The sequence below is a fragment of the Achromobacter marplatensis genome (assembly GCF_049060505.1).
Lineage (GTDB): Bacteria > Pseudomonadota > Gammaproteobacteria > Burkholderiales > Burkholderiaceae_B > Achromobacter > Achromobacter marplatensis_A.
The window spans coordinates 504,431-599,675 of the sequence record NZ_JBMGRB010000003.1; the positions used below are offsets into that span (position 1 = coordinate 504,431).

Here is a 95,245-nt window from a genome sequence, read left to right on the forward strand (position 1 = left end):
ATCATTTTCCTGCCCGCGGCTGGCATGGTGTCGATGATCATCCCCGCCATGACGGGCACGCCCCTGGTCGGATATCGCCTGGTGGTGCTGGCAGTGGTTTCGACTGGCTTTCTCAGTTTTGGCCTGTGGGTGCATCACATGTTCGCCACGGGCATCCCACGGCTGTCGCTTAGTTTCGCGTCGGCCGCCAGCATGGCGGTATCGGTGCCCACGGCTATCCAGATATTCGCGTGGATCGCCACGATCGCCGCGGCCGACCGGCTGCGGCCGCTGAAAACCCCCATGCTGTTCATCCTGGGATTTTTCTTCGTGTTCGTCATCGGTGGACTCACCGGCGTCATGGTCGCCGTGATTCCTTTCGACCTCCAGGCGCACGACACCTATTTCATCGTGGCCCACCTGCACTACGTGCTGTTCGGGGGCATGGTGTTTCCGCTGTTCGCGGCGTTCTACTACTGGATGCCATTCGTCAGCGCGCGCGCCTTGTCGGAACGACTGGGGCGTTGGGCATTTTGGCTGATGTTCATCGGTTTCAACGTGGCCTTCTTCCCGATGCACTTTACCGGCCTGGCTGGCATGCCACGCCGGGTCTACACCTACGCGGAAAGCCAGGGGCTGGGGCCACTGAACATGGTGTCTACCGTGGGCGCCTACCTGATTGCCGCCGGGGTCCTGGTGTTTCTCGTCGACGTGGCGCGCAACTTCAGGCCCGACGTCAATCAGAACGCCGGCAACATCTGGCGGGCCGGCACGCTGGAATGGCTGCCCAGTGGAACCCACGGCCTGCGCAGCGTACCCGCCGTGACCAGCCGCGAGCCCTTGTGGGCGCAGCCCGGCCTGGCGCAAGAAGTAGAAGCCGGCGGCCATTTCCTGCCCCACGCGCCCGGCGGGCTGCGTTCGACACTGGTGACCACCGCGCTCGACGCTCGTCCCGACTACGTGCTGGTGCTTCCCGGACCAGCATGGTCGCCGTTGCTGGCCGCGCTGGGCACGGCCGGCTTCTTCCTGCTACTGACGTTCAAACTGTTTGCGTTTGCCGCCGCGTTCGGCGTGCTGGCGATCGCCGCGCTATGGCGCTGGCTGTGGGACGCGGACACGGGGCCGGACCACCCGCCGGTGTACATCGGGAGCGGCCTGCGCGTCCCCATGATGTGCTCGGGCAATGCGTCCCATGCGTCGTGGGCCATGGTCTTGCTGATCATCGTCTGCGCCAGCATTTTCGGATCCATGATGTTCGGCTACCTGTTCCTGTGGACCGTCCACCCGGATGCGTGGCCGCAATCGGGCGGACTGCCATCGGCCGCCTGGCCGGTGTTGTCCGCCGGCTTGCTGCTGGGCTCGGTTGTGTTGGTGGAAGGCGCCGGACGCCGCCTGGCGCAAACCAGGCAAACCTTCCTGCGCGCAGGCCTGCCGGCGGCCATCGTGTTGGTGGGGGCAGCGGCGGCGGTCGAGATCCACGCGCACTGGCAATCCGGGCTGCGGCCCCAGGTTTCAGCCTATGCGGCGGCGGTCTACGCGGTGGCCGGCCTGCAGGCCGCCTTTGCGGCGCTGGCCGGCGTGATGGGGGTGTTTACCGTCGCCCGCTCATTGGCCGGCCGGCTCAGCGCCACCCGGCGCGCGGCTTTCGACGCCACGATGATGATGTGGCGCTACACCGCGGCGCAGGGCTTGGTCGCGCTGGCGCTGGTCCACGTCTTTCCGCGCTTGACGGGTTAGAGCATGAAAACGCATTTCGGGATCGAACTGCTGTTCCTGATCGCCGGCCCCGCGATCTGGCTGGTGCATTACCTGTTCATCTACACCGTGAATGCGGTGGCCTGCGCGCGGGCGGCCTGGGCAGGCCAATGGCTGGGGCTTCCCGCCTCATCATGGGTCATCGTGGCCGGCAGCGCGCTGGCATTGGCCGGCATGGCGACAGCCACCTGGCGTCAGCGCCAACGGCAACGCATGCCAGCAAACCGTGCATCGGCCTTCCACGTCTGGCTCACGGCGGCGTTGTGTCTGCTATCGGCACTGGCAGTCGTTTGGGAAACGGTGCCCGTCTTCCTGATGCCGGCTTGCAGGTAGAGGGCGGCCCGCTCAAGGCCGCATGACCGAGAGGCGAAAGCCTATCTTCCGAACTCCCCGGACTTATGCCCGCCCGAGCCCGCCCTGCCCCCCGGGATGGTGCCGTCCGGCGCCGGATTGGCGCTGGACCCCTCCACCGTGCCCTGGCCCGGCGTGGGTTGAGCAGGCGCCTTTTCCGGCGCGGATCGAGGCACGGTAGGCGGGGGCGCGGTCGGATCTCTCTTGGATGGCCCCGGCGACGCGCCGGAAGGCGGCGACGGCGGCGGCTTGCCCCCCCGGTCGTCCGCGCCCTGGCCCGCTCCGCCCTGGGCCGGCGGTTGCGCCGCCCCGGCCACGGCGGACGCCATCGCGATGATCACCGCCCCCAGTAATCGTCCCGGGTTGCGCGGCAGAAAGTGGCGTTGAGTCGTCATGATCGTCCCCTTGGTAGGTCGGTGAAAAGACCAGCAAACCCCATTCCCGCGTGGACGAAGCGCGGGAACGCGGTTTGCTGGATGTCCGGAACGCATGGCCAAAACGCATGGCCAAAACGCATTACCCCTGACGCACTACCTCCAACCTGTTACCTCAACGGCGCTCGGCGCCCTTCCCAGGAGATCTTCATGAAACCTCGCTACCTCACCGCCGCCCTCCTTGCCGTGGCAGCGCTTGGAGCCGGACAAATCGCCATGGCCCAGACCACCACCCCCGCCGCGCCAATGGCGGCAGAGTCGAAGCTGGACGGCAACGACCGTGACTTTCTGGAAAATGCCGCGCAGGCCGGGCACCTGGAAGTGGAAGGAAGCAAGCTTGCGCTCGAGAAATCGCGCAATGCCGAGGTCAAGGCTTTCGCGCAGAAGATGGTCGATGACCACGGCAAGGCAGGCCAGCAACTGGCCGCCCTGGCCAAGAAAAAGGGCTATGACGCCCCGACTGAACCTTCCCTGATGCAACAAGCAAAATTGAAGACGCTTGGCATGCGCGACGATGGGTTTGACAAGGCCTACGCCGAGAGCATCGGCGTGTCGGCCCACGAGGACGCGGTAAAGCTGTTCCAGCAGGCCGCGAACGAAGCCAAGGACCCCGAGGTCAAGCAATTCGCCACGGAAACGCTGCCGACGCTTGAACAGCACCTTCAAATGGCCAAGACGCTGGACCAGGGCGTAAAGAAGGCGCCCTGACGGCGGACAGCCTTCTCACACGGTGATGGCCATGCATTCCCCCCAACCTGTCTTGACGTCGGCCCCGGTCGGCAATGTCAGGATTGTCTACTTGGCACCGCAAAGCGCGGTCGGTCCGATGGCCGAACCGCGCGTCGCGGCCAATGACGACATCCTTCCGCCGCCGCAACCGCTGGCGTCTCCGGCAGGCGAAGCGGGACCGATCCCTCTGATGCAAGTCCCTCTTGCAATCGCGTTGGCGGTCATGCTGTGGGCGATGGGGGCCTTGGTCTTGCTGACGCTGGCCCTGGCCTATCGGCTGCTGGCTTGAAACGGCCAAGCGCTACGCGCCCCGGCCGCGGGCCAATGAGGGCGGATCGGCGTGGCCACCGGCGTCTCGTCGGGCGACGTCAGGGGCTCACGGCCCACTTGAAGCAACTTGCGATCACCCAGCCTCAGTGCGGTCAGCACGCCGCCCGTCACGCAACCGGTGTCCACGCAGGCAACATCCGACCGCACCAGCAGCCCCAATGTCGCCCAATGCCCGAACACGATGGGCGTGCCGCCGGCCAGCCTGCCCGGCACGTCGAACCAGGGCACCGTGCCGCGCGGCCAGCTGCCTGGCGTGGATTTTGCGGTGGGCGCCAGCTCACCCGTTCGCGTACACAGGCGCATGCGGGTAAACGCACTGACGATGAACCTGGCGCGGCGCTCTCCTTGCAGCCGATCCCGCCAGGCCAGCACCGCCGGGCCGTTGAACATGCGTAGGTGGCGTCGCCACTGCTCGTCCCGAAGCAGCGCTTCGACTTCGCCCGCCAACGCCATCGCCGTCGCGGTATCCCAATGGGGGTAGATTCCCGCGTGAGCCAGGATGTGCCCGGCCTCGGCATGCATCAAGGGGCGGTGACGCAACCAGTCCACCAGGACATCCGCGTCAGGCGCGTTCATCAGGTCGTCCAGCGTGTCGTTCTTGCCGGGCCGCATGCAGGCGGCCGCGATCGCCAGGGCCCGCATGTCGTGGTTGCCCAGCACCACCGTGGCACGATCGCCCAGCGCCATGACCCGGCGCAGCGTCGCGGCGGACTCCGGCCCCCGGTTTACCAGGTCGCCCACGAACCATAGCCGGCACGTCGGGTCGTCGGCGATCTCCGGACGGCACAGCAGCGCGTCCAGCGATGCGCGGCAGCCGTGCACGTCGCCGACGGCCCAGATCGAAGTTTCGCCGCAGGCGTCAGCCATCCCCGTCTCCCTGCCCTGCGCCGTGACGCCGGGATCAGGACTTGGTCCGTGCGCCGGCTCCCCGATTCCGTTGGCTCTGCTGGTCCTGGCCGGTTCCGATCTGTGCGACATGGCCTTCCTTCTTCGTGCGGTTCTGGGTGTCGCCGTGGCTCGCCTGGGTTTCCCGCGCAGTATCGTCGGATGCGGGATTGGGCTTTGCTGATTTCGGTTTCATGGCGTGGCTCCTCTTTGGATAGCGCGATAGGCACGGCCACCAACCCAGCAAACCTCATGCCCGGCATCGCGGCCCGGCGGACCGGCGCCACAACACGTCTGGCGCATGGCGAGCCATGCCGGCCGACGGGCGGAACCTCCCACGCGCGGGTACTTTTTGCCAAAGGCCGGCTAGCCTTTACCGATTAATCCGCGCGCGCGCTTCAGCGCATCCACGATGGTCTGAAAAGCGGCTTCGCGGCTTTCGCGATTCGGGCTTCTTAACGCAAACGACGGGTGATAGGCCGCCAGAACGCGGCTGTCACCCCGTTCCAGCGTCTTGCCCAGCGAAGCCTTCAGCGTGTGCTTGCGATCCCGCATCAGCGCACTTAACGCCGTGGCGCCCAGGGCGATGATGACATGCGGCTGGATCTCATCCAGTTCCCGGTCCAGCCAATACTCGCACGCGTGGATCTCGGCCTGCGCGGGGGACTTGTGCATCCGACGTTTGCCGCGCAATTCCCACTTGAAGTGCTTCACGGCATTGGTGATGTAAACCGCGTCGCGGCTGACGCCCGCTTGCGCCAACGCTTTGTCCAATAGCGCGCCGGCGGGCCCCACGAATGGGTGGCCCGCCAGGTCTTCCTTGTCGCCCGGTTGTTCTCCCACCAGCATGATGGCGGCGTGGCGCTTGCCCTCGCCCCCTACTGCTTGCGTGGCGTTGCGCCAAAGGCCGCACCGCCGACATGCGCCGAGCGTCCTGGGACGCTGGTCGGGATCGACATCCCCCTCCTCGGGCGCGGGAGAACTCGGCGTAGTGTTCATGCCGACGCGCCGTCACGCCGCTCAGGAGCGGTTGTCCACGGGCGGCGCACCGGGCGTGGCCCGGCCCGGGTCCCACACGTCTTTGGGGTCCATGCCGGGAGGGAATTGGCGTCCGGCGCCGGTACGGTTGGGGTCCGCCGGGTGGTCGGACAGCGTGCGCTCTCGTTCGGGGACGGGTTTGTGCGGGGCTTCCGCAGGGGTGTCTTGATGCGAATGGGGCTGGGTGCTCATGGCGGCGTCCTCCGCTTGTCTACAGCGGCGCGACCGGCGCCGCGGCGGTAGCCGGTGTCCAGCAAGCCGTGTGCCGCCCGGCTTGTTCGCGGTCGGCGCAGAAATAGGCCACCGTGCGGGCGATGCCCTCTTCCGGACCAATTCGGGGCCACCATCCCAGGCTGCGGCGCGCCAGTGAAATATCGGGGCACCGATGGGTCGGGTCGTCGACCGGCAGGTCGCGGTGAACCAGCGGCACGTGGGCGCCGGTCAACTCCCGCACCATGTCGGCCATTTCCAGCATCGTCAGTTCGGCCGGATTGCCCAGGTTCACGGGACACGCAACCGCCTCCGGGCTTTCCATCAATCGCACAAGCCCGTCGATAAGGTCATCCACATAGCAGAAAGACCGGGTCTGCGTGCCATTGCCATAGATCGTCAACGGTTGGCCCGACAACGCCTGCACGATGAAGTTGGACACCACGCGGCCATCGTCTGGCGACATGTGCGGCCCGTAGGTGTTGAAGATGCGCGCAATCTTCACGACCACGCCCTCGTTCCGCGCATACTCCATGAAAATCGTCTCGGCGCACCGTTTCCCCTCGTCATAGCAAGACCGCGGACCGACGGGGTTGACGTGGCCCCAGTAGCCCTCGCGCTGGGGATGTTCCAGCGGATCGCCGTAGACTTCGCTGGTGGACGCCTGCAGCACACGCGCGCCGCACCGCCGCGCCAATTCCAGCAGCTGCATCGCGCCCAGCAGGCACGTCCGCAAAGTCTTTAGGGGATCGGCCTGGTAATGAACCGGGGACGCCGGGCAGGCAAGGTTGTATATGCGGTCGACCTGAAAGCCGGGCAAGGGGTCCGCGACGTCATGGCGCACGACCGTGAACCGGGGGTGCCCCGCCAGCGCGGCAACGTTACATGCCCTTCCCGTCTGGAAATTGTCGACGCAGGTCACCCGCCAGCCGTCTTGCAGTAACCGCGAACACAAGTTCGCGCCCAAAAAGCCCGCCCCGCCCGCCACAAGCGCGTGGCCATTCCGTAATGTCTGATCGGTCATGCTGCCTCCAACATTGTGTCGAACACGTTTATCCAATCGTCGACGAAGCGCTCAATCCCGAATCGCGCCAAGGCGGTCTCGCGCCCTGCCGCGCCCCAGGCGCGTGCCAGCTTCGGCTCGTCCAGCAATTGGCGCGCCACGTCCACCAGCCGGTCCAGCCGCGTGTCGACGTAGCCGTTTTTGCCATTGACGATGACCGCGGGCAGTTCCGTGGCGGCGAATCCCACCACCGGCACGCCGCACAGCATCGCCTCTACGAGCGACAGTCCCAGGCTGGCATATCGGATCGGGCTGAAGAAATAGCGGTAGCGCACCATGCAATCCGCGACTTCCATATTGGGCACTTCGCCCAACCCGCCCAGTTGCTCGGACCCCATGCCGATCAGATCCAGCGGCGTCTGATCGCGCACCTGTTCAAACACGTCGCGACCGATGCGCCGTCCGCGCCGATGAAGATGGTTCACGACCGTGATTCCCCGCGCCAGCGTGCCCTCGTAGCGGGCAGTCGGTAACGGCACGCCGTGCTCCACGATGCGGGTCGGCATGCCGTCCGAATCCCACATCACCGCATTGAACGGCGTCACATGCACCAGCAGGCCGCGATCATGCTGAAACGGATGGACGGTGTCGGTGGGGTGCGGCTCGGGCGGGTTATGTTCCAGATAGGCGCTTGGCAAGTCGCGTTGGGCCGGGCTGAGCAGCAACCTGGCGTCTTCAAGATTCTGGCGCGACTGGTAAAGCACGCAGTCAAACCGCATCGAACGCAATTGCTCGGCCGGCACCTGCGTCACATTGACGCCCCAGGGGATACGCGTGCCCAGCGCGCCATATCCCGGACGGTCTCCCGGCAGACTGGGCACCACGAAATCATGCGGCACGTGGCCCAGCGCATACAGGTAATTGCCATGAACGTGCCACGTCAGGATGCGCAGGCGTCGGCGCGGCGCCAAGCCAATCGGTGTCATCGTGCCTCCCTTGCCAAATGGCTGTCAGCCAGCGTCAAGACTTGCGGGACCGTGATCGCCAATGCGCAGGGATGCCCGATGGGACAGGTCTCGAACGCGCAGGGGCGGCAAGGCATGTCGGCCGCCAGCACGGTGTGCCGGGCACGGTCCTTGGGCGCCCAGCGCACGGGATCGCTTCCGCTGGCAATGACGACGCTGGCCGCACCGACCGCCGCCGCCACATGCGATATGCCGGTGTCGTTGCACACCAGCAGCCGGCTCATCCGCAACAACGCCGCCAGGCTGCCCAGCGTGGTCGCGCCGCATAGGTCGGGCAAGGCCAGGCCCGACAAGCAGCTCAGCTCAGCGGCCATGGGCTTTTCGGACGTTGTTCCGGTCAGCGCCACCTGCCAACCCAGCCGGGACAGCGCCTGGGCCACATCGGCATAGCGCTCAAGCGGCCAGCGCCGGGACGGGAGCCGCGCGCCGGCGTGCAGCAGGACCAGGCGCGCGGGGTCCAACCCATGTTCGCGCAGCAGCCGGTCCGCGTCGCGCTGGTCCCGTTCAGTGCAAGGAAATTCCAGCGTGTCGTCTTCCGCCGGCACGCCCAGGTAGCTAAGCAGCGCCAGATAACGCTGTGGCTCGGGCAGCCCGTCCGGCCACGTCATTCTTTGCCCCGGCACCGGCGCGGCCGCCCCGTCCACGAACCCGCCCCATCTGCGGGCGCCCAACTGACCGACGATGGCATTGGATTGCGCGCCGCTGCCATGCATCTGCAAGGCAACGTCGGCACGGAGGGTCCGCACGCGGCGGTAGAAGGCCGGCATGGCCTGCGGCCGGGGCGCCTGTTCGGGAAATGCCGGGATCCCCGGAAATTCGATCAGATCATCGATATACGGGTGGAAGCGATCGGCGAATTCCCGGGCATTGGGCAATCCGACCAACGTGATGCGTGCGTCGGGAAAAGCTTGCCGCAATGCGCGCAGCGCCGGAACGGCGCACAACATGTCGCCCAATTGCAGCGCCCGGAACACAACGATGCTAGCGGGGGGCGCGGAATGATCGAATAGCGGCTTCACACTGTCCACGAGCCCGCCCTCCCGAACCGCGCCAACCCCACCGCCCGCCAGTAGATCGACAGCAGGGGAATGAACGCCGAGGTGATCGCAAGATCGATCACGTTTCGCGCGGACTTGCGTGTGCCGCGCACGCGCCTGACAAAGAACATCCCCGTCAACGCCAACCACGCGCCGGCCGCCGCCGCCGCCGCGTGCGCATGCCCCATGGCGGCCAGCGCCACGGCCAGCACGAAGGCCGCGGTCACGCTCAGATAGAAGCGCGGGGCATGCGCCCGGATACGGCTGCGGTAGAACAGGGGGTACTTCTTCTTCAACAACATGTCGAACATCACCTTCTTCTGCATGCCCAGACCGGCGGCGAAGCGATTGGGGCGATAGGGATGCAAGACGCGCGCCCGGGGGCAACGTTCAACGGCTAAGCCCCGGTCCAGCAGCGCAAAATGCAGGTCGGAATCCTCGCGCCAAGCCATGGTGTAGCGAACGTCGAAGCCGCCGACGGCCTGCAAGGCGGACCGGCGCACGAAGCAATTGGCCGTGATGAACTCGGCGCGGGTCAATCCCGCGGCATCGCGCTCGTAGTCGCTGGGCGGATCCGGCAACGGCATGTCCGTCACGCCCACCACCGCGGCGACCGAAGGGGGCATGGCGGCCACGCCCTGCTGCAGCCAGTCCTCGCTGGGAACCGTGTCGTCGTCGGTAAAGGCGATGATTTCTCCCTTGGCGCTGCGCCAGCCCTGATTGCGCGCACCCGCGGGCCCCCGGGTGTCGGTCACCGGCAAATAGCGGACGGCGGGCCGCCCGCCGCATGTGTCGCAAAGCGCCTCGACCTGCCGCCGCGTCACCGCGCTTGCCGCGTCGTCGCATACCAGGACCTCGTAGGCGTGGCGGGGATAACACTGCCGCACCAGCGCATCCAGGCAGCGGGCAAGCAACGTCGGGCGCTTGTACGTCGGCACCACCACGGACACCAGAATGGAATTGTCGGCGACTGTCATCGCGGCTTCTCGACCAGGTAGGAACCGATCACCAGCGCATCCAGCGGCGAAGTCCAGAAGCACTCCACCGCATCCCGGGGCGTGCAGACCACGGGTTCGCCCCGCGTATTGAACGACGTATTGACCAGCACGGGAACGCCCGTCAGCCGCTCGAACGCTTCCAGCAGGTCGTAGTAGCGTGAATTCTGGTCGCGGCGGATGGTCTGCACCCGGGCGGTGCCGTCAATATGCCGAACCGCCGGAATCTGCTGCGCCCGGTGTGGCAGCACGTCATAGACGAACAGCATGAATGGCGCGCAGATCGACGGTTCGCCTCGCCCGTCAAACCACTGGGTTGCGCGCTCTTCCATCACGACCGGGGCCACCGGCCGGAAATCCTCGCGATCCTTCAGCCCGTTCAATCGGGCCTGCATTGCGCTATCCAGCGGCGATGCCAGGATGGAGCGCGCGCCCAGGGCACGCGGACCAAACTCCATCCGCCCCTGGAACCAGCCCAGGATCTTGTCCTGCGCCAGCAGCGCGGCGGCCTCGCCCGCCACATCGTCAAGCCGCCGGAAGTCCAACCGCGACTTGTACAGGAAGCGCTCGATCTCATCATCCGAATACGAGGGGCCGAGATAGGCGTGCTCCATCGACCACGCGCGCTTGCCGCCACGGCGGTGATAGTCGACGTAGAGGGCCGCGCCCAATGACGTGCCCGCGTCGCCAGCGGCAGGCTGCACCCATACGCTGTCGAACGGGCCGTCGCGGACAATGCGCGCATTCATTACGCAGTTCAGGGCCACGCCGCCCGCCATGCAAAGGTTACGGGCGCCGGTTTTTTCGTGCAGCCATTGCGCCATGTGCAGCACCGTTTCTTCCAACACGTATTGCAAGGAACTGGCGATGTTCTTGTGGCGGTCTTCGAAGGGAGCGCCTCGCTGGCGCGCCGGCCCGAACCGTTCTTCCAGCCGGGCCGGCTGCAGTGAATAGCCGCCCTCTTCTTCCAGGCGCAGGATTTCACGGAATTCGTTCCGATACTCGGGCGTTCCGAACGACGCCAGCGCCATCACCTTGTATTCGTCGGATGAATGAAGAAAGCCCAGATAGCTTGTGACGGTCTCGTACAGCAAACCCAGCGAATGCGGCAGGTCAATCTGCTTGATGCGCGCATACTCGCCCTTAGAGAAATGGCCGTAGCTGGTAGTGGTCCGTTCGCCCCGTCCGTCCATGGTCAACACGGCGCATTCTTCGCAGGGCGCCGCCAGGAACGCACTGCTTTCATGCGACAGGTGATGGTCCAGGTAGATCCACCGGTCCATGATGTGGGCCAGCGTCAGGTCATCAAAACGCGGCGACTTCAAGTGATGCGGGGCGCCATCCAGCAATTGGCGCGGGGCATTCACCAGGTACGAAAGGAAGAGCGGGTCCCACGGGGATTCGCCACCCGCGCCGGCGCCCGCGCGGGACGGTTCAAGCGGCAGCTGGATATCCGACGGATGCGGACGCCCTTCAGCCAACAACGCCGGGTCATAGGAATAGACGATGTGGTCAACGTCCCGCAGGCGGATGTCCGCCACCGACAGGCAATAGTCGATCGCGTAGTACGGCAATTGCCACGTCGTGAACGGAACGGGTCGCTTGCCGTGTTTGACACGGGTAAAGCGCTCTTCCTCGGCGGCTGCCACGACGACGCCATCATGCACGAGCGTGGCGGCACAGTCGTGATAGGCCGCATTGATGCCTAGTGTGTACATGGAACGCTCTCCTTGGCGGCCCGCGGGCCGGATTGCTGCTGGCGGGTCAGGCTCATCAATTCGCGCGCCGCCCTCGCAACGCGCGTCGGCTCGACACCGGCCAGGCAGGATTGATGGCCCTCGGGGCAGACGCTTCGATAGCAGTACTTGCAGGGCACATCGTGGTTCAGCACCCGCGATGGCGTGTGCCATGGGGTGTGCTGGGGGTTTGTCAGGGCGTACAGGTCCACGACCGGAACGCGCAGCGCCGCCGCGATATGCGCGGGTCCGCTGTTGTTGCAGATCACCACGGCGGCGTGCTCCAACGCGGCCGCCAGTTCGCCCAGCGTCAACCGGCCGGACAAGTCGATCAGGCCGGGCAGCAGGCAGCGGGCCTCGCTCAAGGCGGACGCCAGCGATTCGGTTTCGTGGCCGCCCAACAGCAGGATGCGGCGGCCATCGCCCCGCAGCTCCACCAGCGCTTGCACCAGCTGACGAGCGGGATAGCGCCGAGAAGGCGCGGTCGCGCCCGCATGCACGCAGATCCATCCCTCGGCCTCGCAGACCCCTTCGCGGTGTAGCTTGTCGCGCAGCGACAGTCGGTCAACGTCCTTGACCTGGAACGACATGCCCACCTCGTCGCTATGCGCGCCGATGGTCGCCACCAGATCCAGCTGGCGTTGGACTTCGTGGCGCACGCCCTGCGCGGGTTCGGTTTCCCGGACCCAATCCGAAATCAGCCGGTAGGGATTTTCACGGCAATGCGCAAGCACGCGCGGAATGCCAGCCAGGTGGCACAACAACGCGGCCGGCAGCGGGCTTTGACTGTACGTCGTGAAAATCACGGCGGCGTCCGGCCGCAAGGCGCGCAACCTGCCGATGGCGGCGATATCCTCGTCACGTCCGGCCGAGCCGTTCTTGACCCACGCAGCATCGTAGGACAAGGTACTGTCGACTTCGGGGATAAACGGCGCCACCGCGGCGCCCGCCGGCGAGGTCAGCAAAGACAAACGGCGCGCGCCAGACTGACGCAGCGCCCGAAAGGCCGGCGTGCACATCAGCACGTCGCCCATGTTGTCCAGACGGACACATAAGACATGAGCGCAATCCTGCCAATCCGGCGCCATGGTCATGCTCCTTGCGCCGAATGCGCGGCCTGATGTCCGATGATGATGCGGGCGGCAGCATCCAGATCGGGCGCGCGGCAGAACGGCTCTCGGCCGGGGCCGGTGCGCCATTCCGTTTCATTGCCGACGTCCAGCAGGATGCTGCGGCACCCCGCCCGGTTGCCCGCCTCGACGTCGTCCAGGATGTCGCCGACGAACCAGGAATCTTTCAGGTCAAGGTCCAATTCCTGCGCGGCGCGCAACAGCAGGCCCGGCTTGGGCTTGCGGCAGTCGCAGTCAACGGCATAGTCTTCGACCACGCCGTCAGGGTGGTGCGGGCACCAGTAGAATCCGTCCAGCCTGGCCCCCGCCGCCCGGAACATGGCGGCCAGCTTCACCTGGACGTCATGCAGCGCATCCGCCGCGAACAAGCCCCTTGCCACGCCGGACTGGTTGCTGATCACCACCAGGCACGCGCCGGTCGCGCCCAAACGCGACAGGGCCGCGAACGCCATCGGCGCATACGCCATCCGGCCTGGATCGACGTTGTACGGATCATCGACAAGGACGGTGCCGTCCTTGTCCAGGAATACGGCTGCCCTCAGGGCCATGATGTCTCCTTCATCGGCAGAACCATCACTTCGGGCACTACGGTTCCTGCCGGCTGCGTCAGGACGAATCGCACCGCCCGCGCAACGTTGGCCGGATCCTGCAGGGTGTCGGTATCAATGTCCGGAAAACGGTCCAACAGGAACGGCGTGCGCATTCCGCCGGCAATGACGGCACTGACCTTCAGGCCCGCGCCCCGCAATTCGGCATGCAACGCATGCGACAGGCCCATCAGCCCCCACTTGCTGGCGTGATAGGCGCTGGCGTTCGGCCAAGCTCGCCGGGCTGCCGTGGAGGCCACGTTGACGATGTGCCCGCCGGGGCTCAGCCGGCTCTTGCCCAGTTTCGCCATCAGGAACGGGCCGGTCAGGTTGGTGCGCAGCACGCGCTCCCAGACGTCGGCGTCCAGTTGATCGATGGGCGCGGTGACATCGATGCCGGCGCTGTTCACGATGGCGTCCAGCGCGCCGAAGTGTCGGACGACTGCGTCCAGGCCCTCCGCCACATCCGCCACCACGCCCACATCCATCACGCACACCATGACGTCGGCGCCAGACTCCTTGAGCTTGCTGGCGACCCCCTGTGCGCGTTGTTCATCGATATCGGTGACCGCTACCCGCGCGCCTTCGGCCGCCAGCATTTCGCACAGGGCGGCGCCTAACCCACTGCCGCCGCCGGTAACCAGCACCACCTTGCCTTGCAAGCTTTCGCATTCATCCATGAACTGCTCCTTAGGCCGCGATCCGCGTTGCCGCGCGATCGCTCAACGGCACGCCGGCCGCCATGCGTCCGTAAACGGACAAAAGGTCCTGCCCCACCCGCTTCCAGGTGTACAGGCGCCGGGCCCGCAATCTGCCAGCCTCGCCCATGCGCTCGCGCAGCGACGAGTCGCCCGCCAGTTGCGCCAGCCGATCCGCCAGGCTGTCGGGATCCTTGGGCGGCACGAGAAAGCCCGTCTTGCCATGCACGACCGTGCTGCGTATGCCGCCCGTGTCCGAGCCCACCACCGGTCGCCCGCAGGCCATGGCCTCGACAGGGGTGATGCCAAACGGCTCGTACCACGGCGTGGTGACGAAGACATCGCTGGCGCTGTAGTACATGGCCAATTCTTCCCGGCGGCGGCGGCCCGCGAAATCGACCCACTCGGCCACGCCCTCTTCTTCAGCGATACGCCGCAAGCGGCCGATTTCCGGCGTGGCAGCAGGGTCGGCGTCGTCGGTGTTGCCGCCGACGACGCACAGCCGCGCGTCGATTCCATGCCATTGGCGCAACCGCGCCAACGCGCGGATGACGTTGTCGACGCCCTTGCGCGGCACCATCCTGCCTAGCTGCAACAGCGTGAAGGCGCTGTCGTCCCAACCCAACGCCCTGCGCGCCGCCGCGGCGGGCACAGGCACCATTTCCGCCGAGTCATAGCCGCAAGGCACGATCTCGATGCGGCGCGGGTCGGCGCCGTACAACTCGATAAGGTCTTTGCGGTCTTGCGGACATTCCGCGATGATGCGGTCCGCCTGCCGTGTGATGTCGTCTTCGATGTCGAAGCGGCTATCCGGAAACCGATCCGCTTCCTGCTGATACTGCCGGCGCACCTTTCCCAACGCATGAAAGGTCACGGCCAAAGGAATGCCGTACCGCTGCGCGGGGGGCAGCGCCGCCATCGCCGACATGAAGAAATTGGCGTGGATGACGTCGTAATCCACCGCTTGCCGGCCGATAAACCGCGACAGGAAGGCGGAGAATTCATCCATGTACGGCAACATGTCTTCCTTGGGCAAAAACCGCTGCGGCCCCGCGGGAACATGAATGACGCGCACGCCGTTCATCCAGCGGTGTTCCGTCTCCAGCTCGGGATCGTCCTTGCGGGTGAAGACGTCGACCTGCACGCCGGCCCGCGCCAACTCCCGGGCCACATGGGCGACATATACGTTCTGCCCGCCGCTATCCACGCTGCCCGCCAGGGCCAGGGGCGAGGCATGTTCACTGATGATGGCTATCTTTTTCATGGTGCCACTCCGTTGTGCCGATCGGCGCTTGATTCGAGTGGGCCGGCGTCATTCGCGACCGCCTCCGATTGCGGTGTCGCCGAACGACGTGCCCCCTTTTTCCCCGGCTCCCGCAATGCGGATCCGGTTGTCGACGTCTTGCACGCCCGCGCAGGCGTCGGCGCAGTCTTCAATGCGATGCTTGGTGCGGCGATCGCGGACGGTGCCCTCAAGCGTCACGCGGCCATCCGCCACGGAGACCGACACGTCGCTGACGTCCAGGCCGCTATGTGCCAGATACTCGCAAACGTTTTCGCGCACGCGTTCGTCGGAACGCGTGTAGCCCTTGGGGTCGGTGCGCCGGGAGCCTCGTTCCCGCCAAGGCGTGGGACCGCGGTTGTAGCCGCCGCGCTCCGCGGTTTCGAAAGAGGCCTCGGGCTCGTCCGCCCATTGCGGCCGATCGCCGTAGTAGCCGCCTTCTTCGTCGCCATAGGACGTCGGGCCGCCATAGGTTGGGTTGCGCGAGCCATACACTTGTTCGCGCTGATACGACGGGTCCTGGTTTCTGAATCCGCCGTAGCTGCTTTGTCCGGGATCCGCGCTGCGGCTGCGCACGCCGCCCCGCGTTTCACGCGTGCCTGGCGCTCGGCGCGTTCCTTCCCCTTGATATCCGAAGGATGGCGCGGGATCCCGCCACGGCTCCTGGTCGCCGAAGTGTCTTTGTGTCCGGTCTTCCCGGCCCGCATTCCAAGGCGCGTCACGCCCCGAACCCCGGCCGCGTTGTTGGGCCTGCGGATAGAGATCATCGCGCGAGGCCGGCCCCCCGGGATCGCGGTTGAAATCGTCATCGTCGTCTCTGCCAAAATAGCGTGGATCGCGGATCATGGTGCTTCTCCTTGGATGCGGTTTGCAGCGTCTGCGGTGCGGATTTCCAGTGCTTGCGAACTCGGCTAATCCAGAAGCAAGTGGTGTGCCGACGACGGCTCAAAACGTATGACGCGCCGATCGTTTCGTGTCCCCCGCTTATCCTCCGGCACTTCTTACAAGCGCGGGTAAGAAGTGCCGGAACGGGGCCAGGGACACATCGCGCCTTATTGAGGGGCCGCAGGCAACAGCGCGCCGATGGTCGCGACAAGTTCGTTGGGATCGGCGGGCTTGGCCAGATGGACCTGGAACCCCGCCAGCAGACTGCGCAGCCGATACTCCGGGCTGGCGTGCCCCGACAGCGCAATGGCCGGCAGCCTGTGGGCCAGGCCGGCGCCCCGTTCCGCTTCCAATGCGCGGATCCGCGCGACCACCTCGTACCCGTCGATGTCGCCCAGGGAAAGATCACAGATCAGAACCTGGGGCCATTGCGCCGCGGGTGTGGCGGCAAGCGCCGCCAGCGCCTGGTTCCCCTCGGCGTACTGCATCACGCGCGCGTCGTTCTCTTTAAGTATTTCGGCAATCATGTCTCGCGCTTCGGCCTGGTCATCGATCAACATGATCGATGCGCCGCGCAGGTCGGGCAGCTTCACATCCGGACGCAGCGGCGCGGGCTCCACGGCTCTGACGGGAAAATCGACGGAATAGCAGCGTCCTCCCGATGGCGCGGCGGCGCTGTGGAATACGCCGCCCTGCCGCTGTGCCTGCGCGGCGAGTTGGGCGGGGTCGACCGCCGCCGCGGCGCGCAACACGTCGGGGACATTCAGCGAATCGTCAGCCTCTGGAATGGCCGGCCCCACGGTGCTGGCGACTCGGCCGTCCGTCACGGCAAGGCGCGTCAAGGGCCCTTCCCGCTGCAGCCGGATTTCGACCCGCCCGCCTGGCGGCGAGACCGCGATCGCGTGCAGGCAAAGATCCCAGACGAGTTGCTGCAAGGCGCTGGGATCGCCGGTGATGCGGGCCGCTTCGTTGCCGATCAGGGTATACAGGTTCACGCCCTTGTCCTGGGCCAATTCGCGCGATGCGTCCAATGCCCCGGCCACCACCGCCACCAGATTGACCGGCTGGCGCGTGTCGCGGCCCCGGGCCTCTTCCAGCGCGGATTGCTGCCTTTGCAAGGCCCACATCTGCGCGTACATGCCGTTTTTCGCCAAGAGGTCCTCGTGCGCGCCCTGCTCGACCACGCGCCCCCGATCCAACACCAGTATGTTGTGCGCATGCACGATGGTGGACAGCCGATGCGCGATGATCAGCGTCGTGCGCCCGCGTGACAGTCGTTCAAGTTCGGCCTGAATCGCGCGTTCCGTGCGCGTGTCCAACGCCGAGGTGGCCTCGTCGAACACCAGAATGGATGGGTCTTTCAGAATCGCCCGCGCAATGGCGATGCGTTGGCGCTCGCCTCCCGACAGCTTGACGCCGCGTTCGCCCACGCGGGTGTCGTAGCCCCCGGGCAGGCTCTCGATGAACTCATGGACCCGCGCGCCGCGCGCGGCCTGCACGATCTGGTCCCGGGTTGCCTCCGGCTTGCTATAGGCGATGTTGTAGGCAATGGTCTCGTTGAACAGCAGCGTGTCCTGCGGCACGATACCCACGGCACGCCGGACACTGCGCACATTGACCGCGCGCAGATTCTGGCCGTTGACCAGGATGCGCCCCGAATCGGGGTCATAGAAGCGCAACAGCAGGCGCGCCAGCGTCGACTTGCCGGAGCCGCTGCCGCCCACCACCGCCAACGTGGTGCCGGCCGGCACGGTCAAATCGACGTCCCACAGCACTTGGCGGCCGGGCTCGTAGCCGAATCCCACCGATTCAAAACGAATCTCGCCAGCGCCCGGCTCCAATGCCGGCAAGCTGGGATCGTCGCCGGTTTCCGGGGGATGGCGCAGCAGGCCGCACACCCGCTCGGCATTGATGAACGCCTCTTTCGCTTGCCGGAAAATCAGGCCCAGCGTATTCAAGGGCAGGCAGATCTGAATGATGTATGCGTTGACCAGGACCAGGTCGCCCACCGTCATGGTTCTAGCGACCACCTGCTGGCCAGCCAGCAGCATCACCGCCGCCACCCCGCACGCGATGATTCCGCTTTGCCCCACATGCAGGCGCGACAACGACCGCTGGTTCTTGATGCCCACATGGGTCCAGTCGTCCAGTACCCGCGACAACCGGTCCGCTTCCAGCGTTTCGTTGGTATTGAGCTTGATGGCGTCGATATTAAGCAGGCTGTCGACCATCTGCCCGCTGGCCCTGGAATCCAGTTCGTTCAACCGGCGCTGATACGTCGCGCGCTTGCGCACCAGGATGGTCGTATAGGCGAAGTACGCCACGAACGTGACCGTAACGATCAGCGCGAACCAGGCGCTGTATCCCAGCACCAGGATCAGCACCACCGACACAATCTCCACCAGCGTCGGCAGCAGCGTAAAAAGGCCGGTGCCCAGAAGAAACCCGACGCCGGCCGTGCCGCGCTCCACATCACGGGCCAGGCCCCCGGTCTGCCTCGATCCATGAAAGCGCGCCCCCAGCCGCTGCAGCCGGTCGAATACGCTGACCGTGAATTCCGCGACGGTGCGCTGCGCCACCTGCACGAACACCACATCACGTAATTCCGTGAATACGCTGCCGCCAAAGCGGATGACCGCATAGCCCAGCAGCAAGAAGACCGGCAGGGTCAACACGCCGGGCGCGCTGAGCGTATCGACGATGTTCTTCAGGACGGCAGGCACCAGGACCATCAGCAACTTGGCCGCCACCAGCAGCGCCACGGCCGCGGCAGTACGGCCGCGATACTTCCACAGGGCCCGCAAGATGGTTCGATTGACCTCGCGACGGGAAAATTCCGCCGTGGCGTTGTCTGAGTCGCTCATGATCCCGGCCTCCCCGAAAGGGCTTCGCGCCGCGCCTGGACGGCGGCCTTGAACAAGGACGCCACCGCCGCCGCGAAAGCTTCGTCGTACCAGGGGTTGGCGCCGCTGACGGCGACCACGATCCCGTCGATACAGACGCTGCCCCACACCGGCAAATCCTTGGCATGTAACAGATGGGGCTTAAGCGCCAAGACCTCATGGCTTGACAGGCCCGTCCGCCAGCTCAGGCGAGCCTTGCCGCGCGCAAAAGCGCCGTAATCCGCGTCCCAGTCAGCGGGATCGCCGATGCTCTCTTCATAGAGAATGGCGTTGGCGAAATCGCAGTCCCCCGGTTTCGCCAACGGGTTCATGATCACGACGTGAAGAAAACCGCTTTCACCGACACGCGTGTTGGACAATGCGGCGTCCAGCATCGGCCGCGCAAGCGCAATGGCTTCGATCGCGGCGTCGCGCTCCCAGTACGCGGCAAAGGGCGTAGGTTGCATGACAAGTCCCTCCAGAATGGCGGCAAGGCCAAAATCGCGAAAGGAGCAAGGACTATTCCTGGGGCCGCCGTCCGTCCCCGGCCCGCCACACGGCGGCAAGCTTGCGGCAAAGCGCAGCATCAAGGACGCGTCTATGCCCTGCGACAAACCGCCAGCCCTGCACCGCGTCGCGGCACGCGCCTGCCCGGGCTTTCCATCCTGGCAAGGCCGACAAGACGTGAAGGCTGCGGGCCATCGCCATCCGTGGCGGCAGGCGCAGCCATGCCGTCCATAGCGCGTTGCGCGCCAACAGGCGCCGGCGCAGCGGCGCGTCCCGGGATGCGGAGGGCCAATGCCGGGTTTGCACGGCGGGCGCATAGACGATGCGGCCGCCCTGCGCCAGGATGTCCAGCGCCAGCAGCTCTTCTTCCCCGCCGATAAAAAAGGGGGGCAGATATCCGCCTGCCCGTCGGAACGCGCTTGTCCTCATCACGCAGGCTCCCGCCATGAAGCCCGTCAGCTCCGGCCCTACCCCGGGCACGCGGGGCAGCGGACTGGCCTCCATCGCCAGGCAGGCCGGATCTGGCCGGGCGTCATCCCCCACCCAGATCCGGGCATTCAGCACCGCGATGTCTTCGTGCGCGTCCAGGATTCGGGCCGCCTGTTCCAGCGCCCCCGGCATCCAGCACGTATCGTCGTCACAGAACGCGACATAGGGCGTCGCGACCTCGGCGACGCCCCGGTTCCGTCCGGCGGCGCCCAGGTTGGCGGCGGTCTCTATCAGCCTTGCCCGGGGAAAATCCTGTGTGATGCGCAGCGCCGTGCCGTCGCTGCTGCCGTTGTCCACCACGATCACGACGGGGTTCTCCGGCAACGCGTCGATACGGGCCAGCGTGCGGCAGACCTCTTCGCACCGGTTGTAGGTCAACACAACAATAGACACCTGTCCCGCAGGGGACGGCTGCCCGGCTAAGGACTGCTGCGCATTGGCCATGCCTTGCCTACCGCGGCGCCGACAAGCGCCAATAGCATTCCTGGCCGGCAAGCTCGTGCGCGGATCTTGCCAGCCCCCTCAGCTGCGACGCATACGCCGAGATCAGCCGGGCCTTCGCATCGGCGTCCACGGCATACGGATGCGGAGTGACCGCGATGCCGCGTGCGTGCAGTTGAACCAGCCGTTCCTGCATCAAGCCGGGATACGATCGGTAAGGAATATCTTCATAGGCGAACCACGCGACACCCGGCGTCGCTTCGCGGATCATCAACCCCGCGTCGCCCACGCGCACGTGGTCGCCATGGAAGAGCCCCAGCGGAATCACCACGACATCCGGAGCCAGGCTCGCCACCGCGTGAAACAGCCTTTCCGTCATCAGCGACCGGTCTTCGTCGGGCGCATCCCGGTATTGGCTGTCTTGCAAATCCAGGTCCAGCCCCCGGCATTCGATCATGCTTAACGCCCGCTGGTTTTCTTGCTGGCGGCTAGCCATTGCTTGCGCCGCGCTGGAGAAGCCGCAGCGCCGGTCCCAGTCCGTCAGCCGGTCAGGCGCATCCGCCGGCCCCGTGCATACCGTAACGACGATGCTGCCCGGACACACGGACAGCCAGCCGCCGCAACTAAGGATGGCGTCGTCATAGTGCGGCGAAACCACTAGCAGACGGCTTGCCGGCATGGGGCCGCCTTGCGGGGCCCCAGCCAGCTCGTGAGAAGAATCTTGCATGTCGGCGCCCGGGAAGACGGAGAACAATCGGCTCACGCCAGACCGTGATACTTCCTGCCGATTTCCATCGTGGCCTGGTAAAACCCTTCCTTGCTGCCGCAGTCATAGCGCTTGCCGTCGTATTCGTACCCGAATACCGCTTTGGATCGCATCAGGCTGGCGATGGCGTCCGTCAATTGGATTTCGCCGCCCACGCCGGGCTGCGTTTCAGACAGCACGGTGAATATTGCCGGGTCCAGCACATAGCGGCCAACCACCGCCATGTCGGAAGGCGCATCGGCCGGATCCGGCTTTTCGACAATGCCGGATACCCGCATAACATGGGCCGACGCGTTGCTGCCCGACACAATGCCATATTGGCGGGTGGCGGCCTTCGGCACGCGCTGTACCGCCAGGACGCTACCTTGGAACTCTTTTGCCACCTTCATCATTTCGCCGATAACGGGCGTGTCCGCATCGATCAGGTCGTCCGCCAACAGCACGGCAAACGGTTCATCGCCCACGATAGGCGCGGCGCAAAGCACGGCATGCCCCAGCCCCAAGGCGGCGGGTTGGCGCGTGTAGACGCATTTGACATGGTCCGGGATGACGCTGCGCACGGTATCCAGCAATACCACCTTGTTTTTCGACTCCAACTCCAGTTCCAGTTCAGGAACCCGGTCGAAATGGTCCTCTATCGCCCGCTTGTTCCGGCCCGTCACAAAGATCAGTTCCGTGACACCGGCCGCCACGGCTTCTTCGACGGCGTATTGGATGAGCGGTTTGTCGACGATGGGCAACATCTCTTTGGGCATGGCTTTCGTGGCCGGCAGGAACCGCGTGCCCAGGCCAGCAACGGGGAATACCGCTTTGCGTATCGGGAGCATAAAAGCCTCTGTATCGTTATGGTCCGCGCCCTGATCTGCCGGACGCAACCCGCACTGAGCAAACGCCGTTCCCGGCCGGCGTCACGCGGCTATTCCGTCGCGACCGAACACACAAAGGCAAGCTTGTTGCCCTCGGGATCCCGACAATAGGCCGCAAAGAAATCCGGCGCATAGCGGGGGCGAAGGCCGGGACGGCCCTCGTCGACGCCGCCAAGTTCCACGGCGCGGTTCCAGCATTCCCGCACCGCCGCGCAGGTCTCCGCTTGAAAACTGACCTGGCAGCCATTGCCCCATGTCGCGGGCAATCCGTTGAACGGCGGCGCCACGACGAACGACGGCCAGCGCCGATCCCCGCAACGCCATATGACACCGGCGGGGCCGGCGTCTTCGATGCCGTTGCAACGCGTCAGGCCAAGCGGCCGCAGGACCACGTCATAGAACGCCACAAGCCGCGGCCAGTCGCGGGCGCCCAGCTGAATATGTGTATACATGCCAAGGTCCTCCTGGATCGAAAGCCCCCCGAAGAAAGCCCCGAACAAGAAAGCCCGCAAACCGCATGCCGGAAAAAACCTGCGGAAACGGCCACGCCGCGCCGCGCGACGGGCACGGAACATGCTGTCGCGCATGACCACTCATCACCCGTAAGGAGTCGTCATGAAGGCTGCATCGAAAGAACTGGATCGTTGTGTCGACAGTTGCATCGCCTGCTATCGGCGCTGCATGCAAACTGCGATGGGGCACTGCCTGGAAGCTGGCGGAAGGCATGTGGAACCCACCCACTTCCGCCTGATGATGGCGTGCGCCGAGTTATGCCGAACGGCCGCCCACGTGATGCTGACCGGGGTGGAAAACCATAAGGCGGTCTGCGGCGCTTGCGCGGTCCTGTGCCAGGATTGCGCCCGCAGTTGCGAAGGCCTGGACGGGATGGAAGATTGTGCGCGCACGTGTAAGGAATGCGCCGACCTGTGCGAAAAGATGGCGGCATAAAGCGCGCCATGCCGGGGCGGCGCGGACGGGCGGCGTCGGCCGCCCGCCACGCTCGTCACGATGCCCTGCGCAAATGCCGGACGATATCCAGCAAGTTTTCAAGGGCGACAGGCTTGCTGATATGCGCGGAAAAGCCGGCTTCTATCGCTTTGTTGACGTCTTCCTTTGACCCGAACCCAGTCAGCGCAATGGCCGGGATATCGCTGTTGGGGTATTTCTCGCGTATGGCGCGGATCAACTGATACCCATCAATCCCCGGCATGCCGATATCGGAAAGCAGAAGGTCGAACGTTGATTTTTCGAAGGCCTCAAGTGCCTGCTGCCCGCTGGACACCGCGGTCACTTTGGCCTCCTCCATTTCAAGCAGCGTGCCCATGATCATGAGGATGTCTTCCGCATCGTCCACCATCAGCACTCTCAACCCCTTCAAAGGGCTGTCCGCCGCCGAAGGCACTTGATCGGGCGGCAGCTCCGAGCCCGCCAGCGCCAGCCTTACCGTAAATCGCGCGCCCTTGCCCAAGCCTTCCGAGTAGGCCTGGATCGTGCCGCCATGCGCCTTGACAAGTTCGCTGGCGACGGCCAGGCCGATACCCAATCCTGAGTTCGCAAAGGCGCGCTGACGCATGTCCGCCTGGCTGAACATGTCAAACACGCGGCCCAGAAACGCCGCTTCGATGCCGCGCCCCGTATCGGTGACATCCAGCCGCAAGTGCTCGTCTTCCACCGCCAGCGCTAACGTGACCGAGCCCCCTGGCGGCGTGAACTTGATACTGTTGTTGAGCAGGTTCCAGATGACTTGCTCAACGCGCAACGGATCGGCGTTCAAATGGATGGCGCGGTCAGGGTCGAAATCGCTGCGCAACACCAGGCCGGCCGCGGTCGCCACCGGATGCAGCACCTCCAGGATATTCCTTGCGACGGCGGTGATATCGACGATGGACCGGTTCAACGCCAATTTGCCGGTGCGTACCCGCGACAGGTCCAGCAAATCGTCGATGATTCGCGCCTGGCCTTTCACGGCCCGCTGGATCAGGTCGGCGGCGCGGGCGGCGGCCGGCGAATCCCGCACCGACGTCGTCCGCGCCAACAGTTCAGCGTTCAATTGGATCAAGTTAAGCGGATGCTTGAGTTCGTGCGACATCATCGCGAAGAACTCGTCTTTAAGCACGCTGTCGGCCCGCGCGCGATCCAGCCGGGATTCCTGCTCGACATCGCGCAGTTTCAAGTCGGTGACGTCGCGCACGATCTTGGCGTATCCCTGGTAGGCCGGGTCGTCCATCCGGTTGACGCCGCCCGTGCAATACACCAGGCTGCCGTCCCGGCGCCGGTGCCAACGATCATCCGCGGCATAGCCGATTTTCTTGGCGCGTTCCAGTTCCTTGCCCGGCTCTCCCGCGCCGATATCCGCTTCGGTAAAAATCAACGAAAAGGACTTCCCGATGGCTTCGGCGGCGGTATATCCAAAGAGGGTTTCCGCGCCGATATTCCAGTTGGTGATGATCCCTTCGCTGTCCAGCGTCAAGATCCCGAAGTCGCGGGCGCTTTCGGTCATCAGCCTGAGGTGCGCCTCGCCGAGCAGGACGCGATCTTCCGCTTTGCGCCGGCCCGTGATATCGATGAACGTCAAGACAGCACCCTCGATGCGGTGCTCGGCGCTGCGATACGGAAGCAGGCGGGCCAAAAACCAGCGGTCGGTGCTGCTGTGCACCTCGCGCTCGATGGGCCGCAGCGACTCGAACACGCCGGCGGCATCCTTGGCCAGATCGGGGTAATCCAGACGATGCGTGATATCCAGCAGCGAGCGCCCGGCGTCGCTGGTGATGACATTGAAAATATCAGAGGCGCGGGGCGTGAACCACTGTATGCGCATCTTCCGATCCACGAACAGCGTGGCGATATCCGTCGACGCGATCAGGTTCTGCAGGTCGTCATTGATCTTCGCCGTCTCATCGACTTTCGTCTTGAGTTCGGCATTCACGGTAATCAGCTCTTCATTGACCGATTGCAGCTCTTCCTTGCCTGTTTCCAACTCTTCCGTTGCCGAACGCAGCTCTTCGTTGATCGCCTGAAGTTCCTCGTTGGACGCTTTCAATTCTTCCGTGGAGGTCTCGGACTGCTCGATGGTCACCTGCAACTGATCCTTCGTGCGTTGCAGCTCGGCCTCCAGCTGGGCCAATACCGCCGAAGAGCCCTTTTCTTCCTGACCGTCATCGACGCTCATGATGTCTTCGACTTCATCGAACAGCACCAGCATGTAGTGGCTGCTGGTCTCTTCGTGGCGGAACGGCCGCACAACCATGTTGACATAGGTCTGGCGGTCGCCGGCCTTCATCTGCACGCGGCGGGCCTCGACGCTTTTGTTCGAGTGCAACGCCTGGTACATGGCCGTGCGCAACTCCATGCGCAGTTCCGGATACACCAGCATCGGCAGGCTACGCGAGGGCTCCCCCCCCGCATGCCGAAGGAAGCGGCCCGCCCGCTCCGACATGTGCACGACGTTGCTTTCCGCATCGACGATGACACTGGGCGGGGCATATAGCTCCAGCGCGCGCTGGTGCACCTCGGCATAAGAGGTCTTTTTCGCACGGTGGGCCGGGGCCGTCATCGCAACGGGCCGCACGCGTTCGAAGCCGCCTGCGGACAATTCCGGCACGCTGCGGATCTGCACCGGCGTCTCCTTGGCGACGTAGATGCGATTACGCTTGTCCACCACCTGAAACAGCTGCGGACATGCGTCGGCTGATTCGGAACTTCCCAGGAAAAGAAACCCGCCCGGCTTCAACGCAAAATGGAACATCCTGAGGACGTCGCGTTGCACATCGCGGTCAAGGTAGATCAACAGGTTGCGGCAGCTGACCAGGTCCAGCCTTGAGAAAGGCGGGTCGCGCAGGATGTTGTGGACCGCGAACAGCACACGTTCGCGGATATCCTTCTTGATCCGGTATTCGTTGCCCTGCCGCGTAAAGTAGGCCTGCAACAGCTCATCCGCGACGTCGGCTTCTATCGCCAGGGGATAGGCGGCGGTCCGGCCGACTGCCAGGGCCGATTCGTCAATATCGGTGGCGAACAGCTGGAACTTCGCCTGCTGCTTCGCCGCTTCGGCATGTTCGCTGATCAACATGGCCAGGGAATAGGCCTCTTCACCGGTAGAGCAGCCAGCCACCCACGCCCGCAAGCCGCCGTCGGAAGCGGCATCCAGCCTTTCGAACAGCTTGGGCAGTACGGTTTTATCAAGCGTGGCGAAGGACTCCTTGTCACGGAAAAACTGCGTGACGCCAATCAGCATGTCGGACAGCAGATTGGGCGTTTCGTCCGCCCGCTCTTGCAGCAGTTTCCAATACTCGGTCAGGGTCGGCACCCCGGTGACCTGCATGCGGCGTTCGATGCGGCGCAAGACCGTGGCCCTTTTATAGTGCCGAAAATCGTGATCCGTCCTGGCGCGTAGCAGCGCGAGGATGTCCCGGAGGGCATTGTGGTCAGCCTGGCCGTCTTTGGCGGACGGCGGCGAATCCCCTACCGGCTCGACCTCGGTCCCATCCAAGTCCGGCAACTGGATGCTGAACATATTGTCGGCAATGTTCTCAAGCCGGCCGGGCATCTCGGATACGGGCAGGATGATGTCGACCATGCCCGTGGCGATCGCGCTGCGCGGCATGGCATCGTGCTCGGCATCGTCAGGCTGCTGCGCGAACGTAACGCCTCCCTGCTCTTTTATCCGCGCCAAACCCACTGATCCGTCCGCGCCGCCGCCGGTCAACACGATACCGACCGCGCGGGTCGTATGCACGTCGGCCAGGGTGCGGAAAAACTCGTCGATGGCGACATGCTTGCCGCGCGGTCGGGTGCCGGCGGTCAGGCGCAAGTACCCGTCGTTCATCGACAGGACGGCGGCCGGCGGGATCACGTAAATATGGTTGCGCTCGATCCGCACCGGCACCTTGACCTGGGTGACCGGCAGCGGGGTAGCGGCCTGAAGGATACGGTCCAGGATACTTTCGTGATTGGGCGACAAATGCACAATGACGACGAACGCCATGCCGGGGTCCGGGGACACATTCGCAAAGAACCCTTTCAACGCGTCTATCCCGCCCGCGGAAGCCCCCAGCCCGACCACCGGAAACTGCAGGTCGCTTGGTGCGTGGCCCGGCAACTGATCAGGCCTTAAGGGGGAGTTTGACATGGGATACCTGAGTCGGCAGGAGGCTTCGTTGACCTGAATGATACTGCCCGCGGACGCTGCCGCATCGCCCGCGAAAAAAGTGCAGCAAATACCATTCCCACCCCTTGCCGGCTAGCCCCGGGGCGATAGGACCGGCCCGCTTCGCCGACCCGATATTCTGCAACATCGTGACCCAATTTTGCGGGGCATAATAGAATGCTTCAGCGGCCCGGCGCAACGCCCCAAAACCGCCTGATCGCCCAGTGACTCCGCACGACCGATGCCGCCAAGGGAAATTCATGCGCACACCGACATCCGCAGACACGGGCCTTGAACTGGCTGGGGAAAGCCGCTACCGGCTTCTGGTCGATGCCGTGATGGATTACGCGATCTACCTGCTTGATCCCAGCGGGCGCGTCAGCAGCTGGAATCCCGGCGCGGAACGCTTCAAAGGCTATGCCCCGCACGAGATAATCGGCCAGCACTTTTCTATTTTCTACACGGAAGAAGACCGGCTCGCGGGCGTGCCCGAGCGCGCGCTTGAGACCGCGCGCCACGAGGGCCGATTTGAGGCCGAGGGGTGGCGTGTCCACAAAAGCGGACGGCGATTCTGGTGCAGCGTCGTGATTGATGCCGTCCGCGACGACAAAGGCCATGTGCTGGGCTTTGCCAAGATCACCCGCGACATCACGGACAAAAAGAAGGCGCAGGATGAGATCCAGGCGACGCGCGACGCCCTGCATCATGCGCAAAAACTCGAGGCCCTGGGGCGGCTGACCAGCGGCGTCGCGCATGACTTCAACAACTTCCTGGCCACGATCCGCTTTGCCGCCGAGATGCTGCGCAAGCCCTCCCTAAGCGAGGATAAGCGGTTACAGCTGGCCGGCGTCGTCACCGCCACGGTGGAACGCGCCGGACACCTTACCGCGCAACTGCTGGCGTACTCTCGCAAGCAGCCGCTCACGCCCGCGCGGTTTGACGTCCGGGCGTGTATTGAAGGCATGCGCGACATCTTCGCGGCGACGGTCGGCTCGGGCATCAAGATCGAATATGTCTTCCAGGACGGCCCCCTCCACATTTGCGCCGACTCGACCCAATTGGAAACCGCGTTGCTGAACATGGTCATCAACGCACGCGACGCCATGCCGGCCGGCGGCCAACTCCGGATCACGGTGCGGCGGGAGGCGGGCGAAAACGGGGCCGTTCCGGACCGGCCGGAAAGGGTGCCGCAGCGGTACGTCGCCATCGAACTTCGCGATTCCGGGTGCGGCATGGAACCGGACGTGCTGGCCCAGATCTTCGAACCTTTTTTCACGACGAAGCCCGTCGGCAAGGGTACCGGCCTGGGCCTGAGCCAGGTGTTCGGATTTTCAAAGCAGTCGGGCGGGGACGTCAGGGTGGCCAGCGAAGTGGGCCTGGGCTCGACCTTCACCCTCAGCATCCCCGAAGACGTGTCAACCGCGGACGGTTCGGCCTCGTCGGCCGCCGCCGATCCCCTGCCCCGCGAGCAAAAACGAATCATGCTTGTCGACGACGACACGCAGGTGGGCGCGGTGCTTCGCGCGTTGCTGGAAGACATGGGCCACGAGGTTTCGCTTTGCACCGGCGCATCGGCAGCCCTGCAGCGTCTGCAGGACGCGCAAGGCGCGGTCGACCTGGTGATCGCGGACGTGGAGCTGGCGGGCCTGGACGGCATGGAGCTGGCAAAAAAGGTACGCATGAAATGGCCGCATATCAGGGTCGTCCTGACAACCGGGGCCGCGGGCCGGGCAGTTGGCAGCGACGCGCGACTTTTCCCGCTTTTGCCCAAACCCTGGTCCATGGAACTGCTTCTGGACATGCTCGGGCAGGATTGAGCCGCCGTTCGTCTACGCCGCCTTCAGGCCGCCGCCCGCCGGTGCGCCCCCCGACCCGCCTTCCATCACGTGGACCGTTCGCGCGGGCAGCGCCAGGTCAATCCCCGCCCGTTCCAGCTCGCGCATGATGCCCAGGTTGATGGCCTGCTGCGTGTCCATGTACCGGTTGTAGTCGGCGGTCATGACGTAATACACCGCTTCATACTCCAAGGCGCTGTCGCCGAACCGAGCCAGATGCGCGCGATCGAATTTGGTGCCTTCCTGGGCGTTGATCTGGCCTTGCAGCATCGCAGGCACCTTTTCCGCTTGGTCGGCCCCCGTCTGATAGGTGATTCGCACCGAGAACACGATCCGCCGTTGTTGCATGCGTTTGTAATTTTGGATGGTCTGCTTGAGCAGTTCGGTGTTGGAACACACGATTTGCTCGCCGCCCAGGCTGCGGATCCGGGTGGTCTTCAACCCGATATGCTCGATGCTGCCCGCCACCGGCCCGAAAACGATGAAATCGCCGACCTCGAAGGGCTTGTCCAGCCCGATCGAGATCGAGGCAAACAGGTCGCTCAGGATCGTCTGCACGGCAAGGGCCACCGCCACCCCGCCGATCCCCAGGCTGGCGACCAGCGCGGTAATGTTCACGCCCAGGTTGTCCAGCATGGACAGCAGCGCGATCACCCACACCAGCCCCCGCAACAACAACCCCAGCAGCGTCACCGTCACGACGCTTGCCAGTCCCCTGGCGGCCGCCGTGTGGCGCAGCGCCAGGTCCACCGCGCGGTCCAGCCATAGCGCTCCCTGCAGCGCCAACAGCACGAACCACAAGTGCTGAATGGTGTTGCCGCTCCACGGCAAAGGCGCGCCGCTGATCTCCACGCCCACCATGAAGCACAACATGGCGACCACGATCCAGTTCGTCCGCTGGAGGACAAGGGAAATCGAGGCCCCAAAACCGTGCCCCCGCCGCGCCAGGGCATCCAGCCGGGCGCGCACGACTTTCAGCGTCGTGAGGATGATGAGGAACACGACGACGCTGATGGCCACTGCGATACCCCATAGGGCCAGCGGATGGTCGGCCAGCCAATCCGATTGGTTGATCCATGCGTTCACGGCAAATTCTCCTGTGCGGGCGAACGCGCTGCGCAGCAACTCCCATGCCATCCGCCCCCGATATCACTGAAAAGACCGGGCACGCTAATTGCTCTGCCGGGCCACCCGATACTCGAGACCCTGCTGCCATGCATATCCGCCATCTGAGTGCTTCCCGATATCCCGGAACCTGCCCGCCCGGCCACGCGGCGCCCACGGGCAAGCGCCGCCTTGATCCGGCGTGTACCAAGCGGTTGAACCCCTATTCCTGCTGCCTGCCCGCCTGGCTGCGGGACAGCCTGGCGGCACGCTTGTCCATTGCCCGGCAACAGCAGTGGGGTCGGCGCTTGTGGGCGGGCGACGCGTCGTTGTGGACGGCCTCGGATGAAGCCCAGTGGATGGGGTGGCTAAGACCGGCCGCCAAGCCGCGGCAAACCGCCCGGCTGGCGCGCGCCTGCATGCGCTTGATTGAAAAAGGCATGACCGATGCGGTGATCCTGGGCATGGGCGGCGCCAGCCTGGGCTCGGAAGTGCTGGGGGCCACGCAGACTGCCCGTCCGTCAGGAATGCGGCTGCACGTCCTGGACACGACGGACCCCGACCAGATCCGCCGCCTGGAATCGCAGTTGGACCTGGAGCGCTGCCTGTTCGTGGTGGCTAGCAAATCCGGCTCTACCCTGGAATCCAGCATGCTGGCCACGTACTTTTTTTCGCGCCTGTCGGAGCGGCTCGGACGCGAAGCGGCGGGGGAACGTTTCATCGCCATCACGGACCCCCAGTCGGCCCTGCATCAAACCGCATTGCGGGACGGCTATGCCGGCATTTTCCGCGGCGACCCGACCATCGGCGGCCGGTACTCCGTGCTGTCCTGCTTCGGGCTCGTGTCGTTGGCGTTGCAAGGCCACGCGCCAGTCTCGTTCCTCCGCGAGACCGCGCCGATGGTGCGCGCCTGCTCGGCCCGCGCCGACGTCGCCGCAAACCCCGGTCTGGTGCTGGGGGCTATCCTGGGCGAAGCCGCGCGCGCCGGTCGAGATAAGGTCACGCTACTGACCTGCCCGCGCCTGAAGTCGTTCGGCGGCTGGCTTGAGCAATTGCTGGCGGAATCCACCGGCAAGAACGGCCGCGGCATTGTGCCGGTCAATGACGAACCCCTTGGAAGGCCGGAATCCTACGGCGCAGACCGGCTCTTCGTCTCCATCCGGCAAACCGGCGTACCGTGTCCGGACCTGGACGCGCACGAAGCATCCCTGGCCGCGCTTGGCCACCCCGTCGTGCGCATTGACGTAAAAAGCGCGAAAACACTGGGCCAGGAGTTTTTCCGGTGGGAGGTCGCGACCGCGGTAGCCAGCGCCATCCTGCACGTCAATCCGTTCGACCAACCGGATGTGGAGGCAAGCAAATGCCGCGCGCGCGCCCTGGTCGAACAGCGCTCCCGCGCCGCGGGCTATTGCCCCCCGCAACCCGCCGCGCAAGCCGGGGCCCTGACGTTCTACGGACGCCAGGACGCGGATGTCTCGACGCCCAGCGAACGGCTCGCGGCCCATTTCGCACGGCTTCGGCCCGACAGCTATGCCGCCATCCTGGCGTACCTGCCCAACGCCCCGCAGTACGCCGCCCACCTGGCCCGATGGCGGCGCCAAGTGCGCGACGCCTGCCGCGTAGCGACAGTGGGGGGCTTCGGTCCCCGCTATCTGCATTCCTGCGGGCAGCTTCATAAAGGCGGGCCGGACGGCGGCGTGTTCCTGTTCATCACCGCCGATCATGACGACCTTCCGGTACCCAGGTTCCCCCTGGGCTTCGGCGCGGTTCAGGAAGCGCAGGCCGTGGCCGACATGGAGGAACTGATGGCGCGCGGCAAGGCCTGCCTGCGCATACACCTGGACCGGGACCATGAATCGGCACTCAAGCAGTTGGACCGCTTGATCGAGCAGGCCCTGCGCGCGGCAGGCCAAGATGCCCGTCCCGCATACCGGCCGCCTGCGTGTCGGGACAGCCGCCCGCGAACCGTCGAAGCCGTCCTCCGCGCCAATCCGGTCAGCCAGGAACGAGTAGCTGACAGCCGTTAGCCGCCGCGGACACGGCACGACAATCGGGAGGGACTTCCACAACCTACTAAAAGTAGGCTACGATAAGTACATAGCAATCCTCGTATGGACGTCTCAAGACATGCATGCCCTTATCGTTGTCGCCCATCCCGACCCGGCTTCCCTCACCCACGCCATCGCGGCTCAAATCGCGCAAGGGATCGCCGGCTCCCAGCCTTGCCACTCCTTCGAAATCGCCGATCTGGCCGCGGAAGCGTTCGATCCCAGATTCACCCAGGCCGACGTGGCGCTGCACCTGAGGAACGCGGCGCCGTCCCCGGATGTCGCCGCCGAACACGCCCGGATTGATCGCGCGGACGCGCTGGTACTGGTCTATCCCGTGCATTGGTGGTCGTTCCCCGGCCTGCTGAAAGGATGGATCGATCGCGTGTTCACCAATGGCTGGGCCTATGATGCCGGCCCCGACGGCAAGCTGCTTAAAAAGCTGCAGCGCCTTCAGGTGCACCTGATTGCCAGCGGCGGCGCCGATATGCGAACCTACGCGCGGCACGGCTACTTTGGCGCGATGAAAACGCAGATCGACCACGGGATCTTCGGCTACTGTGGCGCTCGCGTCGCGACCTCGGAATTGCTGGTCGCCTCGGACGCCGGCTTCCCCACGTCTCATCTGGATGCGGCGCACGCCATCGGCAAGCGGATTTTCCCCTTGCCGCAGTGATACGCCCCTTCAGGATAAAAAACGATGTCTGCTCCGTCCGCCCCCTCACCGCGCCGCCGCCTGTCGAAAGAAGCGCGGCTACGCCAGTTGCTGGACGTGTCCTGGAAGCTGATCCGCGATGAAGGCACCGACGCGTTGACGCTGGGCCGGCTGGCTGAAGAAGCCGGCATCTCCAAGCCTGTCGTGTACGACCACTTCGGCACGCGCAACGGGCTGCTCGCAGCGCTCTACCAAGACTTCGACGTGCGCCAGACGGCGATCATCGACGCCGCCGTCGCGGCCAGCAAACCCACATTGAAAGACAAAGCCGCGGTCGTCGCCTCACGGTATATCGATTGCGTCATCACGCAAGGCCGGGAAATTCCCGGCGTGCTGGCGGCGTTGGACGGGTCGCCTGAAATCGCCGCCGTGAAAAGGCAGTATCAGCGGGTCTTCATCGACAAATGCCAAAAGATCTTTGCGCCTTTCGCCAGCCCGGGATCCGTGCCGCTGGCCAGCTTGTGGGCGATGCTCGGCGCCGCCGATGCGCTGTCGAACGCGGCGGTGGCCGGCGAAATCAGCGAAGCGCAGGCGCGGGAAGAGCTCTTTCAGACGCTCCTGCACATGGTCAAACGCAGCAAGGACAGCCCGGCGGCGGGCAGGGTTCATTCCTGAGGCGCGTCGCGCGATGAACGCTGGCGCGCCGTGCCGCCGGCCGCGCTCAAGTTGTAGGCCGTATTGACCAGGCCAATATGCGAGAAGCCCTGCGGGAAGTTGCCCACCAGCCGCTTGCGCGCCACGTCGTACTCTTCGGACATCAGGCCCAGGTCGTTGCGCAGCGACAGAAGATGATCGAACACGCGGGACGCATCGTCCAGCCGGCCTTGCATGATGTAGGCATCGGCCAGCCAGAAGCTGCACGCCAGGAAGACGCCTTCGTCGCCCGGCAGGCCATCATCGCTGCGCAGGGTCGAATAACGCAGCAACAGGCCATCGCGCAGCAGTTCGCGCTCGATGGCCTGCACGGTGCCCGCCACGCGCGGATCGTCCGCCGGCAGAAAGCCGACCTGCGGAATCAGCAGCAGGCTGGCATCCAGCGCCGTGCCGCCGTAGTACTGCACGAAGGTATTGCGCCCGGCATCATAGCCATGCGTGCAGATGTCCTGGCGTATCTCGTCGGCCAGCGCCCGCCACCGATCCACCGGCCCTTCCAGCCCGAAACGTTCGCAGGATTTCACGGTACGGTCCAGCGCCACCCAGCACATCAGCCGTGAATGCGTGAACGCGCGGCGCGGCCCCCGCATTTCCCAGATCCCGTGGTCCGGCAGGCGCCACAGTTCCTCAAGCGGCTTCAGCAGCACTTTTTGCATGCGCCACGCTTCGGCCAGCGGCGCAAGGTCCGCCACGCGCGCGGCGTGCAGCGTTTCGATCAGCTCGCCATAGACATCCAGCTGCATCTGGCCGGCAGCGGCGTTGCCCAGCCGCACGGGTGCACTCCCCTCGTAGCCCGGCAGCCAGGGAATGTCGTGTTCGGGCAGCCAGCGCTGGCCCGCGATGCCGTACATGATCTGCAATTGGTTCGGGTGCCCCGCCGCCGCGCGCAACAGCCATTGGCGCCAGGCCTCGGCTTCCTCGCGGTAGCCGGCATTCAAAAGCGCATACAGCGTCAGCGCGGAATCGCGCAGCCAGCAATGCCGGTAATCCCAGTTGCGGCTGCCGCCCAACTGTTCGGGCAGCGACGTCGTCGGCGCGGCGACGATGCCCCCGGTGGGCTGAAACGTCAGCAGTTTCAGCGTGATGAGCGAGCGCACGACGGCATCTCGCCGTTCACCCGGTCCGTTTTCCCAATGGCAGCGCTTGGCCCATTCATGCCACCACGCGATCGTGCGGTCCATGCTTTCCATTCGGTCCGGCACGAAATGCGGCGTCTTGTGCGAACGGTGATACGACAGGGTGAAGGGCACGGTTTCGCCTTGGCGCACCGTAAATTCGGCCACGCTTTTCATGTCGCGCCCGGTCAACGGCACCGCCGTATGCAGCTCCACGGCGTCGGGCCCGGCAATGGCGCTCAGCCCATAATCGCGCCGACGCACCCAGGGCACTGCCTGCCCATAATTGAAGCGCAACGTCAGCTCCATCCGCATGTCCACCTGGCCGGACTCGCCCTGCACGATACGCACCACGTCGACACGCTCCTCGTCATCGCTCAGGGGCATGAAGTCGTAGACGCGCACCACGCCGCCTGGCGTTTCATGGCGCGTTTCCAACACGGCCGTGTCAGGCAGGTAGCGGCGCGTGGAAATGGCGCCGGGGGCGCTTGGGGTCAGCAGCCAGCGGCCGTGGCTGTCATCGCCCAGCAATGCCGCGAAACACGCCGGCGAATCGAAATGCGGCAGGCACAGCCAGTCGATGGCGCCGTCGCGCGCCACCAGCGCGGCCGACAACATGTTGCCGATCAGGCCATAGTCTTCGAGGGGCTTCGACATCGGCTCACCCTGCACCGCGAAAGGCGGGATACAGCGTCATCCCGCCGTCGACGAACAAGGTCGACCCCGTTACGTAGTCGGAATCGTCGCTGGCCAGCCACGCCACGGCGCGCGCCACGTCCTCCGGTTCGCCGATGCGGCCATACGGGATCAGCTTCAGCAACGACGCCATGCTCTCCGGCGTGTTCCAGGCGGGCGCGTTGATGGGCGTCCGTATCGCCCCCGGCGCCACGGAGTTGACGCGGATCTTCAAGGGGGCCAGCTCTTGCGCCAAGGACTGCATCAGCAGCGACACGCCCCCTTTGGACGCGGCGTAGTTGGCCTGGAACGCCCACGGAATCACTTCGTGGACCGAACTGATGAAAATGATCTTGCCGATGGCCGCATTGGCGGACGCCGGGGACGCCCGGTTCAGGAACGCCCGCACCGCGGCGCGGGCGCACAGGAACTGGCCAGTCAGATTGGTGTCGATCACCGCCTGCCATTGCGCCAGCGTCATATCCTGAATGGCGGCAGGCCGCTCGATGCCGGCGTTGTTGACAAGAATGTCGACGTTCTGGAAGTGGTCCACCGCCACGCGGAACAGGCGTTCGACGTCTTCTTCGCGGCTGATGTCGGCGGCCGCGGTGACGGCCTGGCCGCCCGCGTGCAAGATGGCTTGCACCACGTCGGCGCCGCGCCGCTCGGCGTCTTCGTTGGGGCGGTGGTTCACGACCACGCGCGCGCCCGCCGCCGCCAATTCCAGGGCAATGCCGCGCCCGATCCCGGAATTGGCGCCGGTGACGATCGCCACGCGCCCGGACAGATCGACTGCATGCCGCATGCTGCTCTCCTTGCGGCGAGCGGGTCCGGTGCTGCAGCCATGCGGATCCCAGGCGCCGCTTACGATAGCCAGCCTTGAGCTTAGCCTCGGATGGGCGTCGGTTCAACCGGCGGCGGGCCGGGCGTGGGGGGCGGGCAGCGGCCGAACATCGGCGTGCCCGCCGGACAGGATGATTTCATCCAAAGCCGCTTGATAACGTACAAGCGACGGGGCGGTATGCGCGTTACGCTGTGAATCGGCCGGCTTCCCAGCCCGGCCTCTCCTGCGGTACCTCCCTTTCCTGCCTCTCCCGGAGTCACTGACCATGAGCACCATCACCACCCCCGACGGCGTGCAGATCTATTTCAAGGACTGGGGCCCTAAAACGGCCCAGCCCATCATGTTCCACCACGGCTGGCCCTTGTCGAGCGACGACTGGGACGCCCAGATGCTGTACTTCGTCGCCAAGGGCTTTCGCGTCATCGCGCATGACCGCCGCGGCCATGGCCGTTCCAGCCAGGTCAGCGACGGCCACGACATGGATCACTATGCCGCCGACGCGTCGGCGGTGGTCGAACACCTGGATCTGCGCAACACCGTCCATATCGGCCATTCGACAGGCGGCGGCGAGGTCGCTCGCTATGTCGCCAAATTCGGCCAACCGCAGGGCCGCGTCGCCCGCGCCGTGCTGGTCAGCGCCGTGCCACCCTTGATGGTGAAGACCGACGCCAACCCCGGCGGCACGCCGATCGAGGTATTCGACGGCTTCCGCGCGGCCCTGGCCGCCAACCGCGCCCAGTTCTTCACCGATGTCGCTTCCGGCCCCTTTTACGGTTTCAACCGCCCGGACGCCAAGGTATCGCAAGGCATCATCAATAACTGGTGGCGGCAAGGCATGATCGGCTCGGCCAAGGCGCACTACGACGGCATCAAGGCCTTTTCGGAAACCGACCAGACCGAAGACCTGAAGGCCATCACCGTGCCGACCCTGGTCATGCACGGCGACGACGATCAGATCGTGCCCATCGACGACTCCTCGAAGCTGGCGGTCAAGCTGCTGAAGCACGGCACGCTGAAGGTGTATGCGGGGTTCCCGCATGGCATGCTGACCACGCATGGCGAGGTCATCAATCCGGACCTGCTGGCCTTCATCAAGGGCTGATTCCCGCCAGGAACGCAGCCGGCGGGCGGACGCATCCGCCCGCTTTCGACGCCTTCCCGCCCTTACGTCGGCAATGGCCTATATACTGGACTGTTGCCGACAGCAGATTGCGCGCCAAACGCGCGAAAACCTGCGCCGCAAAGACGCTTGACCCAGCCCGCGTAGGCTCTCCCCAAGGAACAGGGCGTTTATCCGCCTCCGGCCGCCATGGCGGCGCCCCCTCGGGACCGGCTTTCGCAGTCGCCTCCTCCATCGCCTCGCCCGAGCAAACCTGAAAAGCGTCTGCCAAGGGGGGCCATTCGTCTTAGAAGAATCAATATGAACGCCTTGCCGCAAGACAAACTGATCACCGCCCTGGACCACGCCCGCCTGCTGGGCATGATTACCCGCCCCGCCAGTGCCGCCGCGCTGTCGCGCGATGCGATCGACGCCACGCAAGACATCCTGGATTCCGCACCGATCATCACGCTGGAAGACGTCACGCCAGACATCGTCACGATGCGCTCCCGCCTGCGCCTGCTGAACGCCAACGGCGACGAAATGATCGTCACGCTGTGCTACCCGGCAGACGCCAACCTTGCGCAGGGCCAGGTGTCGGTGCTGTCGCCACTGGGGCTGAGCCTGATCGGTTCGCGCCAGGGCCAGCGCATCACCTGGACCGCCCCCAACCAGACCGAGCACGCCGCCACGATCGAAGAAATTCTCTATCAGCCCGAAGCGGCGGGCGACACCACGGCGTAATGTCCTTCGGCAGGGTTACCGCCCTGGCGCACGCCATGACGCCCGATGGGTGCGCCCCACTAGGCGGTTTCCCGCGCAGCACGCCCCGCCTCCTGCAATTGGCGCCACAGGATCTTGCCCGTGCTTGACTTGGGCAGCGCATCCACAAACTCCACGATGCGCGGCGCCTTGTAGGCCGCCATGCGCGTACGCGCCCAGGCGATCACCTCGTCTTCGCAGGCGCTATCGCGCGCTTCGGGCCGCAACACCAGCAACGCCTTCACCGTTTCACCTCGACAGGCGTCGGGCACGCCGATCACGCAGGCTTCGTGCACGGCGGGATGTTCGTACAGGGCGTTCTCGACCTCGGCCGGCCACACCTTGTAACCCGACGCATTGATCATGCGCTTCAGACGGTCGGTCACGAAGAAATAGCCGTCTTCGTCCACGCGCCCCAGATCACCGGTGCGGAAGTACCGTTCCCCATCCAGCACGAAGAACGCGTCGGCATCGGCCGCCGGATTATTCCAATAGCCCTGCATGATCTGCGCGCCGCGCGTGACCAGTTCGCCGGTCTCGCCAGGCGGCAGTTCCACAAGGGTTGACGGGTCCACCACCCGCGTATCCACCCCGAACGTGGGCACGCCGATGCACTGGCGCTTATTGCGCTGCATGGGATTGCAATGCAGGAACGATGCGGTCTCGGTCAATCCGTAGGCTTCGTTGAAGATGATGCCGTAGCGCTCGGCCAGCATCGCGGCCACGGATTCGGGCATGGGCGCACCGCCGCCGCACAACAAGGCCAGGTGGGACAGGTCGAATGATTCAATGCCGGGCTGCGCGAAGAAATCCACGACCATCGCGGGCGGCGCGGCCCACACGCTGACCCGATGCCGCGCCATCAATTGCGCCGCTACCTGGCGGTCCCATCGTGGAAGCAGGACGACGGTCGCCCCCAGCAAGATCGGCAGGTTCATGCAGTTCTGCATGCCCAGCAGGTGAAACATCGGCGCCACGCCCATAATCACGGCTTCGGCGGTCAGGCCCCGCCACAACTGCGATCCCGTCACCGCCGCGCCCAGCGTGCCGTGCGTGTGCCGGCACCCCTTGGGGCGGCCGGTGGTGCCCGACGTGTAGGGCAACAGGCACAGGTCGGCGGCCGTCGCCTTGTGCGGCGCGGGCGGCGCGTTGAGCGCCAGCGCACCGTACCAGGGCACGCCGCCCGCGACGTCGGGCGTTCGCCGCGGCGCGGCGATCCAGTCCGGCGGCGCCAGGTCTTCCCCGCCCGGCCCCAGGTAGTCCGAATAGGTATGGACGATTACGCGGTCCAGCCGGCCGTCGTCCACGAAGCCCGCCAACCGCCCGGCCAGTTCCTGCGCCGCGAACGCCACGCGGGCGCCGCTGTCTTGCAGATAATGCGCCAGTTCGTCAGGCGTGCTCATCGCGTTCACCGGCACGACCACGGCCTCGGCACGCAAGATCGCGTAATAGGCAATGATGAACTGCGGGCAGTTCTGACTAAGCAGCAATACACGGTCGCCCGCCTGCACGCCGGCGCCATGCTGCAGATAGCCCGCCATCGCGTCGACCTCGCGCTTGAGCCGCGCATAGTCCAGTACCGTGTCGTAGAACACGATGGCCGGCTTGCCGGGATACCGCGTTGCCGAGGCCTCCAGATTGAAGACCAGGCTGGATTGCGGTTGACTGATGTGGTGCGGCAGGCCCTTGGGCCAATATTGATGATGCGCTTGCTGCATTCGTGTCTTCCCCTTCAGGCGGTCATGCCGCGGGCAATGATCTCTTTCATGATCTCGTTCGATCCGCCATAGATCTTGCCCACGCGCGCGTCGGCATACATGCGGGCGATAGGGTATTCCAGCATGTAGCCGTAGCCCCCATGCAGTTGCAGGCATTCGTCGATCACTTGGCAGTTCATCTGCGTCGTCCACCACTTCGCCATGGCGGCGGTGGACAGGTCCAGCACGCCCTCCAGCTGCCGCGCAATGCAATCGTCGACGAAACGCGCCGCGATGGTCGCCACGGTCTCGCATTCAGCCAGCTTGAAGCGCGTGTTCTGCATGTCGATCAACGGTTGGCCGAATACCTGCCGCGTCCGGGTGTAGGCCACCGTCTCGTCGATGGCGCGCCGCATTGTCGCCACCGCGCCCACGGCGATCAGCAGCCGCTCACGCGGCAATTGCTGCATCAGTTGCGTGAAACCGCGTCCTTCCGCTTCGCCCAGCAGGTGGGCGGCCGGCACCCGCACGCCGTCGAAGAAGAGCTCTGCCGTATCCAGGCTTTTCTGGCCCAGTTTCTCCAACAGGCGGCCACGTCGGAACCCTGGCAGGTCCCGGGTCTCGACCATGATCAGCGATACGCCGCGCGAACCGGCGTGCGGATCCGTCTTGGCCACCACGCAGATCAGGTCGGCATGCAGGCCGTTGGTGATAAAGGTCTTGGAACCGTTGACCACGTAGGCATCGCCGTCGCGAACCGCGGTGGTGCGCACGCTTTTCAGGTCAGAGCCCGCGCCGGGTTCGCTCATTGCGATAGCGCCTACCAGTTCCCCAGTCGCCATCTTGGGCAGCCAACGCTGCTTTTGCGCTTCGGTGCCGTAGTTCAGGATGTAATGCGCCAGGATCGCGCTATGCACGTTGTTGCTGAAGCCATAGACCATGGCGCGCGCCTGTTCCGCCGCCACGATGGCCTCGTGCGCGAAGGTGCCGCCGCCGCCGCCATAGGCCTCGGGCATACTGACGCACAGCAGGCCCATGCGGCCCGCCTTGTGCCAGACCTCGCGGTCGGCATGCTGCTGTTTGCGCCATTTTTCCTCGTCAGGCACGAACTCCTTTTCGAACAGGCGGCGCGTGGAATCCTGGAATAGCGTCAGGTCGGCGTCCATCCAGCCTTGCCGTGGCGTGTCCATCAGGTTCTCCTCCGGCATCAAGGGCGGCCGCCGCCCACGACCAGCACCTGGCCGCTGACGTAGTTGGATTCCGGCAGGCAGAACAGGTACACGGCCCCCGCCGCTTCCGCCGGCGTGCCGGCGCGGCCAATCGGGATCAGGCTTTCGGCGTTTTTCAGCACCTGTGGGTTTACGCCCACCTTGATCTGGCGGCCCTGGATATCCAGCGTGGCGTCGCCATCGGCGGCCGCCTCGGTCAGGCGGGTCTTGATCAGGCCGAACGCCACGCTGTTCACATTGACTTTGTAGCGCCCCCACTCCTTGGCCAAGGCCCGCGTCAACCCGTTGATGCCCGCCTTGGCGGCGGCATAATTGGCCTGGCCCGCATTGCCCATCACGCCCGACGTGGACGAAATATTCACCACCTTGCGGAAGACCTCGCGCCCTTGCGCGGCCTCGGCCTTGGCGGCTTCACGGATAAAGCCGGAAGCGGCGCGCAGGATCCGGAACGGCGCGGACAAATGCACCGCCAGAATCTCGTCCCACTGCTCGTCGGTCATTTTCTGGATGACGTTGTCCCAGGTATAGCCGGCGTTGTTCACGATGATGTCCAGCCCGCCGAACGCGTCCACCGCCGTGCCCACGAAGCGCTCGGCGAAGCCGGATTCCGTCACGCTGCCCACGCAGGCCTGCGCCTGTCCGCCTATTTGGCGGATCATGGCCACCGTGTCTTCGGCAGGGCCGGCGTCCAGGTCGTTCACGACAACCTTCGCGCCTTCGCGCGCCAGCTTCAGCGCGATTTCCTGGCCGATGCCGCGGCCCGACCCCGATACCAGCGCAACCTTTCCGTCAAGCGTTCCCATCGTCTCTCTCCTGTTCCGTATTCAAGGCGCGGCCAGAACCGCCACGCCGCTCAACCTGAGTTCGCCCGTCTGGCTGCGGGCATTAAGTTCAACCCGCAACCGGGTTTCGCCCTGCGCCTCGAAGCGCTCGACCACTTGGCCGGTACAGCGCACCTCGTCGCCCACATGCGTGATCGCCACGAAGCGCACGGCAAACTCGCGCAGCGCCGACTGCGGCGCCCAGTTCGTCAGTAATCGCGCCAGATAGGCCGCCGACAACATGCCGTGCGCAAATACGTCGTCCATGCCGGCCGACCGGGCAAAGTCCAGGTCCACGTGAATGGGGTTGTGATCGCCCGATGCGCCGCAGTACAGCGCCAGCGCATGTCGGCTGATGGGGCCTGCCGTGAAGCCGGGCAGCGCGTCGCCCGCCCGGGCATCTTGATATCCGTTGCCGCTCATCGTGCTCTCCTTAACCATTGCGCACCACGGTGACGGCGCGCAATTCAGCCACCAGCTTTCCCGCTGCGCCGGTCACTCGCGTTTCGCGCACCACGAATTCCAGCGCACCGCCTTTCTTGGCATAGATGTCGGTGATGCGCGGCTCAAAGCGCAGCACGTCGCCGGCATGCGCCATGGCGTGATACGTGAAGCCCTGTTCACCGTGCAGCACCCGGCCGATGTCGATCCCCAAGAGCTCGCGCATGGCGGCAGGACGCGGGCTATCCATTTCCAGGCAGAAAAAGAAGGTTGGAGGCACGGGCAAAGCAGGATGGCCGGCGGCGCGCGCAGCGGCCTCGTCGGCATAGACGGGGTCATCCTGCCCCGTCGCCTTGGCGAAGAACCGCAACCGCCCCGCTTCCACCGTCGTGGTAAATGCGGGCAGCTCGGCGCCGATATGTCGGGTGTCCAGCATGGTGGTCTCCTCAGGCGGCCTGGTACAGCGTGACGACGCAGGCGCCGCCCAGCCCCAGGTTGTGCTGAAGCGCCAGCCGCGCGCCATCCACCTGGCGCAGCTCGGCCTGCCCCCGCAATTGCCAGACCAGTTCCGCGCATTGCGCCAAGCCGGTCGCGCCCAGCGGATGGCCCTTGGACAGCAAGCCGCCCGACGGATTCGTTACCACCCGGCCGCCATACGTGTTGTCGCCATCGAGGATGAACCGTTCGGCGGTCCCTTCGGGCGTCAGCCGCAAGCCTTCATAGGTGATCAGTTCGTTTGCCGTGAAGCAGTCATGCAGTTCCACCACATCCACATCGCCCGGGTCGACGCCGGCGGCCTCATATACCTGGTCGGCCGCGGCACGCGTCATGTCGTAGCCCACGAGCTTGCGCATATCGCCTTCGCCGAACGTCGACGCCGTGTCGGTCGTCATGGCCTGCGCGGCGATGCTGACCGCCGGCGACAAACCATGGCGGCGCGCGAAATCCTCCGAACACAAGATGGCCGCCGCCGCCCCGCAGGTGGGCGGGCAACACTGCAAACGCGTCAAGGGATCAAAGATCATGGGCGCGGCCAGCACGTCGTCCAACGTGACCGTCTGGCGGAACACCGCGTAGGGATTGCGCGCCGCGTGCTGGCGCGCCTTGACCGAAATGCGCGCGAACGTATCCGACCGGATGCCGTGTTCCTTCATGTAGTCGCGGCCCGCCCCGCCGAAAAACTGGGCGGCGCGCGGCTTGGCCGCGTCGTACCCCTGCCGGTCCGTCATGGACGACACGAACGTCGATAAGGGCGACGGGCGGTCCTCGTACACGCCTTTCAGCGCGCCGGGCACCATCTGCTCGAAGCCCACGGCCAGCGCGCATTCCACCGCGCCACTTTCCACCGCTTGGCGCGCCAGGAACAATGCGGACGACCCGCTGGCGCAATTGTTGTTCACGTTGAAAACGGGAATGCCCGTCAGGCCCACGCCGTACACCACCGCCTGGCCGGACGTTGAATCGCCGTAGACGTAGCCCGCATAGGCTTGCTGCACGGCGTCATAGGGCGCGCCGGCATCCTTCAAGGCTTCGCGCACGGCGCGCATGCCCATCACGGAATACGGTTCGCTTGCACCGGGCTTGCTGAACGGGATCATGCCGACACCAGCCACCCATACTTTTCGATTCATGCCTGCTTCTCCTTGAGAGGCGTTACGGCTTGGGCCGCACGCGGGGATTCATGGCCCTGCCGTAGCACGGACTTCAACACCTTGCCTGCCGCCGACATGGGAAGGTCGTCGCGGAATTCATAACTTTTGGGGCATTTGTAGGTAGCCAGCCATTGACGGCAATGGGCCTGCAGCGCGTCGATGTCAGGCGCGTGACCGGCGCGCGCGACGATCACCGCATGCACCGCTTCGCCCCAGCGTTCATGGGGCACCGCGATCACCGCGCAGCGCGCCACCCCGGCATGCTGCGCCAGCACGGCCTCGACTTCCGCGGCGTAGACGTTTTCGCCGCCGCTGACGATCATGTCTTTCAAGCGGTCGACAACGGTCAGGTATCCCGCCTCGTCCAGCCGCGCGGCATCGCCCGTCAACAACCAGCCGTCGGCGAACGCGCGGGCGGTCTCGTCGGGCAGGTTCCAATAGCCCGCCATCACCATGGGGCCGCGCACCGCCAGTTCGCCAACCTGGCCCACCGCGGCCTCCCGCCCGTCGGGTGTCAGGATGCGCACCTCCACGCCCACGGCGGGACGTCCGGCAGACATCGCGCGCGGACCGCCATGCCGGACATCCGCATTGATCGCCACCATGGCCGACGTTTCCGTCATGCCATAGGCATGCACGAATTCCGCTTTCGGAAACGCGGCCAGCGCACGCGTCAGCAGCGCCGGCGAAATGGGCGACGCGCCCCAAATGACGCGCTGCACGCCATCCAGCCGGTAGTCTCCGAATCCCGGCTCATCCAACAGCATCTGGATCATGCTGGGCACCAGCAACACCTCCGTGACGCCGTCGTCCTGCAAGGACTGCAGCGCCGCCTTCGGATTGAAACCGCGCTGCATCACCACGGACGCGCCCGCCAGGAACTGGCCCATCAAGCGCCCCAGCCCCGCCACATGGAACAGCGGCGCCACCAGCAGCACGCAGCTGTCCGCGTCCGTCGGCACGGTAGCCAGCCGTGCCACGGCGGCGCTCCACAAGTTCGCGTGCGTCAGCATCGCGCCCTTGGGAAAACCCGTGGTGCCGCCCGTATACAGAATGGCGGCCAGCGTGGCGCCGCCCGCGCGCAGATCTTCGATAGGCGCGGCGGCGGCAGCCCGGGCTTCCAGCGCCGGCATCGCGTGCAAGCGCGTCGACGACGGCACCGCCACATCGGCCATGCGCGGCGCAAGCGCTTCATCCACCAACAACAGGCGCGGCGCGCCATCGGCCAGGCCCTGCGTCAGCTCGGCGCCGCTCCAGCGGGTATTCAGGGGTTGGATCGCCGCGCCCAGCCACCAGCACGCCAGCATCCACGACACATAGGCCGCGCTATTGGCGCCCAGCAAGGCGACGCGGTCGCCCGGCTGCACGCCCTCGTCACGCAACGCCGCGGCCTTGCGCGCCGTCCAGTCCAGCAGTTCGGGATACGTCCAGCATTGCGCGCCTTCGCGCAACGCAATCTTGGCGGGATACAGCTGGCTTGCGCGATGCAAGCCTTGCGTCAGATACATGGCTTTGTCTCCTGCGGCACGCGGTCTCTGTGGCCCGCTGTCCTGTCCAGCCAGACGCCCTGCGCCCGACCGTTGCCGAGCCCATAGCTTCCCGTCAGGCGCTGCGGGCGGCAATGGCCGCAGGCGTCAAACGGATTGGCGGAAAGTGTCAGCGGCCGACGGCATGCAGGCGGGACCGCACACCAGGCGGTTGCGGCGGTATTCGCCCGGCGATACGCCGGTCCATTTCTTGAATGCGCGATGGAAGGTGCTGGATTCGGAAAAGCCCAGCCGTTCCGCGATATCCATCAGGGACAGGTCGTGCCGGCCCAGGTACTCCACCGCGGCGTCCCGGCGCAGGTCGTCTTTCAGCACCTGGAATCCTTGCCCTTCTTCGCGCAGATGCCGCCTGAGGGTTTGCGGCGTCATCGACAACTGCGCGCTAATCTGCGCCAACGACGGCAGTTCGGCGGACAAGTCGCTGCGCAGCAGCCGGCGGATGCGGTCCGTCAGGGTCGCGCGGTCCTGGTACTTCACCAGCAAGTCGAACGGGGCGTTCGCCAGAAACGCCTTCAACGCCTGCGCGTCCTGAACCACCGGCAACGCCAGCCAGCGCGACTCCAGCCACAGGCCGGACACGGGCTGCCCATAGCGCACGGGCGCATGGAATACCCTGTGCGCGTCAGCGCTGCGCGCACCTTCGTGGTAGTCCACGCCCGACACCGGAATGCGCCGGGCGGCCAGCCAATTGGCCACTCCCAACGTGAAGAACAGGAAGGTGCGTTCGCCATACCATTGCGTGCCCCGACGTTCGCCGCGCGAATCCAGCACGATGTGCGCGGATTCGCCGCTGACGCACAGCCGCGCCGTGAAGTCGCGCAGCACGCCGTGGTAGTAGCGGAACGCCGCGCGCAACGCCTGCCCCACCGTGGGCTCCTGCAAGGCCAGCCGGCAGGCATGGGCGAATGCGCCCATGGGCACGGGATGCTGCCCCAGCGCCAGGAAATCATCACGCGTGGCGCGCCGCAGCATCCGCAATATCTGCGCGAATTGCGCCTGCGACACACGCGCCATCGGCGCCTGCAGCAGCGTGGGCGGCACGTCGGCGCGCACCAGGACGCGGTCCACGTCCACGCCCCGGCTGCGCGCGCCTTGCAAGATCTGGGCGATATGTTCGACGGCGATGGTGTGATGGGTCATGGCGTATTCCAACGGCTGGTAAACACCGGCAGCGTCGATGGTAGCCAAAGCCCCTGCCGCGTGGAATGCCCGGCATGAGCATTCCCGCCAAGCGGAATCAGCGATTTCGCCATTGGTTCGCCGCAAAGCCGCGCCTAGACTGGTTTTCCCGCCTGGCCGGGCGCCTCTTCGTATTTACCGGAGTCCCTCTTTGGATACGCCGAACACCGCCCCGCTTGCGGGCATCAGGGTCCTGGACCTGTCGCGCTTGCTGCCCGGCCCGCTGGGCGCGCAGTATCTGGCCGACCTGGGCGCCGACGTCGTCAAGATCGAAGACACCCGAACGGGCGACTATGCGCCGCCCCCGCTGCGCGCGGTGTGCAACCGCAACAAACGCGGCCTGCGCCTGGATTTGAAACACCCCGACGGCCAGGCGGCGCTGGCCGCGCTGGCCCGCGACGCAGACATTGTGATCGAGAGCTTCCGACCGGGCGTCGCCGCGCGGCTGAACGCCGACTATCCCACGCTGTCCCGGCACAATCCCCGATTGGTGTATTGCAGCATCACCGGTTACGGCCAGAATGGCCCGCAATGCGACGCCGCCGGCCACGACCTGAACTACTCGGCCTACGCCGGCGTGGCCGATCAGATGGGGTGCGCGCCCGACGCGCCGGCGCTATCCAATCTTCCCGTGGCCGACATTCTGGGCGGTTCCTTGACCGCCGTGATGGGCATTCTGGCGGCGCTGGTCGACGCGCAGCGCACCGGCCGTGGACGCTATGTGGACATCGCCATCGCCGACGGCCTGCTGGCCGGCGCCGTGGTGCCGCTGGCCACGCTCAATGCCCTGGGCGATACGCGGCCCGCAGGCGGCGACAGCCTGTCCGGCGCGCTGGCCTGCTACGGCCAGTACCGCACGCAAGACGGACGCTATCTGGCCGTGGCCGCGCTGGAACCGAAATTCTGGGACACCTTGTGCCGCCGCCTGGAACGCCCCGACCTGCTGTCCCTGCATCGCCAGGGCGGCGCTGCGCAGCAGGCTTACGTCAAGGACGAATTGCAGCGCCTGTTCGGCGCGCGGCCGATGGCGCATTGGCTGGCGTTGCTGGAGGGCGCCGACTGCTGCGTGTCGCCCGTGCTGAAACTGTCTGAAAGCCTGGCGCATCCGCAATTCGCCGCACGCGGCATGGTGCATCACGCCGAACACCCGACTTACGGGCCGGGCGCGCACATCGCCAGCCCCGTGAAGATGTCGGGGTTCCAGTTCGCCATTCACCGCCAGGCGCCGTTGCCTGGCGAACATACCGATCAGATCCTGCGCGAGGCCGGTTACGACGACGCCGGCATCGCCAGCCTGACCGGACGCGGCATCGCGCGGTAGGCACATACGGCCGATGCGTCAGGCGCGGCGGTGAATCCGCAGCGCCCATGAAAACCAGGACGGAGACAATCATGACCGATCATCCTCGCTACACCGCCTTGCCCACTCGGCGCAGCCTGCTCAAATTGGGGCTGGCCCTGCCCGCCGCGCTGGCGCTTGCCCGCCCCGCGCGCGCCGCCACCTTCCCCACGCGCCCGGTCACGCTGATCGTGCCCTTCCCCGCAGGCGGCGCGACGGACACGCAGATGCGCGCGCTGGCGGTGGCAGCCTCGCGCGAACTGGGTCAAACCGTCATCATCGCCAATCGTCCCGGCGCGGGCGGCACCCTGGGGCCGGCCGCGATGGCCCAGACCGCCGCGCCCGACGGGTACACGGTGTCAGTGGTGGTGGGCACGCTGTTCCGCTATCCGTTCCTGCAAACGGTGAACTACGACCCGCTGACGGATTTCACCTATGTCGCCTGCATGACGGCCTATTCCTATGGCATCGTCGTGCGCCAGGATGCACCATGGAAAACGTTGGATGAGCTGATCGCGCACGCGCGCGCGAACCCCGAGAAGATCAGCTATGGCGGCACCGGCACGGGGGGGTCCGGGCGCATCGCCATCGAACGTCTGTCGCGGCTGACCAACGTGAAGTTCAACTTCATTCCCTACAAGGGCGCCGCCGAAGAGACCACCGCGCTGCTGGGCGGTCACATCCAGATGGTGTCCGACGCGGGCTGGGGGCCGATGATCGATACCGGCAAGGCGCGCCTGCTGGCAGTCATGGGCGAGGCGCGCGCCAAGCGCGTGCCGGATGTTCCGACACTGACGGAACTGGGGTACCCCATCGTCGCGTCCAATCCGGTGGGCATCGCCGGCCCCAAGGGCATGGATCCCAAAGTGGTGGCCGTGCTACAGCAGGCGTTCCACCGCGCGGCGCGCGATCCCGACTACAACCGCGCGCTGGAAAACGCGGATCAGCCCCACATGCTGATGGACAGCAAAGCCTACACCGACTACGCCGTGCGGCAAGTGGCCGAAGAGAAACGCTTCGTGGCTGAACTGGGGCTGAAGATGCAGTAGCGCAAGGGCGGAACCGGGCGCGCCGCCCGCCGCCGTTCAGCCGGCCGCCAGCGCCAGCATGCTGTCACGCAGCCTCAGCGCCGATGCGCACGAGGTGTCGCGATGCGTCACCAGCGACAAGGACAGCGCGCCGCGCGCGTCGGTGTCGGTCAGGCGCACAAAGGCCACGTGCGGCGTGGAGTAGGCGCGTGTCACCCCCGGCACCAGCGCCAGCCCCATGCCGCTGGCCACCAGGCTAACCAAGGTCTGCACCTGGATGGCCTCCTGGCTGATGCGTGGCGAGAATCCCGCCTTGTGGCACAGCGCCAGCGTCACGCCATTCAAGCCGGGCACCTTGGCGGGCGAATACAGCACGAAGCTCTCGGACCGCACACGTTCCAGGGCAACCGGCCCGCCGCCGGCCAACGCATGCCGTGCAGGCACCGCCAGCATCAGATCGTCGCGCTCGACCACCCAGGAATCCAGCATCGCGTCTTCCGCCAACGGTCCCCGCACCAGGCCCGCATCGATTTCATTGGCGCGCAGCATCGCCACCAGCCCCACCGTGCTGTCCTCGCGCAGGTCCAGTTGCACGTCGGGGTACTGCGCGCGGAAGGCCGGCAGGCAGCGTGGCAGCAGCATGTACGTGGCTGAACCCACGAAACCCAGCCGCAACGTGCCCCATTCGCCCAGCGCGACCCGACGCGCGGCCTGTCGGGCCTGCTCGGCGTGAAACAGCGCGCGGCGGGCGTCGGCCATCAAGGCGTCTCCGGCGGGCGTCGTGGTGACGCCTTTGGCGCCGCGAATCAGCAGCGGCACGCCCACGGCATGCTCCAGCTTCTGGATCGACACCGACAGCGCCGGCTGCGCGATGTGCAGCGTGTCGGCGGCGCGCCGGTAACTGCCCAGTTCGGCAATGGTCACGAATTGCCGAAGGTGCCGTAGATCAATAGCCATAACAGATTCCGTATCGCTTGATACCGAAGCCATATTAGACGGATATCTGACACGCCGATAGGATTTCCCCATGACATCCTTCCCCGATTCTTCCACCAGCGCGCTGGACGGCGTGCGCATCCTGGACCTGACGTCCGTCGTGTTCGGCCCCTATGCCTCGCAGATACTTGCCGACTACGGGGCGGACGTCATCAAGATCGAATCGCCCGACGGCGATTCGACGCGGCGCACCGGGCCTTCGCAAGAGCCGGGCATGGCGGCCATTTTCCTGGGCCTGAACCGCAACAAGCGCAGCATCGTGCTGGACCTGAAGCAGGCGGCGGCGCGGCAGGCGCTGCTGACGATGGTGGATCAGGCCGATGTATTGATGCACAGCATGCGTCCCGCCAAGATGGCCGCGCTGGGGCTGGACCCCGACACGCTGTGCGCGCGCAATCCGCGGCTGGTGTATGCCGGCCTGTACGGCTTCGGCGCAGGCGGCGCCTACGAAGGCCGCCCGGCCTATGACGACATCATCCAGGGCCTGTCCGGCGTGGCCGATCTGGTTGACCGCCAGACCGGCACGCCGCGCTACCTGCCCACCGTGGCCGCGGACAAGACCTGCGGCCTGATTGCCGCGCATGCAATCCTGGCCGCGTTGTTCCAGCGTGCTCGCACAGGGCGCGGCCAGCAACTGGAAGTCCCCATGTTCGAAAGCATGGCGTCCTATGTGCTGGTGGAGCATTACTACGGCAGGCACCTCGCCGACGAACCGGGCGAAGCCGGCTACCCGCGTGCGCTCACTTCCTGGCGCAGGCCCTGCCAGACGGCCGACGGCCACGTGTGCCTGATGCCCTATACCGACACCCACTGGCGCAACTTTTTCCTTGCCGTGGACCGCCCCGACCTGGCTGACGACCCACGTTTTTCCGACATTTCCGCCCGGACGGCGCATATCGGGACGCTCTACGAATCGCTTGCGGAAATTGTCATCCGGCAAGGCACCGCGTACTGGCTGGCCCTATGCGAACGGCTGGAGATCCCTGCCGCGCCGATCAACCGCCTGCAGGATCTGGAGGCCGACCCGCACCTGCGCAGCGTGGACTTCTTCACGGCCCTCGAAAGCGCATCGGGCAGCCACTACCGCTTTCCGCGCAACCCCGTGCGCCTGCAGCATTCCCATGTACCCGCCGCCATACCGCCGCGCCTGGGCGAACACACCCTGGACGTGCTGCGCCAGGCCGGCCTGGATGAGGCCCGGATCGCCGCGCTGCTGGATACCGGCGCGGCCCGGGTTGCACCTTCCCCGCACATCGACAACCGCAAGGACCCCGCATGACCACAGACCGCAACGCCGCCCCCATCGCGCAACTCGGCCAGGGCTATTACTGGCAGGACCTGGCCGTGGGCCAGCGCTTCCGTACTTTCCGCCGCACGGTGACCGAGACCGACATCGTGAATTTCATCAGCGTCACCGGCATGCTGGAAACGATCTTCATCGACGCCACCTACGCGCACGGCGCGATACCGGGCCGCCCCGCCCCCGGCGGGTTGACCTATGGCCTGATCGAAGGGCTGATCATGCAAGGCATGGTCCAGGGCACTGGCCTGGCGCTATTGGAAGTCCATAAGAAGATGCTGGCGCCCGTTGTGGCGGGCGACACCGTCTGGGCCGAAATCGAGGTGACAGGCATACGCCCGACCTCGCAGCACAACCGGGCGGTGGTCACGTCCGCCATCGACGTCCGCAACCAGCACGGCACGTCCGTGATGGCCTACACGGCCACGCGCATGCTGGCCGGCCGGCCGGCCTGAATCCGCACCCGGCAACAAAGCGCCCCGCAACGAGGGCGCTGCCACCCGGCGGCGATACGCCACCGATAAGACACAAGGAGACAAACCATGAAAAGAGCATTGCTTGCGGCCGGCCTGGCCATCCTGGCGCTGGGAGGCGCCACGGGCGCACGCGCGGCATGGCCCGAACGCCCGATCACAATGGTGGTGCCTTTCCCGCCCGGCGGCCCGACCGACCTGGTGGCCAGAGTGCTGGCCAAACAATTGACCGAACAGTTGGGCCAGACCGTATTGGTAGAGAACAAGGGCGGCGCCAACGGCAACATCGGCATGCAATATGCAGCGGCCGCCAAGCCCGATGGCTACACCGTGCTGTACAACACGTCGTCCATTGCGCTCAGCCCGAACCTCTACCGGTCACTGGCATTCGACCCGGTCAAGGATTTCACCCCGGTGTCCAGCACGGCGGTCATCCCGCTGGTGCTGCTGGTGCATCCGTCCGTGCCCGCGGACAGCGTCCAGGCGTTCGCCGACTACGCGCGCCGGCATCCCGGCAAGCTTTCCTATGCTTCGGCGGGCGCGGGTAACGTCACGCACCTGGGCGCGCTGCTGCTGTTGCGTTCGCTGGACATCGACGCGGTGCACGTGCCCTACCGCGGCAGTGCGCCCGCCATGACGGACCTGGTCGGCGGACAAGTGCAAATGATGACCAACACGCTGAATGACTCGCTCGGTTTCATCCGCGAAGGCAAGTTGCGCGCGCTGGCCGTCACCAGCGCCGCCCGCAGCCCCCAGTTACCCGATGTCCCGACGGTGGCCGAAACGGTCGCTCCGGGTTTCGAGATGGGCGCATGGCAAGGCGTGGTGGCCCCGGCCGGCACGCCGGCGCCGGTGATCAAGCGGTTGAACACCGAAATCCTCCGCGCGCTGCAATCGCCCGAGATGCAGAAACAACTCAAGGCACAAGGTGCGCAGGCATTGGGATCAACACCGCAGGAATACGGCGCCTACATCCAGAGCGAGATCAAGCGTTGGGGCGAGGTCGTGAAGGCCGCCAACGTGAAGCTGGACTGACCGAAACGAGCCGGGCCCCCGGCCGCTGCGTTCAGCGGCCGGCCGCCTTGGCGCTGATGCCGTTGGCCACACCCATGTCGACTTTGGGCACGTCGCGGATCAGCACCCGCACGTCTTCGCCCGAGATATCGATGCTGGTGCATACGGCCTGATTCACCGCGGCGATCAGCGCGGCTTTCTTGGCTTCGTCGCGGCCTTCGATCAGCGCCGCGTCCACGCGCACCATGCGCTTACCGATTTCACCGGCCACGATCACGTTTTCAGCAGGCACTTCCTGCAGCACGATGCGCACGCTGGGCAGCGGCGCGGCGATGCTTTCCACGACGGCGTTGGAAACCGCGTTCAACAGCGCGGCCTTCTGAGCGGCCGAGTGGCCTTGCAGGATCTGGACATTCAAAATTGGCATGGCGGCTTCCGATTTTTCGAATAGCGGGAATCCGGCCGAAATGACCGGCCAGCCATCATATAGCGACTTTGCCCGCGTGCAAGCGATTGCAGGCGGGCAAAGTCCAGGCGTCGAACGCCTACGAAAGCGCCAAAACGATCAGGCCGCTTCGCCCCGGTGCGCGGGGGCGGGCTGGGCTTCCAGTTCGCTGGCGGCGCTTTCGGCCGACGGCGCCGTTTCGGCCAACGCCGGCGTCACCAGTTCCACGACCTTCTTGCGCGACAGCATGCCAAGGAATTCGTCATCCTCGCCCGTGACGGCGACCGGCTGATCGCTGTGTACCAGTTGCGCCAGCACCTCGCCCAAGCCCGCCGTGGCCGGCACCGAAGCCAGGTCTTCAACGAAGCGCGACACGTCGCGCGCACCCTGCTGAATGGCTTCCTCGGCCGCCTTGGCCGTCAGCACGCCCGCCAGGCGCTTGCCGTCCAGCACGGGCGCGTACTCATAGTCCATTGCCCGCATGCGATCCAGCGCATGCGCCGGACGCGAGCGCATCGTCAGGGTCAGGCGCGCGGGATTCACGGCGTGCGTGGCGTTAAGCACCTTGGTGCGGTTCACGTCCTGCAGGAACGACTGCACATAGTCATTGGCCGGATTCAGCAGAATGTCTTCCGGCGTGCCTTCCTGCACCAGTTCGCCGTCTTTCAGGATGGCGATGCGGTTGCCCAGGCGCAGGGCCTCGTCCAGATCGTGCGTGATGAACACGATGGTCTTGTTCAGCTTGGCTTGCAGCTGCAACAGCTGGTCTTGCATCTCGCGGCGAATCAGCGGGTCCAACGCCGAGAACGCTTCATCCATCAGCAGGATTTCGGCGTCGGTGGCCAGCGCCCGCGCCAGGCCCACGCGCTGCTGCATGCCGCCGGACAGTTGATGCGGGTACTGGTTTTCAAAGCCGGCCAAACCCACTTGTTCCAGCCAGTCGCGGGCACGCTTCTCGCGTTCCGCCTTGCCCACGCCCTGCACGGTCAAGCCATACGCGGCGTTGTCCAGCACCGTGCGGTGCGGGAACAGGCCGAAGCGCTGAAACACCATGCTCATCTTCTTTTGGCGGAAGACTTCCAGGTCGCGCTTGTTCAGGCTGACCACGTCCACGCCGTCCACCAGGATGTGGCCCGCGCTGGGCTCGATCAAGCGGTTGAAGTGGCGGATCAACGTCGACTTGCCGGACCCCGACAAGCCCATGATGACGTAGATGCTGCCTTCTTCGATCGACAGGCTGATGTCGCGCAGGCCCAGCGTGTGGCCGCTTTCGGCCAGCAACTGTTCTTTGCTCATGCCGTTCTGGGCGGCTTGCAGCCATTTCTTCGGATGCGAACCGAAGACCTTGTAGATGTTCTTGACCTCGATCTTGCTCATCGCTGGCCTCCCATGCGCATGCGCTGTCCATACGATTGCGTGATCCGGTCGAACAGCACGGCCAGCACCACGATACCCAAACCTGCCAGCAGGCCGCGGCCCACTTCCAGACGGTTGATCCCCAGCAACACTTCATAGCCCAGGCCGCGCGCGCCGATCATCGACGCGATCACCACCATCGACAGCGCCATCATCGTGGTCTGGTTGATACCCGCCATGATGTTGGGCAAGGCCAGCGGCAGCTGCACGCCGAACAATTGCTGGCGCGGGTTCGCGCCGAATGCGCGCGATGCTTCCAGCACTTCGCGGTCGACCAGGCGGATGCCCAGGTCGGTCAGGCGGATCAGCGGCGGCACGGCGTAGATCACCGTGGCGATGATGGCGGGAATCTTGCCCAGGCCGAACAGCATCACGACCGGAATCAGGTACACGAAGCTGGGCATGGTCTGCATTACGTCCAGCACCGGCAACATGATGGAGCGCAGCCAGTTGATCCGCGCCATCAGCACGCCCAACGGAATGCCGATCAGCACCGACAGGCCGGCCGCCATGATCATCAACGCCAGCGTCTGCATGCCGGCGTCCCACAGGCCCAACACGCCGATCACGCACAGCAGCGCGCCCATCGCCAGGCTCAGGCCGATGCGGCGGCTGACGCCCCACGCGATGGCCACGGTCACGGCGACCACCGCCCACCAGGGCGAGCTGCGCAACACTTGTTCAAGCCACACCAGGGCGTGCAGGACCGGCTGAGACAGGGTCTCAAGCGTGTCCGCGTAATTGGTGACGAGGTGATCGACGAACCCGTCGATCGCCGCCCTTACCTGACGGGCGGGAATAATTTCAGGAAACATTGTTTCGACTCCATTCTGGGGCGCTTACGGTGGCGGTCGCCGCCGGAGGTTCCGATAGACCGGATGTTCCGCAGCCAAGCGGTTTCCAAGGCGGAAACAGGCTGCGGGACGGCGGCGCCAACAGCTTGCATCCGAACGCGAGCGTCCGGCAAACAGCCATCCCAGGGGAAAAAGCCCAGGGCAACTTGCCCGCCACGGGGCTTTTTCCCTTGAGGCGGCCCGACAAACCGGAGCATTTCCAGCAGGCCGGGCCGGCACGCGCCAAAGCGGCGCGAGGCCTGCACCACGATGTATTACAGCGCGCTTTGGACGCGCCCGGCGACGTCGGCGGGGACCCACTTGGTCCAGACGTCGGGCTTGTTCTTCAGGAACCACTTGGCCACGGTGCTGGAATCGTCGCCAGACTCTTCCATGTGGGCCAGGGTTTCATTGATCACCGGCAGCGGCACCGACACCTTGGCCAGGAAGGCGGTCAGCGTGGGCGCTTCTTCGGAGAACTTGGTGTTCACCGCGGTGAAGACGGGATTGTCGGGGTAGGCGCTGGCCTCGGGCTTGGCGCACTTGGACGACGTCAGGCACTTGTGCTTTTCGGCGTCATAGGGCGGCATGTCCAGCTTGACCAGGTCCATCGCGCCGACCAGTGGCGTGGGCGACCAGTAGTAGAAGACAACGTTCTGCTTGCGCTTATACGCCGACATCAGCGCCGCTTTCTGCGCCGCGCCCGTGCCGGGCGAGTACAGCGTGTAGCTGTCGTCCAGCTTCAGGGCATGGAACAGGTTGTTGCTGGTGACTTCGCAACCCCAGCCCGCCGGGCATCCGTAGAAGCGGCCCTTGCCGGGCTCTTCCGGGTCCTTGAACTGATCCTTGAACTTCGGCAGATCGGCTGCGGCCTTCAGTTCGGGCAGGCGTTCGGCGGTGTAGCGGGGGATGTACCAGCCCTCGGCGCCCATGTACAGATCGCCGATGCGCTTGACCTTTCCGGTCTTTTCGGCGCGGTCCCAGGGATCGGCCACGCTGTTCAGCCAGATCTCGGTATTGATATCCAGGTCGCCGCGCTCAAGCGCGGCCAGGGCGGGCAGGGTTTCCGTCGGCAGGGTTTCGGTCTTGCAACCGTAGCCCTTTTCCATGATGAAACGTTCGACATCCACCAGAACCAGGTTGGATTCCCAGTTCATGGCGCCGAAATTGACCGGGCGCTTGATTTCGCATTGCGGTGCGTCGGCGGCCTGGGCTGCACCGGCAAACGCAAACATAACGGCCGCGGCGGCCAGGGTCTTGACAGGGGTAAAACGCATTGGGCTTTTGCCTCCATAGGTTCAGGGACACACGCCGGGCCTGGCCTGGCAGTGCCATGGAGCTAAGGGGGTTGTGCGGAAGACGGGCAGAACCGCCAATACAAACCGACACTAGCGGCAAGACGATCCGCAAGCGGTGCGGAATCTTGCTAGACAGAGGTCTTCAAAAGGGTATTTTTAAAAACCCGCAGAAAGTGAACAAACTGAACGAAGAAGGCAGCATATTAAACGAAATTACTGCGGCACCCAACCCCGGGCCAGAATAAAACCGATACATAACGGCTCAAAAAGCCACGGGATAACCCTGATCGACCAGAGGAAAATTGCCAATTTTCCCTAGGGAATATCATCTTCTCGGCAACGACACATTTAGTAAATATCTTATTCTTATTAGTACAGTCTAGCGGTTTCAGACGGGCTGGAAAGCCCGCTTTCCGGCTCAAAAAAGGCATGAATTCAACTGGAATTCAGCTCTTGCGGGCCCCGTCATACATATAGTCGCGCCGCCAGGGGTAGGAAAGGTCTGCGGGGTTGTCGAGTTCGTCGGACCGGCCCGTGGCAGGCAGCTGACCCAGGGTCTGATGCAGGGCAATCCAGCCGTGCTCGAACGCCATGGCGCAGCCAGCCAGGTACAAGCGGTATGCCCGCAGCGAACGGGCGCCTTGCTCCCCGCCCAGCACCTGCGCCGCCTCCGGCAGTCGGGCCTCCAGCGCGTCGCTCCACGCCCACAACGTGCGCGCGTAATGGGGCCGCAGATTCTCCACGTCCACCTCTTCCAATCCGCCGTTGGTCATGGCTTCCATGACCACGCTGATATGGGTCAGTTCGCCGCCCGGGAAGATGTATTTCTCGATGAATTCGCCCATGCCGTTGCCCAGCTCGGGGTTATAGACGCCAGCTGCGGTGATGCCGTGGTTCATGATCAGCCCGCCCGGCTTGAGCAGGCGGCGCAGCTTGGCGAAATAGCCTTCCAGTTGCGCGCGGCCCACATGTTCGAACATGCCGACCGACGCGATCTTGTCGTACTGTGCGGCTTCGTCCAGCTTGCGATAGTCCAGCAATTCCATGCGGACCCGGCCAGCCAGACCTTTTTCCTGAATCAGTTTCGTGACGTGCGCGTGCTGATTGCGCGACAGCGTGATGCCAGTGGCGTCCACGCCGTAATTTTCGGCGGCCCACAGCAGCAGCCCGCCCCAGCCGGCCCCCACGTCCAGAAAGCGTTCGCCCGACTGCAATCGCAGCTTGCGGCAGATATGGTCAAGCTTGGCTTCCTGGGCCTGCGCCAGAGTCATGTCGGGCGTGCGGTAGTACGCGCAGGAATAGACGCGGCGCGGGTCCAGCCACAGGGCGTAGAAGTCGTCGGACAGGTCGTAATGGAATTCGATCTGCTTGGCATCGCGCTCCACCGAATGGCGCCACACCGACACCACTTTGCGAACCAGCTCCGTCAGCCAACCGCCCCGCGCCGCATCGACCGGCGAACCCGGAAGCAACGCCGACGCGGCGGCCATCACGTCGCGCATATTGCCTTCGATATCGATGCGGCCTTCCACATAGTCCTGCCCCAGCACCCCCACGGCGCCTTCGGCCAAGTGGGCCAGCGCCGCCTTATCGTGCGTCACGAAACGGACGCGCGGATCAGGCGGCCCCAGCACGGCGCCGTCCGGCAGCACAAGTTGGACAGGGACGGGCAAGGCCTCAAGCTTGCGTTCCACGACAGACAACAAAGGATTCACGGCTTCTCCTCTGGATACGCTACGGACGCTAACGACTGTATCGGAAAACAGCTGAAATTTGCGTGTCAGCTTACCCGTGATACAGTCGCTGGCTTGGCGCAAAACCTGCAACAAAACGCATGCGCGCGCCCTGTCTCTGCGTTTTACCGCGACCACGATGCCCCCAACACCCCTTTCCCGCAGCAGCCTGCCTGGTTGGCTCATTCTCATGGGCGCGCTGACGGCGATCGGCCCCTTCGCCATCGACATGTATTTGCCCGCGTTCCCGACGATCGCGGCGAACCTGGGCGTGCCGCGCGGCGACGTCGAACGCACGCTGGCGGCCTACCTGATCGGGCTGGCGCTGGCGCAAGTGTTCTACGGCCCCATGGCCGACCGCTTCGGCCGCAAGCCGCCGTTGATGGTGGGCTTGGCGCTTTTCATGGTGGCGTCGTTGGGCTGCGCCCTGTCGGGCTCCGTCGAAGCGCTGACTGGCTGGCGCGTCGTGCAGGCGATGGGCGGCGCAGCCGGCATCGTGATTCCGCGCGCGGTCATCCGCGACCACTATGAAACCCATGAAGCAGCCCGCGCGATGTCGCTGCTGATGCTGATCATGGGCCTGGCCCCGATTCTGGCGCCGCTTGCCGGCGGTCAGTTGCTGGCCTTTGCTTCCTGGCGCAGCCTGTTCTGGATCATGCTGGCCGGCGGCGCCATGCTGATGCTGGCGGTGGCGAAGATCATGAAGGAATCGCTGGCGCCCGAGCGCGCCGTGCCGCTGCGCTGGAGCACCATCCTGCGCAACTACCGCGACCTTTTCGCGCATCGCGGCTTCATGGCGCACAGCCTTGCGGGCGGCTTCGGCCAGGCCGGCATGTTCGCCTACATCATCGGATCGCCGCGCGTCTTCATCGAACTCTACGGCGTGCCGCCCCAATACTACGGCCTGCTCTTCGGCACCAACGCGCTGTCGCTCATCATCTGCTCGCAAATCAGCGCCCGCCTGCTGCGCACCTATCAGCCGCGCCAGCTGCAACGCAAAGCCCTTACCTCGCTGGCGATCGCAAGCCTCGCGGCCGTGGCGCTGACGCTGGCTGGCTGGATGACGCTGCCGCTGCTGATGCTGTGCCTGATCGGCTACATGGGCAGCCAGGGCTTCGTGAACCCGAACTCGGCGGCGTTGGCGCTATCGGACCAGGGCAAGCGCCTGGGGGCGGCCTCGGCCTTATTGGGGACACTGCAATTGTCCTGCGGCGCGTTGGCCGGATTCGCCGTCAGCGCCTGGCAGACGGACAGCGCCCTGCCCCTGACCACCACGCTGGCCACGTGCGCCTGCTTGTCCTGGATATCGGGCCGTGTAGCGCGGTCGCACACGTCATAAGCGTGGCCGCTTGATTTACTTGGCTTTTTCGTATTAGAATCTACGTCTTCACATGAAGTTTCCCGTGCTGGACTACTATGCTTTGTAGTGCAGCACTCTGACCCCAACCGCGTAGCGTTGAGGAATCCGGCCCAAGGAATTCGACAAGAATTCCAAGCAGGGATTTCAGCGGGTGGCAGGCAGCGGGTATAAGCACGGGCGGATCCGATCCCCCTCATCCACTAAGACTGGGTGGCCGGCAAAGGCAGCGCAAAGGCAACACATTGCGCTTTCCCACACAGCCCGGCGGCTAAAACCCTGTCTACCCCCCAAGCGATGCGCGAAAAGAACGACATAAAGAGGTGCATCCATGGCACGCGTATGCCAAGTGACCGGCAAAGGCCCGATGGTGGGCAACAATGTTTCGCACGCAAACAACAAGACCAAGCGTCGCTTCCTGCCGAACCTGCAATCGCGCCGGTTCTGGGTTGAAAGCGAAAACCGCTGGGTTCGTCTGCGTGTTTCGGCCAAGGCCATCCGCACGATCGACAAGAACGGCATCGACGCCGTCCTGGCCGACATGCGTGCCCGTGGCGAAGCCGCCTAATCGGCGCCCCCTACAATCACCATACTAGGAGCACGACATGGCTAAAGGTATCCGCGAAAAGATCAAGCTCGAGTCGACTGCCGGCACGGGTCATTTCTACACGACCACCAAGAACAAGCGCAACATGCCCGAAAAGATGCTGATCAAGAAATTTGATCCGGTCGCTCGCAAGCACGTTGACTACAAGGAAACCAAGCTGAAGTAATTCAGCCGGTATTCTGGTGAGTCCCAGAAAGCCCTGCCTTGCAGGGCTTTTTGCATGGGGCCGCCGTCACGGGCCCGCCCCGGGAGGGGAACCGTCTATTGCCGCGCAGCAAAGGCGCGTGTTTCAATTGGCCGCAACCCGCAGTGCCCCGTGCCGCGCGGCGACGCCCGATCCCTCTTGCCTGCGATACCCCTGCCATGCTTCGTCCCAGCCTTACCCTGCTGCGCCGCGCATTCGCGCCCGCGCTTTTGGCCCTGGCGCTGACTCCGGTCACCGCTGCCGCCGCCAAAGACAAAGAGCCGCCGATACGCATTGGCGAAATCAACAGCTACAAGGCTATCCCGGCCTTCCTGGGTCCGTACAAGAAAGGCTGGCAGCTGGCGCTGGAGCAGGTCAACGCCGACGGCGGTGTGCTGGGAAGGAAGCTCGAGGTCATCTCGCGCGACGACAACGGCAACCCCGGCGATTCGGTGCGTGCCGCCCAGGAACTGCTGGCGCGCGAGAAAGTGGAACTGCTGTTCGGCGGCTTCCTTTCCAATACCGGACTGGCCCTGACCGACTTCGCCAAGCAGCAACAAGTGTTCTTCCTGGCGGCCGAGCCCCTGACCGACAAGATCACCTGGCAGGAAGGTAACCGCTACACCTACCGGTTGCGCCCCTCGACCTGGATGCACGTCGCGGCACTGGCGCCCAAGGCACTGGCCTTGCGCAAGAAACGCTGGGCCATCGTCTACCCCAACTATGAGTACGGGCAATCCGCCGTGGCCACATTCAAGGCCATGATGAAGTCCTTCCAGTCCGACGTGGAATTCGTGGCCGAACAAGCCGTGCCGCTTGGCAAGGTAGACGCCGGCGCCGTCGTGCAGGCCCTGGCCGACGCCAAACCCGACGCCATCTTCAACGTACTGTTCGCCGCCGACCTGACCCGTTTCGTCCGCGAAGGCAATACGCGCGGCCTGTTCGAAAATCGCGCGGTGGTGTCCGTGCTGTCGGGCGAACCCGAATACCTGGAACCGCTGGGCGCCGACACGCCAACGGGCTGGATCGTCACCGGCTACCCCTGGTACGCCATCGACACCCCGGCTAACAATGCCTTTGTCGACGCCTACAAGAAGCGCTACAACGAAACGCCCAAAGTGGGCTCGGTGGTGGGCTACGCGTCGCTGATGTCGATTGCCCAGGGCTTGAAGGCCGCCGGCGCGGTGGACACCGAAAAGCTCGTCGACGCGTTCGCGGGCCTGAAGGTGGACACGCCCTACGGACCCATCCAATACCGCAAGATCGACCACCAGTCGACGATGGGCGTCTACGTGGGCGTCACCGCCGTCGAAGACGGCAAGGGCATCATGAAGGACTTCACCTACATCGACGGCGCGCGTTTGCAACCGCCCGATGAACAGGTCCGCAAGATGCGTCCGGCGCACTGATGAGCCTGTCTGGGCTGCTGTCGCAGTTGCTCAACGGCCTGGCCGACGCCAGCGCCTTGTTCCTGGTCGCGGCGGGCCTGTCGTTGATTTTCGGCGTGACCCGCGTGGTGAACTTCGCCCACGGGTCGTTCTACATGCTGGGCATCTACCTGGCATGGACCTTCACCACGTATTTCGGAGACGGCGCCGGTTACTGGGCCGGCCTGCTGCTGGCGGCGCTGGCCACGGGCTTGATCGGCGCCGCCGCCGAATGGTTGGTGCTAAAGCGCCTGTACCAGGCGCCCGAACTGTTCCAATTGCTGGCCACGTTCGCGCTGGTGCTCATCATCGGCGATGCCGCGCTGGCCATCTGGGGACCGGAAGACTTGTTCGCCGCGCGCGCGCCCGGCCTGTCCGGCGCGGTGCAGATCCTGGGCCGCCGCTATCCGCAATACGACCTGCTGCTGATCGCGGCCGGGCCCGTGGTGCTGGGTCTGCTGTGGCTGCTGCTGATGCGCACGCGCTGGGGGCGGCTGCTGCGCGCGGCATCTGAAAATCGCAACATGCTGGCCGCGCTGGGCGTGAACCAGGCTTGGCTGTTCACGTCCGCCTTCACGCTGGGGGCATTCCTGGCAGGCTTGGGCGGCGCCTTGGCCGCCCCCCGCGTGCCGGCCACCCTGGGCCTGGACCTGGAGATCATCGCCAGCGCCTTCGTGGTGGTGGTGGTGGGCGGCCTGGGTTCGATACCCGGCGCCTTCTTGGCCGCCCTGCTCATCTGCTCGGTCAAAGCCGTGTTCGTCTTCCTGGGGCAGGTCCAGATCGGCCCGTGGATGTTCAACCTGTCGAAACTGACACTACTGGCCGAGTTTGCGGTGATGGCCGTGGTGCTGGTGGTGCGGCCGTGGGGCCTGTTGGGCAAAGCCCCAGCGCGCGCCTCGCACGGCGGCGCACCGGAACGCCCCATCGCGCCTGCCGGCAGAAAGCTGCGCCTGGCTTACGGATTGCTGCTGGTTCTATTGGCGCTGGTGCCCGTCGCCGCGCTGCAGTGGCCGTATCTGGGCATCCTGATGACCGAGATCCTGATCGCCGCGCTGTTCGCGGCCAGCCTGCATTTTCTGACCGGCCTGGCCGGCATGACGTCTTTCGGCCATGCCGCCTGGTTCGGCCTGGGCGCCTACGGCGCCGCGTTGCTATTGAAACTGGCCGCCGTGCCGATGGAGGCCGCGTTGTTGCTGGGCCCCTTCGCCGCCGCCTTCGGCGCGCTGCTGTTCGGCTGGTTCTCCGTGCGCCTGTCCGGCGTGTACCTGGCAATGCTGACGCTGGCCGTAGCGCAGATCCTGTGGGCGCTCGCCTACCAGTGGGACGACGTGACCGGCGGCAGCAACGGCTTGATCGGCTTGTGGCCTTCGTCCTGGCTGGCGCAAGGCCCGTGGTTCTATTACGCAACCCTGGCCTTGTGCGCGGCGGGCATCGCCTGGCTGCGGCGCCTGGCGTTTTCGCCGCTGGGTTATGCCCTGCGCGGGGTGCGCGATTCCGCCATGCGCGCCGAAGCGCTGGGCATGGAGACCCGGCGCGTGCAGTGGGCGGGCTTTGTCGCCGCGTCCTTCGCTGCGGGGCTGGCAGGTTCGCTGTACGCGTTTTCCAAAGGCAGCATCGCGCCCGACGTGCTGGCCGTCAGCCGCTCGGTGGACGGGCTGGTCATGGTGCTGCTGGGCGGCTTGCAGACGCTCGCGGGCCCCCTGGCGGGCGCCGCGGCCTACACCTGGCTGCAAGATGTGGCGGCGCGCAGCACCGAGTATTGGCACGCCGTGCTGGGCCTGGCTATCCTGGCGCTGGTCTTGGCGTTTCCGGAAGGCTTGGCGGGCGCCGCGGTGCGATTGCAAAAGAGGCGCGCATGACCCCGTCGCCCGCCTTGCTTCAGGTCGAGTCGCTGCGCAAATCGTTCGGTGGCATCGATGCGCTGGCCGACGTGTCGTTCACGCTGGAAGCCGGCAAGATGCTTGCGCTGATCGGCCCGAATGGCGCGGGCAAGTCCACCTGCTTCAACGTGCTGGGCGGACAACTTCGCCCGGACGCCGGATCGGTGCGGCTGGACGGGCGTGAACTGATAGGCCTGTCCGCCGGTAAGATCTGCCGGTTGGGCGTGGGCCGCACCTTCCAGACCGCCGCGACCTTCCGCTCGATGACCGTGCGCGAAAACGTGCAGACGGCCCTGCTATCGCGGGACCGTCTGCTGTTCAATCCGTGGCGTCGCGCCAGCCGCCACGCCGTCGACGAGGCCATGGCCCTGCTCTCGCAAGTGCAAATGGCGGATAAGGCGGATGCCGCCTGCGGCACGCTGGCTTACGGCGACGTCAAACGGGTCGAATTGGCGATGGCGCTAGCGCACCAGCCGCGCCTGCTGCTGATGGACGAGCCCACGGCAGGGATGGCCACGAACGAGCGGCACGCGCTGATGCGGCTGACGCGCCAACTGGCCGACACGCAACGCATCGCGGTGCTGTTCACCGAGCACAGTCTGGACGTGGTGTTCAAACATGCCGACCGCATCGCCGTCCTGGTGCGTGGTGCCTTGATGGCGGAAGGCGAGCCCGCCGCCATCGCGGCGGACCCGCGGGTCCGCGCGGCCTATCTGGGCACGGAAGCCCCCTGATGGGTCCATGAAGCCACGCGAAGCCCGCCGAATCAGGCGGAGCGCGTCGCGGTCAGTGCTCGCTTTGCGGGCTCTGCGGCTGGCATTCCCAGAAAATCCGGGCCTTGCAGCCCGCGCAGATGGCGGGATCCAGCTTGGCATAGATGGTGTGCAGCGCCGTGGCCTTGTCCGGAAAAATATGGTCTGCGCCCAGACGATCCAGAAAGCCCGTGCGGCGCCACATATCCAGCACTTCCGGCCGCGGCCGATGGAAATACAAGTCGCCGCCCATCGCGCGCCGCGCGGCCAGTTCGTCTTCCCACACCTGCGCGCCGGCCAGATCGATGAAGTTCATGCTTTTGGCCATCACCAGCAAGTGGCGTGGCGCATCGGGCGCCGCCCGCAGCTCGTGCAGCCGCTGGGCCACGTGGGCCGCCGCGCCGAAGTAAATCGAGCCTTCCATGCGCAGTAACTTCAATTGCGGACACTCCGGCAAGGCGTCCTCTTGATGCTCCAGCACGACGAAGCGCCGGTCCAGCCCTCGGGAATCGAAGCCCATCGTGCGCATGGCCGGCCGCGACGTGCGGTGCAGATACGCCATCAGCGACAACACCGTCCCCAACAGAATCGCCACTTCCATGCGGATGGTGACCGTGGCGGCCAGCGTGGCGCCGGCAATGGCGCATTCCCCCGGCTGCATGCGGATCAATTGGCGCCAACGTGGAATATCCAGCAACGTCCACGCCACCAGCAGCAACAAGCCCGAGATCGCCGCGTTGGGGATCATTGCCAGCAATGGCGCCGACAACGCCACCAGCACCACCAGCAGCACCGCGGAAAAGACAGCGGCCAGCGGCGTCTTTGCACCCGCCTCGAAATTGGGCACGGACCGGTTCAACGATCCGCAAGACAGATAGCAAGAGAAAAACCCGCCCACGATGTTCGACAGTCCCTGCCCGGTGAATTCCCGATTGGCGTCGATGCGCTGACCCGAGCGCGTCGCGACCGCCTTGGCGATGGAGATGGATTGCGCCAGCGCCACGATCGTCAGCGCGAACGCCAGGCTGAGCAGATCGGGCAGTGTGCGCCAATCCACGCTGGGCACATGGAACGGCGGCCAGGGCTGGGCGATGGCCCCGACGACCGACACGGGCGTTGCGCCGGGCGCCACGGCCCAGTGGTTGAAGGCGGCCGCCGCCAGCGCCCCCGCCACCAATCCCAGCAACATGTAGGGCTTGCGCTTGTCCAGCCGGCGCACCAGCAACGCCACGCCCAGCGTGACCAGCGTCACCAGTAAGGCCCCTTGATGCACATCGCCGATATGCGTGCCGACGCTTACCAGCAGCGCGCCCGCTCCATGCGAAGCCGGCGACGGCAAGCCCAGCGCATCTTTCAAGGCGTGCACCGCGATCAACAGCGCCGCGCCACTGGTAAAGCCGAACAGGGCCGAAGGTGAAATGAAATGCGCCAGCGAACCCAGGCGCAGCACGCCCACCAGCCATTGCATGATGCCGACCAACACGGTCACCGCCAGCGCCAGCTGTATATAGGCGGGGCTGCCCGCGGCGGCCAACGGCGTCAGCACGGCGAACAGCGCCAGCGAGTTAGCATTGGTGGGGCCCGACATGACATGCCGGCTGGATCCGAACAGCGCCGCGACGATACAGGGAACGATAGCGGAGTAAAGGCCGTATTCCGCAGGCAGTCCGGCCAACGTGGCAAACGCCACCCCTTGCGGCAACACCAGCAGCGCCCCCAGCAGGCCTGCCGACAAGTCGGCGCGCAACGTCAACTTATTGACATCGTTCACCCATGATCCGAACAGCCGACTTGCGGCTTGCTTGCCCCCCAGCATCATCCTTTATCTATCCTTGGACATCGAGTCTTCGCCCCGGGCTCCTCGGCCCCGGATCATCCGGCACCCTCCACGGCAAGGCTGCCTAGCGTAATCCCTCGCCGTCGTGCGCGCAACGCGGTGTCTCGACATGGGGTCGGGAACAGGGCTAGATCACCCCCGCCGCACGCAGCCGCCGCAGTGCCGAGTCATCCAGGCCGAATTCCCCGTACACCTGGGCGTTATGCTCGCCCACCTCCGGTCCGGTGCGTGGCGTGGCGCACACCCTGCCCGTCACTCTCGGCACCACGCAAGGGGCGGGCACCGAGCCCAACTCCGGGTCTGGCAGGCGAATGATCGCCTCGCGCGCCTGGAACTGCGGATCCGCCAGGATATCCACGATGGTATAGGTCTTGCTGTAGGGAACTTCCGCTGCGTCCAAGACGCCAACGATCCGCGTATACAGTTGGCCGCCGAACCAGGTCGCCAACGTGGCATCCAGCTCGGCACAATGGGCTACCCGCTCCACGTTGCTGGCAAAGCGCGGGTCCTCTGCCAGATCCCTCATGCCCAACGCCGCGCACAACCGCGCGAAGATCGGATTGGACGAGGCCACCAGCGTGAAATGCACGCCATCCGCGCTGCAGTACATATTGGAGGGTGCTGTGTAACTGGCCAAATTGCCATTGCGCGCACGCACCGTGCCTTGCTGTTCGAATTCGACGGCCAGCGGATCCAGCAAGCGGAACAGCGCTTCTGTCGCCGACAGGTCAATCTCGGCGCCGTGGCCATCGGTATCAGCCCGCAGCCTGGCCACCTCGGCCACGATCGCGAACGCGCCGAACAAGCCCGCCACCACATCGCCCACGGGAAAATTCATGTGTAAGGGCATGCCCCCTTGCTCACCGGCCAGATTGGTGAATCCGCTCATGGCCTCGAAGATCCGGGCAAAACCCGGGCGGCTGCGATAAGGCCCGGTCTGGCCAAACCCCGTCAGGCGCAGCACGATCAAACGAGGATTGGCGGCCATGAGGGTGTCCGCATCCAACCCCCAGCGTTCAAGCGTACCTGAACGGAAATTCTCTACCAACACATCAAAGCCACCCAACATCTCCAGCAGCAGCGCACGGCCAGGCGGGGTGCGCACATCCAGCGTAATGCCACGTTTACCGCGGTTAGCAACTTTCCAGTACAGCGGCACGCCGTCCTTGACCGGGGCGAGCTTGCGCAGGGGGTCGCTGCCATCAGGCAATTCCAGTTTCACCACGTCGGCGCCCAGATCTGCGCACAGTGTGGCGGCGAACGGCGCCGCGAGGACGGTGGCCATGTCCAGGATACGCACGCCGCGCAGGGCGCCCGGGAACGTCTTGTCAGATGCATTGTTCAATCGAATCACTCCGCGGGGGACGATCACGGCGGATACCGTGTACGCCCCGTTATGCCTGAGCGCGAATGGCGGCGACAACGATCATTTCGCACAGCGAAACAGTGTTATCAATAGATTGACCGCCATACGGAGACCACCAGATCATGGCCACACGAAAAACCCCGATGAACCGACGCGTGCACGCCTTCCCTTCCTCCCTCCCTGTTGATGCCCCCGTTCCCGGCCTACTAGACGCGACGGACCTGAGCACAGATCGGCAGTTCGCCAACAATCTGGCGCGCGGCTTGGACGTCCTGCGGGCTTTTACGCCCAACGACCCAATGCTGGGCAACCGCGAGATCGCCGACCGCACCGGCCTGCCCAAACCCACCGTCTCCCGGCTGACCTACACGCTGACGATGCTGGGCTACCTGAGCTACGTCGAGGCGTTCCATAAATACCGGCTTGGCTCCGGCGTGCTTTCTCTGGGCTACCCGCTGCTCGCCAGCATGCGGATCCGCCAGGTCGCGCGCCCTTTCATGGAACAGATCTCTCGCGAGACCGGCTGCACGGTGAATCTGGGCATGCGCGACCGCCTCAATGTGGTGTATCTGGACACCTGCCGTGTCGACCAAGGCAACATTTATCAGCCCGACATCGGCAGCACGCGCCCGCTGCTGCCCTCGTCAATCGGGCGGGCGCTGATTCTTGGGGCGCCCGCCGCTGAACGGCAGGCCATCCTGAATCGGCTCAAAGTGGACGATCCCGCGCGCTTCACCGTCGAACGCACTTTCCTTGATGCGGACGAAAAACTGTTCCAGACGCACGGCTACTGCCACAGCGCCGGCGACTGGCACAAGGAAGTGCACGCGATCGCTGTTCCTATCCGCCAACCCAACCGCGGCGACGAAGGTGTCGCCATCAACTGCACGATGTCAGCCTACCGACTCCGCAAAGACATGCTGAAACGCGAAGTCGCGCCCCGGCTGCTAGAGGCGGTGCTGCACATCGAGCAATCCTGTGGACTGCATTAGAGGATCATTGCAATGAACCAGACGCCCCCACCGTTGAACAACTTGCTGGATGCGCTGTATCGATTCATCAAGGACGAGTGCATCCCCCTTGAAGACCACGTCGACCGACACGACGAGATCCCGGAATCAATCGTGGGGCGAATGCGCGAACTGGGCCTTTTCGGCCACAGCATTCCGACGGCATACGGCGGAGGTGGCCTCAACACGGAAGCGCTCGCCCGCGTCAATATGGTTGTCTCGCAGGCGTCGCCTGCCTTCCGTGCAAGGTTCGGAGGCAATACCGGCATCGCTTCGGAATCGCTGGTGGTCGACGGCACGCCGGAACAGAAGTCGCGCTATCTGCCGGCGCTCGCCGATGGCTCCCTCACGGGCTGCTTCGCGTTGACCGAGCCCAACGCGGGATCGGACGCCACTGCGCTCACCACGACAGCCCGGGCTGAAGGCGACCAATACGTACTCAACGGCGTCAAGTGTTTCATCACCAATGCGCCGCTAGCGAATCTGTTCACGGTATTCGCCCGCACCGACGCCGCAGCGCCCGGATCGCGCGGCATCTCGGCATTCCTTATCGAACGCGGCACGTCCGGCCTCAGGACGGGTCCCGCCCATCGCAAGATGGGCCAGCACGGCTCGCCCGTTGGCGACGTGTTCCTGGAGAACTGCCGCGTGCCAGCGTCGGCGATCGTGGGCGGCACGCCCGGTCAAGGATTCCGCACCGCGATGAAGGCGTTGAACAAGCAACGCATCAACCTGGCGGGCCTATGCATCGGTCCTGCGATCCGCTTGGTGGACGAAATGATCTACCGCGCCCGCGTCCGCGAGCAATTCGGACAGCCCATCGCGAACTTCCAGCTGATACAGCAGCTCATCGCCGAAAGCAGCACAGCAGTGCATGCGGCTCGGGCGCTGGTCCTGCAGACGGCGCGCAAGCGCGACCAGGGTGAAGACGTCACGATGGACGCCTCCATGTGCAAGCTCTTCGCCTCGGAAATGTGCGGCCGCGTGGCCGACTACGCCGTGCAGGTCTTCGGCGGCGGCGGTTACATCGCTGACAACGTCGCGGAACGCATGTACCGCGATGTGCGGCTGTTTCGCCTGTACGAAGGCACCAGCCAGATTCATCAACTGAACATCGCCAGGCTGATGATGGCCCGTGAAAGCGACCATGCGGAATTCAACCGGCAGCACCTCACCCTTGCCTGAAGCAGCTTGTTCCTGCACGGCACGCAGATCGCCGGCATGAAAAAACCAGGAGACAACCCCATGAAGCTCGCTCGATCACTGATCGCCGGAGCGCTTGCGCTCGGCCTGGCCCATACCGCCACAGCCGCCGGCTGGCCCGACCGCCCGATACGCATCGTCGTCCCTTTTACCGCCGGCGGTATCGTCGACTCGGTCGCGCGTATTGTTGCGCAGCCTTTGTCCCAGCGTTTGGGCCAACCCGTGATCGTCGAAAACAAAGTCGGCGCGGGCGGCGCAATCGGGACCGAATCCGTCGCCAAGGCCGCGCCCGACGGCTATACGCTGTTGGCGGTCAGCCCGGCCCATGCCGTACAGCCATTGGTCAGCAAGGCGGCGCGCTGGGATCCCATGCGAGACTTCCGCGGCATCGCCGGCGTGGGCGTCGTACCCAATGCAGTGGTGGTCGCTCCCGGCAGCTCCGCCAGGACGCTGCTTGATCTGCTTGAACAGGCCCGTGCCAAACCCGGCAGCGTCACTTACGGCACGGCAGGCATGGGTACGTCGAATCACCTCTCAGGCGAATTGCTTGCGCAGATGTCGGGGGTCACACTGACGCAGGTGCCCTACAAGGGGCAGCCTGAAGCCATGAACGACTTGCTGGCCGGCCGAATTTCGATGATGCCGCTGACTTCCGCGCTGGCCACCGCACACATACGCGAGGGGAAACTTCGCGCGCTGGCCATCACGACCGGCGCCCCCTCCTCGTTGTTGCCCGGCATACCCACCGTGGCCGAGGCCGCCAAGCTGCCGGGCTACGACGTCGGAGCCTGGTTCGGCTTCGTCGCCCCTGTTGCACTATCGGATGCGCTGGAAGCCAGATTATCCGACGAGTTCCTGGCCATTTTGAACACCCCCGAGGTGCGGGCCAGGTTGCAGGGACTGGGCATGGAAATAGCGCCGCAGGCGGGCAAGGATTTCGACGCCTACGTCGCGGCTGATTACTCGAAATGGGCGGACGTGCTTGCCAAAGCAGGCATTACCGCGCAGTAGGCAAGGACACCCGCCATGACGCTCCCCCTCCCCACCACAGTCGCCAGGCAGATGGCGCAATGGGTCCAACCGTTGGCGGTGCTCCATGGCTGACGCACCGCTGGCGGGCTATCGCGTGGTGGAGTTCGCCACCGTAGGCGGCATTCCCTTATGTGGCCTTATCCTGGCGCAAATGGGCGCCGAGGTCGTGCAAATACGAAACCCCGCCATGCCGGAATTGGGGGTCCCGGTACCGGAACATGCGGACATGGGACGCTGGCGCCGGCAGGTCATCGAGATTGATGTCAAACAAGCGGCGGGACACGCCGATGCGGCAAGGCTCGCCGGCCAGGCCGACGTACTGATAGAAGGCTTCCGCCCCGGCGTCATGGAACGCTTGGGGCTCGGACCCGACACGCTGCGGGCCCGGCATCCCGGCCTGATCTACGGTCGGCTGACCGGCTGGGGCCAGCACGGTCCCTGGGCGGCGCGCGCGGGCCACGACATCAATTTCGTTGCGATGTCTGGCGCTTTGCATGCCATGGGGCCAGTGGACGGACCGCCCGCCGTGCCGCTGAACCTAGTCGGCGACCTGGCCGGCGGCGCGCTCTACCTGGCGCTGGCGATCAATGCCGCACTGCTGCAACGCGAACGCGGCGGAACCGGTGGTGTCATTGACGCCGCAATGACCGACGGCGCACTGCATATGCTCAGCGGCATCTATGGCCGGTTGGCGGCAGGAATATGGACGGACCAGCCGGCATCCAATGTCATCGACGGCGGCGTGCCCTGGTATCGCTGCTACCGCTGCGCGGACGGTGGATGGATAGCGGTCGGCGCAATCGAAGAACGCTTCTATAACATCTTCGTCGGCGCCCTGGGCATCCCCCTCCGGACCCTGCCGCCCCGAGCCGACAAGGCTCGTTGGCCTGAACTGGAACAGCTATTTGCAAGGCAGTTCGCTTCCCAACCCCGCAGGCATTGGGAAGCGGTCTATGCCCCGTTGGACGCCTGCGTCACGCCGGTATTGACGCTGGCGGAAGCCCCTGCGCACCCGCAGCATTTGCAACGGCAGCGGTTCGAAGACATGGGCCGCGGCGTTTTCGCCCCCGGCTGGTTCTGGAACGCCGATGCCGAATGAGCCGCCCCGTCGCCGCATCGCCTACTTCAGATAGCGGCGCTCAAGTTCGCGCATGCCGGCGTCGCCCTGCAAGACGATGATTTCCTTGACCGTCGGCAATCCGGCGTCCACGGCATGGATGCCGCCGTCCTGACGGATGCGCGCGAACACGTCGCGCATCGCGCCCACGGCGGCGCGGATGGCGTGGTTGCCGTAGATCACCAGGCCCACCTTGCCCAGCGCCTGAATATCCGATTCGCGCAATTGCGGATACGCGGTCGGCACCAGCACCAGCGGCACGCGCCCCGCCCAAGCGTGGGCGAAGGACAGGATTTCGTCCGGTGTGGTTTGCTTGGAATGGATCAGGATGGCGTCGGCGCCCGCTGCCTCATAGGCATGCGCCCGGGCCAGCGCTTCTTGCTGGCCCAGCCCGGCGATCAGGGCTTCGGTCCGGGCGATCACGCAGAAATCCGGATCGCGCCGCGCGGCGCAAGCGGCTTCGACTTTGCCCTGGAATTCCTCCACGCGCACCAGCTCCTGCCGGCCGTCCGCTCGCAAGCTGGTGTCTTTGGGAAAGGTCTTGTCTTCCATCACCACGGCCGACACGCCCGCCGCTTCGTACTGCGGCAGCATGTAAGACACGTTGATGGCGTTGCCGAACCCCGTGTCGATGTCGGCGATGACGGGCACCGCGACCGTGGCCGCAATGGCCCGCATCATATCCAGATGCTGCGACGCGGAAAGAATGCTGGCGTCAGGCACGGCATAGCTTGCCGAGAGTTCAAAGCCGCTGCCCCAGATGGCATCGAACCCGGCCTCGGCTGCCAGGCGGGCCGACATCGGGTTATGCGCGGACATGGCGTGCATCAAGCGGGAATCCTGCAATTTCTGGCGGAATACGCGGTGGCGGCTCATGGCGTGAATGCGGAAATTCCGACGCCCGATGCGCCGGCTACAGGCATCGTAGCGCCAATCGCGGCCGGTATGGCCGCCACGTTTCAGCCCGCGTCGCCCCCTCGCCGCGCCTTCATCGCCTGCCCGATGACCGCCAGCGCATCATCGGAAATCAGCCGCGCAGCCATCGGCAGCAGCTCGTCTTCTTCGCGCCGGATATGCGCCGCATAAGCCTGAACGAACGCTTCGGCCTGTACCGGCGGCAAGACCGCGGGCCGCCCCCCGGCGACCTCGGACAACACCTGCCGCAGCGGCGTCCACAGCGCTGCCAGGCGGCGATGATCGGCCATCAGGCCTTGCACCAGCGCGTGCAGGCAGCCCGCATCGGACCCCGCCATCGATTCGAGCAGGGCCGGAAAGAGATCCTCTTCCTCGTCTTCGTGGTGGTGCGCGGCGGCCGTGTCGAAATAGCGGACGACGGCGGCGGCGGCCGTCTGCGCGGCGGCGTCGCTACCATGCGCGGGCAGATGCGCCGCCAACCGCATCAGCGTGGCGCATTGGCGCGATATGCGGCCATGGCAGGCGGATAGCAACGCCAGCGGATCCTCCGCCCCCGGCGCGGGCGCCGGACCTCCAGGAAAGCTCACCGCCATCACCCACCTCCTTGCCGCGATCCGCATCACATGCCCGAGGGCATGCCCAGGTCAACTTGAATGGCCGCGCCACCACAAACGCACGGAATCCCAGGCGCGGCCGGCGAAACCTGCCTCGGCCACCGGCTCCAGCGCCACCACCGGGAACTGCATCGACGGCTTGCCGTCCACCAGCACCCGCAACGCGCCCACCGTGTCCTGGGCCGCGATTGGCGCCATCAAGGGCTCGTGCGGCGTCCAGATCGGCTCCACTTTGGCGCCCGCGGGCACGGTCACATAGGCATCCCGCGAAAAACCGGCCTTCAGGCTGTCGCTTTCGCCCTTCCAGACTTCAGGCGTGGCCACGGCTTGGCCGCGCGCGTACAGCTTGATGGTATTGAAGCCCTGAAAGCCCCATTCCAGCAACTCCCGGCTTTCCTGGGTCCGCACTTTATCGGACGCCGTGCCCACCACCACGGTGATCAGCCGGCGTTGGTCCGCGCCGTTGGGCCGGCGCGCCGTCGCCACGATGCAATACCCCGCAGCGTCGGTATGGCCCGTCTTCAGCCCGTCCACGCTGGGGTCCAGCCACAGCAGCCGGTTCCGGTTGGGCTGGGTAATCTTGTTGAAGGTGAACTGCTTGGCGGAATCGTAGGTCTTGTACAGGTCGGGGTAATCGCGGATGAAGCGCGTGGCCAGGACGGACAGGTCGCTGGCCGTGGAATACGTGCCCGGATCCGGCAGGCCGTGCGGGCTGGCGAAATGCGTCGCATGCAGCCCCAGCCGCGCCGCCGTGTCGTTCATTCGCGCGACAAAAGCCTCGACGCTGCCCGATACCGCTTCGGCCAACGCAATGGCCGCGTCATTGCCGGACTGGATCATCAAGCCGCGCAGCAGTTCGTCCACCGACACCTTGGAGCCCGGCTCCAGGAACATCTTGGAGCTGCCCGCCGGCACTTTCCATGCGCGCGTTGAAATCACGACCAACTGGCCGGGCGTGACCTCTTTCTTGTTCAACGCCTCGAAAACAACGTAGGCCGTCATGATCTTGGTCAGCGACGCGGGTTCGATCCGCGCGGTGGCCGCATGCGACGCGATCACTTGCCCGCTGGTCTCGTCCAGCAGCAGCCAGGCTTTGGCCGACAGCACCGGCTGGGGCATCGGCTGCGCCATCGCGCTCGACATGCACGCCGTCGCAACGAGCAGGCCCGCTGCAAACTTCTTCATCAACAACATATAAGAGCTTCAATCCATGCTTGGGTTGTTCCCGCGCGGAAACGAGCGCCAATCAGCCTGAGCAACAGGCCTGCGTTCAACAATATCCCCGCGCGCCGCACGCAATTGGAACACGCCCGGCGCCGTTGGTTCAGTGACGCGATGTCCCGCAAAAATAGGCGTTGAATGTCACGACCTATTGCAGAAGCCCTTGCAGCAAGCACTTTCTGTGTCGAAAACAACAAACAGTGGCTTAAAACCCGCGAGAAAGCCGCAAGAACTTCAAGTCTTCCGCTATCATCGGGCGCGTAGCGTTAAAAGCCGATACCCGGCGCGCGCTGCTCCATGTCCTCAACTACGGATTTTGACCATGGCCACGAAAGCAAAAGCTCCTGCCAAGAAAGTCACCAAGCCCGCCGTCAAGGCGCCCGCAAAGAAGGCAACCGCCGCCAAACCCGCTGTGAAGCCCGCAGCAAAGAAGGCCGTCGCCGCCAAGAAGGTCGCTGCTGCACCCAAGGCCATCAAGGCTGCCCTGAACAAGACCCAACTGGTTGCCTACATCGTTGAGCAATCCGGCGTTGAAGCCAAGGCCGTCAAGGCCGTCCTGGCCAGCCTGGAAACCTCGGTGCTGGGTTCCGTGGACAAGAAGGGCGCTGGCGAATTCACGCTGCCCGGCCTGTTCAAGGTTGCCGTGCAGAAGGTTCCGGCCAAGGCCAAGCGCTTCGGCAAGGATCCGTTCACTGGCGTCGAGCGCTGGTTCCCCGCCAAGCCGGCTTCGGTCAAGGTGAAGGTTCGCCCGCTCAAGAAGCTGAAGGACGCCGCGCAGTAATTCGCGCGAGTATCCGGTCAAGCCGGAAGGGCCCGCCTCGAAAGAGGCGGGCCCTTCTTTTTTGCCGCGTGCTTTGCGCAGGCTCGGAATCTGCTGTTAAAATTTATCTTAACGTTAAGAAACTTCATATCGAAACAATCAGATTTTCCATGAATGACCTTGTCGATCAGGTGATCTCGCAATGGAACGCGGAATGTCCCAACCTGGACTTCGGCGCCATGACGGTGGTCGCCCGCGTGTTCCGCTTGAACGCCTTTGCCGCCCGCAATGTGAACCGCAGCTTCCGCCGCTACAACCTGCACCAGGGCGAATTTGACGTGCTGGCCACGCTGTACCGCACCGGCGCCCCCCATGCCATGAATCCGCAGAGGCTGGTCGATGCCCTGCTGCTGACCTCCGGCGCCATGACCAACCGGATAGACCGCCTTGAACAAGCGGGCCTGCTCGTGCGCACCCCCAATCCCGACGACCGGCGCGGCATCATTGTGTCGCTCACCACGGAAGGACTGCGCGTGATCAAGCTGGTTTTGAAAGACTATCTTAAAGACCTGAACGACCTGCTGGATCCGCTATCGCCGGCCGAACGCAAGCAAATGGCCGGGTTGCTGAAAAAGCTGCTGATCAAACACGACCAGGACACACCGGGCGGCATCGACGCCTGACGCCGGGCCCGCGTTTTTCTGCTTTTTCTTCTGCTTTTCTCTCCTGGGTTTGCCCTGCCCGACGCCGGCACGCCCTCGCATCCCCTGCCGCCAGCCACCCATGACTCCTGCTTCACCCGCCAAAACACCCTCTGCCGCAACGCCAGTGCTGACCGCGCCGATCGTCCTGCTGATGTCGGTCGCCACCGGCCTTGCCGTGGCCAGCAATTACTACGCCCAACCGCTGTTGCACACGATTGGCCAGCAGTTTTCGTTGTCTAACGCGACGGCCGGCGCCATCGTCACCACCGCGCAGCTCAGCTACGCGCTGGGACTGATGCTGCTGGTGCCCCTGGGCGACATGTTCGAACGCCGCAGCCTGATCGTGCTGATGACGCTGCTGTCGGCGGGCGGCTTGCTGATTTCGTCCTTCGCGACCAGCATCGCCGTCCTGCTGATCGGCACCGCGCTGACCGGCATGCTGTCCGTCGTCGCCCAGATCCTGGTGCCGTTCGCCGCCACGCTTGCGGCGCCGCACGAACGAGGCAAAGCGGTAGGCACCGTGATGAGCGGTCTGCTACTGGGCATTCTGCTGGCCCGTACCGTGGCCGGCGCGCTGGCCGACATGGGTAGCTGGCGGACCGTGTACTGGGTAGCGGCCATCCTGATGACGGGCATGGCCGTTGCCCTGTGGCGCCTGCTTCCGCGCTACCAGAGCCCGACGTCGATGAGCTACCCACGGCTATTGGGCTCTATCCTGCGCATGTTCATCGAAGAACCGCTGTTCCGCGCCCGGTCGCTGCTGGGCTTCCTGCTGTTCGCCGGCTTCAGCATGCTGTGGACGCCGCTGACCTTCCTGCTGGCAAGTCCCCCCTATGGGTACAGCAACACCACCATCGGATTGTTCGGCCTGGCGGGGGCGGCGGGCGCCTACGCCGCCAACCGGTTCGGCCGCCTGGCCGATCGCGGCCTGGGCAACCTGGCCACCCGAGCCGGCCTGGTATTGCTGCTGGGATCCTGGGGCCTGATGGCATTCGGCCAGGCCTCGGTGATCGCGCTGCTTGCGGGCATCCTGGTCCAGGATCTGGCCATCCAGGGCGTTCATGTCACCAATAGCAGTGCCCTCTACCGCCTGCGCCCCGAGGCCCGCAGCCGCCTGACCGCCGGCTATATGACCTGCTACTTCATCGGCGGGGCGGCCGGTTCACTGGTATCGTCCTGGCTTTACGCCCATTTTGGCTGGCCCGGCGTGGTCACCGCGGGCGCCGTCCTGGGCGTTGTTACGTTGGCATATGGCGCCTTGTCGCCCAGTGCGCGCATCCCGGAAACGGCTCCGTCCCCTGCCCGCGCCTAGCACCTCCTATAATCAGGGGTTTTGACCGCCACCGCGTTCGCGCGGCAGGGCGGCTCACCCTTTTTTGCCACCGTGCCCGAGCCCATGCAGGAACGTTACCTCCCCACTACCGTCGAAGCGGCCGCCCATCAAGACTGGCAGGCCCGCGACGCCTATCTGGTCCACGAACACGCGAAGAACGCCGACGGCTCCGAAAAGCCGAAGTTCTACGCCTGCTCGATGCTGCCCTACCCCAGCGGCAAGCTGCATATGGGCCACGTGCGCAACTACACCATCAACGACATGATGGCGCGCCAGCTGCGCATGCGTGGCTATAACGTCCTGATGCCCATGGGTTGGGACGCCTTCGGCATGCCGGCGGAAAATGCCGCCATCAAATCCAAGGTGCCCCCGGCCAAATGGACCTACGACAACATCGCTTATATGAAGAAGCAGATGAAGGCGATGGGTCTGGCGATCGACTGGACGCGCGAAATGTGCGCCTGCGATCCTCAGTACTACAAGTGGAACCAGTGGCTGTTCCTGAAGATGCTGGAAAAGGGCGTGGCCTACCGCAAGACTCAGGTCGTGAACTGGGATCCGGTAGACCAGACCGTGCTGGCCAACGAACAAGTCATCGACGGCCGCGGGTGGCGCTCTGGCGCGCTGGTTGAAAAGCGCGAGATCCCCGGCTATTACCTGCGCATCACCGATTACGCGGACGAACTCCTGGGCGCCGTCCAGAATGACCTGCCCGGCTGGCCCGAGCGTGTTCGCCTGATGCAGGAAAACTGGATCGGCAAGTCCGAGGGCCTGCGCTTCGCCTTCCCGCACAAGATCGCTGGCCACGACGGCCAACTGATCCAGGACGGCAAGCTGTACGTCTTCACCACCCGCGCCGACACCATCATGGGCGTGACGTTCTGCGCCGTGGCGCCGGAACACCCGCTGGCTACGCACGCCGCGCGCAACAATCCGCAGCTGTCGTCGTTTATTGAACAATGCAAGCTGGGCGGCACGACCGAGGCCGAAATGGCCACGCGTGAAAAAGAAGGCATGCCCACCGGCCTGTTTGTCACGCACCCGGTCACGGGCGCCGAAGTGGAAGTCTGGGTCGGCAACTATGTGCTGATGACCTACGGTGATGGCGCCGTCATGGGCGTGCCCGCGCACGATGAACGCGATTTCGCCTTCGCCAAGAAATACGACCTGCCCATCGTCCAGGTCGTGGGCGTCGCCGGCAAGGACTATTCCACCGACGCCTGGCAGGAATGGTATGGCGACAAGCAGTCCGGCCGCACCATCAATTCCGGCAAGTACGACGGCCTTACCCACAAGGAAGCCGTGGACGCCATCGCGGCCGACCTGGGCGCCCTGGGCTTGGGCGAAAAGCAGACCACCTGGCGTTTGCGCGACTGGGGCATCTCGCGCCAGCGCTACTGGGGCACGCCGATCCCCATCATTCACTGCGCGGATTGCGGCCCCGTCCCGGTCCCTGAAAAAGACCTGCCAGTTGTCCTGCCCGACGACCTGATCCCCGACGGCAGCGGCAATCCGCTGGCCAAGAACGAAGCCTTCTTGTCCTGCGCCTGCCCGAAATGCGGCAAGCCCGCGCGCCGCGAAACGGACACGATGGACACGTTCGTGGACTCGTCCTGGTACTTCATGCGCTACACATCGCCTGGCAATAACGACGCCATGGTCGACCCGCGCAATGACTACTGGATGCCGATGGACCAGTACATCGGCGGCATCGAGCACGCCGTGCTGCACTTGCTGTACGCCCGTTTCTGGACCAAGGTCATGCGCGACATGGGCTTGCTCAACTTCGACGAGCCCTTCACCAAGCTGCTCTGCCAGGGCATGGTGCTGAACCACATCTATTCGCGCAAGACGCCCCAGGGCGGCATCGAATATTTCTGGCCCGAAGATGTCGAAAACGTCTATGACGATCGCGGCGCCATCACCGGTGCCAAGCTGAAGTCGGACGGCTCGGCCATCACCTACGGCGGCGTGGGCACCATGTCCAAGTCGAAGAACAACGGCGTCGATCCGCAATCGCTGATCGACACGCTGGGCGCCGACACGGCCCGCCTGTTCGTCATGTTCGCCAGCCCGCCCGAGCAGACCCTTGAATGGTCCGACTCCGGCGTCGAAGGCTCGAACCGCTTCCTGCGCCGCCTCTGGTCGATCAGCTATGCCCGCCGCGACGCCGTGGCGCGCGGTCTGGCCCACGGCGCCGACTGGTCGCAGGCCCAGGCCGCCGTCAAGGATCTGCGCCGCGAGGTCTACACGCTGCTCAAACAGGCCGATTACGACTACCAGCGCATCCAGTACAACACCGTCGTGTCCGCCTGCATGAAAATGCTGAACGCCATCGACGACGCCAAACTGTCCGAAGACGCCGCGTCCGACGCCGCCTACGCCGAGACCCTTGGGGTGCTGCTGCGTGTGCTGTATCCCGTCGTTCCGCACATCACCTGGCACCTGTGGCAAGACCTTGGCTATGCCAAGGAACTGGGCGACCTGCTGGACGCGCCGTGGCCGCATGTGGACGAAGCCGCGCTGATCGCGGACGAAATCGAATTGATGCTCCAGGTCAACGGCAAGTTGCGCGGCTCGATCCGCGTGGCCGCCGCCGCTGCTCGCGAAGACATCGAAAAGCTCGCCGCCAGCCAGGAAGAAGTCACCCGCTTCCTGGAAGGCCGCCCGCCCAAGCGCGTTATCGTGGTTCCGGGCAAACTGGTCAACGTCGTAGGCTGATGAGGTCAAGCATGTACTTCGCCGGGCAACAAACGCACTCCTCCCGCCAATCCTGGCTGCTGCGCGGCGCCTGCCTGGCGCTGTTCATGCTGCTCTCCGCCTGCGGTTTCGCATTGCGGGGAGTCACCCCGATGCCGTTCAACACCCTGTATGTCGGCATACCCGACAGCACCCAGTTCGGCGCCGACGTGCGCCGATCGCTGCGCGCGGCCTCGCCTGATACGAAGCTGGTGAACAGTCCCAAGGAAGCGCAGGCGATCCTCCAGCAGGTTTCCGACACGCGCACGCTGCGCGAGGTCTCGCTGAACGCCCAAGGCCGTGTCGAGGAATACGAACTCGGCATCAACTACACGTTCCGTCTGATCGACAACAAGGGACGCGCGCTGATCCCCGACACCACGCTGTCGATCTACCGCGAAATGCCCTACGACGATCAGGTCGTGCAAGCCAAGCAAGGCCAGATCGAGACCCTGTACAAGGCCATGCAGCGCGACCTCGTCTCCCGAGTGCTGCGCCGCATGACCGCGCCCGACGTGCGTCGCGCATTCGAGAACGCCGAAGAACGCGGCGAAAACGGCGAAATTCCGCTGTACGACCCGAATGCGCCGCAACCGCAGCGCACGCCCACGCCGTGGCAGACGCCGTCCACCACTGACCCGGCCATCCTCCGCTAGCCCATGGCACAGTCTCTGGACGCGGACCGGCTGGCCGAACATCTGCAGCGGCCGGGCAACCGGCTCGCCGCGATGTACACGGTATCGGGCGACGAGCCCCTGCTGGTGACTGAAGCGGTTGACGCGCTGCGCGCCTCGGCGCGCAGCGACGGCTATACCGAACGGCTGTCCATGGTGATGGACGCCCGCAGCGACTGGAGCGCGGTTACCGCCGCCACCCAAAGCGTCTCGCTGTTCGGCGACCGCCGCATCCTTGAAATCAAGATCCCCACCGGCAAGCCCGGAAAATCCGGCGCCGACACCTTGGCCAAGCTCGCCGAGCAGGCCGAGAAACAGCCCGATGCGGACACCCTGGTCCTGATCGCCCTGCCCCGGCTGGACAAGGCCACCCGCGAAAGCCGCTGGGTCCAGGCCCTTGCCCGCGGCGGCGTGATGGTCGACATCGCCAATATCGAGCGCGGCCGGCTCCCGGCCTGGGTCGGGATGCGGTTGGCGCGCCAGAACCAGCGCGCCGACGGCGCCACGCTGCAATGGATGGCGGACAAGGTCGAAGGCAACCTGCTGGCCGCTCACCAGGAAATCCAGAAACTCGGGCTGCTCTATCCTGAAGGCCAACTGGCATCGGAAGACGTTGAACGCGCCGTGCTGAACGTCGCCCGCTACGACGTCTTCGGCCTGCGCGACGCCATGCTGGCCGGCGATATTTCCCGCACTATCCGCATGATCGACGGCTTGCGCGCCGAAGGCGAAGCGCTGCCGCTGGTGCTATGGGCGGTCGGCGAAGAAATCCGCCTGCTGGCCCGCGTCGCGGAGGCGCGCGCGCTGGGGCAGGACGTCAGCGGCCTGATGCGCCGGCTGCGCATCTTTGGCGCGCACGAACGGCTGGCGTTGCAAGCGCTTGGGCGGGTACAGCCCAACGTTTGGCCGGCCGCGGTGCAGCACGCCCATGACGTCGACCGTCTGATCAAGGGCCTTTCCGTGCCCGGTCGCCTGTCCGACCCCTGGGAAGAAATGACCCGGCTGGCGCTGCGCGTGGCCGCCGCCGGCGGACGACCGTGAAGGCGGCATTGCCGCCGCCTTCGCCTTGCTACCGCCCCCCTACGCCCGGCTATCCCGCCGGATATACACTGAATCTTTAGACGGCGCCTACGCCGCCCCCACTCCATGATCGACGCCGCCATGTCTTCGTCCTCCATCGAACACGCCATGCTGACCCTGGGCGAGAATGCCCGCCGCGCTTCGCGCGCCATGATGCGGGCCAATAGCGCCGCCAAGAACAAGGCGCTGCTGGCGATGGCCGATGCCCTGGCCGCCAGCCACGACGAGCTGAAGGCCGCAAACGAAAAAGACGTTGCCGCCGCCCGCGCCAACGGCCTGGAAGCCGCTTTGCTGGACCGCCTGACGCTGTCCGACAAGACCCTTGCCCACATGGCCGAGGGACTGCGCCAGATCGCCGCCCTGCCCGATCCGATCGGCAGCATCACCGCCACCACCGTGCGCCCCAACGGCATGCGCGTGGCCCAGATGCGCGTTCCGCTGGGCGTGATCGGCATCATCTACGAATCGCGCCCCAACGTCACAATCGATGCCGCCGCGCTGTGCCTGAAGTCCGGCAACGCCGCCATCCTTCGCGGCGGTAGCGAAGCGCTTCATTCGAATATCGCGCTGGGCCGCGTGGTGCAGACCGGCCTGGCCGCCGCCGGCCTGCCGCCAGACGCCGTGCAGGTCGTGGCCACGGCCGACCGCGCCGCCGTGGGCAAGCTCATCACCATGACCGAGCATATCGACGTCATCGTGCCGCGCGGTGGCAAGGGCCTGATCGCTCGCCTGTCGCAAGAAGCGCGCGTGCCGCTCATCAAGCACCTGGATGGCAATTGCCATATCTACATCGACGCGGCAGCCGATCCCGACAAGGCGCACAGCATCGCGTTCAATGCCAAGACCTACCGTTACGGCATCTGTGGCGCCATGGAAACGCTGCTGGTCGACGCCGTGGCCGCCGTGTCCATCTTGCCCGCACTGGCCGCCGCCTTCATCGAGCATGGCGTCGAACTGCGCGGTTGCCCGCGCACGCTCGCCCTGCTGCCGCACATCACCCCGGCCACGGAAGAAGATTGGGGCACGGAATACCTGGGCCCGATCCTGGCCGTGCGCATCGTCGACACGCTGGACGATGCCATCGAGCACATTGCGCGCTGGGGTTCCGGCCACACTGATGCGATTGTCACGGAAGACCTGTCGTCCGCGCAGCGCTTCCAGCGCGAGGTCGATTCCAGCTCGGTCTACGTGAATCTGCCGACCTGCTTTGCCGATGGCTTCGAATACGGGCTGGGCGCCGAGATCGGTATCTCCACGAACCGCCTGCATGCCCGCGGCCCGGTCGGCCTTGAAGGCCTGACTACGCTGAAATGGGTGCTAAGCGGCGAAGGCCAGACGCGCGGCTAACCTCCGCCGCCGCGGGCGCCGGGGCGGCCTTGGGCGCCTCCCGCATCGCTGACGCAGCCCTGAACACGGAGCGGCGTCAAGCCTTCTACAATATGGCCAGGATTTCCCCAGGCTTTTTATCATCCCGACGCGGCACGCCGCGCACTCTCGAGACCCCCCATGCATTCACCCGTCATGGCCATGGCCTTCAGCCTATTCGTGCTCTGCTTTATCACCTGCTCGATCAGCGGCATCGTGTTGTTCTTCTTCAAAAGCAAGCAGATCAACGCCACGCTGAAACACCCATACCTGCAGCACCGCCCGTTCAAGCAATACCCGCTGTCCATCCAGGCAGCCATCATGCTTGATTACTTTTTCCGCCTGATGTTCCCCGGCACCCGCGTCTGGTTGATTGGCAATGCCAACGACCTGCTCGGCCATGTCGATCCCAAAAAGACGCCCCTGGCGTTGAAGTGGCCCATCGTCGGGTTCTGGGGCTCGTGCTGGTTGGGTCTTATCGCCATGATCGTGCTGTGGATCATGCTCTATCTGGGAACCTGACCCCATGCAGATCAGAATCGAAGACTATCCTGGCAGCCTGGAAGCGGCCCGCACCTTGATCGCCGCGCGCGATGCCGGCATCGCCGGCCCACGGCTGCCCGCCGCTTGCCGTCCGCAGTCGCTCGGCCAGGCGTTCGCCGTGCAGCAGCGCACCGCCCAATTGCTGCAAGAGACCCGACAAGACGGCATCGCTGCCTGGAAAAGCGCCCTGCCATCGCCGGAAAAAACCGTGGTGGCGCCGATCTACGCGTCAAACGCGGCCTACGCCGAAGCAGGTCCCATTCCCAGCCGCACGGCCATCGTGCGCATCGAACCCGAAATTGCGTTCGAGCTGGCCCATGACCTGCCGGCGCGCGACACGCCTTACTCCGAAGCCGACGTCGACGCGGCGATCAGCGGCGCGCGGCTTGCGCTGGAAGTCCTGGGTTGCCGTTATGCTTGCCCCGAACATGTCAGCTTGCCCGAACTGCTGGCCGATCATATGTTCAATCAGGGCATCGTGCTGGGTCCTCGCATCGCCTCGCCCGAAGCGGCTCCTGCCAGCATGAGCCTGACCCTGGCGGTCGACGGCCAGGAAGTCGAACAGCATGCCGGTTTCCACCCGAACGGCCACCCCAAGGCAGGGCTGTATTGGCTGGCGAACTTCCTGCGTGAGCAAGGCTTGGGCCTGCGTGCGGGCCAGCACGTGATTACGGGCTCTTATGCCGGTTTCCTGGACGTACCCGCCAATCAAAATATCGAAATTACGTATGGCGACCTTGGCGTGCTGCGCCTGAGGTTCCGCCAGTAAGCCGCCACACATCCACACCAGAGCTCGCCTTATGCTGACGCTGCGCCCGTTCGAAAATTCAGATTTTCCTTTGCTGGCCAGTTGGTTCACGAGCCTGCCCGAGGTGGTGCAATGGGGTGGCTCGCACCTGTCGTTCCCGCTGGCGCCAGCAGAGATGATCGACATGCTGACGCAAGGGCGGACACACCCGCCCAGCCGCCGCTGCTGGATGGTTTACCGTGACGGCACACCCGTCGGCCATGCACAGTTGGCATACGACTGGCGCGACGGCAATGCCCGCTTGGGCCGCGTCGCCATCGCCCCTGCCGAACGCGGACAGGGTCTTGCGCGGCCGATGGTCACGCTGATGATCGAAGAAGCCTTCCAGACGCCCGGCATCGAGCGCCTGGAGCTGAACGTCTACATGTTCAATACCCCCGCCATCCGCACATACCAAGCGCTGGGTTTCACCATGGAAGGCGTCAGGCGGTCGTCCACCCGCGCGGGCGATGAGCGTTGGGACACCGGCATGATGGGATTGCTGCGCAGCGAGTGGCAAGCAGCCACGCCCGCCCCCGCCCCAGCGCCCGATTGACCCAGTGACCTAGCGCGGCTCCGGCTCCGGCTCCGCGATGCTGACGGGTTCTCCGGCGGCTTCAATTACTTCGCCTGCCGCCAGGCACAGGTCTTCCCGGTAACGCCCCGCCACGATCTGCACGCCGACCGGGCTTTGCCCCACGCTGCTCATGGCGCGCCCCATCGCCACCGACAACGCGGGCAAACCCATGAAGGGCACGCCGATCTGGGTCATCTGCGCCCGCCACACACGGGCATAGGCGGCATCGCCCTGCAGGTCAAGGTTGTCCGGAAACGGCAGTTCGGCCGACACCGGCAATAGCAGAATGGGATATTCCGCGAAGAACATCTCCCACAAGCGTGTGAGCGTCGCGCGACGCGTCAGCACGGCAGAAAAGCTGTTCAAGTCTGCGCCCGCGGCCTTATCGCGCTGACCACGCAACGCGACCAGCGCCCCCGGGTCGCCTTCCTTTTCGGCGGCAGCCAACATGCCGTCATAGCCGTCCGCCATCCACATGCGAATCTGAAGATCAGCGGCCTCTTGCAGCGGCGGAAGCGAATCCAGCGTGTCTACCGTCCAGCCGGCCTCGGTCAGCCTGCGCGCGGCTTCCTGCAACGCCTTCACCACTGCGGGTTCGGTTTCCATGCCTTCAGGGTTCACGCACAGCGCGGCACGCCGGGGCACATCCGGCCCCACCAACGGCGCGGGCACCCACCAGGAGTCTCGTGGGTCGGCTGCCGACAACGCCGCCAACCCCAAGCGCACATCGGCGATCGTGCGGCCCAACGGCCCCGACACGGCCGTCAGTTGCCCCCCAATCGAACGCTCTGGCAACGCGGCGTTGTAGGCAGCCACGCGGCCCAGCGATGGGCGCAGCCCATGCACGCCGCACGCATAGGCGGGATAGCGGATGGATCCGGCGATGTCCGTGCCGTGCGCCAGATGCCCGATGCCAGCGGCGACCGCCGAGGCCGCGCCCCCTGATGAGCCTCCCGGCGTCAGCGCGGCGTTGCGGGGATTGCGCGTCTGGCCATGCACCAGGTTGCTTGTGAACCAGCGCAACGAAAACGCCGGCGTGTTGGTGCGGCCCAGGATCACTGCGCCGGCCCGCCGCAAGTTGTCGACGACGGGGCTGTTGACGGCCGCGATCAGGTCCTTCTGCAGCTTGACGCCATTGGTGGTGGCATAGCCCGCCTGGTCCACATTGACCTTCACGGTAACGGGCACGCCGGCCAACATGCCAGGGTCTTCCCCGCGCGCCAAGGCGGCATCCACCGCCGCCGCTTGGTCCAGCACGTCTTCGGGACGGTGGTCGACCACCGCATTGACTGCAGGATTCGCGGCATTCAGCCGCTCCAGCGCGCTATGCGCCGCTTGCACGGCGGACACATCGCGATTGCGAATACGGGTGGCAAGCTCAACTGCGGATAAACGCCAGATTTCGGACACGCGTCACTCCTGAGGGATAGTTTTGGTACCCACCTTAGCGCCTGCAGCGCCCGTCCACAAGCCACGGTTTGCCGCAATTGCGCCGCCCGTCCGGCGTATTCCTTGTCCAGCCCTTGTTTGCCCCGCTTTCACTATGCGTCGGTTTCAAAGACATCCACGATCGCGTCCGCCACCGCCCGCACGCGGGCCGTGCGGTTCAGGTCGCCGTGCATCACCAGCCACAAATCGTAGGGTTCACTGCGGGCGGGCCAAATGCGGACAAGCTCGGGATAGTCCGCGGCCATGTGCGTCGGCACCTCGCCTATCCCCAGGCCGGCCGCCACCGCCTCGATGATCATCAGCCCGGAATTCAGTTCGATCGCCACATGGCCATTGCCCGTGGGTTCGCCGCAAAAGGTGTCCGACCAGCCCGGCAGCACCGACTGCTGATAGGTCACCAGCGCATGGCCGGCGAATGCCGTGCCCGGCCGCGGTTCGCCATGCCGGGCCAGATAGCCGCGCGACGCGTACAGCCCCACTTCCTTGCGCGCCAAATGGCGTTGAATCAAGTCCGGGCTGTCGGGCTTCACATTGCGGATCGCCAGGTCCGCCTCTCGCCGCGTCAAGTTACTGATCTGGATCGACGCGGAAAGCACCACCCGGATGTCCGGATGCTGGGCATGCACCCGCCGGACCGCCTCCATGATGAAGTAGCTCGCCACCGTTTCAGAAGCGGCCACTCGCACTACCCCGGACAAGCGGTGGTCCAGGCCCTGCATCTGCCGCTGTAGCTGGTCGGCCGCCTGCTCCATGCGTTCGGCGGCGGCAAACGCCAGCTCGCCCGCCGCGGTAGGCACATAGCCGCCCGGCGTGCGCAGGAACAGCCTCGCATCCAGCGAAGACTCCAACGCCGCCAGGCGACGGCCGGCAGTCGCCTGGTCAATTTGCAGCAAGGCGGCCGCGCCCCGCAATGTGCCGACGCGATAAATAGCCAGGAATATCCTGGCGTTGTCCCAGTCCATGACGCCCTTTGTCTACCGCGTCGCGCGGCCTCACATGATGCAATTTTGCATGACTATAAAGCAGTTATACGGCTTTTTTGCATCAACAGAAACTCCTAAGCTTCACCCCTCGACATGCCGCAACGCCTCTCCTCATCATGACTACCGCCTGTTCCCAAGCCCCTGCCCCCGTTCCCGCCATGGACCTTCAGCCCGCCAGCGGCTGGCTGCCGCTCGTCACGCTGGCCATCGGCTTCGTCATGGCCATGCTGGACGTCACCGTGGTCAACGTGGCGCTGCCCAGTATCGCCCTGCAGTTCACCGTCCCGCTCACCGACCTGGTGTGGATCGTGGACGGCTACACGCTCACCTTTGCGGCCCTGCTTCTGGTGGCCGGCGCGTTGGCGGACCGCTACGGCGCGAAAACCATCTACCTGTGCGGTCTGGGTGTGTTCACGCTGGCGTCGCTGCTTTGCGGCCTGGCGCCGGACGGCAATTCGCTGATCGCCGCCCGCATGCTGCAAGGCGTGGGCGCCGCCCTGTTCATGCCCAGTTCCCTGAGCCTGCTGACGCATGCCTATGACGACGAGCACGTCCGCAACCGGATGCTGGCCGCATGGTCGGCCATCGTGGCGGTGGCGGGCGCATCGGGTCCGTTGCTGGGGGGTGTGCTGATCCATCAATTCGGCTGGCGCAGCATTTTCCTGATCAATCTGCCGCTGGGCGTGGCAGGCCTATGGCTGGCCCGCCGTCGCATTCAGGCGGCTCCGCGCCGCCCGCGCGCGCTTAATCCGCTGAGCCATCTGCTGGGCGTAATCGCGTTATCGTCCCTGTGCTTCGTACTGATCCAGGGCAACGCCTATGGCTGGACGTCAAGCCGAATCGGCGGCGTCGCCGCACTATGCGCCCTTGCCGTGGCGCTGCTGGTGCGCCGCGAACGCCGCCACGCCGAACCGATTCTGCCGCGCGCGCTGTTCAAGACGACGCAATTCGCCGCATCCAACGGCGTGGGTTTCCTGATCAACCTGGCGTCCTATGGGCAACTGTTCCTGCTCAGCCTGTTCCTGCAGCATGCGCGCGGCACTGACGCCCTGCAGACCGGCATCCAATTGGTGCCCATGCTAGCCGTGTTTTCCATCGGCAACATGATTTCCGGACGCGTCTCGGCGCGCTGGAACGTCTCGGCCTCTCTGCTGGGCGGCGTGTCGCTTGCCGCCATCATGAGCGCGGCCGGCATCTACGCGTTCTCGCCGGATATGGCCTACTGGCCGTTCGCCGTCATGGTCGCGCTGGGCAACCTGGGTGTCGGCATCGCGGTGCCAGCGATGACCAGCGTCGTGATGCAAGTCTCGGGCAAGCAACATGCCAACAGCGCGGCCGCCGCGCTGAACGCCAACCGCCAAGCTGGCGCGCTGGTAGGCGTCGCGCTGATGGGCACGATCCTGCACCTGCTGCCCGACTGGCGCGCTAGCCTGCCCTCGGCCTACGTCGTCATCGCCACGGCTTACGCAGCTGCGGTCGTGCTGGTCTGGCGGCATCTGCGGCATGGCCGCAATGCCTGACGTCTTACGTTTTTCCGCCCGGCAGGATGGCAATGCCGCGGCCAGCGAAAAACGCGTCGAATACGGCAAGCGGCAATTCCACATCCGCTTGGCTGCCCACTTCGCCTGAGGGATTGTGAAACGTCACTGACGTGGTGGTCGCCCGCGTCACCAGCACCAGGTGGCCGCCCTTGGTCGCCGGGAAACGATCGGTGTGACGGATGTCCGGATGCACCGACGCCATGAAATAGTCGGCGCCTTCCAGCACCGCCGGCAGTTCGCGCGTATCCAGCCCCACGTGCACCCGGGCATCCAGGCCGAACTCGTCGGCAACGAAGCGCGCGAACGGCGCATAGATCAGCCCCTTGATCTCGCCGTCGCGATCCGTATAGGCCCCGAACGGCACGCTGCGCCGAGCCAGCTCCAGCGTGGGATGGATCTGCCCGCTACGCGCCGCCAGCACCATTTTCAAGCAGGCCATGCCACAGACATGATTGGCCCATCGGGCGTATTCCTGGATGTCCCGCGCCCCGGAGGTTCGCCACGCCGGGTCGTCGGCCAGAGCCAGTTCTTTCCGAATGAACGATCCGGCCAGGTGGGCTGACTCCCATTGGCAGAAATACGGCACGGCCGATTGGCCGGAAGACAGGGAATCCACGTCGCGCTCCGCATGTACCTCAACGTCCGCCATCTTGCCGTCAGATCCGTTCCGTGGCAACGGTCCGGCGTTTGCTTCACAATGCAGTGATTCCCCAAAATCGGAGAGCCGCATGCCCAGCACCGCCACGTCCAACCCGACCATCCGCAGCGTCGCCATCGTCGGCGCTGGCACCATCGGCGCCAGTTGGGCCGCTCTGTTTCTGGCGCATGGGCTGGACGTGGTCGTCTGCGACCCCTCCCCCGATGCCGAATCACAGACCCGGGCGCGCGTAGAAGCGGCATGGCCCGTTTTGGCTGAATTGGGGCGGGTGGCCCAAGGCGCATCCTCCGATGCGTTGCGCTTCGACCCCGATCTGTCCACTGCCCTGGCCGGCGTGGATTTCGTGCAAGAAAACGCGCCCGAACGCGAGGATTTCAAGACCGACCTCTTCGCGCGCATCGACGCCATCCTGCCCCCCCACGTGATCGTCGCTTCCAGTTCGTCGGGCCTCATCATGAGCCGCCTGCAGTCGCGTTGCCGCCATGCCGCGCGTTTCGTCATCGGCCATCCGTTCAACCCGCCGCACCTGATCCCGTTGGTCGAAGTGGTCGGCGGAGACCAGACATCCGCCGACACCATCGACCGCAGCATCGACTTCTACCGGGCGATGGGCAAATATCCCATCCGCCTGAACAAGGAAGTGCCCGGCCACATCGCCAACCGCCTGCAAGCCGCGTTGTGGCGCGAAGCCATTCACCTGGCCGCCGAGAACGTCGCCAGCGTGGCCGATATCGATGCCGCCGTATCCCAAGGCCCTGGCCTGCGCTGGGCGCTGTTCGGCCCCCATATGACCTTCAACCTGGGTGGCGGCGCCGGAGGCCTGGCCAACTTCATGGACCACCTGCTGGGCCCCGTACAGACGTGGTGGGACGACCTCGGTGCCCCCCAGGTCACCCCCGAACTGCAACGGCGCCTTATTGAAGGTGTCAACGCCGAAGCCGGCCAACGCGGCATTGCGGAGCTCGTGGAAAAACGCGACGCCCAGCTCACGGCGCTGCTCAAGATTTTAGGCGGGCAGCCCTCTTCTTCCTGATGAGGCAAGCACTACGGGCAGCCGCCCGCGCTCTGCACCGGCAGCGTGGTGCTGGTAACCTGAGCGCTTGGCTTCGTATCCCGACTCGACCAAGGAATATCCGAATGACCGTTGTCACCCAAGACCCCGGGCAATCCCGCTTCACCACGACCGTAGACGGCGTCCTTTGCGTGCTGGACTATCAGCTGCAAGGCGATGTCATGGCCATCGTGCATACCGGCGTGCCCAGCCAGGTAGGCGGCCGCGGCATCGCGGCGGAACTCACCAAATTCGCGCTGGAAACCGCACGCGCCAACGGCTGGAAAGTCCGTCCCTTGTGCTCCTACGCCGAGGTCTACATGCGCCGCCACCCCGACTACAACGACCTGCGCGCCTAGGCGTTCGCCCACGAATCGTGACGAAGAAATCCCCGTCCCTGGCCGCGTCCTGTCCTTGTGGCGGCGCGGCCTATTCCAATTGCTGCGGACGCTGGCATGAAGGCCCCCTGGCCATGCAAGCCCCGACGGCTGAAGCCCTGATGCGCTCGCGCTACAGCGCTTTCGTGCTGGATAAGCTGCCCTACCTGCTCGCCAGTTGGCATCCCAGCACCCGCCCTGCGACCCTGGAGCCGAATCCGCCTGATCTCAAGTGGCTCGGACTGGCCATCAAGCAAGCTCGGGACCAAGACGCCGACCACGCTACCGTGGAATTCGTCGCCCGCAGCCGCCAAGCCGGCCGCGCGCACCGCCTGCATGAAATCAGCCGCTTCGTCAGGGAAGACGGCCGCTGGTACTACGTGGACGGCGACCTGCATTGACCGCCGACACAGCGAAAATTCCCCAGGCGGCTGACTGGCGCGCAACGGGGGGCTGGCATAGAGGGATGTTGGCATAGAGGGATGTTGGCATAGAGGGAGTTGGCACAGAAGGAGTTGGCACAGAAGGCATCTGGCCCCGCGACAGCCCCGGAGTCCTTATTTCCTTACGTGTCGACTCGGCTCTGCGTTATCCGCCAACCAGACTCTGGATATCCGTTTCAACGGCCTGCTTTAACGCCGCCACCAACTGCTGCTCCACGCCACTTGCCGCGCGTGGGTTACCCACGATCGCCAGTTCGGTCGGCGGCACCGCGGATAGCCCTTCTTGCGCACCCAACAACCCATGCGCCTCCAGCCTTGCGAAGGCGGGCAGCAGACTCACGCCCAGCCCCGCCGCCACGGCGGCTTGAACACCCGCCAGGCTATGGCTGTGATACGCAACATGCCAGGGCCGCCCCGCGCTATCCAACGCGTAGATCATCCGTTTGCGATATATGCAGCCCTGTGGAAACACCACCAGCGGCACGGCAGCAGCCCCCGTCAGATGACGCTTGTCGCCTACCCATATCAGCCGCTCCGGCCAGGCCGCAAGACAGGCGCCATCACCCGGCTCCCGCTTGATCAGCGCCAGATCCAGGTCGCCTGAGGCAAGTCGGTCGCGCAGATCCATGCTCATGCCGCTGATCGTTTCCAAACGTGCCTCCGGGTGCCGGGCGACAAACTCCGCCAGCAACACCGTCAGCCGCGATACATCGAAGTCTTCGGGGATACCTAACCGCAACACTCGCGCCGCGCGAGGGGCCGCCACGACATGCTCGGCTTCGTCGGCCATGGCCAGCAACCGCCGCGCATACGCCAGCATCAACTCGCCGTCCGCAGTCGCAACCACGTCGCCGCCCGCGCGATCACGCAACAAAAGCGTCTTGCCGACGGCCTGCTCCAACTTGCGCACCTGTTGGCTCACGGTGGACTGCGTGCGATGCACGCGGCTAGCCGCCCGTGTGAAGCTGCCTTCATCCACGACACACACCAGCGTTCTAAGAAGTTCAAGATCCAACATAAGGGTTTGACAGGCAAGAGACGGATGTCGGCAACGCGGAAACACTCGCTCGATATTTGTTAATCAACTGAATTTATTCTAATAATTAATTTTACGACTTACAAATACGGACTTTAAGCTGGCCTTACCCACGTAACGCCTCCACAAGGAAACCGATATGCCACTGGATCACCTTCCCCGTCCGCAATGGCTCACATTCGACTGCTACGGCACGCTGATCCAGTGGGATGAAGGCTTGCAGGCCGCTGTCTCGCGCATCCTGACGGCCAGCGCCGATGCTCGGGAAGCGCTTACGCCCGCGCAATTCCTGCACGTCTACGATGAACACGAACACCGGTTGGAACGCACACCGCCACATCGCGCCTTTGCCGACATCACGCGGGAATCTCTGCGTCTCACGATGCAAGATCTACATCTTGCATATCGTCCAGAAGACGCCAAAATACTGATCGACGGCATCTCCGCCATGCCTCCGTTCCCCGAGGTCGTGGATACGCTGGCCACTTTGAAGCAAGCCGGCTTCCGCCTATGCATCATTTCCAATACGGACGATCAGATCATCGCTGGCAACGTCGCCCAGCTGGGTGGGCATATCGACCGCGTCATCACCGCCGAGCAGGCAGGCGCCTACAAGCCCTCGCGCAAGATCTTTGCTCACGCCCACAAAAGCCTGGGCGTCACGCCCGACCAGGTGGTGCATATCTGCGCCAGCCCCCATCTGGACCACGCCGCTGCCCGAGACATCGGCTTTCGTTGCGTATGGATCGACCGAGGCACGGGCCGCAGGCTCTTGCCGGACTATCGTCCGGACGCTACCGTACCCACTTTGGATCGCGTGCCCAGCTTGTTCCGCGACGTCGGCTGGCTCTGATCGCCACAGGCGCCGCGTCCCCTCCTAACCGTTGAAGGCAGTCATGAACAAAGACCCCCGCTTCGCCGATGCTCTATTTCACGCCGACCCTGTTACCGCGCTTCGCGCAGATCTGGCGCTTGCTTTGCGGGCGGCGGCCGCGCACGGCTTGGGCGAGGGCGTGTGCAACCATTTCAGTGTGGCGCTGCCGGGCGATCTCGACCACTTTCTGCTCAACCCACGCGGCCTGATGTGGCACGAAGTGCAGGCCGACGACATCGTGCTGATCGACGCTCACGGCAATAAATTGGCGGGCCGGCACGAAGTAGAGCCCACCGCCATGTTCATCCATGCCGCCATTCACCGTATCGCCGGCAAAGCCTGTGTCTTGCATACGCACATGCCTTACGCCACCGCATTGACGCTGACGTCCGATCGCGGACTGGACACGACCCTGTCGCAAAACGCCATGCGCTTCCATGGACGCTTGGCGATCGACGAAAACTACAACGGCCTGGCGCTGGACGTCAGCGAAGGGGAACGCATTGCCCGTGCCATGCAAGGCGCTGATATCGTTTTTCTGGGCAACCACGGTGTCGTCGTCTGCGGAGAACGTCTCGACTACGCCTACGACGACCTCTTTTTCCTTGAGCGCGCCTGCACCGCACAGGTCTTGGCCCAATCCACGGGGCGGCCGCTGAAGCCCGTTGATACCGCTATCGCCAGTAAAGTTGCCGCGCAGATTCAAAGCGAACGCCTGCAATCCGAGCTGTTCTTCGCCGCCCTGCGCCGTCAACTGCCCTGAACGCGCTGCCGCGGCCGCTTTGCTGCCATTGCTTTGCCTGTTTTCCGAGCAACGATTTCAGCGAACCTGATTCGCGGCGAATTGTTTTCGCCTGAACAAAATAAAACCCCCTCCCGGCAGACGCCGCGAGGGGGTTTCTTTATCGGGCGTGCCGTGCATCGCATCCGGGTGTCGTGCGTCGCATTCGGGGCGCCATGCAGCGCATTCGGCGGCCGTACATCGCATTCATTCAATGCTGCTGCGTGCGCACGCCGTATTTATCCAATGCCGGCACTTTCGCACATCGCCTTAATGCTCCGGCCGTAATGCCCTGGTCTTAATGCTTCGGCGGTAATGCCACTGCCTTAATCCGACCCGTCGAACCCGGCAATGCCATGTAATCCGTTCGCCCAAAGACAAAACCCCACAGGATCACCTGTGGGGTTTTGCGCAATAAAAGCCTGACGATGACCTACTTTCACAGACGTCCGTCCACTATCATCGGCGCGAAGGCGTTTCACTGTCCTGT

Annotated in this window: 90 protein-coding genes (1 of these 90 only partly in view); 42 read left to right on the top strand and 48 right to left on the bottom strand. The window is 65.1% G+C overall.

The genetic code is table 11. The features are described 5' to 3' along the window. Together ACI0FO_RS10595 and ACI0FO_RS10600 are read left to right on the top strand one after the other, a co-directional pair. On the top strand, positions 1-1,716 hold the 3' portion of the coding sequence (locus ACI0FO_RS10595) for a cbb3-type cytochrome c oxidase subunit I (protein ID WP_416026447.1). It extends 882 nt beyond the left edge of the window; 1,716 of the gene's 2,598 nt are visible here — the last part of the coding sequence; its start codon lies off the left edge, out of view; the stop codon is at positions 1,714-1,716. A gap of 3 nt (positions 1,717-1,719) precedes the next feature. Beyond that, positions 1,720-2,067 carry a hypothetical protein gene (locus tag ACI0FO_RS10600; protein WP_416026449.1) on the top strand — a complete coding sequence of 116 codons (348 nt, stop codon included), beginning with the start codon at positions 1,720-1,722 and terminating at the stop codon, positions 2,065-2,067. 41 nt (positions 2,068-2,108) lie between these two features. Here the strand turns inward: ACI0FO_RS10600 and ACI0FO_RS10605 are convergent, their stop codons facing one another. Beyond that, positions 2,109-2,480 (bottom strand): hypothetical protein, encoded by a 372-nt coding sequence (locus ACI0FO_RS10605; protein WP_416026451.1) that lies wholly within the window; start codon positions 2,478-2,480, stop codon positions 2,109-2,111. A gap of 189 nt (positions 2,481-2,669) precedes the next feature. Between ACI0FO_RS10605 and ACI0FO_RS10610 the strand changes: the two genes are divergently transcribed. Both ACI0FO_RS10610 and ACI0FO_RS10615 read left to right on the top strand, forming a co-directional pair. Then, positions 2,670-3,227 carry a DUF4142 domain-containing protein gene (locus ACI0FO_RS10610; protein WP_416026452.1) on the top strand — a complete coding sequence of 186 codons (558 nt, stop codon included), beginning with the start codon at positions 2,670-2,672 and terminating at the stop codon, positions 3,225-3,227. Between the two features lie 31 nt (positions 3,228-3,258). Continuing rightward, positions 3,259-3,537, top strand: coding sequence for a hypothetical protein (locus ACI0FO_RS10615; protein ID WP_416026454.1), 279 nt, complete (start codon positions 3,259-3,261; stop codon positions 3,535-3,537). Here ACI0FO_RS10615 and ACI0FO_RS10620 read toward each other — a convergent pair. The 20 genes from ACI0FO_RS10620 to ACI0FO_RS10715 form a co-directional block, all read right to left on the bottom strand. After that, a complete protein-coding gene (locus ACI0FO_RS10620) occupies positions 3,519-4,445 on the bottom strand; it encodes a symmetrical bis(5'-nucleosyl)-tetraphosphatase (RefSeq protein WP_416026456.1) in 927 nt (308 codons plus the stop codon). The genes ACI0FO_RS10615 and ACI0FO_RS10620 overlap by 19 nt on opposite strands. Before the next feature lie 34 nt (positions 4,446-4,479). Beyond that, complete coding sequence (locus ACI0FO_RS10625) at positions 4,480-4,659, bottom strand: hypothetical protein (protein ID WP_416026458.1); 180 nt, start codon at positions 4,657-4,659, stop codon at positions 4,480-4,482. 170 nt (positions 4,660-4,829) lie between these two features. After that, on the bottom strand, positions 4,830-5,462 hold the full coding sequence (locus tag ACI0FO_RS10630) for a UdgX family uracil-DNA binding protein (protein WP_416026460.1): 633 nt from the start codon (positions 5,460-5,462) through the stop codon (positions 4,830-4,832). Between the two features lie 21 nt (positions 5,463-5,483). Then, entirely contained in the window at positions 5,484-5,693 is a 210-nt protein-coding gene (locus ACI0FO_RS10635; protein ID WP_416026462.1) for a hypothetical protein, read from the bottom strand. A gap of 19 nt (positions 5,694-5,712) precedes the next feature. Next, positions 5,713-6,735, bottom strand: a complete 1,023-nt coding sequence (locus tag ACI0FO_RS10640) for a UDP-glucuronic acid decarboxylase family protein (RefSeq protein WP_416026464.1) — start codon at positions 6,733-6,735, stop codon at positions 5,713-5,715. Then, positions 6,732-7,700, bottom strand: coding sequence for a glycosyltransferase (locus tag ACI0FO_RS10645; RefSeq protein ID WP_416026465.1), 969 nt, complete (start codon positions 7,698-7,700; stop codon positions 6,732-6,734). The genes ACI0FO_RS10640 and ACI0FO_RS10645 overlap by 4 nt, the downstream gene beginning before the upstream one ends. Beyond that, complete coding sequence (locus ACI0FO_RS10650; protein WP_416026466.1) at positions 7,697-8,767, bottom strand: glycosyltransferase family 9 protein; 1,071 nt, start codon at positions 8,765-8,767, stop codon at positions 7,697-7,699. The genes ACI0FO_RS10645 and ACI0FO_RS10650 overlap by 4 nt, the downstream gene beginning before the upstream one ends. Next, positions 8,755-9,753: a glycosyltransferase family 2 protein gene (locus tag ACI0FO_RS10655; protein WP_416026467.1), complete on the bottom strand. Its 999-nt coding sequence runs from the start codon at positions 9,751-9,753 to the stop codon at positions 8,755-8,757. Before ACI0FO_RS10655 ends, ACI0FO_RS10650 begins: the two co-directional genes overlap by 13 nt. After that, positions 9,750-11,489 (bottom strand): carbamoyltransferase, encoded by a 1,740-nt coding sequence (locus tag ACI0FO_RS10660; RefSeq protein WP_416026469.1) that lies wholly within the window; start codon positions 11,487-11,489, stop codon positions 9,750-9,752. Before ACI0FO_RS10660 ends, ACI0FO_RS10655 begins: the two co-directional genes overlap by 4 nt. Next, on the bottom strand, positions 11,477-12,595 hold the full coding sequence (locus tag ACI0FO_RS10665; protein ID WP_416026471.1) for a glycosyltransferase family 9 protein: 1,119 nt from the start codon (positions 12,593-12,595) through the stop codon (positions 11,477-11,479). Before ACI0FO_RS10665 ends, ACI0FO_RS10660 begins: the two co-directional genes overlap by 13 nt. A gap of 2 nt (positions 12,596-12,597) precedes the next feature. Beyond that, positions 12,598-13,185 (bottom strand): D-glycero-alpha-D-manno-heptose-1,7-bisphosphate 7-phosphatase, encoded by a 588-nt coding sequence (locus ACI0FO_RS10670; protein ID WP_416026472.1) that lies wholly within the window; start codon positions 13,183-13,185, stop codon positions 12,598-12,600. Continuing rightward, entirely contained in the window at positions 13,176-13,904 is a 729-nt protein-coding gene (locus ACI0FO_RS10675; protein ID WP_416026474.1) for an SDR family oxidoreductase, read from the bottom strand. Before ACI0FO_RS10675 ends, ACI0FO_RS10670 begins: the two co-directional genes overlap by 10 nt. Before the next feature lie 10 nt (positions 13,905-13,914). Continuing rightward, the gene (locus ACI0FO_RS10680; protein WP_416026476.1) at positions 13,915-15,186 is read right to left on the bottom strand and encodes a glycosyltransferase family 4 protein; all 1,272 of its coding nucleotides are present in this window, start codon (positions 15,184-15,186) and stop codon (positions 13,915-13,917) included. Between the two features lie 48 nt (positions 15,187-15,234). Beyond that, positions 15,235-15,780, bottom strand: a complete 546-nt coding sequence (locus ACI0FO_RS10685; protein ID WP_416026478.1) for a BON domain-containing protein — start codon at positions 15,778-15,780, stop codon at positions 15,235-15,237. Positions 15,781-16,256: 476 nt separating this feature from the next. After that, positions 16,257-18,953, bottom strand: coding sequence for an ATP-binding cassette domain-containing protein (locus ACI0FO_RS10690; protein WP_416026480.1), 2,697 nt, complete (start codon positions 18,951-18,953; stop codon positions 16,257-16,259). Continuing rightward, positions 18,950-19,438, bottom strand: coding sequence for a hypothetical protein (locus tag ACI0FO_RS10695; RefSeq protein ID WP_416026481.1), 489 nt, complete (start codon positions 19,436-19,438; stop codon positions 18,950-18,952). Before ACI0FO_RS10695 ends, ACI0FO_RS10690 begins: the two co-directional genes overlap by 4 nt. Positions 19,439-19,490: 52 nt before the next feature. After that, complete coding sequence (locus ACI0FO_RS10700) at positions 19,491-20,360, bottom strand: glycosyltransferase family 2 protein (protein WP_416026483.1); 870 nt, start codon at positions 20,358-20,360, stop codon at positions 19,491-19,493. A gap of 58 nt (positions 20,361-20,418) precedes the next feature. Then, positions 20,419-21,135 carry a PIG-L deacetylase family protein gene (locus ACI0FO_RS10705; RefSeq protein ID WP_416026485.1) on the bottom strand — a complete coding sequence of 239 codons (717 nt, stop codon included), beginning with the start codon at positions 21,133-21,135 and terminating at the stop codon, positions 20,419-20,421. Between the two features lie 32 nt (positions 21,136-21,167). Continuing rightward, on the bottom strand, positions 21,168-22,001 hold the full coding sequence (gene galU / locus ACI0FO_RS10710; protein WP_416026486.1) for a UTP--glucose-1-phosphate uridylyltransferase GalU: 834 nt from the start codon (positions 21,999-22,001) through the stop codon (positions 21,168-21,170). A gap of 89 nt (positions 22,002-22,090) precedes the next feature. Next, positions 22,091-22,627, bottom strand: coding sequence for a VOC family protein (locus ACI0FO_RS10715; protein ID WP_416026487.1), 537 nt, complete (start codon positions 22,625-22,627; stop codon positions 22,091-22,093). A gap of 28 nt (positions 22,628-22,655) precedes the next feature. Between ACI0FO_RS10715 and ACI0FO_RS10720 the strand changes: the two genes are divergently transcribed. Beyond that, on the top strand, positions 22,656-22,988 hold the full coding sequence (locus ACI0FO_RS10720; RefSeq protein ID WP_416026489.1) for a four-helix bundle copper-binding protein: 333 nt from the start codon (positions 22,656-22,658) through the stop codon (positions 22,986-22,988). Positions 22,989-23,043: 55 nt separating this feature from the next. Here the strand turns inward: ACI0FO_RS10720 and ACI0FO_RS10725 are convergent, their stop codons facing one another. Beyond that, positions 23,044-27,168, bottom strand: a complete 4,125-nt coding sequence (locus ACI0FO_RS10725) for a CheR family methyltransferase (protein ID WP_416026491.1) — start codon at positions 27,166-27,168, stop codon at positions 23,044-23,046. A gap of 278 nt (positions 27,169-27,446) precedes the next feature. Between ACI0FO_RS10725 and ACI0FO_RS10730 the strand changes: the two genes are divergently transcribed. Continuing rightward, positions 27,447-29,003, top strand: a complete 1,557-nt coding sequence (locus ACI0FO_RS10730; RefSeq protein WP_416026493.1) for a PAS domain-containing sensor histidine kinase — start codon at positions 27,447-27,449, stop codon at positions 29,001-29,003. A 12-nt stretch (positions 29,004-29,015) separates the two neighbouring features. Here the strand turns inward: ACI0FO_RS10730 and ACI0FO_RS10735 are convergent, their stop codons facing one another. Next, a complete protein-coding gene (locus ACI0FO_RS10735) occupies positions 29,016-30,107 on the bottom strand; it encodes a mechanosensitive ion channel family protein (RefSeq protein ID WP_416026495.1) in 1,092 nt (363 codons plus the stop codon). 128 nt (positions 30,108-30,235) lie between these two features. Here ACI0FO_RS10735 and ACI0FO_RS10740 point away from each other — a divergent pair, with 128 nt between their 5' ends. The 3 genes from ACI0FO_RS10740 (at position 30,236) to ACI0FO_RS10750 (ending at position 33,503) form a co-directional block, all read left to right on the top strand. Next, positions 30,236-32,152, top strand: a complete 1,917-nt coding sequence (locus ACI0FO_RS10740) for a hypothetical protein (protein WP_416026497.1) — start codon at positions 30,236-30,238, stop codon at positions 32,150-32,152. Positions 32,153-32,252: 100 nt separating this feature from the next. After that, positions 32,253-32,849 carry an NAD(P)H-dependent oxidoreductase gene (locus ACI0FO_RS10745; RefSeq protein WP_416026499.1) on the top strand — a complete coding sequence of 199 codons (597 nt, stop codon included), beginning with the start codon at positions 32,253-32,255 and terminating at the stop codon, positions 32,847-32,849. 24 nt (positions 32,850-32,873) lie between these two features. Next, on the top strand, positions 32,874-33,503 hold the full coding sequence (locus ACI0FO_RS10750) for a TetR/AcrR family transcriptional regulator (protein WP_416026500.1): 630 nt from the start codon (positions 32,874-32,876) through the stop codon (positions 33,501-33,503). Here the strand turns inward: ACI0FO_RS10750 and ACI0FO_RS10755 are convergent. Next, positions 33,494-35,314 carry a glycoside hydrolase family 15 protein gene (locus tag ACI0FO_RS10755; RefSeq protein ID WP_416026502.1) on the bottom strand — a complete coding sequence of 607 codons (1,821 nt, stop codon included), beginning with the start codon at positions 35,312-35,314 and terminating at the stop codon, positions 33,494-33,496. The two genes, ACI0FO_RS10750 and ACI0FO_RS10755, sit on opposite strands and share 10 nt — an antisense overlap. 4 nt (positions 35,315-35,318) lie before the next feature. Beyond that, complete coding sequence (locus ACI0FO_RS10760) at positions 35,319-36,137, bottom strand: glucose 1-dehydrogenase (protein WP_416026504.1); 819 nt, start codon at positions 36,135-36,137, stop codon at positions 35,319-35,321. A 304-nt stretch (positions 36,138-36,441) separates the two neighbouring features. Between ACI0FO_RS10760 and ACI0FO_RS10765 the strand changes: the two genes are divergently transcribed. Together ACI0FO_RS10765 and ACI0FO_RS10770 are read left to right on the top strand one after the other, a co-directional pair. Further along, positions 36,442-37,278 carry an alpha/beta fold hydrolase gene (locus tag ACI0FO_RS10765; protein WP_416026505.1) on the top strand — a complete coding sequence of 279 codons (837 nt, stop codon included), beginning with the start codon at positions 36,442-36,444 and terminating at the stop codon, positions 37,276-37,278. A 318-nt stretch (positions 37,279-37,596) separates the two neighbouring features. Next, entirely contained in the window at positions 37,597-38,019 is a 423-nt protein-coding gene (locus tag ACI0FO_RS10770; RefSeq protein ID WP_416026507.1) for a GreA/GreB family elongation factor, read from the top strand. A gap of 59 nt (positions 38,020-38,078) precedes the next feature. On the opposite strand, the gene ACI0FO_RS10775 is transcribed toward ACI0FO_RS10770, so the two are convergent. The 8 genes from ACI0FO_RS10775 to ACI0FO_RS10810 all read right to left on the bottom strand — a co-directional run bounded on the left by ACI0FO_RS10775 (position 38,079) and on the right by ACI0FO_RS10810 (position 46,564). Continuing rightward, a complete protein-coding gene (locus ACI0FO_RS10775; RefSeq protein WP_416026509.1) occupies positions 38,079-39,755 on the bottom strand; it encodes a long-chain fatty acid--CoA ligase in 1,677 nt (558 codons plus the stop codon). Between the two features lie 14 nt (positions 39,756-39,769). Continuing rightward, positions 39,770-40,924, bottom strand: a complete 1,155-nt coding sequence (locus tag ACI0FO_RS10780; protein WP_416026510.1) for an acyl-CoA dehydrogenase family protein — start codon at positions 40,922-40,924, stop codon at positions 39,770-39,772. Positions 40,925-40,941: 17 nt separating this feature from the next. Continuing rightward, positions 40,942-41,766 (bottom strand): SDR family NAD(P)-dependent oxidoreductase, encoded by an 825-nt coding sequence (locus ACI0FO_RS10785; RefSeq protein WP_416026512.1) that lies wholly within the window; start codon positions 41,764-41,766, stop codon positions 40,942-40,944. Positions 41,767-41,787: 21 nt separating this feature from the next. Next, positions 41,788-42,207, bottom strand: a complete 420-nt coding sequence (locus ACI0FO_RS10790; RefSeq protein ID WP_313465134.1) for a MaoC family dehydratase — start codon at positions 42,205-42,207, stop codon at positions 41,788-41,790. 10 nt (positions 42,208-42,217) lie between these two features. Further along, positions 42,218-42,661, bottom strand: coding sequence for a MaoC family dehydratase N-terminal domain-containing protein (locus ACI0FO_RS10795; protein WP_416026514.1), 444 nt, complete (start codon positions 42,659-42,661; stop codon positions 42,218-42,220). Between the two features lie 10 nt (positions 42,662-42,671). Then, complete coding sequence (locus ACI0FO_RS10800) at positions 42,672-43,856, bottom strand: lipid-transfer protein (RefSeq protein WP_416026516.1); 1,185 nt, start codon at positions 43,854-43,856, stop codon at positions 42,672-42,674. Then, positions 43,853-45,385 (bottom strand): class I adenylate-forming enzyme family protein, encoded by a 1,533-nt coding sequence (locus tag ACI0FO_RS10805; protein WP_416026517.1) that lies wholly within the window; start codon positions 45,383-45,385, stop codon positions 43,853-43,855. Before ACI0FO_RS10805 ends, ACI0FO_RS10800 begins: the two co-directional genes overlap by 4 nt. Before the next feature lie 126 nt (positions 45,386-45,511). Next, complete coding sequence (locus tag ACI0FO_RS10810; RefSeq protein WP_416026519.1) at positions 45,512-46,564, bottom strand: AraC family transcriptional regulator; 1,053 nt, start codon at positions 46,562-46,564, stop codon at positions 45,512-45,514. A 190-nt stretch (positions 46,565-46,754) separates the two neighbouring features. On the opposite strand from ACI0FO_RS10810, the gene ACI0FO_RS10815 reads away from it, so the two are divergent. Continuing rightward, positions 46,755-47,924, top strand: coding sequence for a CaiB/BaiF CoA transferase family protein (locus ACI0FO_RS10815; RefSeq protein WP_416026521.1), 1,170 nt, complete (start codon positions 46,755-46,757; stop codon positions 47,922-47,924). 71 nt (positions 47,925-47,995) lie between these two features. Further along, positions 47,996-48,991, top strand: coding sequence for a tripartite tricarboxylate transporter substrate binding protein (locus tag ACI0FO_RS10820; protein WP_416026523.1), 996 nt, complete (start codon positions 47,996-47,998; stop codon positions 48,989-48,991). A 36-nt stretch (positions 48,992-49,027) separates the two neighbouring features. On the opposite strand, the gene ACI0FO_RS10825 is transcribed toward ACI0FO_RS10820, so the two are convergent. After that, positions 49,028-49,927 carry a LysR family transcriptional regulator gene (locus ACI0FO_RS10825; RefSeq protein ID WP_416026525.1) on the bottom strand — a complete coding sequence of 300 codons (900 nt, stop codon included), beginning with the start codon at positions 49,925-49,927 and terminating at the stop codon, positions 49,028-49,030. Positions 49,928-49,997: 70 nt separating this feature from the next. Between ACI0FO_RS10825 and ACI0FO_RS10830 the strand changes: the two genes are divergently transcribed. The 3 genes from ACI0FO_RS10830 (at position 49,998) to ACI0FO_RS10840 (ending at position 52,774) form a co-directional block, all read left to right on the top strand. Continuing rightward, positions 49,998-51,245, top strand: a complete 1,248-nt coding sequence (locus ACI0FO_RS10830; RefSeq protein WP_416026526.1) for a CaiB/BaiF CoA transferase family protein — start codon at positions 49,998-50,000, stop codon at positions 51,243-51,245. Beyond that, on the top strand, positions 51,242-51,721 hold the full coding sequence (locus ACI0FO_RS10835) for a MaoC family dehydratase (protein ID WP_416026528.1): 480 nt from the start codon (positions 51,242-51,244) through the stop codon (positions 51,719-51,721). The genes ACI0FO_RS10830 and ACI0FO_RS10835 overlap by 4 nt, the downstream gene beginning before the upstream one ends. An 87-nt stretch (positions 51,722-51,808) precedes the next feature. Next, positions 51,809-52,774 (top strand): Bug family tripartite tricarboxylate transporter substrate binding protein, encoded by a 966-nt coding sequence (locus ACI0FO_RS10840; protein ID WP_416026530.1) that lies wholly within the window; start codon positions 51,809-51,811, stop codon positions 52,772-52,774. Between the two features lie 31 nt (positions 52,775-52,805). Here ACI0FO_RS10840 and ACI0FO_RS10845 read toward each other — a convergent pair whose 3' ends face one another. From ACI0FO_RS10845 to ACI0FO_RS10865, 5 genes are all read right to left on the bottom strand, one after another. Then, positions 52,806-53,180, bottom strand: a complete 375-nt coding sequence (locus ACI0FO_RS10845; RefSeq protein ID WP_416026531.1) for a tautomerase family protein — start codon at positions 53,178-53,180, stop codon at positions 52,806-52,808. Between the two features lie 138 nt (positions 53,181-53,318). Then, positions 53,319-54,575: a quaternary amine ABC transporter ATP-binding protein gene (locus tag ACI0FO_RS10850; RefSeq protein ID WP_416026533.1), complete on the bottom strand. Its 1,257-nt coding sequence runs from the start codon at positions 54,573-54,575 to the stop codon at positions 53,319-53,321. Then, positions 54,572-55,429: an ABC transporter permease gene (locus ACI0FO_RS10855; RefSeq protein WP_416026535.1), complete on the bottom strand. Its 858-nt coding sequence runs from the start codon at positions 55,427-55,429 to the stop codon at positions 54,572-54,574. Before ACI0FO_RS10855 ends, ACI0FO_RS10850 begins: the two co-directional genes overlap by 4 nt. Positions 55,430-55,722: 293 nt before the next feature. Next, positions 55,723-56,724 (bottom strand): ABC transporter substrate-binding protein, encoded by a 1,002-nt coding sequence (locus ACI0FO_RS10860; protein WP_416026537.1) that lies wholly within the window; start codon positions 56,722-56,724, stop codon positions 55,723-55,725. 467 nt (positions 56,725-57,191) lie between these two features. Then, positions 57,192-58,460, bottom strand: coding sequence for a class I SAM-dependent methyltransferase (locus ACI0FO_RS10865; protein ID WP_416026539.1), 1,269 nt, complete (start codon positions 58,458-58,460; stop codon positions 57,192-57,194). 208 nt (positions 58,461-58,668) lie between these two features. Here ACI0FO_RS10865 and ACI0FO_RS10870 point away from each other — a divergent pair, with 208 nt between their 5' ends. The 6 genes from ACI0FO_RS10870 (at position 58,669) to ACI0FO_RS10895 (ending at position 64,667) form a co-directional block, all read left to right on the top strand. Further along, complete coding sequence (locus ACI0FO_RS10870) at positions 58,669-59,817, top strand: Bcr/CflA family multidrug efflux MFS transporter (RefSeq protein ID WP_416026541.1); 1,149 nt, start codon at positions 58,669-58,671, stop codon at positions 59,815-59,817. 349 nt (positions 59,818-60,166) lie between these two features. Next, positions 60,167-60,403, top strand: coding sequence for a 50S ribosomal protein L28 (rpmB, locus tag ACI0FO_RS10875; RefSeq protein WP_054427120.1), 237 nt, complete (start codon positions 60,167-60,169; stop codon positions 60,401-60,403). A 37-nt stretch (positions 60,404-60,440) separates the two neighbouring features. Next, on the top strand, positions 60,441-60,608 hold the full coding sequence (gene rpmG, locus ACI0FO_RS10880; RefSeq protein WP_003810296.1) for a 50S ribosomal protein L33: 168 nt from the start codon (positions 60,441-60,443) through the stop codon (positions 60,606-60,608). 197 nt (positions 60,609-60,805) lie between these two features. Beyond that, complete coding sequence (locus tag ACI0FO_RS10885; RefSeq protein ID WP_416026543.1) at positions 60,806-62,035, top strand: ABC transporter substrate-binding protein; 1,230 nt, start codon at positions 60,806-60,808, stop codon at positions 62,033-62,035. Then, positions 62,035-63,912: an ABC transporter permease gene (locus tag ACI0FO_RS10890; RefSeq protein ID WP_416026545.1), complete on the top strand. Its 1,878-nt coding sequence runs from the start codon at positions 62,035-62,037 to the stop codon at positions 63,910-63,912. Before ACI0FO_RS10885 ends, ACI0FO_RS10890 begins: the two co-directional genes overlap by 1 nt. Further along, entirely contained in the window at positions 63,909-64,667 is a 759-nt protein-coding gene (locus tag ACI0FO_RS10895; RefSeq protein ID WP_416026548.1) for an ABC transporter ATP-binding protein, read from the top strand. The genes ACI0FO_RS10890 and ACI0FO_RS10895 overlap by 4 nt, the downstream gene beginning before the upstream one ends. A 52-nt stretch (positions 64,668-64,719) precedes the next feature. Here the strand turns inward: ACI0FO_RS10895 and ACI0FO_RS10900 are convergent, their stop codons facing one another. Further along, positions 64,720-66,504, bottom strand: coding sequence for a SulP family inorganic anion transporter (locus ACI0FO_RS10900; protein ID WP_416026549.1), 1,785 nt, complete (start codon positions 66,502-66,504; stop codon positions 64,720-64,722). Positions 66,505-66,649: 145 nt separating this feature from the next. Continuing rightward, positions 66,650-67,891, bottom strand: coding sequence for a CaiB/BaiF CoA transferase family protein (locus ACI0FO_RS10905; RefSeq protein WP_416026617.1), 1,242 nt, complete (start codon positions 67,889-67,891; stop codon positions 66,650-66,652). Positions 67,892-68,031: 140 nt separating this feature from the next. Between ACI0FO_RS10905 and ACI0FO_RS10910 the strand changes: the two genes are divergently transcribed. The 4 genes from ACI0FO_RS10910 (at position 68,032) to ACI0FO_RS10925 (ending at position 72,232) form a co-directional block, all read left to right on the top strand. Next, positions 68,032-68,880, top strand: a complete 849-nt coding sequence (locus ACI0FO_RS10910) for an IclR family transcriptional regulator (protein WP_416026619.1) — start codon at positions 68,032-68,034, stop codon at positions 68,878-68,880. Between the two features lie 12 nt (positions 68,881-68,892). Beyond that, complete coding sequence (locus ACI0FO_RS10915; RefSeq protein ID WP_416026551.1) at positions 68,893-70,083, top strand: acyl-CoA dehydrogenase family protein; 1,191 nt, start codon at positions 68,893-68,895, stop codon at positions 70,081-70,083. 60 nt (positions 70,084-70,143) lie between these two features. Further along, on the top strand, positions 70,144-71,112 hold the full coding sequence (locus tag ACI0FO_RS10920; RefSeq protein ID WP_416026621.1) for a Bug family tripartite tricarboxylate transporter substrate binding protein: 969 nt from the start codon (positions 70,144-70,146) through the stop codon (positions 71,110-71,112). Between the two features lie 85 nt (positions 71,113-71,197). Continuing rightward, entirely contained in the window at positions 71,198-72,232 is a 1,035-nt protein-coding gene (locus tag ACI0FO_RS10925) for a CaiB/BaiF CoA transferase family protein (RefSeq protein WP_416026552.1), read from the top strand. A 21-nt stretch (positions 72,233-72,253) separates the two neighbouring features. Here the strand turns inward: ACI0FO_RS10925 and ACI0FO_RS10930 are convergent, their stop codons facing one another. The 3 genes from ACI0FO_RS10930 to ACI0FO_RS10940 all read right to left on the bottom strand — a co-directional run bounded on the left by ACI0FO_RS10930 (position 72,254) and on the right by ACI0FO_RS10940 (position 74,964). Continuing rightward, positions 72,254-73,126: a phosphonopyruvate hydrolase gene (locus ACI0FO_RS10930; RefSeq protein ID WP_416026554.1), complete on the bottom strand. Its 873-nt coding sequence runs from the start codon at positions 73,124-73,126 to the stop codon at positions 72,254-72,256. 83 nt (positions 73,127-73,209) lie between these two features. Continuing rightward, a complete protein-coding gene (locus ACI0FO_RS10935) occupies positions 73,210-73,758 on the bottom strand; it encodes a hemerythrin domain-containing protein (protein ID WP_416026556.1) in 549 nt (182 codons plus the stop codon). Between the two features lie 51 nt (positions 73,759-73,809). Next, positions 73,810-74,964, bottom strand: coding sequence for a D-alanyl-D-alanine carboxypeptidase family protein (locus ACI0FO_RS10940; RefSeq protein WP_416026557.1), 1,155 nt, complete (start codon positions 74,962-74,964; stop codon positions 73,810-73,812). 358 nt (positions 74,965-75,322) lie between these two features. On the opposite strand from ACI0FO_RS10940, the gene ACI0FO_RS10945 reads away from it, so the two are divergent. From ACI0FO_RS10945 to ACI0FO_RS10990, 10 genes are all read left to right on the top strand, one after another. Further along, positions 75,323-75,781: an HU family DNA-binding protein gene (locus ACI0FO_RS10945; RefSeq protein WP_006223514.1), complete on the top strand. Its 459-nt coding sequence runs from the start codon at positions 75,323-75,325 to the stop codon at positions 75,779-75,781. A 149-nt stretch (positions 75,782-75,930) separates the two neighbouring features. After that, on the top strand, positions 75,931-76,443 hold the full coding sequence (locus ACI0FO_RS10950) for a MarR family winged helix-turn-helix transcriptional regulator (RefSeq protein ID WP_416026560.1): 513 nt from the start codon (positions 75,931-75,933) through the stop codon (positions 76,441-76,443). A 100-nt stretch (positions 76,444-76,543) separates the two neighbouring features. Then, positions 76,544-77,776 carry an MFS transporter gene (locus ACI0FO_RS10955; protein ID WP_416026562.1) on the top strand — a complete coding sequence of 411 codons (1,233 nt, stop codon included), beginning with the start codon at positions 76,544-76,546 and terminating at the stop codon, positions 77,774-77,776. Positions 77,777-77,860: 84 nt separating this feature from the next. After that, positions 77,861-80,518, top strand: a complete 2,658-nt coding sequence (leuS, locus tag ACI0FO_RS10960) for a leucine--tRNA ligase (RefSeq protein ID WP_416026622.1) — start codon at positions 77,861-77,863, stop codon at positions 80,516-80,518. A gap of 11 nt (positions 80,519-80,529) precedes the next feature. Next, complete coding sequence (gene lptE, locus ACI0FO_RS10965) at positions 80,530-81,192, top strand: LPS assembly lipoprotein LptE (RefSeq protein ID WP_416026564.1); 663 nt, start codon at positions 80,530-80,532, stop codon at positions 81,190-81,192. A 3-nt stretch (positions 81,193-81,195) separates the two neighbouring features. Next, entirely contained in the window at positions 81,196-82,251 is a 1,056-nt protein-coding gene (gene holA, locus ACI0FO_RS10970) for a DNA polymerase III subunit delta (protein WP_416026566.1), read from the top strand. Between the two features lie 105 nt (positions 82,252-82,356). Beyond that, on the top strand, positions 82,357-83,637 hold the full coding sequence (locus ACI0FO_RS10975) for a glutamate-5-semialdehyde dehydrogenase (protein ID WP_416026568.1): 1,281 nt from the start codon (positions 82,357-82,359) through the stop codon (positions 83,635-83,637). A 159-nt stretch (positions 83,638-83,796) separates the two neighbouring features. After that, a complete protein-coding gene (locus ACI0FO_RS10980) occupies positions 83,797-84,177 on the top strand; it encodes a hypothetical protein (RefSeq protein ID WP_199196834.1) in 381 nt (126 codons plus the stop codon). A 4-nt stretch (positions 84,178-84,181) separates the two neighbouring features. Beyond that, positions 84,182-84,967, top strand: a complete 786-nt coding sequence (locus tag ACI0FO_RS10985; protein ID WP_416026570.1) for a 2-keto-4-pentenoate hydratase — start codon at positions 84,182-84,184, stop codon at positions 84,965-84,967. A 31-nt stretch (positions 84,968-84,998) separates the two neighbouring features. After that, positions 84,999-85,541, top strand: coding sequence for a GNAT family N-acetyltransferase (locus ACI0FO_RS10990; RefSeq protein ID WP_416026572.1), 543 nt, complete (start codon positions 84,999-85,001; stop codon positions 85,539-85,541). A 9-nt stretch (positions 85,542-85,550) separates the two neighbouring features. Here ACI0FO_RS10990 and ACI0FO_RS10995 read toward each other — a convergent pair whose 3' ends face one another. Next, positions 85,551-86,972, bottom strand: coding sequence for an amidase family protein (locus ACI0FO_RS10995; RefSeq protein WP_416026573.1), 1,422 nt, complete (start codon positions 86,970-86,972; stop codon positions 85,551-85,553). Between the two features lie 131 nt (positions 86,973-87,103). Next, positions 87,104-87,973, bottom strand: a complete 870-nt coding sequence (locus ACI0FO_RS11000) for a LysR family transcriptional regulator (RefSeq protein WP_416026575.1) — start codon at positions 87,971-87,973, stop codon at positions 87,104-87,106. Positions 87,974-88,110: 137 nt separating this feature from the next. Between ACI0FO_RS11000 and ACI0FO_RS11005 the strand changes: the two genes are divergently transcribed. Then, a complete protein-coding gene (locus tag ACI0FO_RS11005; RefSeq protein ID WP_416026576.1) occupies positions 88,111-89,514 on the top strand; it encodes an MFS transporter in 1,404 nt (467 codons plus the stop codon). A gap of 4 nt (positions 89,515-89,518) precedes the next feature. Here ACI0FO_RS11005 and ACI0FO_RS11010 read toward each other — a convergent pair whose 3' ends face one another. Next, a complete protein-coding gene (locus tag ACI0FO_RS11010; protein ID WP_416026577.1) occupies positions 89,519-90,151 on the bottom strand; it encodes a hypothetical protein in 633 nt (210 codons plus the stop codon). A 112-nt stretch (positions 90,152-90,263) separates the two neighbouring features. On the opposite strand from ACI0FO_RS11010, the gene ACI0FO_RS11015 reads away from it, so the two are divergent. The 3 genes from ACI0FO_RS11015 (at position 90,264) to ACI0FO_RS11025 (ending at position 92,022) form a co-directional block, all read left to right on the top strand. After that, the gene (locus ACI0FO_RS11015) at positions 90,264-91,226 is read left to right on the top strand and encodes a 3-hydroxyacyl-CoA dehydrogenase NAD-binding domain-containing protein (RefSeq protein ID WP_416026579.1); all 963 of its coding nucleotides are present in this window, start codon (positions 90,264-90,266) and stop codon (positions 91,224-91,226) included. A gap of 104 nt (positions 91,227-91,330) precedes the next feature. Next, entirely contained in the window at positions 91,331-91,603 is a 273-nt protein-coding gene (locus ACI0FO_RS11020) for a GNAT family N-acetyltransferase (RefSeq protein WP_416026581.1), read from the top strand. Positions 91,604-91,620: 17 nt separating this feature from the next. Continuing rightward, complete coding sequence (locus tag ACI0FO_RS11025; RefSeq protein WP_416026583.1) at positions 91,621-92,022, top strand: YchJ family protein; 402 nt, start codon at positions 91,621-91,623, stop codon at positions 92,020-92,022. Positions 92,023-92,209: 187 nt separating this feature from the next. On the opposite strand, the gene ACI0FO_RS11030 is transcribed toward ACI0FO_RS11025, so the two are convergent. Beyond that, entirely contained in the window at positions 92,210-93,082 is an 873-nt protein-coding gene (locus ACI0FO_RS11030) for a LysR substrate-binding domain-containing protein (protein WP_416026585.1), read from the bottom strand. Positions 93,083-93,239: 157 nt separating this feature from the next. Between ACI0FO_RS11030 and ACI0FO_RS11035 the strand changes: the two genes are divergently transcribed. Next, positions 93,240-93,953, top strand: a complete 714-nt coding sequence (locus ACI0FO_RS11035; protein ID WP_416026587.1) for a haloacid dehalogenase type II — start codon at positions 93,240-93,242, stop codon at positions 93,951-93,953. Between the two features lie 43 nt (positions 93,954-93,996). After that, positions 93,997-94,737, top strand: a complete 741-nt coding sequence (locus ACI0FO_RS11040; RefSeq protein WP_416026589.1) for an aldolase — start codon at positions 93,997-93,999, stop codon at positions 94,735-94,737. Positions 94,738-95,245: the final 508 nt, after the last annotated feature.

What these genes read in the sequence shown, in the direction of transcription:
- ACI0FO_RS10600 (WP_416026449.1), top strand. Translation starts at nt 1,720, where the DNA reads ATGAAAACGCATTTCGGGATCGAACTGCTGTTCCTGATCGCCGGCCCC.
- ACI0FO_RS10605 (WP_416026451.1), bottom strand. Translation starts at nt 2,480, where the DNA reads ATGACGACTCAACGCCACTTTCTGCCGCGCAACCCGGGACGATTACTG.
- ACI0FO_RS10610 (WP_416026452.1), top strand. Translation starts at nt 2,670, where the DNA reads ATGAAACCTCGCTACCTCACCGCCGCCCTCCTTGCCGTGGCAGCGCTT.
- ACI0FO_RS10615 (WP_416026454.1), top strand. Translation starts at nt 3,259, where the DNA reads ATGCATTCCCCCCAACCTGTCTTGACGTCGGCCCCGGTCGGCAATGTC.
- ACI0FO_RS10620 (WP_416026456.1), bottom strand. Translation starts at nt 4,445, where the DNA reads ATGGCTGACGCCTGCGGCGAAACTTCGATCTGGGCCGTCGGCGACGTG.
- ACI0FO_RS10625 (WP_416026458.1), bottom strand. Translation starts at nt 4,659, where the DNA reads ATGAAACCGAAATCAGCAAAGCCCAATCCCGCATCCGACGATACTGCG.
- ACI0FO_RS10630 (WP_416026460.1), bottom strand. Translation starts at nt 5,462, where the DNA reads ATGAACACTACGCCGAGTTCTCCCGCGCCCGAGGAGGGGGATGTCGAT.
- ACI0FO_RS10635 (WP_416026462.1), bottom strand. Translation starts at nt 5,693, where the DNA reads ATGAGCACCCAGCCCCATTCGCATCAAGACACCCCTGCGGAAGCCCCG.
- ACI0FO_RS10640 (WP_416026464.1), bottom strand. Translation starts at nt 6,735, where the DNA reads ATGACCGATCAGACATTACGGAATGGCCACGCGCTTGTGGCGGGCGGG.
- ACI0FO_RS10645 (WP_416026465.1), bottom strand. Translation starts at nt 7,700, where the DNA reads ATGACACCGATTGGCTTGGCGCCGCGCCGACGCCTGCGCATCCTGACG.
- ACI0FO_RS10655 (WP_416026467.1), bottom strand. Translation starts at nt 9,753, where the DNA reads ATGACAGTCGCCGACAATTCCATTCTGGTGTCCGTGGTGGTGCCGACG.
- ACI0FO_RS10660 (WP_416026469.1), bottom strand. Translation starts at nt 11,489, where the DNA reads ATGTACACACTAGGCATCAATGCGGCCTATCACGACTGTGCCGCCACG.
- ACI0FO_RS10665 (WP_416026471.1), bottom strand. Translation starts at nt 12,595, where the DNA reads ATGGCGCCGGATTGGCAGGATTGCGCTCATGTCTTATGTGTCCGTCTG.
- ACI0FO_RS10670 (WP_416026472.1), bottom strand. Translation starts at nt 13,185, where the DNA reads ATGGCCCTGAGGGCAGCCGTATTCCTGGACAAGGACGGCACCGTCCTT.
- ACI0FO_RS10675 (WP_416026474.1), bottom strand. Translation starts at nt 13,904, where the DNA reads ATGGATGAATGCGAAAGCTTGCAAGGCAAGGTGGTGCTGGTTACCGGC.
- ACI0FO_RS10680 (WP_416026476.1), bottom strand. Translation starts at nt 15,186, where the DNA reads ATGAAAAAGATAGCCATCATCAGTGAACATGCCTCGCCCCTGGCCCTG.
- ACI0FO_RS10690 (WP_416026480.1), bottom strand. Translation starts at nt 18,953, where the DNA reads ATGAGCGACTCAGACAACGCCACGGCGGAATTTTCCCGTCGCGAGGTC.
- ACI0FO_RS10695 (WP_416026481.1), bottom strand. Translation starts at nt 19,438, where the DNA reads ATGCAACCTACGCCCTTTGCCGCGTACTGGGAGCGCGACGCCGCGATC.
- ACI0FO_RS10705 (WP_416026485.1), bottom strand. Translation starts at nt 21,135, where the DNA reads ATGCAAGATTCTTCTCACGAGCTGGCTGGGGCCCCGCAAGGCGGCCCC.
- galU (WP_416026486.1), bottom strand. Translation starts at nt 22,001, where the DNA reads ATGCTCCCGATACGCAAAGCGGTATTCCCCGTTGCTGGCCTGGGCACG.
- ACI0FO_RS10715 (WP_416026487.1), bottom strand. Translation starts at nt 22,627, where the DNA reads ATGCGCGACAGCATGTTCCGTGCCCGTCGCGCGGCGCGGCGTGGCCGT.
- ACI0FO_RS10720 (WP_416026489.1), top strand. Translation starts at nt 22,656, where the DNA reads ATGAAGGCTGCATCGAAAGAACTGGATCGTTGTGTCGACAGTTGCATC.
- ACI0FO_RS10725 (WP_416026491.1), bottom strand. Translation starts at nt 27,168, where the DNA reads ATGTCAAACTCCCCCTTAAGGCCTGATCAGTTGCCGGGCCACGCACCA.
- ACI0FO_RS10730 (WP_416026493.1), top strand. Translation starts at nt 27,447, where the DNA reads ATGCGCACACCGACATCCGCAGACACGGGCCTTGAACTGGCTGGGGAA.
- ACI0FO_RS10740 (WP_416026497.1), top strand. Translation starts at nt 30,236, where the DNA reads ATGCATATCCGCCATCTGAGTGCTTCCCGATATCCCGGAACCTGCCCG.
- ACI0FO_RS10745 (WP_416026499.1), top strand. Translation starts at nt 32,253, where the DNA reads ATGCATGCCCTTATCGTTGTCGCCCATCCCGACCCGGCTTCCCTCACC.
- ACI0FO_RS10750 (WP_416026500.1), top strand. Translation starts at nt 32,874, where the DNA reads ATGTCTGCTCCGTCCGCCCCCTCACCGCGCCGCCGCCTGTCGAAAGAA.
- ACI0FO_RS10755 (WP_416026502.1), bottom strand. Translation starts at nt 35,314, where the DNA reads ATGTCGAAGCCCCTCGAAGACTATGGCCTGATCGGCAACATGTTGTCG.
- ACI0FO_RS10760 (WP_416026504.1), bottom strand. Translation starts at nt 36,137, where the DNA reads ATGCGGCATGCAGTCGATCTGTCCGGGCGCGTGGCGATCGTCACCGGC.
- ACI0FO_RS10765 (WP_416026505.1), top strand. Translation starts at nt 36,442, where the DNA reads ATGAGCACCATCACCACCCCCGACGGCGTGCAGATCTATTTCAAGGAC.
- ACI0FO_RS10770 (WP_416026507.1), top strand. Translation starts at nt 37,597, where the DNA reads ATGAACGCCTTGCCGCAAGACAAACTGATCACCGCCCTGGACCACGCC.
- ACI0FO_RS10775 (WP_416026509.1), bottom strand. Translation starts at nt 39,755, where the DNA reads ATGCAGCAAGCGCATCATCAATATTGGCCCAAGGGCCTGCCGCACCAC.
- ACI0FO_RS10780 (WP_416026510.1), bottom strand. Translation starts at nt 40,924, where the DNA reads ATGGACACGCCACGGCAAGGCTGGATGGACGCCGACCTGACGCTATTC.
- ACI0FO_RS10785 (WP_416026512.1), bottom strand. Translation starts at nt 41,766, where the DNA reads ATGGGAACGCTTGACGGAAAGGTTGCGCTGGTATCGGGGTCGGGCCGC.
- ACI0FO_RS10790 (WP_313465134.1), bottom strand. Translation starts at nt 42,207, where the DNA reads ATGAGCGGCAACGGATATCAAGATGCCCGGGCGGGCGACGCGCTGCCC.
- ACI0FO_RS10795 (WP_416026514.1), bottom strand. Translation starts at nt 42,661, where the DNA reads ATGCTGGACACCCGACATATCGGCGCCGAGCTGCCCGCATTTACCACG.
- ACI0FO_RS10800 (WP_416026516.1), bottom strand. Translation starts at nt 43,856, where the DNA reads ATGAATCGAAAAGTATGGGTGGCTGGTGTCGGCATGATCCCGTTCAGC.
- ACI0FO_RS10805 (WP_416026517.1), bottom strand. Translation starts at nt 45,385, where the DNA reads ATGTATCTGACGCAAGGCTTGCATCGCGCAAGCCAGCTGTATCCCGCC.
- ACI0FO_RS10810 (WP_416026519.1), bottom strand. Translation starts at nt 46,564, where the DNA reads ATGACCCATCACACCATCGCCGTCGAACATATCGCCCAGATCTTGCAA.
- ACI0FO_RS10820 (WP_416026523.1), top strand. Translation starts at nt 47,996, where the DNA reads ATGACCGATCATCCTCGCTACACCGCCTTGCCCACTCGGCGCAGCCTG.
- ACI0FO_RS10825 (WP_416026525.1), bottom strand. Translation starts at nt 49,927, where the DNA reads ATGGCTATTGATCTACGGCACCTTCGGCAATTCGTGACCATTGCCGAA.
- ACI0FO_RS10830 (WP_416026526.1), top strand. Translation starts at nt 49,998, where the DNA reads ATGACATCCTTCCCCGATTCTTCCACCAGCGCGCTGGACGGCGTGCGC.
- ACI0FO_RS10835 (WP_416026528.1), top strand. Translation starts at nt 51,242, where the DNA reads ATGACCACAGACCGCAACGCCGCCCCCATCGCGCAACTCGGCCAGGGC.
- ACI0FO_RS10840 (WP_416026530.1), top strand. Translation starts at nt 51,809, where the DNA reads ATGAAAAGAGCATTGCTTGCGGCCGGCCTGGCCATCCTGGCGCTGGGA.
- ACI0FO_RS10845 (WP_416026531.1), bottom strand. Translation starts at nt 53,180, where the DNA reads ATGCCAATTTTGAATGTCCAGATCCTGCAAGGCCACTCGGCCGCTCAG.
- ACI0FO_RS10850 (WP_416026533.1), bottom strand. Translation starts at nt 54,575, where the DNA reads ATGAGCAAGATCGAGGTCAAGAACATCTACAAGGTCTTCGGTTCGCAT.
- ACI0FO_RS10855 (WP_416026535.1), bottom strand. Translation starts at nt 55,429, where the DNA reads ATGTTTCCTGAAATTATTCCCGCCCGTCAGGTAAGGGCGGCGATCGAC.
- ACI0FO_RS10860 (WP_416026537.1), bottom strand. Translation starts at nt 56,724, where the DNA reads ATGCGTTTTACCCCTGTCAAGACCCTGGCCGCCGCGGCCGTTATGTTT.
- ACI0FO_RS10870 (WP_416026541.1), top strand. Translation starts at nt 58,669, where the DNA reads ATGGGCGCGCTGACGGCGATCGGCCCCTTCGCCATCGACATGTATTTG.
- rpmB (WP_054427120.1), top strand. Translation starts at nt 60,167, where the DNA reads ATGGCACGCGTATGCCAAGTGACCGGCAAAGGCCCGATGGTGGGCAAC.
- rpmG (WP_003810296.1), top strand. Translation starts at nt 60,441, where the DNA reads ATGGCTAAAGGTATCCGCGAAAAGATCAAGCTCGAGTCGACTGCCGGC.
- ACI0FO_RS10885 (WP_416026543.1), top strand. Translation starts at nt 60,806, where the DNA reads ATGCTTCGTCCCAGCCTTACCCTGCTGCGCCGCGCATTCGCGCCCGCG.
- ACI0FO_RS10890 (WP_416026545.1), top strand. Translation starts at nt 62,035, where the DNA reads ATGAGCCTGTCTGGGCTGCTGTCGCAGTTGCTCAACGGCCTGGCCGAC.
- ACI0FO_RS10895 (WP_416026548.1), top strand. Translation starts at nt 63,909, where the DNA reads ATGACCCCGTCGCCCGCCTTGCTTCAGGTCGAGTCGCTGCGCAAATCG.
- ACI0FO_RS10900 (WP_416026549.1), bottom strand. Translation starts at nt 66,504, where the DNA reads ATGATGCTGGGGGGCAAGCAAGCCGCAAGTCGGCTGTTCGGATCATGG.
- ACI0FO_RS10910 (WP_416026619.1), top strand. Translation starts at nt 68,032, where the DNA reads ATGAACCGACGCGTGCACGCCTTCCCTTCCTCCCTCCCTGTTGATGCC.
- ACI0FO_RS10915 (WP_416026551.1), top strand. Translation starts at nt 68,893, where the DNA reads ATGAACCAGACGCCCCCACCGTTGAACAACTTGCTGGATGCGCTGTAT.
- ACI0FO_RS10920 (WP_416026621.1), top strand. Translation starts at nt 70,144, where the DNA reads ATGAAGCTCGCTCGATCACTGATCGCCGGAGCGCTTGCGCTCGGCCTG.
- ACI0FO_RS10925 (WP_416026552.1), top strand. Translation starts at nt 71,198, where the DNA reads ATGGCTGACGCACCGCTGGCGGGCTATCGCGTGGTGGAGTTCGCCACC.
- ACI0FO_RS10930 (WP_416026554.1), bottom strand. Translation starts at nt 73,126, where the DNA reads ATGAGCCGCCACCGCGTATTCCGCCAGAAATTGCAGGATTCCCGCTTG.
- ACI0FO_RS10935 (WP_416026556.1), bottom strand. Translation starts at nt 73,758, where the DNA reads ATGGCGGTGAGCTTTCCTGGAGGTCCGGCGCCCGCGCCGGGGGCGGAG.
- ACI0FO_RS10940 (WP_416026557.1), bottom strand. Translation starts at nt 74,964, where the DNA reads ATGAAGAAGTTTGCAGCGGGCCTGCTCGTTGCGACGGCGTGCATGTCG.
- ACI0FO_RS10945 (WP_006223514.1), top strand. Translation starts at nt 75,323, where the DNA reads ATGGCCACGAAAGCAAAAGCTCCTGCCAAGAAAGTCACCAAGCCCGCC.
- ACI0FO_RS10950 (WP_416026560.1), top strand. Translation starts at nt 75,931, where the DNA reads ATGAATGACCTTGTCGATCAGGTGATCTCGCAATGGAACGCGGAATGT.
- ACI0FO_RS10955 (WP_416026562.1), top strand. Translation starts at nt 76,544, where the DNA reads ATGACTCCTGCTTCACCCGCCAAAACACCCTCTGCCGCAACGCCAGTG.
- leuS (WP_416026622.1), top strand. Translation starts at nt 77,861, where the DNA reads ATGCAGGAACGTTACCTCCCCACTACCGTCGAAGCGGCCGCCCATCAA.
- lptE (WP_416026564.1), top strand. Translation starts at nt 80,530, where the DNA reads ATGTACTTCGCCGGGCAACAAACGCACTCCTCCCGCCAATCCTGGCTG.
- holA (WP_416026566.1), top strand. Translation starts at nt 81,196, where the DNA reads ATGGCACAGTCTCTGGACGCGGACCGGCTGGCCGAACATCTGCAGCGG.
- ACI0FO_RS10975 (WP_416026568.1), top strand. Translation starts at nt 82,357, where the DNA reads ATGATCGACGCCGCCATGTCTTCGTCCTCCATCGAACACGCCATGCTG.
- ACI0FO_RS10980 (WP_199196834.1), top strand. Translation starts at nt 83,797, where the DNA reads ATGCATTCACCCGTCATGGCCATGGCCTTCAGCCTATTCGTGCTCTGC.
- ACI0FO_RS10985 (WP_416026570.1), top strand. Translation starts at nt 84,182, where the DNA reads ATGCAGATCAGAATCGAAGACTATCCTGGCAGCCTGGAAGCGGCCCGC.
- ACI0FO_RS10990 (WP_416026572.1), top strand. Translation starts at nt 84,999, where the DNA reads ATGCTGACGCTGCGCCCGTTCGAAAATTCAGATTTTCCTTTGCTGGCC.
- ACI0FO_RS11000 (WP_416026575.1), bottom strand. Translation starts at nt 87,973, where the DNA reads ATGGACTGGGACAACGCCAGGATATTCCTGGCTATTTATCGCGTCGGC.
- ACI0FO_RS11005 (WP_416026576.1), top strand. Translation starts at nt 88,111, where the DNA reads ATGACTACCGCCTGTTCCCAAGCCCCTGCCCCCGTTCCCGCCATGGAC.
- ACI0FO_RS11015 (WP_416026579.1), top strand. Translation starts at nt 90,264, where the DNA reads ATGCCCAGCACCGCCACGTCCAACCCGACCATCCGCAGCGTCGCCATC.
- ACI0FO_RS11020 (WP_416026581.1), top strand. Translation starts at nt 91,331, where the DNA reads ATGACCGTTGTCACCCAAGACCCCGGGCAATCCCGCTTCACCACGACC.
- ACI0FO_RS11030 (WP_416026585.1), bottom strand. Translation starts at nt 93,082, where the DNA reads ATGTTGGATCTTGAACTTCTTAGAACGCTGGTGTGTGTCGTGGATGAA.
- ACI0FO_RS11035 (WP_416026587.1), top strand. Translation starts at nt 93,240, where the DNA reads ATGCCACTGGATCACCTTCCCCGTCCGCAATGGCTCACATTCGACTGC.
- ACI0FO_RS11040 (WP_416026589.1), top strand. Translation starts at nt 93,997, where the DNA reads ATGAACAAAGACCCCCGCTTCGCCGATGCTCTATTTCACGCCGACCCT.